The following is a 110,569-nucleotide window of genomic DNA, read 5'->3' as shown; positions in this document are numbered from 1 at the left end:
GACGAAGTAGGCTCGACGGGTGCGTCTCGTCATCGCCCGCTGCTCGGTCGACTACACCGGTCGGCTCAACGCCCATCTCCCGCTTGCCACGCGTCTGCTCGTGCACAAGGGAGACGGGAGTCTGCTCGTGCACTCCGACGGCGGCAGCTACAAGCCGCTGAACTGGATGAGCCCGCCGTGCTCGCTCTCGAGCGAGACCCCCGGCGAGGAAGAAGCCAGCGCCGGCGTCGTCGAGGTCTGGCGCGTCACCCACAAGAAGACCGGCGATGCGCTGCGCGTGCAGATCTACGAGATCATCCACGACACCTCCCACGAGCTGGGCATCGACCCCGGGCTGCAGAAGGACGGCGTCGAGGCCGACCTGCAACGGCTGCTCGCCGAACAGGTGGACCGCATCTCCGAGGGCGCGACGCTCGTACGCCGCGAGTACCCGACGGCCATCGGGCCCGTCGACCTGCTGGTGCGCGATGCCGACGGCGCCGCGATCGCGGTCGAGATCAAACGCCGCGGCGACATCGACGGCGTGGAGCAGCTGACCCGCTATCTCGAACTGCTGGGCCGCGACCCGCACCTCTCCCCCGTGCAGGGCGTCTTCGCCGCGCAGGAGATCAAGCCTCAGGCACGCGTGCTCGCCGAGGATCGCGGTATCCGCTGCCTGGTGCTCGACTACGACGACATGAAGGGCATCGAGTCGGGCATCCCCCGACTGTTCTGAGGCGTCACCTCTCAGCGCGCGGCGATGAGCCGGGGTGCCGGCCCCTCCAGGCGCGCGATCGCGATCTTCACCTCGAAGATCTGCTGCTCGACGCGATCGAAACGCGCATCGGACTTCGTCTCCATCGTGTCGAACCGGGTATCGAACCTCGCATCCTGGGCATCGCACCGGACATCGATTTTCGCGTCCAGGGCATCGCACCGGACATCCATTTTCGCGTCCAGGGCATCGCACCGGGCATCGAACTTCGTCTCCATCGCATCGCACCGGGCATCGAACTTCGTCTCCATCGCATCGCACCGCGCATCGAACTTCGTCTCCATCGCATCGCACCGCGCATCGAACCTTGCATCCTGCGCCGCGAATCGCGCGTCCATCCGGTTGATCATCCAGCCGAAACCGCTGATGATCGCCACCAGGAGCGTCACTGCTGTCGCCAGCATCGTGATGACTTCCACCGACACGTACATGCCCCCATTCTCGCCCGCGTATCCGCCGATGTCACGACCTTATATGGGGACAGACGGTGCCCACATGAGGTGTGCACAAGCTTTTGCGTTGCACACCTGTGCAGGAAGAGCGGACCCCCTCCGTTCGGCCCATAGGCTGGAGAGATGCCTCACTCCCCCTACTCCTGCGTGCTGTGGGACGTCGACGGCACTATCGTCGACGCGTCCGTCGGCATCCTCCGCCGGCTCAATGTCGCGCTGACCCACTTCGGCCGACCGGCGCCGACTCGCGAAGAGCTGGTGCACTGGATCGGTCCCCCCATGTTCCAGTCCTTCCAGGATCAGGCCGGCATGACGCCGGAGCAGTCCGCCGAGGCGGTCGCCTTCTACCGCACCCTCGGCAAGGCCGACGGCTACACCACAGACGTCGCGACCTACCCGGGAGTGGTCGACCTCATCCACGAGCTGCACGCCGCCGGAGTGCCCCAGGCGACGGCCAGCTCGAAGCCCGAGAACCAGGTCGACGCACTGGTCGACCACTTCGGTCTGCGCCCTGCATTCCTGACGACCGTCGGGGCGACCCCGGACGAGTCGACCCTCGCCTCGAAGACCGACATCGTGGCAGAGGCTCTTCGTCGGCTGCGCGAGCTCGGCGCCGACACCTCGCGTCCCGTCCTGGTCGGAGACCGGCACCACGACGTCGAGGGTGGCAACGCCAACGGCGTTCCCGTGATCTTCGTCGAGTGGGGGTTCAGTGATTCGCACGAGGGCGACGAGGCCGCGTTCCGCGTGTCCTCGGTCGAAGAGCTGCGTGCGCTGCTGATCGCCTGAACGCCTGAACGCCCTCATCATCGCTCAGAAAGCACAGAACTCCCCTCCGGATGACGCATCGGGGACGCGATCCGGTGGGGAGTTCGGTGTCTCGCCCGTCTCAGACGGGGCGAATGTTCTCTGCCTGCAGGCCCTTCGGGCCCTGCGCCACATCGAACTCGACTCGCTGGTTCTCTTCGAGAGACCGGTAGCCGGATGACTGGATGGCGGAGTAGTGCGCGAAGACGTCAGCGCCTCCGTCGTCGGGGGAGATGAAGCCGAAGCCCTTCTCCGAGTTGAACCACTTGACCGTGCCCTGGGTGCTCATGTACTGCCTGTTCTGCTGGTGAAGAAGCCGACGCAGGGATGCCCCGACATCGCTAACGCTAGTGGAGGAGGCCCTGAGCGGAATAGCCGCCGCAAGAAGGTAATCCAAATGTTGCACGAGCGGCATCCGGCCGTCATCCGCGCGAGCGCGGGAGCGGGGCGCACGAGAACGCCCAGAAAATGGTGTGGCCCTCACCGCGGGGGGAGCGATGAGGGCCGAAGACGACCGGAGGGTGCGTCAGAGACAGCTTAGCCCCTTTTCGATGCTCTTGTCCCCCTTTTGGGGGACAAATCTGAACTTCTCTGCGAGACGAACGACAGCGGCCCCCTCGAGTAGCCCATTGGGGACTGAACTACTCGAGAGGGCCCAATCGCATGCACGGATCGTCTGCCCCTGGGGTGGGCCACCGTCTCCTGGGGAGAGACGTAGACGATCGATCCCCATGTGCACGCACCTTCACCATAGGGGAGGATCCACGTTCTCGCCACGGACCTTCATCGGCGCGCGAGTAGCCTGATCCGGTGACTCTGCTCAACAAAGACATGACGCTCTGCATCTCGCTGTCCGCGCGCCCGAGCAACAACGGAACACGCTTCCACAATCATCTCTACGAGGCGCTCGGCCTGAACTGGATCTACAAGGCGTTCGCGCCGACCGACCTCGCGCAGGCCATCGCAGGTGTCCGGGGTCTCGGCATCCGTGGGTGCGCGATCTCCATGCCGTACAAGGAAGAGGTCATCGCGCTCGTCGACCGGATGGATCCCTCGGCGAGCGCCATCGACTCCGTCAACACGATCGTCAACGACGACGGCGTGCTCACGGCCTACAACACCGACTACTCCGCGATCGCGCAGCTCATCGAACGCGGAGGTCTCGATCGCACGGCCTCGGTGCTGCTGCGCGGATCGGGAGGCATGGCGAAGGCCACGGCCGCCGCGTTCCGCGACGCCGGCTTCACGCGGGTGACGATCATCGCCAGGAATGAGGCGAACGGGCGCCCCCTTGCCGACTTGTACGACTTCGCCTGGACCGCTGGGCTCGACGATGCCAGGGCGGACATCCTGGTCAATGTCACGCCGATCGGCATGGCCGGGGGCGCGGAAGAGCACACGCTGTCGTTTTCGGAAGAGGCGATCGGGGCGGCATCCGTCGTCTTCGACGTGGTGGCCCTCCCCGCGGAGACACCTCTCATCGATGCGGCGCGCAGGGCTGGCAAGACGGTGATCACGGGGGCGGAGGTCGCGACCCTGCAGGCACTGGAGCAGTTCGTGCTCTACACGGGCATCCGTCCGTCGGCGGAGCAGGTGCGCGCGGCGGAGGAGTTCATGCGAGCCGGAAACGCCTGACGACTCCCTCACGCACGCAGCCGGAGCGACGAGCTGTCGGGCACACGCTCCATCTTCGTTCCGGCGCCGATCAGCGATGTGTGGGAGCTTGTCACATCGGCAGGCCGCATTCCCGAGTGGGGGCCGAGCCGTGGGCACGATCGATGCCACGCTCGAACGCTCGGCAGATCGCGTTCGGCCGGTGGGCGGGCATCTCGCGCAGCGCGGATGTGCCCGCCCATGGGTCGAACCGGCTCAGCCCTTCGCGCCCTTGCGGGGCTTGATGAACTCGGCCGGTGCGTTCTTCTCCCGCTTGGCAGCTCGCTTCTCCTTGAGCGAGAGCTGCGGCGCCTTCTTGCTGTCGCGACCCTGGATGGACTTTCCGGACATGGTTACTCGCTTCCCCTTCGGTGGCTGGCGTAACCTCCGACCATAGCCCGGAACCAGGGGAAGTCAAATTTCCCGCTGAACGGGAAAAATCTTCGTCGCCAGGCTCATGCCGTTTTCGGAATATTCAGTGAAACATCTCATGCGCGACACATTGCGACGGTGCCCGCGACAAGCCCTGGCGACCCCCGGGAATCCGCCGAGGAGGAACCCGAGCAGGCGGCGAGGCGAACGGGTTTGCTACTCTGGGAGCGGAACAACGACGGAGGACGACCTCCGACGGAGAGACAGACCGGGGACGACCCCGACAGGAGTCTCCCGTGAATCACTCGTCCACCTGGCCCCTCTGGGTCGTATCCCGCGAACCTCGGGCCGCACGCGCCACGCTCGTGCTGTGCTTCGTCTCGTTCTCCATGGTCAGCGCGGCAGCACTGTCCGTCGGCGTGCGCGGGATCTGGCTGGAACTCCTCCTCTCGGCGGGATTCCTCGTCTGGGCCACTGCGCAGTGGGTCTGCGTCGAGCGTCGTCGACATCGAGAATCGGCGTTCCGCCGCGACGTCGAGCGGTACATCCACGCGCTCTCCCGCTCCTCCGCTCCGGAGTGACGCCACCGCCGTCGATCGCCGGCCATCCGCCGCGAACGCCGCGTACCATCAGATGCAGTGCGCTGAGACAGCGCTGCGACCGGGACGACCCGGTCGTGGTCACCACTCGGGGACGGCCCCAGCTCGAAGGAGTCCGGCGATGTCACGCACGGAACGTAAGCAGTTGATCAGCGTCACGGACATCGTCCGCGTCATCCTGGGATGGGGGGCCTTCGCAGCTCTCCTCCTCCTCCACCCGGTGCTGGAACCCCCCGTGCCCACCCCGGTACTCATCATCGCGCTCGGGGCGATCATCGCAGTGATCCTCGTCTGCGCGTTCGGTGTCGTGAAGCAGGCCGAGGCCCTCGCGCACCGGCTCGGCGATCCCTACGGCTCGCTCGTCCTGACCCTGTCGATCGTGCTGATCGAGGTCATCCTGATCTCCGCGGTCATGCTCGGTCCGGGAGAGCACGCGACCATCGCCCGCGACTCGGTCATGGCCGTCTCGATGATCATCCTCAACCTCGTCATCGGCCTCGCTCTCCTCCTCGGCGGCCTCCGCCATCGCGGCATGGCCCACAACCGCACCGGCACCTCGGCGTACCTGTCGATGCTGGTCGTGCTCGTCGCACTCGCATTCGGCCTCCCCGCCCTCATCGGCACGGACGGCTCGTACACGACGGCGCAGGAGATCCCGATCATCGTGCTCACCCTCGTGCTCTACGCCTTCTTCCTCTACCGGCAGATGGGTGCGCAGGCGAGCGACTTCACCGAGGTCGACCCGCGCCTGCTCCAGACCGCGCAGCATCAGGAAAAGACGGAAGCCACAGGGGGGATCCGCCAGGTGCTGGCCGAGCACCGCACCGAGATCCTCGTCCGCCTCGCGCTGCTCGTGATCACCGTCATCCCCATCGTTCTCCTGTCGCACGACATGGCTGCGCTGCTCGACGACGGGTTGGGCCGCCTCGGAGCGCCGATCGCCCTCGCCGGCGTGCTCATCGCGGGGATCGTGTTCCTGCCGGAGTCGATCACCGCAGTGCGTGCTGCTCTCGGCGGCGAGGCCCAGCGCGTGAACAACCTCGGCCTCGGCGCGCTGGTGTCCACCGTCGGTCTGACCATTCCTGCGGTGCTGATCATCGGCATGTTCACCGGTCAGACCATCGTTCTGGCGGAGTCGCCGGCGAACCTGCTGATGCTGGGCGTGACACTGCTGCTGTCGGTGACGACGTTCGCCGCGAAGCGCGTGACCGCCATGCACGGCGCCGCGCACCTGGTGACGTTCGCGGTCTACCTGGTGGTGCTCTTCAGCTGATCCTGGGCCGGCGGGGCGATGAACCTCCACTGACCCCACCCCTCTTCTCGCGTGATATTTTTGGCATAGGCCAAAAGTCAATCACCGCCGGAATCCGGCACAGGAGGGAGCATCATGTCCACGAAGATCGCCATCAACGGCTTCGGGCGCATCGGGCGCAACTACTTCCGAGCCCTGCTCGCGAAGCACTCGGATCTCGAGGTGGTCGCGGTCAACGACCTCACCGACACGCGCACGCTCGCCCATCTGCTCAAGTACGACGCGGCGAACGGCACCCTGCCGGGGCCCGTGAAGCACGACGACGCGCACCTGTTCGTCAACGGTCAGGCGATCCGCGTGTTCTCCGAGCGCGATCCACTCCGCCTTCCCTGGACAGACCTCGGCGTCGACATCGTGATCGAGTCGACCGGGCTGTTCACCAAGGCGGAGCTCGCCGCGAAGCACGTCGAGGCCGGGGCGCGGAAGGTGATCATCTCGGCGCCCGCGACCGGAGACGACGGAACGTTCGTGCTCGGCGTGAACGAGCACACCTACGACCCCGAGCGGCACCACATCATCTCGAACGCCTCCTGCACGACGAACTGCCTCGCCCCGGTGGCCAAGGTGTTCCACGAAGCCTTCGGTATCGAGGCCGGCCTGATGACCACCGTGCACGCGTACACGGCCGACCAGAACCTGCAGGATGGCCCGCATTCGGACCTCCGGCGCGCTCGGGCGGCGGGGGTCAACATCGTCCCGACCAGCACGGGCGCGGCGAAGGCGATCGGGCGCGTCATCCCCGAACTCGACGGGAAGCTCGACGGGTTCGCGCTGCGCGTGCCGGTGCTCACCGGATCCATCACCGACCTCACCGTCACCGCATCGCGCCCCGTGACCGTGGAAGAGGTGAAGGCCGCCTACCGTGCCGCGGCGGAAGGGCCGCTCAAGGGGATCCTCCGCTACACCGAGGACGAGATCGTCTCCGCCGACATCGTCGCCGATCCGCACTCCTCGATCCTCGACGCGGGATTGATCCGTGTGATCGGCGACCAGGTGAAGGTCTCGGCCTGGTACGACAACGAGTGGGGCTACTCGAACCGCCTGGCAGACCTCACCGAGTACGTCGCCGCGCGGCTGCCCGAGCGTGAGGAGGAAGCCCGTGCCTGAGCCGCTGCTCGGGGCCGACGCCTTCGCGCTCGACGTCTCGGAGTGGGTGAACAGTGCCCCGATCAGCCCGGAATCGCTCCGCGGACGCGTCGTGGTCGTCGAAGCGTTCCAGATGCTGTGCCCCGGATGCGTGAGCCACGGCCTCCCGCTTGCCCAGCGTCTCCACGGCATGTTCGATTCCCGCGAGCTCGTCGTGCTCGGGTTGCACACGGTGTTCGAGCATCACGCCGTGATGGGCCGCGAGGCGCTCGAGGCCTTCCTGTCGGAATACCGGATCGAGTTCCCGGTGGCGATCGATCGGCCGCTCGACGGTCAGGCGATTCCGGCGACCATGCACAGATACGGACTCCGGGGAACGCCGTCGACGATCATCGTCGACCGGGAGGGGCGCGTACGTCAGATCGCATTCGGCGCAGTCGATGAACTGGCCCTCGGCACCTACCTCGGGCGTCTTCTCGCCGAACCGACCACACCATCGATGACGTCGGTCTCCGCCTCGATGTCGGAGGCCGGCGAGGCGTGCAGCATCGACGGCGTGTGCACCTGAGTCTCGACGGACGACCGGCACGCAAGACTCTGTGAAGGCCCGGCCCCTGGAAGCCGGGCCTTTCGTCAGGTCTCGACGCGAACGGACCTCTTTTCGACATTTTGAATACCCCTACCCCCTATAGGTATATGGTGATCTTTGACCGGACCCACCGGCACGCACCCTCAGGAGGAACCCATGTCCCGCCCGCCCATCTCCCGAGCCCAGCGCTGGCTCGGGCTCGTCCTCATCGCCACGGCGCAGTTCGTCGTCATCATGGACACCTCGATCATCGGAGTGGCTCTGCCCGATATCCAGCGCGACCTGGGCTTCACTCCGGAATCACTGTCGTGGGTGTTCAACGCCTACGTCGTGGCGTTCGGCGGTCTGCTGCTGCTCGGCGGACGCCTGGCCGACGCGTTCGGCGCGAGGAAGATCTTCGTGAGCGGGTGGATCGTCCTCATCATCGGCTCGCTCCTCGCCGGCGCCGCCACCGACGTCGGGCTTGAGATCGCCGGTCGTGCCATTCAGGGTGCCGGGTCCGCTCTGATCGCTCCCGCCGCGCTCACCCTGCTCATGATGCTGTTCGGCGGCACCTCCGACCTTCCCAAGGCGTTCGCGGTGTACGGCGCCGCCGCCCCCATCGGCGGCACGGCTGGTGTCTTCCTCGGCGGAGTGCTGACCGAGTATGCGAGCTGGCCGTGGGTGTTCTACGTGACGGTGCCGATCGCGCTGTTCGTGCTCGCCTTCACGGCATCCACCCTCCCTCGCACCGTCCGCACGGCCGCCGGATCGATCGACGTGGCCGGTGCTCTCACCGTCACGCTCGGTCTCGCTGCCGTCGTCTACGGCGTCGTCAATGCCCCCGAGGTCGGATGGCTCACCTGGTCGACCCTGACCTTCGTGGGCGCCGGAATCGTCCTGCTCGCGATCTTCTTCGTGATCCAAGCACGCAGCCGGAACCCCCTGCTGCGCCTCGGGCTGCTGCGTGCACCGCTGTTGGCCGCGGCCAACAGCGCCCAGCTGCTCCTCGGAGCGGCTTGGGTGTCGATGTGGTTCTTCCTGAACCTCTACCTGCAGCAGGTCCTCGGGGCGAGCGCATTCGCCGCGGGTGCCGCACTGCTGCCGATGACGGGCCTGGTCGTCCTGGTGATGGTCGCCCTCGCCCCTCGCCTCCTTGCGCGGTTCGGAGCCAGGTCGATGATCGTCAGCGGCCTGCTGATCCTCGCCGGCGGCCTGCTCTGGCTGTCGTTCGTCCGCCCTGACGGCGACTACGCCGCGGACGTGCTGCCGGCGTCGCTCCTCGCCGCGCTCGGGATGTCGCTCGCCTTCGTCCCGTCGCTGGGCACCGCGATCAACGCCGCACCTCCGATGGAGACGGGCGTCGCCTCCGGACTCGTGAGCACGAGCTACCAGATCGGATCGGCCCTCGGGCTCGCCGTCCTCACCGCGATCGTCTACGGCATCTCGGGCACCGCTCCGACGGCGGCCGACCTGACGCGCGGGTACTCCGCCGCCTTCCTGGGCGCGGCGATCCTCGCCCTTGTCGGCGCGATCGTCACCGCGATCTGGATGACGAAGCCGCGGGCACGGAGCGAGGCGTCCGAGGAGTCCGTCTCCGTGTGAGATCGGCCCCGACACCGACAGCGCCCCGCGGGCGCAGGGGGAGGATGATCCGCCCCCTGCCTCCGCGGGGCGGCGTGCATCCACTCAGGTGGTTCGGAACGCCGACCGATACTGGCTCGGAGTCGCACCGAATGCACGACCGAAGTGCTGGCGGAAGAGCGCCGCCCCGCCGAACCCGGTCGTCGATGCGACCGTGTCGACCGGGAGCGACGTGGCCTCGAGCAGCTCCCGAGCCGCCGCCAGCCGCTGCGCGAGCACCCACTTCGCCACCGTCGACCCCGTCTGCGCCCGAAATGCCCGGGTGAACGAACTCCGGCTGAGATGGGCTCGAGCGGCGAGGACGTCGATGGACAGATCGGCATCGAGGTTCGCGGCACTCCATCGCATCACCTCGGCGATCGGGTCTCCTCCCGCGTCCGGAACCGGCCGCTCGATGAACTGCGCCTGTCCACCGGAGCGATGGGGCGGTGCGACGATCCTCCGGGCGACCCGGTTCGCGACGAGCTGGCCCTCTCGGCGGGCGAGGAGGTGCAAGCAGGCGTCGATCCCGGCCGTGGCGCCTGCTCCCGTGACGATCTGCCCCTCGTCGATGTACAGCTCGTCCGGTTCGAGCGCGACGCGGGGGAACCTGTGCCGGAACACGTCGGCCCACTTCCAGTGCGTGGTCGCGGTGCGACCCTCCAACACGCCGCTGTCGGCGAGGGGAAAAGCGCCGAGGCAGAGTCCGACCAGTTCGGCTCCCTCGTCGTGCGCGTCCCGCAGCGCGTTCGACAGCTCATCCGGCGCCGCCCGGTCGGGCTCGCCCCACCACGGCACCACGACGACGTCGGCACCGCGAACCGCTTCGAGCCCGTGTCGCACGTCGATGTCGAAGTCGGCGGAGGTGCGTAGCGTGCCCGCGCGCAGCGCCGCGACGCGGATGGGCCATGGATCGATCTCGCCGACGGGCGTCTCGCCTCCCCACACGAGTGACGGGACGGACAGGTGGAAGGGGCTGATGCCGTCCATGGCGATCACGGTCACACGCGGTGCGCTCATTGCGCGTCCCTCCATCCCTGGGGCGAGCCGATCACGGCGACGGCTGACCCGAATCCGGCTGTTCAGAGTCGTTCGGGTCAACAAGACTACAGACGACCCGAGAGAGGACACCTCATGACCACGTCATCCACACTCCGCGCCCTGAGCGGCATCGTCGACGCCCCTGCCGCCCTCGCGGCCTCGACCGTCATCCTCGTCGACTTCCAGAACACCTACACCCGCGGAGAGATGGAGCTCGACGGGTGGGACGCCGCCCTCGACGCCGCGGCCGACCTCCTCATGCGGGCCCGCAGCGCCGGTGCGACGGTGATCCACGTGCAGCACGACGGCGGGGTCGGCTCGGCATACGACATCCGCGAGGACATCGGCGCGATCCACGAACGTGTCGCCCCGGCCGACGGGGAGGCGGTCGTCGTGAAGACCGCTCCGAACTCCTTCGTCGGCACCGAGCTCGGAGACCTCATCGACGCCGCAGGCCACGACGATGTCGTGATCGCCGGGTTCATGACGCACATGTGCGTCACCTACACGACCGAGGGCGCCTTCCTCCGCGGAAACCGTCCGACGGTGGTCGCTGCCGCCACCGCGACGCGAAGCCTCCCCTCGGTCGTCGGCGACGTGTCGGCCGCGCAGCTGCACCGCGCAGCCCTCGCCGGCATCGCCGATCTGTACGCCGCGGTCGTCGCGACGGCGGCCGACCTCTCTTGACGGATAGCCCTGCTCCAACAGTTGCCTCACGCAACTGAGCTGATATGATGAACCTGTGGCGATCGAAGGCAAGATCGAAGACATCCGTGAGGCGCTGGTCGGCGTCGTCGCTGAGTGGACGCAGAGCGAGCTGCAGCTAGAGGTCGCCGAGAGCGTCGACAGATCCCTCGATGCCGCAGAGGTGCGCAGCCTGTACCTGGTCGGCATGAGCGGCGGCTCCCTGGGGTTCAGTCAGTTGGCCGATCGAGCCGCGTTGTCGCGCCCGACGACGTCGAAGCTGGTCTCGCGAATGTCGGCGCGGGGCTTCTTCGACCGGGTCCGCTCCGGCCGCACGGTCGATGTGCGCCTGACGGACGCGGGCGGCGAAGCCTACGGACGACTCGTCGCCGCCGGGCAGCAGATGGTCGGCGGCGCCCTCGCCGGCTGGTCGACACAGGAGATCGCCCAGTTCCAGGCTCACCTCAGCCGTTTCGTCGCCGCCCTGCCAGGGGCGACGCAGGCGACCGTATCGCGGTCGCCGTCCGATGCCGTCTCATCACCCCAGGAGGAATCATGACCCGCACCTATGTCGTCACCGGCGCCGCATCCGGCATCGGCGCCGCGACCGCCGAGCTGCTTCGCACACACGGACACACCGTGATCGGTGTCGACCTCGCCGGCGTGGAGGTCACAGGCGACCTCTCGACTCCCGAAGGCCGCGCTGCCGCCGCGGACGCCGTGCTCGCCACCGCCGACGGAGGCATCGACGCGATCATCGCGTGCGCGGGGATCGCGGCGCCGATCGCCAAGACCATGGCGATCAACTACTTCGGTGTGACCGAGTTCCTCACCGCGCTGCTGCCGAACCTGAGCCTGGCGGACCAGCCGCGCGCCGCCGTGGTGTCGTCGATGGCATCGCTGCAGCCCGTCTCGGCCGAGCTCGTCGACGCGGCACTGAGCGGCGACGAGCCCCTCGCCCTCGAGATCGGCGACCAGCTCGCCGCCACGGCTGAGGGAGGGTTCCTCAACTACTCCTCGAGCAAGCGCGCCCTCTCGCGCTGGGTGCGACGCGCGTCGGTCTCCGACGCCTGGGCCGGAGCGGGGATCCCCCTCAACGCCGTCGCGCCCGGCACGGTCACCACGGCCATGACCGCCGGATTGCTGTCGAGCCCTGAGGGCCTGGCGCAGGTCGACGCCGCCGTGCCGATGCCCCTCAACTACCACCAGCCCGCATCGTCGATCGCCGAGCTGCTGGTGTGGCTGACCAGCCCGGCCAACACCCATATGGCAGGTCAGACCATCTACTGCGACGGCGGCGCCGACGCCGTGCTGCGCGGCGACGACATCTGGTCCTGGAACGACGCTCCGCGCGCCTGACACCCACCCCGCGAGAAGGTCCGGTCCCCCGTGGATCGGGCCTTCTCGGCGCTTCCGCCCCATTCGGACCACTTCCTTATTTTGAATGACTAAAAATAAGTGTTACTGTCGTAGGGAACCAGACGGCCAGACCGTCCTTCCCTCCGTCGGCATCCGACAGCTCTGCGGGAAGGCTCCTGGCCGCAGGACAGCGCGCCGTCCGTCGGGGGTCTCTGGCCCCAGGGGGTGTTCGGCGCGCCCACGCGCAAGAACGGATGCACCCGCGTTCGACGGCGCCAGGAGACACAGGAGAGGAATCACTGATGGAGGAGAACCGAACCGGTTGGAAACCGAACCCGGTGTTCAGTTCGATGCCGCATTCGATGGGCCGCGGCTCCCGCGAGGACATCGTCTGGGAGGCGCTCGACCGCGTGAACGGCAAGCCGGCACCCACGATGGGGACGATGCAGGCCGCCATGGGCAACGAGGCGCAGATCCGCATCGTCCACGACACCATCCGCGCCTACCTCGACGCGCACGGTCTCCGCGACACCAGCGAGCTGGGCGTCCGAGCCGGTGACCTCGCATGAGACGGCGAGCCGCGCAGGCCGCGCAGACCATGCACATCCGCTCGACCGAGCTCTGCCGTACACCGCCCGCCTCCCTCGACGACGATCAGTTCGTCGCCCAGCTCGGATCCGTCGGCCTCGGTAGCACGTCATACGTGGTCGGACGGCGCGATCCGCACGCTCCCGAATGGATCGTGCTCGACTACGCCACCGGTGGACACGAGCGAGTGTGGCGGCGGACACGACCGCAGACGGACGGCCTGCTCGCGTACGTCCTCGTCGAGGACGACTCCTCGAACGGATACGTGTCGGCCGCCTGACGGGAGCGTCGGTCGCCCGGCGGGAGCGGGGCGACCGACATGCGCAGAACGAGGGTCAATCCCCGAACACGACCACCGATCGCGTCCGCGAGCGCGCGGCCTGGATGGCCACGGCTCCCATCGCTCCGGTGGCGAGGATTCGTGTCAGCGTCAGCACGTGGGAGACGAGGATCATCGCATTCTGATCGGTCACGCTGCCGGACATCACGGCGACCTCGATCAACGACCCCAGGATCACCGTGGCGAGCGCGCCCGCGGGGACCACGTTCCAGGGCTTCGCGAGTGGACTGCGGAGGACACCTGCCACGATCGTTCCGCTGAGCCCCAACTCCACGAGGGCGTTCACGTAGATCGGTGCAGCCGACGTGATGTCGAACGACGCCGCCAGCGACGGGGGACCGACCGGCAGCCAGACCGCCAGGAGAAAGAGGGAGATGACCGCGGACCTCGGCAGCCGCAGGGTGCCGTCACGACGTGCAGCTCCGACCCCGGCCGCGGCGAGCGCGAGGCTGAAGGCCACGGTCGCCGCCGTCGAGATGCCGACGAGAGCATTCCCCACGAGCGACCCGGGGAGACTGCGGAACGCGGCCAGCAGCGCCGAGACGATGAAGAGCACTCCGGAGGCCAGCCACCATGGCGACCACCGCGTCGATGCGCCCTCGACCGCGACCATCGGGGATTCAGGTCCACTCATCGCTCACCGCTCGTCATCGTTCAGGGCAGGTCCTGCCTCCACCCTCTCAGAGGCTCCGCGACAGCGCGAAAAGGGATGAACGCCTCCCTGGCATGGCACCCTGGTCATGCACCCGCCCGTCGTCGAACCCCCGAAAGCGTCGTGACCGCGATGAGCATCCGCGTCGAACCCGTCGATCCGCAGAACGTCACCCTCTTGCTGCGGTGGAACGGCATCCTCCGCGACGGGTGCGCCTTCGGCCGTCAGAAGGCGTGGTCCCGCAGCGACGAGGCCACGCGCCTGCAGTTCCAGAACCCCCATCCCACCCGCAGCTCGGTGCTGCTGCTCGCGGAGATCGACGGAGTGCCGGTCGGCGCGGCCGAGGCGCACGTGCACCCTGGCGAACCGGCAGACGTCGAGATCGCCGTTCTCGATGCGTTCCGTCGACGCGGAGTCGCCCGTGCGCTGCTCCACGCCGTGCGGAACACCCTGCGCGGCACCGCCACGGTGATGCGCACCGAGACGTACTCCGATGCCGGCGTCTCGTTCGCACGTTCCGAGGGCATGCGGATCGGCGTCCGCGAGAGCCGGCAGGTGGTCGATCTCCCGCTGCCGCAGGGCATCCTCGACAGCTTCCCCGGCCCGCCGTCGAACGTCGAGGTCATCTCGTGGGTGGACGCCTGTCCGGAGGAGCTTCTCGACGACTGGGCTCGGCTGCGCGCGCACATGTCGGACGACGTACCGATGGGCGACCTGACACGCACTGCCGCGCCCGTCGATGTCGCGGCCGTCCGCCGGAACGAGGAGCGCATGTCCGAACAGGGGTATGCCCTGGTGCGGAGCGTCGCTCGCATCGACGGGCACTCCGTCGGCTACACCGAGATCCTGCTCTCTCGGCCCGATCCGACGATCGCCCTTCAGGACGACACCTTCGTCGAGGAGCGGGTTCGAGCTCGCGGCATCGGGCGTGCGCTGAAGGTCGCCAACCTCCGCCGACTCCTGAGCGTTCCGGAGAGTGCCGGCTCGCGTTTCCTGCAGACGTACACGGCGCTGACGAACGAGCCGATGCTCGCCCTCAACAGGTCGGTCGGGTTCGAGGAGGTGGACGTGCTCACCGTTCTCGAGGGGCCGCTGGGCTGACGGCCGTCCCGATCGCCGGCCGCGCTCTCCTCACGATCCGGCAGCGGTCGGCTCACACTCTTCATCACCGGATGGACGTCCGCCGGCCGCCGTGGGGAACGGCGGCCAACGAACGAGGCGCAGCACCCCTCGATGGTGATCTTGGGGACGATCACCGTGACGGCGGGGAAGCCAGGGATGCTGGGCGGTCGCCATCAGAAGGCGACTACTGAACGGTATCCACTCTCCGACCGGCCCAGTGAAATATCGGTGCGCGGTCAGTTCAGGATGAGGTCATCGAGCACGTAGACGTAGAGGTCGCCGACGATCTCCGCCCCTTCGTGCGCGGCCCCGTCGTCGACCGCTTCGAGAAGATCCGCGACCGCGCCCGTCACCATCGCGGCGTTGCGCTCGCGCCCGAGGTGCGTGAACCCGAGCACGAGGGCGGGACGCTTGGCGGCGTGCATCGCTTCGAGGTACTGATTTCGCGAGTAGGACGCCAGCATCTGGAAGAGGTTCCAGGTCAAGCCGGACGCGACCCGGTGATCGACGGATTGCGCCCGCCATGCCGTGATCGCCTGCTCGGCGGCCACCCGGAACGCCCGGCGCTCGCTCGGGGTCGCGCGCGCGATGCCCAGAGTCGCGGCCAGAGTCGACAGCCCGGAGCATTCCGTGACGACGGCCGCGAGCCACGCGCGTGTGGGGGTCGCCACCACCGACGACTTGTGCGCACGAGCCTCGACCAGATGCTGCACCGTCAGGATCGATATCGCCTCGCGCACGGTGTTCGTGGCGACGTCGAGCTCCTTCGCGAGCGTCGAGACCGTCAACGCGGCTCCCGGGGGCAGCTCGCCGGTCTCCATCTTGCGGGTCAGTGCCTCGACGACCGACTCCAGCCGTGTGGCCACAGGTCTCGGCGCGTCCAGATCCTTCCGATCGACGAGGTCGAGGATCTCGACCGACAGGAACGAGGGAGCACCCGCGCGCCTTTCCGACTCCGGGCTACTCACCGGGATGCCGCCATTCGCCGGTCAGCGCCGCCCGCAGTGGCTCGACCGTGGTGACGCGGAAGAGCTCGAAGACGGCATCCCGTGCGGCCGCGCCGTCTCGCGCTCGAAACGCCACCCGCAGCGGCTCCACGAGTACGCGCTGCTGCTGTCCGAGCCATTCGGGGAGAGGGCGATCCTGTACCGAGCGGCTCAGGTGCAGCACGAGGTTGCGATCGAGGATCTCGGTCACGATCGCGTTGTCGGCGAGTTCGATCACCTCGACCCACAGGGCGAACCAGAGCCGCAGCCCGTCCGGCATCCCTCCGCGAGTGAGGTCGGAGTCCAGGATCGCCTGCACGCGGGCATCGAGGGAGTCGAGCTGGGCGTCGGTGAGGGCGGGCACCACCTTCGCGGCTGCGTAGGCGATCAGCGCGCCAGCGGCCTCGGCGCGATCCGCCTGTGCCCGCAGATCGATGGGGGCCACCCGCGTGAAGCGGTTCGAGCTCATCTCGACCAGGCCCACGTCGGCGAGCCGGATGAGGGCCTCCCTGATCGGTGTGCGGGAGACGCCGTATTCGGCCTGCAGGTCCTGATCGCGGATCTCCTCGAGCGGAGCCAGGCGTCCGGTCACGATCTCCTGAGCCAACCGCGCGTACACCTGATCGCGGATCAGAGTACGAGGACGGGCCTTCGTCGAGGGCTTCGGCTCGTCCGTCATACCGGCCAGACTAACCAGCAGCCTTCGATTTGTCTCCGCCGTGGTGGGCTGGCACATCTTCCCCCGTGGCGGGGTCGAGGGCGGTGGAGGGGGACGCGGGGGAGGCAGCCGAAGCGCACGCGGCGAGCGCGAGCGCCGAGGTGCTGAGCCCGACGGCGGCCAAAGCGAGAGCGAAACGGGGGTCGGGGGTGCGTGAGGTCACAGAACGTCTTCTCTGAGGAGGGTGGACTTCCATCGTCGCCGGGACGGCACGGGGAAGCATCGGCCGAAGGTAGCGGCGGCGTCGTACTACGGACGGATGTTTCCCGAGTGTTCGATAACGAGGACCCCCGCCCGGGGCGGGCGAGGGGCCCTCTGTGACGAGGACTAGCGCGACAGCTCGGCGGTCACGGGCTTGGGGATGAACATCGAGAAGACGAGGGCGCCGACGAGCACCACCGCCCCGGTGATCAGTGCCGCGACGTATCCCGCCGTCGCATCGCCTGCTCCGGAGGCGAACGAGGTCTGCGCCGCGTAGATGACGACGAAGCTCAGTCCCGCCCCGAGGTTGATGGCGCCCGTGTTCAGGCCGGGAAGCGATCCCGGGCGGTCCTTCGGTGACAGCACGACGCCCAGGCCGTTGAGCATGATGTTGCCGATCCCCGCATAGGTGACGCCGACCGCGATGGAGAGGAGGAGCAGGACGAGCCGGGATGAGGTCTCGACATTGGCGACCATGAGCGCGAGCACCGCGACGGTGCCGCCCAGCCCGATCCGCAGCATCGTGCGGTACCCGACGGTGGCGGCGAGCCTGCCGCTGAGCGGTCCCATCAGGAGGCCGGCGAGCGCGTAGGGCATCAGGATCCACAATGAGACCTCCTCGGCACTCATCGCGAGGTTCATCGCCGTGTCCTGCGCGAGGGCGGGGACCACTCCGTTCATGATCGCGAAGATCCCCGACAGGGTGAGCAGCGAGGTGGCGCTGAGCGCCCAGGTGGCTCGTTGCCTGAGCTGGGCCGTCGAGACGAGCGGATCGTCGATCCTGCCCTCGAGCTTCCAGAAAGAGGTGAACGCCACGACGGCGACGACCGCGAGAACGATCACGAGCACCAGGTTCGCCTCGGCGAGCGCGCCCAGTTCGTTGAGAGCGACGAGCATCGACCCCACCGAGATGACCAGCAGCAGTGATCCCCACCAGTCCATACGCGGACGGTCGTCGGCCATCGTCTCCGGGGCGAGGAATCGCACGGTGAGCGCAGCGATGATCGCCACACCCGCCATCGTCCAGAAGATGGAGGCGAAGCCGTGGTTCGTCGCCAGATATCCGCCGAGCAGAGCATCTCCACCGGCGATCCCTCCGTTGACCGCCGTGACGACACCGAGGAGGGTCCCGTACGCCTTCGGATCCTTGACGGCCGCCCGCAGCATGATGAGGCAGAGCGGCACGACCGGCCCCGAGACGCCTTGGATGAGGCGACCGATGAAGAGCATCGGGACGTTGGTGGCCAGTGCCGCGACGACGCAGCCGATCGCCATCACCACGAGCATTCCGACCAGGACGCGTCGGCGCCCGATCAGGTCACCCAGGCGGGGGAGGAACAGGGTGAACAGCGCGGCGGCCGTGAAGAAGACGGTCTGCGTCGCGGCGATCTCGGTCGACGTCGCATCGAGCTCGCGCTCCATCGTCACCAGCGCGGGGCTCAGCATGCTGGCGTTGAGCTGGAAGGCCAGGCACGCGGCGAGGAGGGCGATCATCAGCGACACCACGCTGGTCCGGGTGCGAACCGCATCTACTTGATTGGTCATTGCTCACTTCTTCGTGTCGAATCGTTGGCTGTTCGCGTGCGTAATCCTTTACGCACGCCCTATCTTGGACTGATGGTGTCGACGGCGGCACCGGTCAGGGTGGGAAGTCGTGGTGAAGAAGGCGTCCGTCACGCTGCACGAGGTGGCAGCCGCCGCCGGTGTGTCCATCGCGACCGTCTCGCGAGCCCTCAACGGCAAGGACCGGGTGTCCGGTCGCACCGCGGAGCATGTGGCCGAGGTGGCCGAGCGACTCGGCTATCGGGTCAACCTCATCGGCCGCGGCCTGCGCGCCGGCACCGGCGCCACCATCGGGGTCGTGGTCCCGGTCATCAGCAACCCCTTCTACGGTGAACTCATCCACCGCCTCGAGGACCATCTGCAGCGCCGCGGCTTCGACCTCGTGATCGCGGACTCCCATGGCGAGGTCAACCGCGAACGCGACCGCCTCCGCATGTTGGTCGAGCGTCGCGTCGAGGGCATCTTCGTGGTCCCCTCCGACGCCGAGCTCTCGTTCGACGCCGTCGCTGACACCGCGCGAAGGGTTCCGCTCGTGCAGCTCGACCGTCGCGTGCTCGATCTTCCTGCCGACTTCGTGGGTGTCGACAACGACGCCGGCATCGATCTCGCCGTCGAGCACGTCACCTCCCGGGGTGCACACCGTGTGGTGCTCGTCTCGGGCAACGACGTCACCTCCGTGGGCCGTGAACGACGAGCGGCGTTCGAGGCCACGGTGCGCAGCCGATCGATGCCCCGCGAACAGAACATCTTCGGCGAGTACCTGCTCGCCTTCGGCGAGAGGGCTGCAGAGGAGCTGCTGGCGCGCGGCCCGCTTCCCGATGCGATCATCGCCGGGGACGACCTCGTCGCAGCCGGGGCCATCGCGGCGCTGAAGCGCGCCGGAAAGAGCGTGCCCTCCGATGTGCAGGTCACCGGCTTCGACGGCACGATGCTCGCCGACGTATGCGAACCGCGGTTGACGACCGTGGTGCAGCCGTTCGACGAGCTCGCCCGGGAGGCGACCGAGGCGCTGGTGCGTCGAATGGACGATCCCGAGGCCCCGTACGTGCTCAGCCGCCTCGCGCCGAGTCTGCGTGTGGCCGAGTCGACGACGCTCGTCGCGCCGCGCTGAACGTCAGGCCAGTGCCGCGACAGCATCCGTCACCAGGTTCCAGAACTTCGGCACGTCGAGGGTGATCGCGACGTCGGTGTTCGGCTCCTTGCCCAGCATGTCGTGCAGATCGACGCAGGTCGCGCCCGCCGTGAACTCACCCGTGGTCTCGATGTCGACGTGGCAGCGCTGGATCGATGCGACGGCGCGGTCGATCGCGATCGCCACGGTGATGGGATCGTGCAGAGGGCCTTCGGGCATTCCCTCCGCCTTCTCGTAGGTGCTGCAGAAGAAGCGCAGCAGCTCCACGCCGAAGGCCGCTGTCTCGTTGCCGACCGCACCGATCCGCCGGATCACCTCTTCGGTGATCAGCGCCTGATGGGAGATGTTGAGCCCGACCATCGTCAGCGGCAGCCCGGAGGCGAACACGACCGCTGCGGCTTCCGGGTCGGCCCAGGCGTTGAACTCCGGGTACGCGCCGACGTTGCCGCGGCCGGTCGAGCCGCCCATCCAGATGATCTCCTTGATCTGGGGCGCGACCTCCGGGTGCTGCTGCAGCAGGAGCGCGATGTTGGTGAGGGGGCCGGTGGGGATCAGTGTGATCGGCTCCGGCGAGGCGGCGAGGGTGTCGGCGAGGAACTCGACCGCGTGACGGGGGTCCAGCGGCACCGTGGGCTCGGGCAGGACGGGCCCACCCAGGGCGTTCTCCCCATGGATCCACGCTCCCGGGGTGAGCTCACGGGTGAGCGGCTTGTCGGCACCCGCGGCGACCGGCACGTTCTCGACCCCGGCCACGGTGAGGGCGATCCGCGCGTTCCGGGTCGTGTGCTCGAGGTAGCCGTTGCCGCCGACAGTGGTCACCCCGCGTAGGTCGATGGCGTCGTTTCCGGCTGCGAGCCAGATCGCGAAGACGTCATCGTGGCCCGGATCGCAGTCGAGAAGGACGGGAGTGGTCATGGTGCTCCTTTGCAGATGTGCGTGCGTAAACGTTTACACTTTCTCACGGGAACGTCAAGTCGACCACGATGCCGACGTTCCCCGATACCGCCTCCTCGATCCGAAAGCTGCCGCCATGGTCACTCCCGCTCTTCCGTCTCTCGTCGTCGTCGGCAGTGCGAACGTCGACGTCACCGCGTTCGTCGATCGCCTCCCCACCGCAGGTGAGACCGTGGCGGGAGGACGACTCTCCCGCGATCTGGGCGGGAAGGGCGCGAATCAGGCCGTCGCCGCCGCGAAGCTCGGGGGACGGGTGCGCATGGTCGGCGCCGTCGGCGATGACGCCGACGGGACCTGGACGCGAGAGGAGATGATCCGGGCCGGAGTGGACGTCGCCGATCTGCGGACCGTGGACGGACCTACCGGAACGGCCCTGATCGTGGTGGATTCCGACGCCGAGAACCAGATCGCGGTCTGCCCGGGAGCGAACGACCACGTGGCCCTCGACGGGGTGACCTTCCGAGAAGACGAGGCGGTGCTCATGCAGTTGGAGATCGCACTCGCCGTCGTCGAAGCGGTGGCCGCCATCGCCACCGGTTTCGTCGCGGTCAACGCCGCCCCCGCCCAGCCGTTGCCCGAGGCCCTGCTGCGTCGCGTTGACCTGTTCATCGTGAACGAGACCGAACGCGAGCTCATGCCCGAGCTCGCCGATGCCGAGCTCGTCGCCGTGACCTATGGGGCGGCCGGCGCGGCACTGTATCGCCGGGGCGAGGAGATCGCACGGGCCGACGGCGTCCGTGCGGAGGCCGTGAACACCGTCGGCGCGGGCGATGCGTTCTGTGCGGCTCTCGTGCTCGCGCTTCGCGCCGGACATTCGCCGGCCGACGCGCTCGCAGCCGCCTGTGCGGTCGGATCCGCGGCCGTGTCGCACCTCTCGTCGCAGCCGCCGCTCGCGCACCTGAACCGGTATCTGCCCGTGCGGTGAGGGGGCTGACCGCACCTCCGGCGCCGGCCCCGTGGGCGCGGCGTCCACGGACCTGATCCAAAAGAGAAGGCCCGGCTTCCTCAACGGAACCGGGCCATTCTCGCACTCGGATCGGATCAACTTCCGATACGCACATACTGTGGGGGGGTTCATGAAATCTCCGATCCCAGTCGGGAGTAGGGCTCGCAGAAGGGGGTTTCCAGCGCTTTCCACGCTAACTTCCCCGATTTTCCACGAGTCCCCGGAAACCCTTGAGTTTCCGCGGATCTGAACTTGCCTGCACGCGCCCTCGAAGAGCACGCTTCCGCCTGCGAGGAAGACCCTCGGATCGGTGGCTTCCTGCTTCATCCGAGACGGCTCCAGCAAGCCGGAGTCTCACGTCTCGTCCACAGGCATAGACCGCGGGCCCCGCGGCAAGAATGTTGGTTGCCGCATTGTAATCGCGGTCCAGGGTGACGCCACAGACGCATGTCCAGCTGCGGACGTTTAGCGGCTTCTTGCCGCCGTTCTCACCGCATGCCGAGCAGATCTGAGTCGAGGCGAAGAACCTTGGTGCCCTGAGGAGGCCGACGCCCTTGCGGGTGCACGCCTCCTCGAGGAACCTGAGGAGCTGCCCCCAGCCGGCATCGTTGATGCTCTTGGCCATGTTCGTGCGTGCCATCCCCGCGATGTTCAGTGTCTCGATGACGACCGTTTGGTTCTCACGGCTGAGCTTCGAGGCGAGCTGACGGGCATGGTTTTCACGAAGGTTCGCTACGCGTCGATGAGCTCGGGCTCGGGCCCGCTTCGCCTTCGCGTAGTTGTTGCTCCCGGGGGTTTTCCGGGAGAGGTTCTTGTCCGTCCGCCTCAGGCGATCCTCGGCCTGACGGTAGTGACGGGGGTTGGCAATCTTCTCGCGCTTGCCGTCGGAGTAGGCGATGGCGGCGTAGTCATTGAGGCCGACGTCGATTCCGGCGGCGCGTGACGCACGAGTGGGCTGCTTCGAGCTTGCGACCGGCACGCGAACGACGAACGATACCCGGAACGCGCCGTCCGGGTCCTCACGCACAGTCACGGCGCTGGGATATCCGGGCAAGGGCCGGTGCCAGTTGACCTGAATGTCCTGGTTGATATTCGCAAGGTGCAGGCGACCGCCACCCTGCCCGGTGTTCTGCCATCCACCACGGATGGTGAAGGAGTCCTCAGCGAACCGAGCGGACTTGCGGGCAGTACGGAGTGTCTTGAACTTCGGGTGTCCGACTCTGCGGCCTTTGATCCTGCCTGCGGCGGAGTCGAAGTAGCGCTGGTAGGCGTCCGCGGCATCGTGAACAGCGGCTGCCAGCGCCGTGTAGGACACCTCGGCGAGCCACGCGTTGTCCGGATTACGTCGAGCCTCGGTAACGAGCGTCTTCGCCGCGTCGTAGCTGGACGGGTGTTTCGCACCAGTGGCGTACCGCTCACGGGCGAGAGCAATATACGAGTTGTACACGAAGCGGCACGATCCGAAGACGCGGCGGAGGTCGCTCACAGTGTTGGGCTCCGGATAGATCCGGTAGCTGAAGCGCTTGATCTGAACCGCGCCCTCAGATTCTGCCCGCCGCTCCGCCTTGACCTCGGCCCGACGGATCGCTCCGGCCTCGCGGCAGGGTGCGCACCGGCAGCTCCATTTGTTGTATCCGCGCGTGGTTCCGTGCTCCTCCGGCGGCATCTGCTCCAGGTCGCGTTTGACGCGTTGTCCTCGGGCTCGGGTCTTCGACGACGTCCTCGCCACCTTGTTGCACTGCCTGCAGCGACAGTTCCAGAACGTGTATCCACTCGGCGTCCCGTGTGCGGACTCGGGCATGCCCGCAGCTAGCCGTTTCGCTCGGCGCGCAGCGGCCGCCGCGGTGTTCGCGGCTCTGCATTCGGCGCACGCAGGGCGGCAGTGAGCGTAGGCACGCGTGGTGCCATGCTCATAACCAGCGGGCAGTTCGGGGTGGGTCACAACCCCTACATGCGCGGTCTCCTCGAACATGTCGACCATGTACCCGGCCGAAGTTGCGTCCTCGCGTCCGGTACAACCCGGTCGCCTAGCCTCGAGCAGGTCTAGAGTACGGGCGGTAACGCCTCGACGTGGTCAATCTCGTCGACGTATTCGAGGAAGTCGCGGCCTTTCGGGCTCGTGAACGCGTCGAGGTAGCTTTCATCAGAGAACGGATGGTCCGGATCAAAGTCCTCGGCCATCAGACCCGCCTGCTCCATATCGTCGATTGCTTGCCTGACAGGCGCTCCCCAGAGCGTCTGATCTTCGCCGAAGATGTCGCGGAAGGGCGACAGAGGCGACCCCGAACCGAACTCCTCGCTCGCCCATTTCTCCCCGTGGCCGTGGGCTTCGAGCCAGTCCCGAGGGTTCATGAAGTACTGCAGAAGAAACACGTGGAGCTCGTCGAGGTTGACCGCGAGCCGCGCAAACTGTTGCCGCTGACTGACCGAGAAACGCGACCAGTCGCCTGATTGAGCGGCCGCTGCGGCAAGCCGGCGCTGGCGGGAGGCGGCGGCCGATTCGAGGGCCTCTCGCTGCATCTTTCGGAACCCAGCAAGGAACTCCTGCGACTCGAGCAGGTCCTGCATGGTCACCTGTCGAGGGGCGTGGCCAGCCGCATTCAGCGCATCCAGACGCCGCGCGACGGTCATGTTGTACTCATGCTGAGCGGCGAACGCCCGCTTTGCCTCCGCGTGCCTCCAGCCATCCGCGATAGCTGGTCCCAGGACAGGTACCATCGCAGCCAGCCCTATCTGAAACACGCTGGTGGCATCAGCCGCGTCCGAATCATGCGAAGGAACCTGCTCAACGAAGGTGGTCACACCTCATGATCCCATCCGGCTGATGCTGCACCGGAGCAACCTCTGCGAGAACGGCCGCGCGTCTTGCTCGGTTTCAGTCGACCTCGGGCGGCGCAGCCGCGGGAGCGCCCTTCTCAATGAACAGCCCCCGGGCGAGGAAACCGATCAAGACAAACGACTGAACCGCAAGCGCGGCGATGAACGCAACGAGAACCGGGGTAGCGAGGGTCAACTGCTTGATTCCGACGAGCGTGACGATGACGGTAACGATGAGCAGTGACGCGCCAACGATGCAGAGAACGAAGTTGAAGAGGTTGACGCGGTGATCATTCGCGATCTTCAGCTTCCGCGCCAACTCCGCGGTCAACGTCACCGCGTCCGCATCCGCGCTTTTCTCTTCGGTGAGCTTCGTCGCAGGGGTCGTAGGGTCAGGCATGCGCGAGTTCGTCCGGGTGAACCTCGAGCCGCGCGATGCGCTTGTCGATGGCGTCGACGGACACTCCGAATGTACGCGCGAGCTGACCGGTCGTGTACCCCAGGTTGCGCAGTCGGCGCAGCTCATCGGCGGGGATGAGGAGCGAACCGGCGAACTCGTCGGCGAAGAACTCGTGGAGGTCGTACTTGGCGCCGCGCGCGTCAGTGAAAGAGTATTCCGGGTCGTCAGCGAGCTGCTTGCGTTCGACAACGTGCCCGAGCTCGTGTGCCCAGGTGAATCGACGACGGGCGGAACTGTGGCGAGAGTTCAGCGCGATACGGGGCCCGGAGCCCGGAGTCTTCGACACCATCCCGGAGAGCGTCCCGCCGAGGTCGGCCTCATACTTCGACGCGTTCAACGACTCCGAGATCTCAGAGAGGCGAATGGGCAGATGACCGTCCCAGTGACGACGCAGAAGGTCTGCGGCTGCACGGCGTGCTGCTTCGTACACCATCTCGGGCATGTGCCTCCCCCTTTCCGCCAGGTGTTGCGACGCATCCCCTATGCGTCATCTTCAGCGTAACCCTATCCATGTACACGGCGGCTGAATGACCGCGAACCTCCGAGTCTGCGTAGCTGCCTGGAGCGGTCTTGAAGGACCTCCTGCGTGACGGTCGGTTCAGCCCCGTGGCGACGACCGCAGTTACCCCTCATCCGACCGCGGTTCCCGCGTACCCGATACCCTGGCCGCGTGCGCAACCTCCTCGATATGTTCAGACGCCGGCAGACGAGACAGCGCGAGCTGCGCGAGGAGCTGTCCGCGACTGGTCCAGAGGATCCCGTGGACGTGGCGCCCGACCCCAACCCGGATCACGCATGGAAGGCGCTGGCGCTCGTGAACGAGTGGATACGTCACGCCGACACGAAGGCTGCTGTGACCCTCGCCTTCACGGGTGTGCTCGCCACGATGACGTTCAATCTCGTGAAGGATTTCCAGTCCCGTTCGTTGCTCTTCGACGTGTTGGTTGTGCTTGCCTGCGCGCTTGTCGTGGCCACCGGAGCTCTGTGCGGCCTCACACTCGTCCCTCGTTTCACGGACAAGGACAAGGATGAGGACTCGAACGTCGAGGAAGTCGTCGTGAATCGACTGTTCTATGCCAGCATCAGCAGTGGCTTCAAGGGACAACGACGCCAGTACAGCGACGTTATGCACACGCTCACTGCGGATCCGGTGGAACTGACTCGGGACCTCTCCGACCAGATACACACGAACGCACAGATCGCCACCGTCAAGAACCGGTGGGTGAGATGGGCAATCCGATCCGCCCTCTCCACCGGTGCGGCAGTATCGGTCATCGCCATCATTATCGGTATCAGCAACGTATAGGAGGCATCGTGGACGGCAATTTCAAGCCCTTCGACTACGTGGCAAGTTCGAACCGGATCGCATCGATCCTCAACCAGCCGTCCGGTTCGTTCGAGGAGGTCGATACGCTTCCAGACCGCGACAAGCTCACCTTCACCAATGGTTTCTACGGCACGAGCTCAGCGATCTTCATCGACATCCGCGGCTCGTCGGCCTTGACCACCAAGTACAAGCGGCCCACGCTCGCGAAGATCTACCGAGCGTTTATCTCAGAGATGGTCGCGGTGCTGAACGCCGTACCGTTCGTCCGCGAGGTCAACATCGTAGGCGACTGCGTCTGGGGCGTGTACAACACCCGAACCAAGACGGACGTCGCCGACGTTTTCGCCCTCGCGTGCACCGCGCGAACGTTGTTGCACCTCCTCAACCACCACTACGCGAAGAAGGGGATCGATCCTCTGGAAGTCGGGATCGGTGTCGATGATGGACGCGCCCTGATGATCAAAGCGGGGTTTAGCGGCAGCGGGATCAACGACGTCGTCTACATGGGAGACGTCGTCAACAGTGCCGCTCACCTCGCTCACGAGGCCGGGCGTGGCTTTAACTTCCCGATCTACGTCGGGGGCGACATCTACCAGAATCTTCCGGATAGCGACGCATCATTGTTGAGATCGATGTGGCTCAACGGTCATGGCACCGTGTACGCGGGCGACGTCATCATCACCGAGATGAACGAGTGGGTGGAGTCACTCGGCTAGTTGGGCGGCTACGACGATCACCGTCGGAGTCCGATGCGGTGGGCGTCCCGCAGCTTCTTCCTCTTCTCACGCACTCGCTTGAGGCCACCAGCAAGCTGGGCCGCCTGTCGGGACTTCTCGGCAACCGCCTTCGCATCCTCGCGTGATGTCTCCCCAGCGAGGATGGCGTTGCAGAAGTCCGCGCCGCACTTTTCGCACCAGACGGACCGGAGGAGTCGGCCGTCGCGGGCGTCATCGGGAACGTTCTCGATGCTGACGTTGTGCCAGAGCTCAGCGACCGCCCCGGGCTCGCCACCGCTGTGCCCGCATGAGGCGGTCAGGAAGTCGTTGTCTTCGATCTCATCCCACACGTCACCCGTGACGATCAGTTCACCGGCGTTGGCGGTCTGCGCGGCCTTCACGGCGTAGTTGACGGGCTTCCCCGACCAGATCGGCTCCTGCTCCGCGGGGTTCCGTGGCGTTCCGATGCGCTTGGCCAAGACGCGCCCACTCGCAACACCTACCTTGTAGCCGGTGGCCGGCGCACCTTTCCACTTGTCCGCGATCTTGTTCGTCAGGTACTCGCTGAAGGTCTGCACGGTGATGGCTGCGCAGATCGCCCTCTCGTATCGGTTTTCACCCCAGAACAGCCCGAACGCCCCGTCGCCTTGAATCTGGATGAAGTCGGCCTCGAAGTCGTGCAGTACACGGACAGCGTTGTCCGTTGACGCCTCGTAGATGCTGGCCGTCGACGCCGCATGCTTGCCGGTGCTCATCTTGGAGGAGCCTTTGAGGTCGACGGCGACGGCGACGACGTCGTCCAGGCGGTGCCATTCACGCTTGTTGATCGGGAGCTTGTCGACGTCGAAAGCGTCCGGGCTCTTCACAACCACGTCGGGAGTCGAGCTCAGCTCCTCGTCGATATCGTCGTGGATCTTCTCGAGTAGCGCGTGCAGGTCAACAGACAATGTTCCTCCCCAGGAAACTCGTGTGGCTGGTCGAGCAGTCAGGACCCTCAGACTATGGGGAGGCACCGACATCGGCGTTTGCTCGACCGTCACGCAGCTTGAGGGGCGTGACGGCAATGGCAGTCGTGGCCGCGAAGCCATCCACCCCTTGAGTCGACGCGTTCCGAGTCCGCGGGAAAAAGAAGTGGGGCGTCTCGATGATCGAGACGCCCCAAAATCTGGTAATTACCCTAGCGCGCCGACCGAGAGGATCTCTCTGCCTCGTCTAGAGCGTACGCATACATAATAGGCTCTTCTACCGTGCCTGTGTCAAGTTCTCCCGCTGGTGGGATGGTCCATGTCGATCCTGCTTCTCTGTCCGGTCTTCCGTCCATGATTGGCCAGGATCGGTTTCAGAAGTACCTCGACAAGTGCCACGGAGATCGGGGGCGAGCCCTTCGACTGTACAGCTGGAACGTCGAAGCGAGCGCGGCGTTCCTCGGAGCCTTCGCAGCGCTCGAGGTCGGGTTGAGGAACGCCCTCCATCGCGAGCTCTCAGCCCAGGCATCCAGCCCTTCGTGGTGGCGCCATCTTCAGTTCACTGGAGGGGACGACGACCTCATTGAAAAGGCTCTGGCTGAAATAGAGAAGCGAAAGCGGAACGTCTGGACTCCAGGGCACGTCGTCGCAGAACTGCGCTTCGCGTTCTGGGTGGGACTACTCGCGAACAGGAACCATGCGCGTTTCTGGGAGGCGGGTCTCGACAATGCGTTCCCGCACTACCCCACAACTAGGCGACGAGATTATCTGCACGAGTCTTTCGAACGATTGAGGCTGCTGCGCAACCGAGCCGCACACCACGAGCCCATCCACGCCAGAGATCTCATGGTCGACCATGAGCTGATGTGCGAACTCGCCGGATACATCGATCCGGACCTTCAGATGTGGATCAAGACTCACACGAGGCTGCCGACCGTGGTCGCGGGCCGCAACCTGACTCTGACAGCTGCGCGCATCACGCGATTCTGACAGCTGCGCGGAAGATCGAGCGACAGACCTCGATCCAAACGGTGCGACGGATGCCTCGCGAATCGATAGCCTCACCTCATGACCACCCTCGTCCCATCAGCGGGCTTAGATTTCACAGCCGTAGATTTTGAGACGGCCAATCGCTCACGCGCGTCGGTGTGCGCTGTCGGTGCGGTTCGAGTTCGTGACGGCGTCATCGTCGATGAGTTTCATACGTTGGTGTCACCTCCGGATGGGTACGACGAGTTCGAAGAGGGCAACGTCGGCGTTCACGGGATCACCGCCGAGGATGTGGCTGGTGCTCCCGGGTGGGACATCGTCTATCCGCAACTGATGCGCTTCATCGACGGCGACCTCCTCGTAGGTCACAACGCCCGCTTTGATGTGTCTGTGTTGTTGAACGCGACGGGCGTCTGCGACCTGCCCTGGCCAGAGCTGAACACCCTGTGCACTTTGCAGCTCGCGCGGGCCGCCCTCCGCATCCCGTCCTATTCGCTTCCGTGGGTGGCGAACCATCTCAGGCTCGGGGACTTCGATCACCATGACCCGCTCGCCGATGCACGGATGACGGCCCGCGTGCTCCACGCGCTCGCTCAGCTTCACCGCAGCAGCACCGTATCTGCGCTCGTGGACGTGCTCAGCGTGCCACTTGCTCCCACCTTCGTCGACGAGCTCGATGCCGTCGCATCGGAACTGGACTCTTCGCCCGACCCGCTCATCGCGACCGGTTTCTCCGACCAAGCGGTGTGTTTCACGGGGGCCCTGCGCATCATGATCCGAGACGAAGCTCGACGCCTCGTCGTGGAACATGGGGGTCTGGCGCAGTCTGGCGTGAACAAGAAGACGACGGTACTCGTCACCGGCGACTTCGACGCCCGCACGTTCCGTCCCGGCGCGAACTTCTCCGCGAAGCTGCAGAAGGCGTTCGACCTGGTCGATGACGGTCAAGCATTGGAGATCATCACCGAGGAAGATTTCATCGCGCGACTCTCACTCAGCGAGGAAGCCCTCCGCAACCGGATCTCCCGTGCCGGCATGTCCCGACGGAAGCTCCCCGATTGGGTCACCGCACAATCAGGAAGCGGACCGGGCGAGGACTACTGGGAGTGGTTCAACGCCGCTCTCGCGCACCCGAGCGGTCGAGCGGTCGGCGGTGAAGCATGCATCTGGTGCGAGGCACCAGTCGGTCGGAGCATCCATTGGGTGCACCGGGACCGTCACGTATGCGGAGTCCACTGCAACGAGAGACTCAAACGCGCAGCTGCCCGCATGTGGGACCGCGAGGGCTTCCGTCGCCCGCCGATGGACGCGGCATGGTTGCAGTGACCGTCGACTCCGAGGCACCCGAAAGCTCCGGGGTGAGGGTCATCGCGTGCGACGAGTCGGCATCCGAAGGCGAGAACCTCATGATGAGCACCCACCCGGTTTTCGTCCACGGGAGTGTCAACCTGTCCCTCGAGGAGGCAACGGAGCTTCGCGACGAGATGCGTGTCGCAATGCGAGCGCAGGCTCCGGAAATGAAGTCCAAGACCGCGCTCGCGCCGCGGAACCGGGGCGCATTGTTGGACGCGATGAGAGCAATTGAGAACAAGGCGAACATCTACTTCGTGGAGAAGTCGTACTTCATCGTCGGGAAGCTCATCGACCTGCTCATCGCGGAAATGGATACCGATGACGACATCGATGTGGCAGGCTCCGGACTCGGACGACGCCTCGCCGAGCACCTGCACGACGCTGGTCCCGCGGCCGTGGGCGTGGAGCAGTGGGACGCACTACTCAGCACTTACAACGCGGTGATCCGCTCCTACATTCGGGAAGATGACGATCCACCCACGATCCAGCCGTTCCTCGCTGCGCTCAGGGCTGCCCGCGTCGCCTGCACCGATCCGACTGTTCGGAACATCCTCGACGGCCTGTGGGCCGCCCGGTACCTGGCGCTGGAGTATGAAGGTGCGAGTCCGGTGGATCTCCGCGTGCTGGATCCGATGGCGCCCTCCCTCGCCTCAGTGTCGATGACCTGGCACCTTCGGCTGAGGGGAGAACCGTTCACCTTCCTCGTCGACAACTACAGCCTCCTGACGGAGGATGTTCGCGACGCCGTCGTTCGGGCATCCCGCGTTCCGTTGACGGTCGGCTCGGTCGAGCTACCCCGCGCCGACCTACGAGGAATTCAGATGATCGACTCTCGACTGGATACGCGCGTTCAGATCGCTGACGTCGTCGCGGGCGTCGGACGGGAGGTTGCCCGCCTCGCGATGAGCGGAGTGTTCGACGACGAGCTTCAGGAGGCGACGCACGAGATGTTGGACTTCAACGTGATGTGCTCGTCAGGGTCGCCGTTGAACGAGCTCACCAACCGCAAGCCGCTCCGCTACTTTGACTCGTGGATGGCAGACCACCGCCCGTAGCCTGCCCGGAAGGAGCCTTGTCCCCATCGGGCGAGACTTGCGACCAGGGATGGACTTGCTCCTCGTTATCGCCGCTACGAGGGGGCTGCGCCTAAGGAGTTGCCAGGCGAGCGTCACCGGTTACACCTGGTGGCGAACGCGCCGATAGTAGAGAAGGCTCGCCGTGGTGTGAGACAGCATGGCAGCTGCTGTGAGCAGCAACAGCATTCCGGCGCCCGCAAGCAGCGCCCCCCTGCAGCAGGTGCGACCCGCGTGTGGGCTCGGCCGGGATCATCTGGAAATACAGGGAGTACTCGAGCCACGAGAAGATCCATGTTGTCGTTGCGGCGGCCACGAACAGAAGCCCCCACACGAGGAACCCCGAATGGTATCGCGTCATCGTTTCTTGAACCATGTGCGCTCTATGCGAGAGGTGTTGTAGGCGCCGAAGAGACGGCGCCGGCGCGCACCCGTTCAGTCCGTCACTCCCTCGAACGTCCCGATCACGGAGCGCACCGTCCACACTGCCGTCGCTACTGCGACCGCCCCGATACTGCGCGTGGTCGAACGCGAGTCACAAGCTGTGCGGACCGCCCCCGCCGCACAGCAGCCCAAGCGGCTCGGGGCTCGGCTCACAGTGAACATCATCACCCTGCTGCTCTCGACTGCGGCCGTTGTTGTTGCGGGAGCGTCTCTGGCATTGGCGATTGACACGAGTGCGAGGGATTATCTGGCGGCAACCTTCACAGCTCCGATGGGCCCATCCGTGCGCATTGATGACGGCATTCGCAGCATCACTCCGTCCACCGTCGTAGACACGGTCATAACGAACACCGGACGTCTCCCCCTCACCATCGTCAACGTCTGGAACGGGAACAGCGAGGGCGACCATTTCGCGTGGACCCGCGTCGAGGACAACACACAGACGGATATCGACACCGGTGTCGAGCTCGACGTGGGCCAGGCCATAGCCGTGCGTGTGTATTCACCGGGGACGGTGACACGGTGGCCACCTATGGTGTTGACGAGCGACGGAGCTACGCGCCAACTTCACGATGAGGACACACCAGCTGAGGCTACGGCCGCAGTCGAAGCTGCGTATGCAGCCCTTCCCGACTGCTCCGAGTTCTTGTGAACCGGTGGGCCCGACCCGCCCCTGGCACTGGGGGCGTCGCCCGAAACGCCTCGATCCTCGCGCCGACGCCGATGCGCACCTCGTCACTGACACGACGAGTAGCCCAGGAGTCACTCGGCTGGATACGCCTCGTCGAGAGGAAGCTACGCGGACGCAACTGGTGACGACGTGGGGAAGACCACCTGAACGTATGGCATCGCATCCGTCGAAGGGCCCCGCTCCTCACGCTCCCAACAACTAGTTTGAGTCGTATCCAGGTTCATCGACGATGAGGAAACACATGCAACTGCCCAACCATGATGACATCATCCACGCAATCGAACATCGCCGCGAAGTCCGCGTTCGGTTCCATTCCAAAGAAGACGGCGGCGTAGCACTCACCCGAGACTGCGCACCGATGGACTACGCAGCGAGCCGTAGGGCTCACGACCAGACGCCGAGATACCACTTCTGGGATTTCGACAGTGACAGCGGCAAGCCTCACGTTCTGTCGCTGCCCGCGACACAGATCCACAGCGTCGAGGTGCTCGACTCCGTGTTCGACCCGGAGGCTTTCGTCACCTGGCCGACATCGTGGGCTGTTCCGCGCACGACGTGGGGCACTGTCAACTAGACGACACGTGCAGCACGCAGTCTGCGACAACTGCCCCGAGGGTCAGGCATAGTGCGTGGACATCATGGCACTCCCATCCCAGGGGACAGCGACCTCGAACGAGGTCGGCAGCACGCAGAGGTCGACACCGGTGCTCGTCACTTTGCGGCGGAACGGGCCCCCAACGAACGCGTCCGGGATGGGCAAGTTCATCTGGTGTGCCCATCCAACCGTCGCGGTGACGCGCGAAGCGATTGCTCGAATCAGCGCGGTCTTCGGCGTGATGGCGACAACTTGGTAGAAGCGGATGTTCGTCTGCTCCCATCCTCCGGACGAGACCAGGATGTCCCCAATGGCGAAATTCTCGGCGGCGAGCGGCTGGACGGTAGGGGCTTCTGCGGTCACGATGGTCCTGACTGTGAGGGGATGGCGTTGGCCCCTCTATGCGCGACGTCGTCGAGGACGACACCGACACGCACCCGCATGTGCGGGCTCAGGTGGTGGGCGTCGCTGATCCCGGCTCAAGGATGAAGCCATGTGTGTGCGGCTGACCTCCAGCACGAAGGTGACGCGCGATCTCGGCTGCTGTTGCCTCAGACCGTGTTTTCATCGCGTCGAAGGCTTCTTGCCATCCGCGGTTCGTCGGGTCCATGAGGTATAGAACTGTCGCTTGACCGTTGATGTCGACCCGCCAGTCCGGTTCCACCGGATCGAACGCGTCGACCACGACCGTGTCAGGGAGGCCGGCTCGTGCGAACTGTCCGAAGGAGGGATCCAGCAGGAACCCCGGATCGGAGCCGGCGTGCACGGCGATGAGGTGACCCGCACGCTGGAATTCGCTGCCATCCGGTGCCGCAGCGACGACCTCCACCCCGCTACTGGCGCCGCCGTGCGATGCCACGAAGTCTTGTGCCATGCGTCCGGTGACCACCGTGCGCTCGGGCCTTCGCAGCTCCTGCCCGACCAAAGACACGGCACGAGGTTCGAGCTCGAACCCGAATTGCTCGGCGAGAGCGACCAACAGTGCCACTGCCTCAACGCAGCGAGGCTGATTTCCAACGGCGGCCGCCACGGCTTGAACCAGGCGGCCGAGAGCCTGATGAGTGTCGCGTGCGGTCGTCAAGGTCTCCCCCCCTCGTCTCGTAGGCGTTCGCCTACCTTGCGTAGCCCCTCAAGGGGCTATTGGTCGTGGACCGAAACTGCGGCGAGCGCGGATCGGACGTCCAATGTGAGGCTCGTGAGCAAAAAGAAGCGGCGGCCGCCTCGATTTTCATCGAAGCTGACCGCCGCACTCGCATTTCATGAACTGATTCACGGAATTTCGTGAACCAGCCCTGTGCGCGAGGGGGGACTTGAACCCCCACGTCCTTACGGACACTGGCACCTGAAGCCAGCGCGTCTACCATTCCGCCACTCGCGCGTGTGTCTCGTTCCGAAGAACTCAACTTCCCAAAGATATCATGCGTTTTCGGCCTCGTTGCACATGTCTGGAGGGTCATCGGCGGCGTTCCCCCAGGACACCTGGCTACGATGTGTCTACCAGTCGGCATGCCAGAGGAGCCCAGTGGGACTACTTGACAGCTTTGAGAAGGGTCTCGAACGCGCAGTCAACAGCGCGTTCGCCAAGACCTTCCGCAGCGGCATCCAGCCAGTGGAGATCGCTTCGGCGCTGCGGCGTGAAGCCGATACGAAGGCTGCGGTCGTGAGCCGCGACCGCATCATCGCGCCCAACAGCTTCGTCGTGCGCCTCAGCGCCGACGACGCCGAACGGATGCGCGGGCTCGGTGGTGCCCTCACGGACGAGCTGCACGCTCTTCTCACCACACACGCCAAGTCCCAGGGATACAGCTTCTCCGGACCGCTCGCCATCACTCTCGAGGCCGATGAGAAGGTCGCCACCGGCACGGTGCGTGTGAGCTCGGGAACGGTCGAAGGTCGTGTGACCTGGCAGGCCGTGGTCGACGTCGACGGCCGTCGTCATTCGATCTCCCGTGCCCGCACCGTGATCGGCCGCGGCTCGGATGCCGACATCACGATCGCCGACGCCGGTTCGAGTCGGAAGCACGCCGAGATCCTGTGGGATGGCGAGCGCGCCATGATGCGCGACCTCGGCTCCACCAACGGCACGAAGGTCAACGGCCAGAAGCTGCGCGAAGCCGCGCTCCCGAGCGACACCACCATCACGATCGGACGCACCGATCTGGTGTTCCGCGTCGTCCCGGTCGCGTCACCCTCGCGTCCTGCACCCCGGGGCGACGACGCCACCCGAGCGTTCGGAGCCCTCGGGTGAGTGAACTGATCCTCCTTCTGCTCCGCATCGGGTTCCTCATCCTGATGTGGTTCTTCGTGTTCGGGGTCGTGTATTCGTTGCGTGCCGACCTGTTCGGCGTGCGAGTGCGCAAGCTCCCCGCAGAGGCGGCGGCAGGGTCGGCCGCCGCGCCGGTCGCAGCCCCCGCAGCACCGGTGGCGAAACCGGCATCCGCTCGCCCTTCCACCGGTCCGGCCACGGTCGCGACCGCCAAGCGGCTCGTGATCACCTCCGGCCCCAAAGCGGGCCTCGAGCTGCCGCTCAGCACCGACTCTCTCACGATCGGCCGCTCCAGCGAGTCCGCTCTCGTGATCCGCGACGACTACACGTCCAGTCACCACGCGCGCCTGATGCTGCGCGGCGACAGCTGGGCGATCCAGGACCTGGACTCCACCAACGGCACCTTCGTCGCGGGCCAGCGCGTCTCCGGCTCGCCCGTCGCCCTCTCGCTCGGCACCCCGATCAAGGTGGGCGCCACGACCTTCGAGCTGCGAGCCTGACGCCGGCATGGTCTTCGAGGGCTCGAGCGTCGCGATCTCCCACACCGGGAAGGTCCGCTCCAACAACCAGGATTCCGGATACTCTGGTGCGAATCTCTTCGTCGTCGCCGACGGGATGGGCGGGCACGCCGGCGGAGACGTCGCCTCCAGCATCGCGATCCAGCGTCTGGAGCCCCTCGACCAGCCCTATGCGTCGACCGAAGACGCGCAGGCCTCGCTGCAGGCCGCCGCGACCACCGCAGCGGGCGACCTGATCCGCGCCGCGAAGGACCGCCCGGAACTCGCCGGCCTCGGCACCACGGTCAGCGCGATCATCATGGTCGATGAATACGCGGTCATCGGCCACATCGGCGACTCGCGCATCTACCTGTACCGCGACGACGCACTGACGCAGATCACCGCCGACCACACCTTCGTGCAGCGTCTGGTCGATTCGGGCCGCATCACGCCGGAGGAGGCGCGCTACCACCCCCGCCGTTCCGTGCTCATGCGCGTGCTCAGCGACATGGACTCCGATCCCGAGCTCGACATGTTCGTGATGCACACGCAACCAGGCGACCGGTGGCTGCTCTGCTCCGACGGCCTCTCGGGCGTGGTCGACGAACCGCACATCCTCAAGGCCATGCAGCTCGGCCTCGCGCCCGGCCGCACCGCCGACAACCTCCTCAAGCAGGCTCTCGACGGCGGCGCGCCCGACAACGTCACGATCGTCCTCGTCGACGTGGGCGGGCAGCATCCGATCCACTCGGGCACGCCCACGATCGTCGGCTCGGCATCGAACCCCGACGGCGTCTACGTGCCTCCGGTCCGACCTCCGCGCGGCAACTGGCTGCACCCGGTGCGCCAGGCCGCGAACGAGCCGAGCCACTTCGAGCCGGCTCCCGAGTACCTCGAGGAGCTGATCGAGGAGGATCGCCGTCGCGCCAAGCGCCGTCGTCTCGGCTGGATCGCCGGTGCCCTCGTGGTGATCGTGATGCTCGGCGTCGCCGCCTTCGCCGCCTACAGCTGGACCCAGACGCGCTACTTCATCGGCGCCGACGAGGACAGCGTCGTGATCTTCCAAGGCGTGCAGCAGAACATCGGTCCGATCACGTTGTCGACTCCGGTCGAAGACACCGACATCCTCCTCGCGAATCTGCCTCCGTATCAGCGCGCCTCGGTCGAGCGCACGATCACCGCACGATCTCTGTCCGATGCGATGGCGATCGTCGACCGGCTCCGCGCCGGGGCCGACGCGAACACGATCGAGACCCCGCTGCCCACCCCCATGCCGACTCCTGTCGACACGCCGGCCGGGGGTGAGGGATGAGCACCGACGTCGCCGCCGACACCAGCGTCATCAAGGCGCTCAAGCGCATCCGGATGCCGCAGAACCAGCGCAATCGCGAATTCTGGCTGCTGCTGTTCGCCTGCGCGATCAGCGGAGCCGCCCTCACGCTCGTGCAGCTGGGCGCACTCGGCGTGATCGACCCGATGATCCTGGCTATCGGCGGCGGTCTCGCCGCCCTCGCATTCGCCCTGCATATCGTGCTCCGCTTCGTCGCGTCCGACGCCGACCCGTTCGTCGTGCCCATCGCGACCCTCCTCACCGGCCTCGGCATCGCGATGATCTATCGGATCGACATCGCCTTCGAGAACACCGGCTGGAACGCCTACTCGACCAAGCAGCTCGCGTGGACCGCGATCTCGCTCGCGGGTGCGATCGCGGTCGTCATCCTGTTGCGCAACTACCGCGTGCTGTTCCGGTACACCTACATCTTCGGCCTCGCCGGAATCCTGCTCCTGCTGCTGCCGTTCGTCCCCGGGCTGCGCATCCCCGATGCGAATGCGGCGGTCTGGGTGTCGCTCGGCGGTGCCTTCGCCTTCCAGCCGGGCGAGCTCGCCAAGATCTGCCTGGCGATCTTCTTCGCCGGCTATCTGGTGCGCACCCGCGAGAGTCTGACGTCGGTCGGCAAGCGGGTGCTGGGCATCACCTGGCCCCGTATGCGCGAGCTCGGACCTGTGCTCGTCGTCTGGCTCATCTCGCTGGGGATCATCGTGTTCCAGCGGGACCTCGGAACCGGAACCCTGATCTTCGGGATGTTCGTCGCGATGCTCTACGTCGCGACGGGGAAGACCAGCTGGGTGCTCATCGGCCTGGCCCTCGTGGTCGCCGGCGTGGCACTCGCGACGCAGATCCTCAGCTACGTGCAGGGACGCTTCATCAACTGGCTCTTCCTCTTCGACGCCGACCAGGTCGATCCCGACGGCGCCGGCTACCAGCCCATGCAGGGACTCTTCGGCCTCGCACGCGGCGGACTCATGGGCACCGGGTGGGGTCAGGGCCGTCCCGAGGTCACCCCGCTGGCCCACAGCGACTACATCATCACCAGCCTCGGCGAAGAGCTCGGCCTGATCGGGCTGTTCGCGATCCTCTGCCTCTACATGGTGTTCGTCAGCCGCGGCATGCGCATCGGCCTCGCGGGTCAGGACGATTTCGGAAAGCTGCTCGCCACCGGACTCTCGTTCACGATCGCTCTGCAGGTGTTCATCATGGTCGGCGGCGTGACCCGCCTCATCCCGCTGACGGGTCTGACCACTCCTTTCCTCGCCGCGGGGGGCTCCTCCCTCGTGGCCAACTGGCTCATCGTGGCGCTGTTGCTGCGCATCTCCGACGGTGTGCGCCGTCAGCCCCGGGTGGTGATCGGCTGACATGACCAAGGAACTCCGTCGCCTCAGCATCATCATGCTGTTCATGTTCATCGCACTGTTCGCCGCGACCAGCTGGATCCAGGTCGTCGAGGCGGATGCGCTGGCCCAGAACAGCAACAACAAGCGCACGCGCCTCGACAGCTACGAGATCCAACGCGGATCGATCATCGTCGACGGGGTCGCGATCGCCAACTCGGTGCCGAGCGACGACCGGTACCAGTTCCAGCGCGTCTACACGGATGCGGCGCTGTGGGAACCGGTCACCGGTTACTTCAACCCCGCCTTGGGCTCGAGCACCGGCATCGAGAAGGCCATGAACGCCGAGCTCTCCGGCACGGGGTCGAACGCGTTCCTCGGCGAGGTCGAGCGCATCCTCTCCGGCCAGCCGCAGCGCGGATACAGCGTCGAGCTCTCTCTGAACACTGCGGCGCAGCGGGCTGCCTACGAAGCCCTCGGCGACCTCAAGGGCGCGGTCGTGGCCATGGACCCGAAAACCGGACGCATCCTCGCGATGGTCTCGACTCCCGGCTTCGACACCAACCTGATGGCGACGCATGATGCGAACGCTGCGAACGCGACCTACGATCAGCTGGTCGCCGACGCGAACAAGCCGTTGTCCAACCGGGCGATCGCCGGTGACCTGAACCCTCCCGGCTCGACGTTCAAGGTCGTGGTCGCGGCTGCCGCCTATGCGACCGGCAAATGGACTCCGGATTCCACGCTGCCCAACCCGATCGCGTATACCCTTCCCGGTTCGAGCAACCGCGTCTCCAACGCCTGGGGGGGCACGTGCGGTCCGGGTGAGACGGTCACGATCGCCGAGGCGATCCGTCTGAGCTGCAACATCCCGATGGCCGAGCTGGCCGTCGAGCTCGGTGACGACACCATCCGCGAGATGGCGGACAAGCTGGGCTTCAACCAGTCGTTCGACACGCCGCTCACGTCGACGCCGTCGAGCTACCCGCGCGGTCTCGACGACGCCCAGACCGCGCTGACCGGATTCGGTCAGGGAAAGGTCACGGCGACCCCGCTGCAGATGGCCATGGTCTCGTCCGGATTGGCGAACGACGGCATCGTGATGAACCCGCGGATGGTCGACGCCGTCATCGGCAACGACCTCTCGGTCATCAAGGCTTTCCAGGACAGTGAGTTCGGACGTGCGATGGAGGCCGATGTGGCGAACAACGTGACCGCGGCGATGGTCGCGAGCGTCGCAACGGGCGCGGCCCAGGGTGCAAGAATAGACGGGATCGACGTGGCCGGTAAGACGGGCACCGCAGAGAACGGAAACAGGCCGCACACGTTGTGGTTCACCGGCTTCGCGCCGGCGAACGACCCCGCGGTCGCAGTAGCGGTCGTCGTCGAAGACGGCGGCGGACAGGGACAATCAGGGAGCGGCGACACCATCGCGGCTCCGATTGCGAAGAAGGTCATAGAGGCGGTGCTGGGCAGATGAGGCCGACGCAGGGTGTGTCGTTCGGTGGTCGTTACGAGCTGCAGTCGCGTATCGCGATCGGTGGCATGGGCGAGGTATGGGAGGCGACGGATCACGTCATCGGACGTACCGTCGCCATCAAGATCCTCAAGGACGAGTACATGGGGGACCCCGGGTTCCTCGAGCGTTTCCGTGCCGAGGCGCGGCACGCTGCTCTCGTCAACCATGAGGGCATCGCCAGCGTGTTCGACTACGGCGAGGAGAACGGCAGCGCCTACCTCGTCATGGAACTGGTGCCGGGCGAGGCGCTCTCGACCGTGCTCGAGCGCGATGGTGCGCTGAGCGCCGACAAGACTCTCGACATCGTCGCCCAGACGGCTTCCGCGCTGCAGGCAGCCCACGCGGCCGGTCTCGTGCACCGCGACATCAAGCCGGGAAACCTGCTGATCACGCCCGACGGCCGCGTCAAGATCACCGACTTCGGCATCGCCCGCATCGCCGACCAGGTGCCTCTCACCGCGACCGGCCAGGTCATGGGCACGGTGCAGTACCTCTCGCCCGAGCAGGCGTCAGGTCACCCGGCATCGCCAGCGACCGACACCTACTCGCTCGGCATCGTCGCGTACGAGTGCCTGGCGGGCAAGCGTCCTTTCACGGGCGAGTCGCAGGTGGCCATCGCGATGGCGCAGATCAACGAGCAGCCGCCGCCCCTGCCTCCGACCGTCCCGATCCCGGTGCAGAACCTGGTCATGGCGATGATCGCCAAGAAGCCCAGCGATCGTCCCTCGTCGTCCGCGACGGTGGCACGAGCGGCCCAGGCCCTTCGCCGGGGCGATCTGAACTCCGCGGCCATCGCTGTGCCGGCGATCGCGACCGGTGGTATCGCCGGCGGCGACGACGCGACCCGACTCCTGAATGCCTCCGGCGACGACGGCACCACGCGCATCCTTCCCACCACCGCTCAGCTTCCCACGGAGGAAGCCGTGGAAGAGGAGAAGAAGAAGAAGCGCAGCCCCTGGACCTGGCCGCTGATCGCTCTGATCGCGCTGCTGGTGATCGTGCTCGGCGGCACGGTGTGGGCGATGCTCGCGAACCAGGGCGGCGACGCCGACCCCACGGGGTCGCCGAGCAGCAAGCCGACCCAGACGCAGACGACTCCACCGCCGAACACCCCGACGCCGGAGGTGACGCGAGTGGATGTGACCGCCCTGAACCTGAACGGCATGGACTGCGGCGCGGCCACCTCCACGCTCAAGGGCGCCGGCTTCAACAGCGAGATCACCTGTGTCGACGGAGACCCGGCACCCAGCGATGAAGAGGTCGGAAAGGTCTACCGCGTGGCTCCCACCGGCAACGTGGAGACCACCCAGGCGATGACCCTCACGGTCTACGCCGCTCGTGCCGGTCTGCCGACCCCGACCGACGCCCCGACCATCACGGGCAACCCTGTCGCCGGCTCGACGGTGACCATCTCCTGGGGCACCGGATTCACCTGCCCCAGCGGAACCACTCTCTCCGGCTACGTCGTGTCGGTCCAGAACGGCACCTTCGTCTCGGGCGGCCCGAACTTCCAGCCGACGCAGCGCAACACGCAGGTGAAGATCGCCGACGCCGCGGGACAGCAGCTCATCGTCAGCTACCAGGGCATGTGCTCCGGCGGCGACCAGCGCACCTCCGCCGCGTCTCCGCCGCTCTCGGTGACGATCACGGCGGCCACCGACCCCGGCGATGGGAACAGCGGCACCGACGGGTAATCTGTAGTTCCAGTTCAGCAAGCGTAGTTTCCAGGGGGGTCTTCCGTGTCCACAGAGCCACAAGTCATCGCGGGTCGGTACCGCGTCGACGAGCTCATCGGGCATGGCGGAATGGCGAAGGTGTACCGCGGGTACGACCTGACGCTCGGGCGCGAGGTCGCGATCAAGATCCTCGATGCCGACCTTGCGCGCGACACCACCTTCCGTAACCGGTTCCGCCTCGAGGCCCAGGCGGCGTCGCGCATGTCGCATCCGTCGATCGTCCGCGTGTTCGACGCCGGCGACCCTTCGACGAGCGAGATCGGCTCCACGGAACCGCCGTACATCGTGATGGAGCTCGTCAAGGGCACCCTCCTCAAGGACATCATCGCCGCCGGCCCGGTGCCGGCCACCGATGCGGTCCGCTACGTCGACGGAATCCTCGAGGCGCTCGACTACTCGCACCGCGCCGGTGTCGTGCATCGCGACATCAAGCCCGGCAACGTGATGGTCACCGACAAGGGTCAGGTCAAGGTGATGGACTTCGGCATCGCCCGAGCCGTCTCCGACTCGTCGTCGACCGTCGCCGAGACCACCCAGATCATCGGGACCGCCGCCTACTTCTCACCGGAGCAGGCGAAGGGCGAACCCGTCGATGCTCGTGCCGACCTCTACTCCACCGGTGTCGTGCTGTACGAGCTGCTCACGGGGCGGCAGCCGTTCCGTGGCGAGTCGCCGGTAGCGGTCGCCTATCAGCACGTCAGCGAGACTCCCGTTCCTCCCACCGAGGTCAACGAGGACGCCCCACGGAATCTCGACCCGATCGTGCTCCGCGCGCTCGCCAAGGACCCGTACCAGCGCTATCCGGATGCCGCGCACTTCCGCGCGGCGCTCGATTCCGCGATGACGGGAAACGCTCCGACCCGCAAGGAGCTCGGTGCGCTGACCAGCGAGCTGTACGGGGCGAGCCCGCGGCAGGCGCAGGAGACCGCGCGATCGCTTCGCCAGTTGAGCACGGACACGACCATGACCAGAACCCAGTCCGGTCCTCCGGTCGCCTGGATCTGGGCGGGCGTGGCGCTGCTCGCCGTGTTGTTGGCCTCCGTGCTGTTCTGGGTCGTCACGATTAGCATGCGGCCCACTGAGGTGTCGAGCACGTCGCGCACCATCCCCAACCTCGTCAACGTGTCTTCGGAACGGGCGCAGGACGACCTCGCCGCACTCGACCTCTCATCGAAGATCGTGATCGAGACGAGCTCCGAGGTGACGGAGGGGAACGTGATCCGCACCGACCCCGAAGCGGGAGTGTCGGTGGAAGAGGGTTCCACGATCACCCTGTACGTCTCCAAGGGCGAGGAGACCGTGGTGATGCCGAAGATCGAGGGGATGGCCCTCGACGATGCCACGAAGGCCCTCACGGCGGCCGGCCTCGAACTCGGGACCGTCATCCAGCGCAACGACAAGGCCCTGGCGACGAACACGGTCATCTCCGCCAGCGAGAAGGCCGATGCGGAGTTGGATCCGGGAACCGTCGTCAATCTCGTCGTGGCCAGCGGCAAGGTCACGCTGACCGACCTCGTCGGCTGGACCGTCGATGCCGCCACGACAAACCTCGCGGACCTCGGTCTGGTCGCTGTGCCGACGGAGACCGCGGAGTGCCCCGCGACGGAGCCGACCACGGTCCACTCGATGTCGGTGGCGCCGGGTGACGTTCCGGTGGGCTCCTCGGTCCAGATCTTCTTCTGCACCGGATAGCACCGTCGGGCGTATGCCCCCGCCCGACGCTGTTCAGCGAGCCAGCGGGTGAAGTTCCTCAGCGCGCCCGACGGCGTTCTCGTCGCCGCACAGCTCCAGCCAGTTCGCCAGGAGCCGGTAGCCTCCCTCGGTGAGCACGCTCTCCGGATGGAACTGCACGCCCCAGAGGGGCTGATCGCGGTGAGCCAGAGCCATCACGGTTCCGTTCTCGGTCCAGGCGGTCACGACGACTTCGGAGGGCAGATCGGAGGCCGCCAGCGCGAGGGAGTGGTAGCGACCGGCGTCGAACGGCGAAGGGATCCCGGCGAACAACGCGGAGCCGTCGTGCGTCACCGCCGAGACCATGCCGTGCATGAGCTCGGGCGCTGCGGCGACCGGAGCCCCGAACGCCTCGCCGATCGTCTGATGCCCGAGGCACACCCCGAGCGTCGGCACCCGCAGGCGAGCGGCGATGCGCACCGCGTCGAGCGACGCCCCCGCGTCGACGGGTGCACCGGGGCCCGGAGAGAGCATCAACGCGTCGTACTCGGGAAGGATCCGCTCCAGCTGAGCCGCATCCGTGGCATCGGATTCGATCATCACCGTGTGCGCGCCGAGCTCGCTCAGGTATCCGACCAGTGTGTGCACGAAGCTGTCGTGGTTGTCGACCACGAGAACTCGCGTCATTCGACGTCGACCTCACCGGGGGCGATGATCGGGCTCACCCAGGGGAACACGTACCAGAACAGGCCATAGAGCACGGCGGCGATGACGACCACGAGGATGAGCACACGCAGCCACCACGGTCCGGGCAGCAGGCGCCAGAGTGCGGCGTACATCAGTCTTCTCCCTTATGACGGTCCACGATCACACGGATGGTGCGGCCGGCGGGGGCGGCGGGTCGGTCAGCGCGGTCGGCGGTCCCTCGGCCCGCGGCTGGAAGCTCTCGAACACCCCGTAGGCGACGATGCGCTCCGCCAGCGAGTACAGAGGCGAGCAGGCGGTGAGGGTGATGTACTGCTCGCCGGTCTGCTGCTCCGGCATCTGCGGCACATCGGCGAGCACATCGGTCTGCGAGGGCTTCACATACTCGAGCGTACGGAAGCGGTAGGTGTACCAGCCGTCGGGCGTCTCGACGACGATCGCGTCGTTCAGCTGCAGCTTGTCGAGTTGGTTGAACGGCTTGCCCCACGTCGTGCGGTGCCCGGCCAGGGAGAAGTTTCCGACCTCGCCGGGCATCTTGGAGTTCGTGTAGATTCCGATGCCCTGTTGATCGAGCGTGCGCGCACGGCTCGTGCCCCCGAAGATCCCGAAGTTGTACTCGGCTCCGAAACGGGGGATGTGCATCTGGCCGAACCACTGCGCGTCGGCCGGGGCTGCGGGCACGGGTGGGATGTAGGTGGAGGTGCCGTCTTCGCCCTCGACGACCGGGGGGAGCGCGGGTGCCTCCGCCTGCGCGAGGGCTTGGGAGACGGCGGCACCCTCGTCGTTCTTCTGTGCACTGATGATGATGTCGCCGATCCACATCTGCCAGGCCACGAAGAGGAGAACGACCACGCCTGCCGTCAGAAGGAGCTCGCCGAGTACGCTCGCGAACGTCGCACGGGAGCGTGGTCGCTGCCGGCGCGGACGTCGCCCCCCAGGCGCGACGGATGCAGTCATGCGGTGATCATATCCGGGAACGCTGGGCGGATGCCGTGGCGTCACCGTCTCGCCCTCTGTCCCAGGGCCTGCTCGACCTCGTCCGAGACAGGTCTCATGGGTACAATGACGGAATGGCACGTGACCGCAAGACTGAAGAACCCGCCGTCGAGCGCGCTGAAGGCGACGCCGCTCCCAACGCCGTGTGGTTCAAGCCGGTGATGATCGGGTTCATGCTCCTGGGTCTCGCCTGGATCCTGGTGTTCTACATCTCCGGCATGCAGTACCCGATCCCGGGTCTCTCCAATTGGAACCTGGCGATCGGACTCGGTATCGCGCTGATCGGATTCCTGATGACCACCCGCTGGCGCTGACGCCTCACTCCTTCTTCCAGAAAGGCCCTCTCGCGATGCGAGAGGGCCTTTCTCATGTCAGCAGCGAAGTACGACTCACGTAAGGGAACGGCCCCGTTCCCGCCCCACAAGCCACCCAGAGCGAAAGTTATCCACAGCCCTCTCCACAGCCTGGGGAGAATTACACCGTTGTTATTCACAGGGGTTAACAACCCTGTTAACAACTCTGGATCAGGACAAAAGGATGAGCGGCGGCACGAACGCCACCACAACGATCAACAGGACGACCAGAGCGGAGAGCAGCACGATCTGCAGGGTGCGCTGGTCTCGTCGCTTCGTCTTGACGTAGATGAACGCCACCAGGGCTCCGATGAGCAGGCCGCCGAGATGCGCCTGCCAGGAGATCCGTCCGCCGCCGAATACCAGGCCGTAGACGAAGTTGATGCCGAGGATCACGAGAAGACCCGTGACGTTGGCACCGAGGTGTCGACCGACGATGAGTAGAGCGGCCATCATGCCGAAGATCGCGCCGGAGGCACCGACGGTCGAGGTCAGCGGCGCGAGCACCGCCACCATGACCGAGCCGCCGAGACCACTGATGAGGTAGAGAGCGAGGAAGCGAACGCGACCGAGCATGGGCTCGAGGCTTTGTCCGAGCATCCACAGGGCCAGCATGTTGAGCGCGAGGTGGATGAAGCCGCCATGGGCGAAGATCGCGGTCAGCAATCGCCAGGGCTCGAAGGGCAGCGGCGACAGGTTCGGATACAGATACGGCGCCGCGAAGAGCAGTTGGCCGGTGATCTGCTCGCCGATACCAGGGATCAGCTGCAGCAGTCCGATGAACGACGTGACCGCGAGCAGCGCGTAGGTCACCACCGGCTTGCCGCTGCGAGCCATCGCCATGCTCGCTCCACCGCTGCCGCCCCAACGACGGGCCGCCTTCTTCTGGGCCGGGGTGCGGTTCTTGCGGTCGGCGTTCATGCACTCCGGGCAGATGACGCCGACGGGCGCCTGCGTCTGGCACTCGGGGCAGATGGTGCGCATGCACCGTTGGCAGAGCACGAAGCTCTGCCGATCCGGATGCCGGTAGCAGAAGTTGTCGCGATTGCTCGTGAACTCAGGCGTGGTCATCCGGATCGGCCGCAGCTGTCGTCAGGCCGCGACGATGTCGATCGACTGCAGCACGACCGGCTCGACGGGACGGTCGCCCGCACCGGTCTGCACGGCGCCGATCGCGTCGACGACGGCCTTGGAAGCGTCATCGGCGACCTCGCCGAAGATCGTGTGCTTGCCCTGCAGCCACGGCGTCGGGTCGGTGGTGATGAAGAACTGCGAACCGTTGGTGCCCTCGGGCTTGCCGGTGATGGCGTTGCGGCGGAGACCGGCGTTGGCCATGGCGAGGATGTAGGGCTCGTTGAAGTTGAGCTCCATGTTGATCTCGTCGTCGAAGTTGTAGCCGGGGCCGCCGACGCCCTGTCCGAGCGGGTCGCCGCCCTGGATCATGAAGTTCGGGATGATGCGGTGGAAGATGACGTCCTTGTAGAGGGGTCCCTCGCCGGGCTTGCCGGTGGCGGGATCGGTCCACTCCTGGGTGCCGTCGGCGAGGCCGACGAAGTTCTTGACCGTCTTCGGGGCGTGGTCACCGAAGAGGTTGATGACGATGTCACCGTGGTTGGTGTGCAGGGTTGCGACATGAGAAGCGTGAGCCATGTCCTCATTCTCGCAGAGCTTCCGGTGAGTTGGCCGTGGTATCTACCCCTGATGAGGCGAAGAAGCAAGGGCCGGGCGATTCCCGCCCGGCTTCCAGCCTCTCGTGGCAAGATGGGGAACCCGTACTCCAATGGACAGGAGAGCATCGTGAGCCTCAGCCGCAAGCGGAAGAAGGAACTGCGTCGTCTTCAGAACGACGCGAACCAGCTCTGGGAGAACCAGCAGGTGCTCGTCGGTCACGCCGCCGATGTCGCCCGTGAGGCCGGCCGTCAGCTCGGCAACCTCAATCGTGAGCAGGTCGTGCCGGTCATCCAGGACACGTACAACCGCCGTGTCGCCCCGGTCGTCGACCGTGGCGTGAAGATCGGCAAGCACGTCGTCGACGACAAGTTCGTCCCGATCGTGGGCGGAGTTGTCGGTTCGGCACTCAGCGCGTGGGACGTCGCCAACGCCAAGCGCCACGGCGTCGCCGTGCAGGTGCGCAAGGCGACCAAGCCGCAGAAGTCGGGACCGGGCCTCGGCTCCGTCATCGCGATCATCCTCGGCGCTGCTGCGGCCGTCGGTGTGCTCTACGCCGCGTGGCAGACTCTGCGCGCCGACGATGAGCTCTGGGTCGCGGACGACCCGCTCGCCGCACCCGACGCGTGACCCCGTCTGATCCCGCCTCCGTCGCCTCCGGTGACGGAGGCGATCAGCATGCACGGGTGCGGGACGCGGCGGCCGCTCGAGGGCTCGACATCGAGATCCGTGAACGTCCCGCCGCCGGCAGCCTGTTCGAGGCGGCCGAGCTCCTCGGCATCCCTCCGTCGGGCATCGTGAAGACCCTCGTGGTGAAGCGGTCCGATGACACCTTCCTGTTCGCCCTGGTACCCGGCGGCCGCTCGATCTCCTGGCCGAAGCTGCGCGCGCTGGTCGGGGTGAACAAGTTGCGATTGCCGGAGCCCGAATTGGCGCTCGCGGCAACCGGTTACGAACGCGGAACCATCGTGCCGATCGGCAGCACCACGGACTGGCCGATCTACGCCGACGAGTCGATCGTCGGTCAGCGCATCGCCATGGGTGCGGGGGCTCACGGATACAGCCTGTTCGTCGACGCCGACGACCTGCTCGCGGCCTACGGCGCCACCGTCGCCGACATCTCCGTCCCCGAAGAGCGCTGATCCCGGGCGGCGGCGCAGCTCCTGTCAGAGGATGCCGGCCATCCGCAAGGCGATGTCAACCAGCTTGACGCGCTGCAGCTCGGCAACCGCCTTCAGGGGGAACCACTCCGCCATGTCGGTCGAGCCGCCGGTCTCGAAGCGCAGTTTGCCGCCCGTGACCTCGGCCCGATACAGGATCCGCAGGGTATGCAGCGGATCTGCAGCCTTCTGCACGCGTCGACCGGCGGGGATCACCCGCGAGTGGATGCCGAGGAGTTCACCGACCTTGACCGTGTAACCGGTCTCCTCGCGCAGCTCACGACGCACGGCATCCTCCGGAGACTCTCCCGCTTCGAGTCCGCCGCCCGGCATCGTCCATGCCACCCGGCGACCCTCGGTCCAGCGCGCCAGCAGCAACCGCCCGTCGTCATCGGTGACGACCGCGTACGCCGCCACACGCAGGTCCATGGATCACACACTATCCGTCGGCGACGACAGTCGATGACCGTGCGTCCTGCCGAGATCGATCACGAATCGAGAAGCGCATCGCCACCCGGCGTCCGTAGTGTGATCTGCACACCGGACGCACGTCGAGAGGACCGATCATGGCCGAGAAAGAGAAGAACTTCAGCGCTGAGGAACGCGAGGCCATGCAGGCCGCCGCGAAGGAGGCCCGCACCCGGCGCTCCCGCGCGAAGAAGTCCCCGGAAGAGCTTCGAGCGGCGGGAGAGGCCGACATCAAGGAGGCGATCGAGAAGCTCACTCCCGAAGACCAGGCGCTGTCGAAGAAGCTGCACGCCTTGGTCTCGGAGGTCGCCCCGGAGCTCGTACCGCGCACCTACTACGGAATGCCGGCATGGGGCCGCGACGGCAAGGTGCTCTGCTTCTTCCAGCCGGCCAGCAAATTCAAGGTGCGCTACGGCACGTTCGGGTTCGAGCCCATCTCGAACCTCGACGACGGCACCGTCTGGCCTACTGCCTACGCGGTGACCGACCTCACGAAGGCCGATCTGGAGTTCCTCGCCGAGCGCATCCGCGTCGCCATCAGCTGACCACCGCGGAGGGGGAGCGGCTGAACGACCGCGCCCCCTCCGTTCAGCCGTCGATGATCTGCGGCATTGCGACCGGGGCGAGTCGCTCAGCCCCGACCGTGCGCGCGGAGCGGATCGAACCGCGAATCGGATGCCCTGCGAGCACCCGCGCAGTAGCGTGGAGCCCGTGAGCACATTGCCCTTCCCCGCTTCCGTGTACGCCGCCCGCCTCAGCCGTGCCGCATCCCTCGCCGCCGAGGCCGGGCTCGACGCCATCATCGTGGGCCCGGGTCCCGATCTGCAGTATCTGGTGGGCGTCGAAGGCGACACCATCGAACGACTCACTGCGCTGGTCATCGGCCCCGACGTCGCGCCGACGATCGTGGTCCCGCGGATGGAGCTCGCGAAGGTGCGCACCACGGCGGTCGGAGAGCTCGCACTCGCCGTCGCCGACTGGGTCGACGGCGAAGACCCGTACGCACTGATCACCGCATCCGTCGGCACCGTGTCGCGCGTCGGCGTCTCCGATGCCCTCCCCGCCCTGCACGTGATCCCGATCGGTGAGCGACTGGGTGTGCGTCTCGAACTCGCGACGCCCGTGCTCCGCGAGGGCCGCATGGTCAAGGACGCCGAGGAGATCACCGAGCTTCGCCGCGCCGGAGAGGCGATCGATGCGGTGCACCGCCGCGTGCACGAGTGGCTTCGGGCCGGACGCACCGAGCGCGCGGTCGCCGCCGACATCGCCGATGCCATCGTCGCCGAAGGACACCGCACGGTGGAGTTCGTCATCGTAGGATCCGGCCCGAACGGCGCCGATCCGCACCACGAGGTCTCGGACCGCGTGATCGAGGACGGCGACATCGTGGTGGTCGACATCGGAGGGGCAGTGCCGAGCGGTTACAACTCCGACAGCACCAGGACCTACGTCGTCGGCACTCCCGACCCCGCTGCCGCCGAGCGCATCGCGGTGCTCGTGCGCGCTCAGCAGGCAGCAGTGGACGCCGTGCGTCCTGGCGCCACCGCGGCGGAGGTGGATGCTGCGGCGCGAAACGTTCTCGCCGACGCCGGGCTGGGTGAGGCGTTCCTGCACCGCACCGGCCATGGCATCGGCGTCTCGGTGCACGAGGAGCCGTACATCGCTCCGGGCAACGACCTGGTGCTTCGCGAGGGCATGGCGTTCAGCATCGAGCCAGGTATCTATTTCGCCGGCTCCTGGGGTGCCCGCATCGAGGACATCGTGGTCGTGACCGCGGTCGGCGGCGAGCGGTTGAATCTCGCGCCACATGAGCTGACCTCGGTGGGCCAGGGCTGAGGCGCGTCGAGCGCTCACCGCGATAGCATCGGCCCATGCGCCGCCGCCGCAAGGTCTCTTCCGCCACCGCGTCGCCGGCGACCCGTGCCCGCTATGCCAAGCGCCGACAGAACCGGCTCGCCCGCGTCGACAACGACCTCACCGACGAGCAGTGGTACGACTTGATGGATGCCTGGGGCGGGTGCGCGTACTGCGGTGGGGACGGTGCCGCCCTGCAACGCGACTGCATCCAACCCGTGTCGCGCGGCGGCCGCTACACGCTCGAGAACGTCGTCCCGGCGTGCGCCTCGTGCAACGCGAGCAAGCACAACGACGAGGTCACCGGCTGGCTGCGGCGCAAGAAGCTCGACGAACGCACGTTCCTGGTTCGTCACGCCACGATCCTGCGGAGCCTTCGACCCGTCGAGTGAACCTCCGCACCACTTCGTTACTCTCGAGTCATGACGACGATCGCACCGATCACGACCGAGGACCGTGCCGAGTGGGACGACCTGTGGAGCGGCTATCTGTCCTTCTATGAGGAAGCCCTCGACCCCGCGACCACGGATGCCACCTTCGAACGCCTCATCGACGCCGATTCCGGCGTCCATGGCGCGCTCGCCCGCGACGAGAGCGGCACCGCAGTGGGGATCGTCCACTGGTTGACGCACCCCTCGACGTGGGCGACGACGGACTACTGCTACCTCGAAGACCTGTTCGTCGCACCCGGCGTGCGCGGTGGCGGGGTCGGCCGGGCTCTGATCGCGCACGTCCGCGCATGGGCTGAGCAGCAGGGCGCGGCGAAGGTCTACTGGCTCACGGCCGAGACGAACACCACCGCGCGCGGACTCTACGACCGCCTCGCCACCCGCTCGGGGATGATCCACTACGAGATCGACCTCGAGACGGGCACCGAGGCCTGACGAGCTTCAGCCTTCGCGCACACTCAGCTTCTGCGTGATCATGGCACGGGCGTACTGGGACGCCGCGATGTAGTGACCGACGATCCCGATCAGGAACAGCAGGAACGACATCCCGACGATCCAGCTCAGCGATTCCAGACCCGACTCACTCAGCGCACTGCCGAGGAGGACGCCGAGGAGTCCGACGAAGATCAGAGCCGTCCGGACCTTCCCGACCATCGTGACCGGGACTGCCGGGTTTCCTCGGAAGAAGAGCAGGGCGGCCGATCCGAGCAGGACGTCGGGGATGAGCAGCAGCACGAGCGTCTCCCACGGGATGAGATGCCCGAGCGTGAAGGCGACGGCCGTGACGACCACCGTGATCCGGTCGGCGACCGGATCGAGCCAGGTGCCGAGGGCGGAGACGCTGTTCGTCCGCCGCGCGAGCCAACCGTCGAGCCAATCCGTCAGGAAGACCAGGCCGATGACGACCAGCGCGGCCCACAGCATCCTGGCGGTGATCAGCCAGAGGAACACCGGCAGCAGGAGCAGGCGGATCCCGGTGATGAGGTTGGGCCACGTGCGCCATTCGTCTTCACGGAAGAGACGGTCGACGACGGTGGGCTGGATGGGCGCAGCATCATCGGTCGCATCGACGGCGCGTGCGAGCGACCGGGTGCGGATGAATCGCACCGCGAAGAAGACGACGACGCCGGCGACCACGACGAGGAGCAGCACGTTGCTGATCGGTCCCAGCGCCTTGGTGACGGCGTCGAGGGATGCCCTCAACAGGAACCCGACGCTGACGTAGATCGCAGCCCAGGTCGCTGCTCCGGCGAGCGAGGCGAGCAGGAACGACGGGTACCTCACCTTCGCAACGCCCGCAGCAGCCGGGGTCAACGTGCGAACGACAGGGACGAGTCGTGTGAGGAAGACGGCGATCGCACCGCGCCGGTGGAGGATCTCGACGGCCCGATCCCATCGATCGATCCCGAGTCGCTTGACCAGTTTGAGGTCACGCATGCCGACGCCGAAGTGTCGCCCGAGGAGATAGCCGACGTGGTCTCCCGCGCTTCCCGCGACGACGACCACGAGGAACATCACCACCACCGCCCAGACGTCGGAGAGCGAAGCGGAGAGGAAGACGACGATCGTCTCACCGGGCAGGAAGAAGCCGAGGCCCAAGCCGTTCTCGAGGAAGGCGAACAATCCGCCGAGGGCCCAGACCAGAGGGTCGGGAAGGGCTGATGCGGTCGTCCTCACCCATTCGAGGATGTCCATGTGTCTCCTGAGTCTTGCGAGCTGGAGCCGGCCCTGCCATGTGCGGGGGCGACATTGATCTGAAGCAGCTCAGCACGAGGCAAGCTCTACATGGGTAACACGCTACGTGAAGTATTCACTCCCTCGCGTCGTCCACCGGGACGATTCGCGTCCCCCCGTGGGCGGAGATGCACAACCAGGCAGACGCGATGGGTCGACACCCGCCTCAACAGAAGAAGCCCCCGGCCGGGGGGCCGGGGGCTTCTCGATCCTGTGGAGCCTAGGAGATTCGAACTCCTGACATCCTGCTTGCAAAGCAGGCGCTCTACCAACTGAGCTAAGGCCCCGTGAGGGATTTTCTTGAGTTAAGGAGTGGGGCTACCAGGACTTGAACCTGGGACCTCTTCATTATCAGTGAAGCGCTCTAACCGCCTGAGCTATAGCCCCGTCAACCTCCAAGACTTTACCGGAGAAATACGGAAAATCCGAATCGAGGGGGAGCACCCGGGAGTGTCCTCCCCCTCGAGCGTGTTCAGCGGCCCGGTCGGATGGTCGCGGTGCCGGCCGACAGCGAGACCTCGATCGTCCTCCGCGCGCTCGAAGCCTCGTCGACCTCGGCATTCAGCGTGCCCGCGCTGATCTCCTGAGAGATCGCGTACTCCACGTCGGGAACGGTCAGATCGAGGGTGCCGGCGCTCACGTCGATCGCCGTCCGGGTCGGGGGAGTACCCGTGAGCTCGACCGTGAGATCGCCGGCGGAGACGCCGAGGTCCGCCTGGGAGACGCCGTCGAGGAGGATGTCGGCGCGGCCGGCGCTCATCTGCACATCGAGTTCCTTCGCGGCCCCTTCGACGTCGAGCGCTCCGGCGTTGACGCTGACGTCGAGCACACCGAAGTCGCCGTTCACGTCGAGGCTGCCCGCATCGAGGTTCAGGTCGGCGTCGAGTCCTGCGTCGCGAAGACTTTCCGGGAGCGTGAGCACGGCGATCTCCTCATCACCGAACCAGCCGCCGAGCCACCACCCGAAGACTCCTTGTGGACTCCGGACGACCAGCTCGTCGCCATCGCGCTCGAACGTCCACGGTGTACCGCGCCCGTTCGTGATGGCGAGTGTGGCCTCGTCGACGTCGCCGAACTCGACCCGCATGCTGCTGGCATCGGCGGCGAGGTCGATGCTGTCCAGCCCCTCGACGTCCACGCTCTGCACGGAGTCCGGACGACTCGACGACACGATGGTCCCGGCCGCCGCGGCAGCAGCCGTGCCGCCGGCCCCGAGAAGCGCGATCCCCCCGACCACCGCCGTCACCACCATGACCGCGGTCGCCCCTGGGGTGCGCCCGTTGGTCGGCGCGAAAGGAGTGGACGCGCCTGTAGAAGGCGCGGCAGGAGAGGACGGACCCGCCTGCGGGGCCGTTCCTTGGGGCGGGGAGGGCGGCGGCGGGGTGAGTGGGGCGTGCTCGCCCGGGGTGCCGTTGTTGTCGGTGGTCATCGTGCCACTCCTGTCTGGCCTGTCGGCGGCGTCGGGCCGCCGGTGTTCTCGATGTGTGCGAGGGCGGCGAGCACGCGACGGTTTCCCGCCTCGTCCTGCTCGAAGCCCAACTTCTGGAAGATGGAGGTGATGTGCTTCTCGACACTCGCCTCTGAGAGGAACAGCAGCCCCGCGATCGCCTGGTTCGACTTGCCCTCGGCGATCAGTGCGAGCACGGTGCGCTCGCGTTCCGTGAGCCGCAGCATTCGATCGTCGCGGTTGCGGCGGGTCAGCAGCTGGGCGACGACCTCGGGGTCGAGCACGGTGGCGCCCTCGGAGATCCGCTGCACCGAGGCGAGGAACTCGGAGACGTCGGCGACCCGATCCTTGAGCAGGTAGCCGAGGGGCCCACCCTGCGCCGCGATCAGATCCGACGCATACCGCTCTTCGACGTACTGCGAGAGCACCAGGATCGCGAGAGACGGATGCGTCGAGCGCAGACCGAGAGCGGCCCGGATGCCTTCATCGGTGAACGTCGGGGGGAGACGCACGTCCAGGATGCACAGGTCGGGGGTCGTGGTGGCGACGGCCTGGTCGAGACCCTCGATGTCGGGGAGGGCGGCGACCACCTCATGGCCGGCGTCTTCGAGCAGACGGACCAGGCCCTCGCGCAGGAGGACCGAGTCCTCGCAGATCAGGATGCGCACGGTACGTTCACCTCCAGGCTCGTCGGCCCGCCCTGGGGACTGTCGAGGCGGAAGGTTCCCCCTGCGGCCAGGATGCGATTCGCGATGCCGTCGAGCCCGCCGCCGGGCTGCACCTGAGCGCCGCCGATGCCGTTGTCCTCGACGCGTGCCCAGAGCGTGTTGCCCTCTCGAAGCCGCACGATCACGCGGGCTTCGCTGGCTCTCGAGTGCTTCGCCGCGTTGGTCAGCGACTCGGCGATCGAGAAGTACACGGCAGCCTCGGCCTCGCGACTGCACCGCCCGTCCATGCGCACATCCAGGTGCACGGGGATGTGCGAGCGTCCAGCGAGTGCCGACAGTGCAGCGTCGAGGCCTCTGTCATCTAGCATCGAGGCGTGGATGCCCCGAGCCAGCTGACGCAGCTCGGTGATGGCCGCCTTGGTCGAGGTGTGCGCCTCGTTGATGAGCTCCTTCGCGGCCTCGGGATCGTTGTCGATCTTCTGCTGCGCGAGGCCGAGCGTCATGCCGACCGACACGAGTCGGGGCTGGACACCGTCGTGCAGGTCGCGCTCGATGCGGGTGCGCTCCACGTCGGCTGCGCGCACGGCGCCCTCCCGCTGCGCGGTCGAGGTGCGCACGCGCTCGGTGAGCTCGGTCTCCTTGCTGCGGATCACGATCGCGAGCGAGAGCGTGCGGTGCAGCAGCGCCAAGCCGATGGTCCCGACGACGCAGGCCGCGATTCCCAAGATGCCGATCAGCGGCGCCCATGCGACAGGGATGCCTCCCCCACCGAACGGTCCCATGACCGAATCCGCCGCGGTGAGGGGAGCGAACGAGATGATGATGGACCACACCAGACCCCAGAACAGGCGGAGCACCAGCCAGCCGAGAAGCGCAGAGATGGCGAAGTTCGCGACCGCGCGCCACATGCGCCCGTCGATGGCCTGGCGCCCGAGAGCTCGCAACCAACCGACGAAGCCGGGACGGTCGCGCGGCTGCAGACGCAGCGGTGGGATCGGCGTGCGGTACAGCGCACCGACACGAGCGACCTCGAACCAGCCCACACCGTAGAGCGCGTAGACCAGTCCCACCAGCATGATGAGCCCGATACCGGCGGCGAAGAGAAGTCCGAGGCCCGTGCCGAAGAGCCCGCCGAGCATGCCGAAGATGGCACCACCGAGGATGCCGACACCTGCCAGATGCAGGATCGTGAGGAAGATGCGCAACGGCGGCTTCACCGCCGTTGCGGGAGTCGGAGTCGCAGTCTGAGTGGTCATGGTTCCAAGGTACGGCGGGCCGGATGGGCTCGATACCGAGTCAACCAGACACTCGACTTCGGGTTTTCCGTAATGCCCGTCGCGGACTTCCTCCTTCTCCGGCCACCGTCTGCTTCACTGGGGGCATGACAGCGCATGAAGGTGAACCGCACGGTGCCGGTCTCGGTCAGCGACTGAACTGGCTGCGTGCGGGAGTTCTCGGAGCGAACGACGGCATCGTCTCGGTCGCCTCCCTCGTGGTCGGGGTCGCCGGTGCCACGACCGACAACGCGGCGCTCCTCACGGCGGGTATCGCCGGCCTGGTCGGCGGAGCGATCTCCATGGCCCTCGGGGAGTACGTCTCGGTGAGCAGTCAGCGAGACAGCGAACGTGCCCTCATCGCGAAAGAGCGCGAGGAGCTGCGCACGATGCCCGCTGTGGAGCTCGATGAACTCACGCAGCTCTATCGCGAGAGGGGGCTCTCGGACGAGACGGCGCGACAGGTGGCCGAAGAGCTCACCGCGCACGATGCCCTCGCCGCGCACCTGGAGGTCGAACTCGGCATCGACCAGGACGACCTCGTCAATCCCTGGCATGCGGCGATGTCGTCGGCGATCGCTTTCACCCTCGGCGCGCTATTGCCCTTGCTCGCCATCCTCCTTCCGCCGCCGGAGTGGCGGGTTCCGGTGACCTTCGTCGCCGTCCTCCTCGCCCTGGCCGTCACGGGAACACTGTCCGCGAAGATCGGAGGTTCGGCGCCCGTGCGAGCATCGGTCCGACTGGTGATCGGTGGTGGGCTCGCCCTGGCGGCGACCTGGCTCATCGGCACGCTTCTCGGCACGACGGGCGTCGTCTAGAGAAAGCGCGAAGAGAAACAGCGAAGGGCGGATGCCGAAGCACCCGCCCTTCGTGAAACGTTCCGAGGATCAGTTCGACATGAAGCCGACGAGCAGTCCGCCCGTGACCTTCACTGCGAGGTTGTAGATTCCCGCGACGACGGCGCCGAGCACCGTGAAGACGATGAGGTTCAGGATCGCGACAACCGCCGCGAACGCCATCACCTGCGGAAGTCCGACGACCTCGGAGAGCACGAACGTGTTGTCGGTGATGCCGAGCAGGAAGCTCTCCGCCGTGGTCATGATCCCCGTCGCCTGGAACACCAGGAAGATGAGGAAGAACGAGACCATCGTGACGACCGCGAGGGCCACCGCTCCGAGGAACGAGAGCTTCACGGCCGACCAGAAGTCCACGTAGACCAGTCGGAGGCGTACCTGCTTGCCGCTGGTCTTGCGGGTCGACTTCTTCGCCAGCTTGTCGGCCACTGTGCTCATGCGTCTGTATCCTCGGGGGTCGGTGTCGTCTCGGGGGCCTGGGTCTCGGCATCCTCCGCATCCGCCTCGTCTTCGGCGAGGCCACGCTCACCGTTACGGGCGATGGCGAGGATGCGATCGGCCTCCGTCGTCCGGGCGAACACCACTCCCATGGTGTCTCGACCCTTGGCGGGGACCTCGGCCACGGCAGAGCGTACCACCTTGCCGCTGGAGAGAACCACCAAGACCTCGTCGTCCTCGGAGACGATCAGACCACCCGCGAGAGTGCCCCGATCGTCGTTGAGCTTGGCGACCTTGATGCCTGTTCCGCCGCGTCCCTGCACCCGATACTCCTCCACCGCGGTGCGCTTCGCGTAGCCTCCGTCGGTCACGACGAAGACGAACTTGCCCGGCGCTGCGACGGATGCCGAGAGCAGGCAGTCCTCGTCGATCTTGAACTTCATGCCGCGGACACCGGCCGTCGCCCGACCCATCGGCCGCAGGGCCTCATCGGTCGCCTCGAAGCGCACCGACATGCCGCGGCGGCTGATGAGGAGGATGTCGTCCTCGGCGTTCACGAGCAATGCGCTGACGAGCTCGTCCTCGTCGTTCAGACGGATCGCGATGACGCCGCCCTGGCGGTTGGTGTCGTACGCCTCGAGTCGCGTCTTCTTGACGAGGCCCTCACGGGTCGCCAGCACCAGGTAGTCGGCCACCTGGTAGTCGCGGATGTCGAGCACCTGGGCGATGTTCTCGTCCGGCTGCAGGGCGAGCAGGTTCGCGACGTGCATGCCCTTCGCGTCGCGTCCGGCCTCGGGCACCTCGTAGGTCTTCGCGCGGTAGACGCGCCCCTTGTCGGTGAAGAACAGCAGCCAGTGGTGCGTGGTCGTCACGAAGAAGTGCTCGACGATGTCGTTCGCGCGCAGCTGCGCACCCTTGACGCCCTTGCCGCCACGGTGCTGAGAACGGTAGTTGTCGCTGCGCGTGCGCTTGATGTACCCCTCGCGCGTGACGGTGACGACCATCTCCTCTTCGGCGATGAGGTCTTCCATCGAGACATCGCCGTCGAAGCCGTGCAGGATGTGCGTGCGACGCTCGTCGCCGAAGCGGTCGACGATGCCCGTCAGTTCTTCGCGGATGATGGTGCGCTGACGACCCTCGTCGGCCAGGATCGCCTTGTAATCGGTGATCTGCGCTTCGAGCTCGTTCGCCTGATCGATGATCTTCTGACGCTCGAGAGCCGCAAGACGGCGCAGCTGCATCTGCAGGATCGCGTCGGCCTGGATCTCGTCGATGTCGAGGAGCTTCTGGAGTCCCTCGTTCGCATCCGCCGTGGTCTGCGAGCGGCGGATGAGCGCGATGACCTCGTCGAGGGCGTCGAGCGCCTTCAGATATCCGCGCAGGATGTGCATGCGCTTCTCGGCCTCGCGCAGACGGAACTCGGTGCGGCGGACGATCACGTCGATCTGGTGGGAGATCCAGTGCGTGATGAAACCGTCGATCGCGAGGGTGCGCGGCACGCCGTCGACGATCGCGAGCATGTTCGCGCCGAAGTTCTCCTGCAGCTGCGTGTGCTTGTAGAGGTTGTTCAGCACGACCTTCGCGACCGCGTCGCGCTTGAGCACGACGACCAGACGCTGACCCGTGCGGTCCGACGACTCATCGCGGATGTCGGCGATACCGGTGATCTTGCCGTCACGGGCGAGGTCGCCGATCTTCACCGCCACGTTGTCGGGGTTCACCTGGTACGGCAGCTCGGTGATGACGAGGCAGGTGCGGCCCTGGATCTCCTCGACGTTGACGACCGCGCGCATCGTGATCGAGCCGCGACCCGTGCGGTACGCCTCGTGGATGCCCTTGGTGCCGAGGATCTGCGCACCGGTCGGGAAGTCGGGACCGGGGACGCGCTGGATGAGACCTTCGAGCAGCTCCTCACGGGAGATGCCGGGGTTGTCGAGTGCCCAGAGCGCCGCATCGGACACCTCGCGCAGGTTGTGCGGGGGGATGTTCGTGGCCATGCCGACCGCGATACCGACCGAGCCGTTGACGAGCAGGTTCGGGAAGCGGGCCGGGAGGACCGTCGGCTCCTGCGTCTGGCCGTCGTAGTTGTCGGTGAAGTCGACGGTGTCTTCTTCGATGTCGCGCACCATCTCGAGCGCGAGCGGGGCCATCTTGGTCTCGGTGTATCGCGGGGCTGCCGCGCCCATGTTGCCCGGGGACCCGAAGTTGCCCTGGCCGAGAGCCAGCGGATACCGCAGCGACCACGGCTGCACCAGTCGCACGAGGGCGTCGTAGATCGCCGAGTCGCCGTGCGGGTGGTACTGGCCCATGACCTCGCCCACCACACGGGCGCATTTCGAGAACGACTTGTCGGGGCGGAAGCCGCCGTCATACATGCCGTAGATCACACGGCGGTGCACGGGCTTGAGCCCGTCGCGCACGTCGGGGAGCGCGCGCCCCACGATGACGGCCATCGCGTAGTCGAGGTAGCTGCGCTGCATCTCCGACTGCAGGTCGACCTGATCGATCTTGCCGTGATCGTGTTCCGGCTCGGTGCGTTCTTCGTCAGTCATGAATCAATCTCTCTGTCACACATCTGGTCTGAGCCCGCGGGCATCAGATGTCGAGGAAGCGGACGTCCTTGGCGTTGCGCTGGATGAAGCTGCGTCGGGACTCGACGTCCTCGCCCATCAGCACGCTGAAGATCTCGTCGGCCGCGGCGGCATCCTCGATGGTGATCTGCTGCAGGGTGCGCGTGGTGTGATCCATCGTCGTCTCCCATAGCTCCTTCGGGTTCATCTCACCGAGACCCTTGTACCGCTGGATGCCGGCGTCCTTCGGGATCCGCTTGCCGTTGTCGATGCCGTGCTTGAGCAAGGCATCGCGCTCGGCGTCGCTGAACACGTACTCGTGCGCGGAGTTGGACCACTTCAGGCGGTACAGCGGCGGCATGGCGAGGTACACGAAGCCGGCCTCGATCAGACCGCGCATGTAGCGGAAGAGCAACGTCAGCAGCAGCGTCGTGATGTGCTGGCCATCGACGTCGGCATCGGCCATCAGCACGATCTTGTGATAGCGCGCCTTCTCGATGTCGAACTCTTCGCCGATGCCCGTGCCGAAGGCCTGGATCATCGCCTGGACTTCCTTGTTGCCCAGGGCCTTGTCGAGACGCGCGCGCTCGACGTTGAGGATCTTCCCTCGCAGCGCCAGGATCGCCTGCGTGTGCGGGTCGCGACCCTGCACCGCGGAGCCACCGGCCGAGTCACCCTCCACCAGGAAGATCTCGCTGATGGACGGGTCCTTGCTCGTGCAGTCCTTGAGCTTGTCCGGCATGGCGGCCGACTCGAAGACGCTCTTGCGGCGGGCGGTCTCGCGCGCCTTGCGGGCGGCGAGGCGAGCGGTCGCGGCGTCGATCGCCTTGCGGATGACGTTCTTCGCCTGGTTCGGGTTGCGCTCGAACCAGTCCCCGAGCTGATCGCCGACGACCTTCTGCACGAACGCCTTGGCCTCGGTGTTGCCGAGCTTGGTCTTCGTCTGGCCCTCGAACTGCGGTTCGCCGAGCTTGATCGAGATGACCGCCGTCAGGCCCTCGCGCACGTCGTCGCCGGAGAGGTTGTCGTCCTTCTCCTTGAGCAGGTTGTTCGCGCGGGCGTACTTGTTGACCAGGGTGGTCAGCGCCGCGCGGAAGCCCTCCTCATGCGTTCCACCCTCGTGGGTGTTGATCGTGTTCGCATAGGTGAAGACGTTCTCGGTGTACGACGTGGTCCACTGCATCGCGACCTCGAGCGAGATCTTGCGCTCGGTGTCCTCCGATTCGAACGCGATGATCTCGTCGTTGACGACTTCGGCGTGACGCACCTTGTTGAGGTACTCGACGTAGTCGACGAGACCCCGTTCGTAGAAGAACACGTCGCCGGGCTGCTTGGTGACGGTGGCCCCGTCTTCCTCCACCTCGTAGGCGGAGGACTCCCGCTCGTCGCGCAGCTCGATGCGAAGGCCCTTGTTGAGGAATGCCATCTGCTGGAACCGCGTGCGCAGGGTGTCGTACTCGAACTCGATCGTCTCGGTGAAGATCGAGGCGTCCGGCCAGAACGTGATGCTCGTTCCGGTCTCTTCGGTCGCTTCGCCCTTCTCGAGCTTCTGCTGGGGGATACCGCCGTCGGCGAAGCTGTGCCGCCAGACGAAGCCCTTCTGCTTGACCTCGACGTCGAAGCGCGTCGACAGCGCGTTCACGACGGAGGAGCCGACACCGTGCAGACCACCGGAGACGGCGTAGGCACCACCGCCGAACTTTCCACCGGCGTGCAGGATGGTGAGCACGACCTCGACCGTCGACTTGTTGGGGTCCGACGAGTGCGGGTCGACCGGGATGCCGCGACCGTTGTCGACGACGCGCACACCGCCATCCGCGAGCATCGTCACGAAGATCGTGTCGGCGTAACCGGCCAGTGCCTCATCGACGGAGTTGTCGACGATCTCGTAGACCAGGTGGTGGAGTCCTCGAGGCCCGGTGGACCCGATGTACATGCCGGGGCGCTTGCGCACGGCTTCGAGGCCTTCGAGGATCTGGATCGAATCCGCACCGTACTCACCCGGCTGCTTCGCCTTGGGTGCGATGGTGCCCTCGGTTGCGGGGGTTCCCCCGGTGTTCGATTCCGTCTCGTCAGCAGGGGATTCAGGCGTCATCAGAGGGCATTCTCCACATCGATATCACGAACTCCCATTCTAGCGGAGTTTCATCGGGAAACGCCGCTCAACGGCCGTGTGTGGGCCTCTGAGCCTTTCGACCCCCTCGCGTGGTGCCCTACCCGTAGGTATCGCGCGGGCCCCGTCCTGGAACGGCTCTGGGACCCCATTTCCACGAGGGAACGTCCGGTCCGATGAAGCGGAGGTTCTCGACGCCCGCATCGGGATACCGTCGGCAGATCTCGGTGAGAATCGTCGCCCGCATGAACTGCAGGTTCTTCGCCCATGCGGTCGAGTCGCACTTCACGGTGAGCAGGCCGCGCTCCAGGGAGACGGGTTCGGAGTGCTTCGCGGTGTCTGCGCCGGCGAGATCAGCCCATTGGCGCACGAGATCTTCTCGCGCGAGGGTGATCTGCCAGCCCGAGTCACGACTCAGCTTGTCGAGCACCGCACCGAGCGCGCCGGGGTCTCGCCCGGGCGTGAAGGGTGCGTTGTCGTCGTCGGTCGCGATGCGTCGCTTGCGTTTCCAGCTCTTGGAACTCGGCTGCAGCCCGCGCAGCCGCAGATAGGTGCCGATCGTCTCGGGAACATCGGCCACCGGAGGGGGAGTGTCCGGAGTCGGTGCCGAGGGGCTCGAAGCGGACGGATGGCGTGCCGCGTCAGTCATCCGTCGCCTCCCGCTCGTCGCTGATGGTTCCGGCGCTGATCCGTACCACGTGGGCATGCAGCACCTCGGGGATATCCTCCTCCACCGCTGCCGTGACCACCACTTGCTCATAACCGGCGGTCAAGGCCGCCAACCGCTGACGCCGATCGGCGTCGAGTTCTGCGAAGACGTCGTCGAGGATGAGCACCGGATCGCCGGCGGGAGATTCGCTGCGGAGCAGCTCGGCCGACGCGAGCCGCAGGGCGAGAGCCACCGACCACGATTCCCCGTGGGAGGCGTATCCCTTGACCGGGAGGTCGCGGACCCGCAGCACCAGGTCGTCTCGGTGCGGCCCGGTGAGGGTCAGTCCGCGATCGAGTTCTTTCGATCGCTTCGCCGCGAGGGATGCGCGGAACACCTCGGCGATACGAATCGGATCGGTGAGTCTGTCTGCGGACGGCCCCGTCTCGGCACCTTCCGCTCCCTCTTCCCCCTCTTCGGGGTCTCCGCCGCCCACCGAGAGCGCCCATTCCAGCTGGGGACGATGATCTGCACCGGCGATCGCCTCGTAGGCATCGGCCACGGGCTGCTGCAGATCCGCCGCCAGGCGCTGACGGGCGGTGATGATCTCCGATCCGAGGGAGACCAGCTTGTCGTCCCAGACGTCCAGAGTGCTCAGACCTTCGCCGCGAACGCCGCGAGCACGCGCCGACTTCAGCAGCGCATTGCGCTGCTTCAGGACGCGGTCGTAGTCGGCGAGCACAGCGGCGAGCCTCGGCGTGCGCTGGATGAGGAGCTGATCGGTGAAGCGGCGCCGAGCGGAGGGGTCCCCCCTCACGATCTGCAGGTCTTCCGGAGCGAACAGCACGACGTGCGCGTAGCGGGGGAGTTCGTTCGGCTTCGACGGCGATCCGTTGATGCGAGCCTTGTTCGATCCCTGCCTGTTCACCTGGATCTCGGCGAGCACGCGACGCTCTCCGTGCGACAGTCGGGCACGGATCACCGCGAACTCCTGGCCATCGCGGACCATCGGCGCATCAGATGACACCCGGTGCGACCCGAGCGTGGCGAGGAACACCACGGCTTCTGCCAGATTCGTCTTTCCCTGACCGTTGCGCCCGACGAGCACGTTGGGTCCGCGGTGGAGGGTGAGTTCAGCGGTCGCGTAATTGCGGAAATCGACCAGACTCAGGTGCTCCACAATCACGGAGTCAGCCTACCTTCGGGGTCTGACAGTCCGTGCTTCCCGGGGAACGTTCCGGGTATGGAGGAAGCGGAGAAGATCAGCGCAGGAGGAGGTTCGGCTGGAGCAGGTACTTGAACGAGTCGAGACCCGCCTGGTCGACCGAGGTCTGGCTCGTGATGAGCACGGGGCTCAACTTGTTGGCGTTGTCGCTCGACGTGAACGTGACGCGCACGAACTCGCTCTTGACGGCGCCGAGAGCCTCGATCAGGTACTGCGGGTTCAGGCCCAGCGTGACCTCATCGCCACCGGAGAGGATCGCGTCGACCGACTCGGATGCCCGTGCGTGATCTCCGCCGGAGGCGTCCATCGTCACACTGTCGTTCGAGAACGTGAAACGCAGGGGAGCAGCACGATCGAGCACGAGTGAGACTCGGCGAACGGCCTCGACGAGGTCTGCGGTGTTCACGACCGCGTAATGGTCGGTCTGCTCGGGGAACAGTCGGCGTACAGGCGGGAAGTTGCCCTTGATCAGGAGAGAAGTGACGGTCTTGTTGCCCGCGGTGAAGGCGATGATCTCTCGGTCGCCCGCTCCGGAGAACGCCACCTGGATCGTGCCGGCGTGTCCGAAGGTCTTGCCGACCTCGAGCAGAGTGCGGGCAGGGACCAGGGCGGTGGCTTCGACGGCCTCGCCGTCCCACGGCACATCCCGCAGCGAGACGCGGTAGCGGTCTGTCGCGACGAGGCTCAGGGTGTGTCCCGAGACCTCGAGCTGCACACCCGTGAGCACAGGAGTCACGTCGTCACGCGACGCGGCGAATCCGACCTGGGCGATCGCCGTGCCGAAGTCGTCGGCCGGGACCACACCGGACGAACCGGTCACCTCGGGGATCGAGGGGTATTCCTCGACGGGCATGGCTGCGAGGGTGAATCGTGCGGAGCCGCAGGTGACCGCGATGCCCCCGTCTTCCTCGACGGCGATCTCGATCGGAGCGTTCGGAAGTCGGCTGGCGATGTCCGAGAGAAGCCGGCCGTGCACCAGGATCGTTCCCGGGGTCTCGACCGTCGCCTCGATGGTGGTGCGGGCGGAAGCCTCGTAGTCGAATGCCGAGAGCGTCAGACCGGAACCATCGGCTTCGATCAGGACGCCGGCGAGGATCGGCTGAGGATTGCGCTGCGGCAGAAGCTTGACGACGAACGAGACAGCCTCGCTGAAGACATCGCGGTTGACCTGAAACCTCACGGGTGCTCCCTTGTCGTCGAACTGTGACGCGTTGTCGTCGGCCCTGCCGGTGCAGGGCTTCCCATGCTAGCCCCACAGTCCGGCGTATCCCTACGCTGAGGTTCCTGTCATTCGGTCGACCAGTTGTCCCCACCGTCTGGTGATCGGATCGCGCCTTGAATGACTTAACTCCTTAACGGTGTTAACAGCTGTGGATACTGTGGATAACTCGGTGGATAGCAGTGGCGAGTAGGGAACTACACAGTTGTCAGTTGTGGAAACCCTGAGGAATCCGCGGGTTCCGGGCTTTCCGGTCGGTGATGGCCCTCCCCGAGTTATCCACAGGTTTGGGTGATCAGCCCACATTCGTCCCGATGGAATCCACGGTCATCCACAAGTTATCCACATGTGCATAGAGGCATCTATCCGACGATCAGAATCCCTGTCGGGCTCACAAAAAAAGGGAGGACGGCACCGGTTGAGGTGCTGTCCTCCCCTTTTTCTCGGAGACGCGGCGTGTCAGCGTCGTCCGAGCTGCGTGGTGATCTCGGTGACCTGGTTGTAGATGGAGCGGCGCTCCTTCATGAGCTCGCTGATCTTCTTGTACGCGTACATGACCGTGGTGTGGTCGCGGTTGCCGAACAGCTGTCCGATCTTCGGCAGGGAGAGACTGGTCCGCTCGCGACACAGGTACATCGCGATCTGGCGGGCGGTCGCGATCTGCTGCGACCGGCTGGAGCCGTAGAGATCGTCGACCGTGAGCTTGAAGTACTGTGCAGTCGCCGTGATGATGTCGGTCGGCGAGATGATGTTGTCCTCAGCCGTGTCGATGATGTCGCGGAGCACGGTCTGCGCCAGGGAGATGTCGAGAGCGGAGCGGTTCAGGCTCGCGAAGGCCGACACCCGGATGAGTGCGCCCTCCAGTTCGCGGATGTTCGATGACACCACGGTCGCGATGTACTCGAGTACCTCGTCGGGAATATGGAGGGCCTCGCTCTGCGCCTTCTTCCGGAGGATCGCGATACGCGTCTCGAGGTCGGGCGCCTGCACGTCGGTGATCAGACCCCACTCGAAGCGGCTGCGCATCCGGTCTTCGAACCCGGTCAGGTGCTTCGGGGCCACGTCACTGGTGATCACGACCTGCTTGTTGTGATCGTGCAGTGTGTTGAAGGTGTGGAAGAAGGCTTCCTGCGTCTCGGCGCGTCCCTGCAGGAACTGGATGTCGTCGATCAGGAGGATGTCGACGTCGCGGTAGCGCGCCTGGAACGCGGCGCCGCGGTTGTTCGCGATCGAGTTGATGAAGTCGTTCGTGAACTCCTCGCTCGAGACGTAGCGGACTTTGACCCCTGCGTAGAGGGATTGCGCGTAGTCGCCGATGGCGTGAAGGAGGTGGGTCTTCCCGAGACCGGAGTCTCCGTAGATGAAGAGGGGGTTGTAGGCCTTGGCCGGCGCTTCGGCGACCGCGACGGCCGCGGCGTGCGCGAAGCGGTTGGACTGTCCGATCACGAAGTTGTCGAAGGTGTACTTCGGATTCAGCCGCGATTCGTGGCGCAGCTGGGTCGGCTGTTCCATGGGGGATTCGACACGCACCTGCTCGTGGCGCCCGAAGTCGCCGACCGCGATCGGCGCCGTCTGCTGCTCTGCCAGCTCGTGGTTGACGACGACGCGGTAGGACGTGACCTCTTCGCCGATGTGCGAGAGGGCCTCCATGATCGGCAGGCGCAGGCGCTTGTTGATCTGCGCCGCGGTGAGATCGTTCGGCACTTCCAGATACAGCGTCGCCGACATCACTCCTGCCGGGACGGCGAGACTGAGGAAGCCCTGCAGCTGAGGTGTGACCCGATCGTCGTCGACCAGAAGCTCCTGCACCGTGGTCCAGATGGGGACGTCGGGCTGGGCAGGTGATGACATGACGCTCCGGACGAGTGATCGAGGCGGGGTCGACGTGCCGTGTCCCCTGTGGATAACTTAGGATGCCACGGTAGTCATCCCGGCTGTGAACGGCAACCTGCCCTTGAAAACACGCGTGCGTGTTGCAGCTGCCGGCCGACCCGGGGTTGTGGATAATGGCTGTGCGGTTCGTACCGGAAGACCACCAGAGGAGCGCGCAGATTTGCTCTGCGCGCCGGTAAGACGTACCCTTACTTGGTTGACTTATGCCATTTTTGGCAGTACCCCATGTCTCCGGTCGAAGTGAACCCGGTGGCAGCATTCCCGGAGTGATTCCATGAGCAAGCGCACCTTCCAGCCCAACAACCGTCGTCGCGCCAAGAAGCACGGCTTCCGTGCCCGCATGCGTACGCGTGCAGGCCGCGGCATCCTCGCTGCACGCCGCGCGAAGGGCCGCACCGAGCTCTCTGCGTAGTCCGCTGTGCTCGCCCGCCCGTATCGGCTGACCCGCGGGAGCGACTATCGTCTGGTCGTTCGTCGCGGTTCCCGTTGTGGCGGGGCGCGCGTCATCACCTCGATGCTGACGACGGGCGAGAGCAGAGCCGCAAGGTTCGGATTCATCATCAGCAAGCAGGTAGGCACCGCTGTGGTGCGCAACACCGTGCGTCGTCGGCTCAAAGCCGTGTGCGCGGAGGCGCTCCCGGGTGTTCCCGAGGGCACGGATGTCGTCATCCGTGCCCTTCCTGCGTCTGCCACGGCCTCCTTCGCGGAGCTTCGAGCCGATGTCGAACGCTGCTTGGGCAGACTGACGCCGGCTCCTGCCGCGGTGTCGGCATGACCGCGCTTCCAGCCTCGTCTGTCGGGACCGCGCAGTTGCACGCGCAGGACCTGATCCGCAGCATCCCGGTGATCCCGCGCAATCTCGTGCTGGGATTCCTCACCGCGTATCGCAAGGTCATCTCCCCGATGTACGGAGATGTCTGTGCGTACTATCCCAGCTGTTCCGCCTACGCTGTAGGTGCGGTGCAGCAGCACGGTGCAGTGAAGGGAGCAGCGCTCTCGGCATGGCGCATCCTCCGCTGCAACCCCTGGACTACCGGCGGCGTCGATGATGTCCGTCCGCACGACCACTTCCGTTACGACCTGACTGCACACGGTTTCGTCGTCCCTTCCCGAAAGGACTGATCGGTGGGTCTTGACCTTCTGCTCGCCAGTGCAACTCCCAGCCCCGAACCCGCGGCAGGTGGGTTCGATCTGATCGGCACCATCCTGTGGCCGCTCAAGTGGGTCGTCGAGCTCATCCTCGTCGCCTGGCACTGGCTGTTCACCGCCGTCGGGCTTCCTGCGGCATCCGGCATCACCTGGGTGCTGTCGATCGTCGGACTCGTCGTCGTGGTCCGTGCCGCTCTGATCCCGCTTTTCGTGAAGCAGATCAAGAGTCAGCGAAAGATGATGGAAATTGCTCCTGAACTGCGAAAAGTTCAGGAGAAGTACCGCGGTAAGAAGGATCAGCTCTCTCGCGAGGCCATGAGCCGCGAGACCATGGCGCTGTACAAGAAGCACGGCACGACACCGATGTCGAGCTGTCTGCCTCTGCTGGTGCAGATGCCGATCTTCTTCTCGCTGTACAGCGTGCTGAGCGATGTGAGCAAGCATGCGAAGGCAGGTGGTGGTGGCGTCGGGCTCCTGAGCCCGGAGCTGACGAAGGAGTTCTACGACGCCAAGCTGTTCGGTGTCGCCTCGCTGCACGAGAACCTCGGCAATGCGATCGATGCGAAGAACACCACGGCGATCGTCATCCTGGTCACGCTCGTCGTCCTCATGATCGCTTCGCAGTTCTTCACACAGCTGCAGATCATCTCGAAGAACCTGTCGCCCGAGGCCAAGACCGGCCAGGCGTACCAGATGCAGAAGATCATGCTCTACGTGCTGCCGCTGGGCTTCATCTTCTCCGGTGTCTTCTTCCCGCTGGGCGTCGTCGTGTACTGGTTCATCTCGAACCTCTGGACCATGGGCCAGCAGTTCCTCGTCATCCGCGAGATGCCGACACCCGGTTCAGAAGCCGCCAAGGCTCGCGAGGAGCGTCTCGCCCGCAAGGGCAAGGCCATCGATTCCTCGGGCAAGGTCGTCCCGATGGCCGCTTATGAGGCGGAGCAGCAGCGTTTGCTCGAAGAGGCCGAGAAGGCCAAGGCGGAAGCACCGAAGCGTCAGCAGCCGGTCGGCAAGAAGCGCGCGAAGAAGAAGGGGAGCGGTTCATGAGCGAGACCATGACCGACAGCACCGAGCCCACCGTGGCTCAGCTCGAGAACGAAGGCGACGTCGCCGCGGACTATCTCGAGGAACTTCTCGACATCGCGGACATCGATGGCGACTTGAACCTCGACGTTCGTCAGGGCCGCGCTTATGTCTCGGTCGAGGCCGAGGGAGATGCATTGGCGTTGCTCTCCGCCCCGGATACGGTGCAGGCGCTGCAGGAACTGACGCGTCTCGCGGTGCAGAGCAAGACCGGGTCGTTCTCTCGACTGATCCTCGACATCGCCGGCTCCCGCGACACCCGTCGCCGTCAGTTGGAGACGTTGGTCGATGCCGCCGCCGCGAAGCTCGACGAGGGCTCGTCCCAGGCGTCCCTGCCTTCGATGTCGAGTTACGAGCGCAAGCTGGTGCACGACATTGCTGCCGAACGGGGTCTGGTCTCCGAGTCCTACGGTGAGGGCGCCGACCGCCACACGGTTCTTCGCCGTCGTTGATGTTTCACGTGAAACATCGTTTCGGGGGCAGGCATGAGTGAGCTGGAGCAGGAACCCTCGGTCGCTTCCGAACTCTTCGGAGACCGCATCGATGTGGCACGTTCGTTCACCTCAGCTCTCGCTCGCGAGGGGGAAGAGCGGGGCCTCATCGGTCCACTCGAGCTCCCACGGCTATGGACGCGTCACATCCTCAACAGCGTGATCGCTGCTCCTCTCTTCCACGGTTCCGTCGCTGATATCGGCTCGGGTGCCGGACTTCCTGGCCTGGTGCTCGCGATCGCCCGCCCGGACGTGCAGTGGACTCTTGTTGAACCGATGGAGCGACGCGTCACCTGGCTCAACGAGCAGGTCGATGGACTGGAGCTCTCGAACGTGACCGTTCTTCGATCGCGTGCGGAGGATGTACGTCCTGCGGAAGGCTTTGATGTCGTGACTGCTCGCGCCGTCAGCGCACTGCGCACCCTGGTTCCGTTGACTGCTCCGCTGGTTCGAGATGGCGGCGAACTCGCTCTCCTCAAGGGAATGAACGCACCGAATGAGATCGAGGCGGCCCAGAAGCAGATCAAGAAGTTCCGTCTGACGGATGTGAGGGTCGAGGTCTTGGGGGAGGGTATCCTCCCCGAGACCACCCGGGTGGTTCGCGCGCGCGTTCGCTAGGACCGTCCAGTTCCACAGGAAGGCGGGGTGTTTCACGTGAAACACCCCGCTTTTCTGTGTCGTGCTGTCGGGGCCAGTTTGCCTCGCGCCGGAGTGATGTCGGCTTTGGACGTGATGAATTGTCGGGCGCCTGTTTTCCGTAGAGGCCAGACGACCCGGGGATGCGGTTGGGCTCCCAACGGAGGATCCTGGTGGGAGCGGGCCAAGCATACCGGTGCTCCGTCCTTGCTATGTCTATCTGGGGGAAATCGGGGCTTGGGCGCCGCTCGACGCGGAGATCGCTGAAGTGCCACCCATTGCGCGGCGCACTTCTTCGTCGAGCAGACTAGAGGAGATGTTTCACGTGAAACACGGTGGATAGACGCACCTCGTGGCGCAGCCTCTCGTAGTGGTCCTGTGTCTCTGGGTGCTCGACTGGGCGCAATGACGACGTTGTGGGGAATAGCCATCTCGGATTGTCGTCGGTGGAGTTGTCGCGGGCTGCCAGCGTGATGGGTGTGGGTGTGGGTGTGGGTGCGGCAGATGCGCACCAAGAAATGTTGTGCGCAGGCTTGCTGCCGGCGGGGACCCGGTGATGCCGATCACGCTTACTGCCTGGTTTCACGTGAAACGCTGACGTTGCGTACAGGCGCGAGATCGACGGCTCAAGCTCCACCGAGTCCCCCTTGATGGAGCGAGCACTATGTCGACCCCACCTTCGTGGATGCCCATCTGCCACGTTCACGGTTCTCGATGGCTTTGGAAGGGTGTTTCACGTGAAACGTTCCCGCCTGTTCGTCGGTTATCGCGCGTGAAAACGGTTCTGCCGTGGAGAACCGCACGAGCGACATTGATCTGGAGAGGCGCGGATAGTGGGGTGGGGAGGGCGGTGGCCACTGTCCTTTGCTTGCGAGACGTATCCCTCCAAGGGTCGATCTCTTCCATGTGCGCCTCATTTATGTGCGTTTCACCTATGTGCGCCTGACCTTTTGGCCACCGATCGCCGATGTTGCGGATTGCGGCCTCTCTTGTGAAGGGGGACTCCCTGTAGATCTGCGACTCGCCGCAAGACTGGGACTTCCTGTGGAGAGTGGTCTTCGCGGCGGAGCGCGATCTGGTCGCCGCTTCCCGCTCCGAGGTGCGGGGATTCGCGTGGTCGTCCTCCCAGCGCATGGTCAGGTGTGGATGCACTTCCTCCAGGAATCACTGCGCTGGTATTGGTGTCCGCTCTCGTCCGTGCAGCCCTCCTTCACTCATGTTTCACGTGAAACGGCTCGAGGTACCGTGGTCGCGCCGTGGGCGGTCATCTCGAGGTACGTCCTTACGAGGCTGATCGGCAGCATCGGGGCTCGCGCGGTGCGCCGAGTCCCACCCTCCGGCGCAAGCGGCCTTGTCCGTGAGCGCAGTACGGACGAGTTGATGTGAGGAAGAACGCCGCTCTGCGCCAGGCCATGTAAACCTTCGGTTCAGGCGCGTAGCTCGGTCAGCGCGGCTAGGAGAGTGCGGCTCAGGTATTGCGGCCAGGGGGTGCGGTCAAGGGAATGTAGTTCAGGGAGTGCGCTTCGGTTGGGTGCACGGGCTCGGGAACACATTTCAGAAGACGCGGCTCGGCACGAAAGTCCATGGCGCCCGAAAACTGACATACCCAGGCTGTGCCTCGCTGGCGTTCTTCGGAGGAGGAAGCGGCTCCCAGGGTGCACGCGCCTCGCGAACGACCCCCGTTTCACGTGAAACAACGGCCTCGACCGCCAAAAGGGGTCCTCAGACCTCCTGAGATCTCGGATCCCTTTCCGCCCGCTACGTACCCTCGAAGGGCCCACGGCGTACGCTCCGTCATCGAAGGTCAGTCCCAGCGATTAGAGTGGAACGCGGCCCCGAAAGGAGTGGATGTTTCACGTGAAACAGTCCGAGAAGACGTCATCGAACGGATCGTTCGGGATGGATACGCCGCTCGCGCGGGAACTCGCTGACCTCTCCGCGCGCCGGCGCGCACTCGAGGCCACCACCGTGGAGTTCACCGGGGAAACCCGTGTGCTGACGGTGTCGAATCAGAAGGGCGGTGTGGGTAAGACCACTACCGCCGTGAACATCGCCTCCGCCCTGGCGGGAATGGGGGCGAAGGTTCTGGTCATCGACCTCGACCCCCAAGGCAATGCGTCCACGGCCTTGGGTGTGCCGCACAGCGCTGAGATTCCCAGCGTCTACGACGTACTGATCGATGAGCTCCCACTGGCGGACATCGTGCAGGAGAGCCCCGAGGATTCGAACCTCTTCTGTGCGCCGAGCACCATCCATCTCGCGGGTGCAGAGATCGAACTCGTTGCACAGGTCGCCCGAGAGCATCGCCTGCGTCGCGCGCTCGAGGCGTACCTGGCCGACCACCCTATGGATTTCGTCATCATCGACTGCCCCCCTTCGTTGGGGCTGCTCACGATCAACGCCTTCACGGCCGCGACCGAGGTCTTCATCCCGATCCAGTGCGAGTACTACGCCCTCGAGGGATTGAGTCAACTGCTCGGGAGCATTCAGATGATCCAGAAGCACCTGAATCCGGTCCTTCACCTCTCCACGATCCTGCTCACGATGTTCGATGGTCGTACGCGCCTGGCGCAGCAGGTCGCCGAAGAGGTGCGTACGCACTTCCCGGAGCAGGTACTCGAGACGGTCATCCCGCGTTCCGTCCGGGTATCGGAGGCCCCCAGCTTCGGTCAGACCGTGATCGCATACGACGGTCAGTCCGCCGGCGCGATCGCGTACCGTGAGGCCGCTGTTGAAATCGCGTCGCGCACAGCGACGCAGAGCAAGGAGAAATGATGGCGAAGCGCACTGGGCTGGGTCGGGGTATCGGCGCCCTCATCCCCACAGCTGATCAGTCGGAACGTCCCGTCGACGTGTTCTTCCCTGGTGCGAGCCTGCGACAGGCGAACGCGGAGACCGCGCCGGAGGTGGAGGCCGACGCACCCGATCTCGAGATCGTCCCCGGCATCCACCTGATCCAGGTCGACCCGAACACGATCGTCGCCAACCCCCGCCAGCCTCGAACACACTTCAACCCCGAAGATCTGGCAGAACTGGTGCACAGCGTGCGTGAGTTCGGTGTGCTGCAGCCCGTCGTGGTTCGCAAGAACACCGAGGGACAGTACGAGCTCATCATGGGCGAGCGGCGCACTCGTGCCGCTCGCGAGGCAGGTCTCGACGTCATCCCCGCGATCGTCCGCGACACCGCCGACGAAGACCTCCTGCGGGACGCGCTACTCGAGAACCTTCACCGCTCCGAGCTGAACCCGCTGGAAGAGGCCTCGGCCTATCAGCAGCTGCTCGAAGACTTCGGGATCACCCAGGAAGAGCTGGCCACTCGTATCGGACGCTCTCGTCCGCAGATCAGCAACACGATCCGTCTGCTGAAACTGCCGGTGCCGGTGCAGCAGCGGGTGGCGGCGGGAGTCCTGACCGCGGGCCACGCACGCGCGATCCTCAGCCTCGACAATCCCGAGTCCATGCAGCGCCTCGCGGACAAGGTCGTGAACGAAGACCTGTCGGTGCGCGCCACGGAGGAAGCGGCCAAGTCGCAGCCCAGCGCCGGCAAGTCCGTGAAGCCGACTCCCGGTGCACGACGTGCGTACCTCGATGAGGTCGCCGGCAAGCTCGGTGACCGGTTGAACACCCGGGTGAAGATCGCTCTAGGTGCACGAAAAGGCCAGGTCACGATCGACTTCGCTTCGATCCAGGATCTCAACCGCATTCTCGAAGAACTGGGAGAGGGCGGCTACGGCTCGTCGAAGTGATCTCCCGACAGGAGCAGCGCTAGCCTAGACTCGCGTCATCGTGACGACGAGGGGGATGTCATGTCGAGAACAGCCGGTCCAGCAGCCATCAAGCGCCGCGTGATCGCCGTCAGTATCGCGGCCGCGTTGGGTGGTTTCCTCTTCGGATTCGACACCGCCGTGATCAACGGTGCCGTCGACGCGCTGGCGGGCGACGTCTCGGGGTTCGATCTCGGGACTGCCCTGAAGGGCTTCGCCGTGTCTTCGGCCCTCATCGGCTGCGCCGTCGGTGCCTGGTTCGCGGGTCCGGTCTCCAACAAATACGGCCGCATCCCGGTCATGGTCGTCGCCGCCGCGATGTTCTTCATCTCCGCCATCGGTTCCGGTCTCGCCTTCAGCGTCGTCGATCTCATCATCTGGCGAGTCATCGGGGGCCTCGGCGTCGGTGCTGCCTCGGTGATCGCACCGGCCTACATCGCCGAGGTATCGCCGGCCGCCATCCGCGGGCGCCTCGGCTCCCTGCAGCAGCTCGCCATCGTCACCGGTATCTTCGCGGCACTGCTCTCCGACGCACTGCTCGCCGGTATCGCCGGTGCCGCGGACCAGCCGCTGTGGGGTCTCACCGCGTGGCGCTGGATGTTCATGGTGGCCGCGATCCCTGCCCTGGTCTACGGGCTCATGTCGCTTCGGCTGCCGGAATCTCCGCGATATCTGGTGCGCAAGGGTGAGCTGAAGAGAGCTGCCGACGTTCTCGAGACCGTCACCGGGACCGTCGATGTGCAGGGGAAGATCGACGAGATCACCGGAACCATCGACACGGAGCGCTCGGAGTCGCTGCGTGACCTGCGCGGCAACCGTCTCGGCCTGAAGCCGATCGTCTGGATCGGCATCCTGCTGTCGGTGTTCCAGCAGTTCGTCGGCATCAACGTGATCTTCTACTACTCGACGACCCTCTGGCAGTCGGTGGGCTTCGACGAATCCAGCGCTCTGCTCACCTCCGTCATCACCTCGGTCACGAACATCGTCGTCACGATCGTGGCGATTCTGCTGGTGGACAAGATCGGTCGCCGGATCATGCTGCTGGTGGGGTCCGTCGGGATGACCGTGACGCTGGGCCTCATGGCGGTGGCATTCTCGTTCGGCACGCTGGACGCGCAGGGGACGGCGACGCTTCCCGACCCGTGGGCCACCATCGCCCTGATCTGCGCGAACGGTTTCGTCGTGTTCTTCGGCGCGAGCTGGGGTCCGTTGGTGTGGGTGCTGCTGGGCGAGATCTTCCCGAACTCGATCAGAGCCGGTGCTCTCGCCGTCGCGGCTGCAGCGCAGTGGGTCGCGAACTTCTTCATCTCCACGACGTTCCCGGCGTTCGCTGAGATCGGCCTCACGTTCGCCTACGGGTTCTACGCGTTCTTCGCGCTCCTGTCGTTCTTCTTCGTGTTCTTCAAGGTGCCGGAGACCAAGGGCAGGGAGCTCGAAGACATGACCGAGAACATGAAGGTGGAGCGCCGGAGGGGCCCGCAGCCGACGTAGGCTTGAAGTATGACCGAGTCCGTACAGTGTCGCGCCAGCCTGGAAGTGCTGCGTGCCGAAGCGGCGGACGAACTCGCGGTCCTCATCCAGGAGCGCCTTCTCGGGGGAGAGGACCCCTGGGAGTTCATGGAGGAGCTCCCCAGCGTCGATGAGCTCGTCGTCTACCTGTTGCGCGCGGACAACATCAATGCGAACGACGGTGTGCGTCCCAATGCGGCCCGACACTATCGCGTGCTCCGGCAGATCGCCCTGGAGTACCCGGAGCTGACATCGGCTGTCTGGGGCCTGCTGGACGAGAAGCAGCGGCACCGCCGCTGGGATCCGACCGTCGCCGACGCCTCCTGAGGTGGGCGTGGTTCTCGTTCCTCACGATCCGAGCTGGGCAGCGGTCTTCGAGAACGTCGCGGTGCACGACAAGCACTGAGACGAACGGCGTCGCGGCCGCGATGCGACGCGGAGACGAAGAAGGGGCCGTACCTCCCCGGGAGGTACGGCCCCTTCTTGTCAGAGGATCAGCCGATGAATGCGGCGAGGTCCTTCTCGAGCGCGAACTTGGGCTTGGCGCCGATGATGGTCGTCTTGACCTCACCACCGTGGAAGACCTTCATCGCCGGGATCGACGTGATCTGATACTTCATCGCCAGCTCGGGGTTCTCGTCGACGTTGAGCTTGAGGATGGTGATCTTGTCGGGGTTGTCGGCCTGGATCTCGTCCAGAACCGGCGCGACCATACGACACGGACCGCACCACTCAGCCCAGAAGTCCACCAGCACCGGACCGTCGGCCTGCAGAACGTCCTGCTCCCAGGTCGCCTGGCTCGTAGCCTTTGCACTCATCAGAGTTCTCCTTGATTCGAGGTTCGTCTGCTACAACAGCCGACGAGGGGAAAGTGTTCCCGGGCTATGCCGAGGCGGTGAGGATCTCAGCGGCCTCGGCTGCCGGGACCTCGACGGAGGCGTCTTCGAAGTCTGCGAGGAAGTGCTCCGCGTCGAGAGCGGCGACCGTCCCCGTGCCGGCAGCCGTGATGGCCTGACGATAGGTGGGGTCGATGACGTCGCCGGCAGCGAAGACTCCGGGAACCGAGGTCTTCGACGAACGGCCGTCGACCCAGATGGTGCCCTCCGACGTCAGCTCGAGCTTGTCGTGCACGAGGTGCGTGCGCGGGTCGTTGCCGATGGCGATGAAGAGTCCGTCGAGCGGGAGGTCGCTGAGGGTGCCGTCAACGGTCGAGCGCAGCTGCACGCCGGTCACGGAGTCACCACCGAGCACCTCGGCGACCTCACTGTTCCAGACGAACTCGATCTTCTCGTTCGCGAAGGCGCGCTCCTGCATGATCTTCGACGCTCGCAGGGTGTCCTTGCGGTGGATGACGTAGACCTTGTCGGCGAAACGGGTGAGGAACGTGGCCTCTTCCATCGCGGAATCGCCGCCTCCGACGACCGCGATCGTCTTCTCGCGGAAGAAGAACCCGTCGCACGTGGCACACCAGGAGACGCCGTAGCCCGAGAGGCGCTCTTCACCTTCGATGCCGAGCTTGCGGTAAGCGGAACCGGTCGCGTAGATCAGGGACTGCGTCTCGTGCTCCGCACCGCTGCCGAGGATAACCTTCTTGACGGGACCGTCGAGCTGCAGCTCGGTGACGTCGTCGTAGACGACCTCGGTGCCGAACTTCTCCGCCTGCTCCTGGAACTTGGCCATGAGCTCCGGTCCCTGGATGCCTTCGGGGAAGCCCGGGTAGTTCTCGACCTCGGTGGTGTTCATCAGCTCGCCGCCGACCTCGACGGAGCTCGCGATGAGCAGCGGCTTGAGGTTCGCCCTGGCCGCGTAGATGGCAGCCGTGAATCCGGCGGGGCCGGAGCCGATGATGATGACCTGACGCATGTGCTCTCCGTCTTAGAAACTGCAGTCGAATGACCTTCGAATGCTTCAACCCATGGTAGCCGCGAGGCATTCCCCGCACAGTCTGTGCCGCTGCGCTGGGAGAAGCCTCCGGGGTGGGATCAGCGACCGGGCAGGAAGCGACGGATGAGGGCGCTGCCGGCCTTGAGCTCAGGGGCACGCAGGAGAGCGAGAATCGCGATGTAGACGATCACCACGACGAGCCCGATGATCGCAGTGCCGAGGGCGCCCTGGATCTTGTCATCCATCGTCCAGCCTGCGGTTCCTCCCAGCAGGGCGAACGCTCCCCAGCCAGCGAGACCCGCGGGGACGCCGGCGATCGCGAAGCGAACGATGGCGGACATCCAGGAACGGATCTGCAGGCCGCCGATCTTGCGATGCAGCAGCCACGTGGCGACGATCGTCTGCAGGATGCTCGCGATGGACTGACCGAGCGCGACCGCCGCGGCGAGGGACGTGAGGGGGATGATTCCCGCTTCGCGCATGCCCAACGCGATGAGCGCCGTCACCACGATGAGCACGCACTGGAAGATCGTGAACCAGAACGGGGTGCGCGTGTCGTCGTACGCGTAGAACGTGCGCTGCACGATGAACAGGACCGTGAGCGGGATGAGCCCGACGAGATAGGCGAGCAGCACCAGGGCGGCTGCCTGGGCGTCGTCGGCGGAGGCGGTGAACACCCGAGAAGCAGGGATGGCTGCGGCCGCGACGGCTGCCGTTGCCGCGACGATGAAGAAGAGCAGTGTGCGGATGCTCTGCGCGATGTCGGCACGGACTTCATCGTCGCGGCCGGCGGCGGCGTGACCGCTGATCTGCGTGAAGTAGGGAGTGCCGATCGAGAGCACGATCACCGAGTACGGGAGCATGAAGATGAGCCAGGCATTCGCCGTCACGGTGGCGGAAGCACCGAAACCGGCGACCTCGCTGACGATGTAGCCCTGGAGGACTCCGGCGGAGAGACTCGCGAACGCCATGAGGAAGGTCCAGCCCGCCAGCCGTCCGACATTCCCGAGTCCGACTCCCCGCCAGCGGAAGTCGGGTTTCAATGCGAGCCCCGTGCGGCGCCAGAAGAGAAGCAGGACGACGGCCTGGAGTGCGATGCCGAGAGTGGCCGTGCCACCCAGCAGCGTGATCATCTGCGGCGTCCAGTCGGCGGCCTTCGTGGACACCGGCCCGAACAGGGCACCGAGCGCGAGGAAACCGGCGATCGACACGATGTTGTTGACGACGGGCGCCCAGGTGAACGGACCGAAGATCTTCCGCGCGTTGAGAGCCTCGCCGAGCATCGCGTAGAGGCCGTAGAGGAGGATCTGGGGGAGACACCAGTATGCGAGTGCCGTCGCGAGCGCGAGAGTGGCCTCGTTCGCCTTGCCGGCGACCAGGTGGACGAGCCAGGGCGCCGCGGCGGTCGCGATCCCCGTCACCACCACGAGCACCACGGTGCCGAGGGTGAAGAGCTTCGAGATGAACGCGTTGCCGCCGTCGGCATCCGCTGTCGCCTTCACGATCTGCGGGACGATGACGGCGGTGAGGATTCCGACCGAGATGAGGGAGAAGACGCTGTTCGGCAACTGGTTCGCATAGGTGAACGCGTCTGCTGCTTGGGATGCGACCGAGCCGAGGACGCCGACGAGCACGATGCTGCGGAGCAGGCCGGTCAGTCGAGAGACGAGGGTGCCGGCGCCGATGATGGCGCTCGCGCGGCCGAGACTACTCAATCTGTCTCCCGTCGCCGGTCTTGTCTCCGGTCGTCGGTGCAGGAGCATCGGATTCGGCTTCCACGACCACCTCGTGTTCCGTGGACACCTCCGCCTCCGCGGCCACCTCGTCGAGTTTCTCGAGCTCGGCCTCCGCCTCGGCCTCTTCAGCAGCCTCGTGGCGCTTGCGGCGGACCGTCCGGATCACACCGAGGGTGATCAGGAGGACGGCGAGACCTCCGAAGATGACCAGACCGATGGTCTCCCACTCGGCGCGAACGGCGACTCGGATCTCCTGCTGACCCTGGATCTGCACGCCGGTGGGGCTGTAGAGGCTGAGCCGCAGGTCGACCTCACCGCTGCCGACGCGTGCCGACACCGGGACCTTGACGCGCTTCGTCGAGTTCGCCTCGACGACGGTCTCGGTCATCGGGGTGACTTCGAGGCGCGGGTCGGTCGGTGAGACGAACAGCTGCACCGTCACCGGCCACGGAAGGTCGTTGCGCACGGCGATCGGCAGGTCGGCGTTGGCCGTGAGCAGCTGGATGGTGCTGGACGGCGGGATGCTCACGGCCGCGAGCGTCTCCGTGGTGCGCTTCCGGTGCTTCTCGACACCGTCGGCGAAGGACTTCGCCGACGATCCGACGGCCAGCGTGCGGAGGATCCTGATGCGCTCGGGGCTCAGCAGCACCTGGGGGTCGGTGAGGATCGAGGAGAAGGCGGTGAGAGTGCCCTCATCGGCGAGGAGCTCGTTGACCGCGATGGCGCGAGCGGGATCGGCCTGGGAGGTGAGGGCGGCCGGGACCGGCGGTGTCGCGCGGAGCGCGGACAGCTCGAATCCGATCGAATCGGCGGCCGAGATCGCGTCGCGCAACGCGTCGGCGTCGCGATTCTCGTCGCGGTCGAGTCCGACGAGCAGGGGGGCACCGGCGACGCGATCCTCGGCGAGCAGGAGCAGAGCAGCGGCCTCGGCGAGGAGGCGCTGGCGATCGAGCGGGTCCGCTTCGGCCGCGACCTCGGACAAGGACTCGGACAGGCCCGTGTCTGTGACCAGGAGGTCGTTTCCGCCGAGCGTGGCGTGCGCCGCACTCTGTCCGCCGAGCGCTGCCGAGGAGACGACCGTGGTCGTGCCCTCGCCGAGGTAGCGCGTGAACGAGGAGAGGTCGTCGGGTCCGAGGTCGTCGTCCGGCCACAGGATTCGAGGAAGGGCACCCTCGACGGCCGTGAGCTCCTGGTCGTCAGGAAGCTGCGGCGTGTTGGTCGGGCTGGGGGACGGGCCCGGCGTCGCGCTCGGTCCGTCCGTCGGGGAGACGCTGGCAGGTGCCTGCGGGAAGTTCGCGGGATCGAGGAACGGAGCCAGCGTCGTCGGCTGCAGGAGTGCGGGTAGCCCCGCCTGTGCCTGAGCGGTGGCATCCGCATCACCGAACTGCAGTGCGAACCGTGCGTTGGGCAGAGCTTCGAGACGGGTGAGCCAGTCCTGGGCCGACCGCGGCGCTGAGGAGCCGAGCACGCGGATGGCCGTGAGGATCGACGGGTCGATCGCGAGCACCGCGGTGGTTCCTGCGACACCGTCGAGCTGAGCGGTGAGAGCACCGTCCGGCGCGGTGAGCGCGGCGAGTTCGTCGGAACTGAGCAGCGCCCCACCCTCCGGCGTCGCGGTGACCGGGACCAGGACACCGACCTGCGTCGTCTGGGAGTCCGCCACGACCAGCACGCTCGTGGCGGTGGCCGCGACGGCTGTCGCGCGATCGTCGGTGGCGCTCGCCGTCTTCGCGCCGGTGAGCTCTGCGCGCAGCGGGTACACACCAGGGGTGAGATCGGAGAGGGTGTCGGCGGGCACGAAGACCGTCGCCGTGGCCGACGTGTCGGCCTCGAGTGGCGCCGTCGTCTCGGAACCGATCGTCGCGAAGTCGCCAGGAGCCTCACCCTCGTCGAGCCAGCTCGTGACTGAAGCCTCATCCGTCAGGGGAGTCTTGCTGAGCTCCACCTGCACCTGACCGCCGGAGAGCTTCGAATCCGTGTCGTTCTGCAGCGTAAGCATCGCCGTGGTCGCGGAACCGGGGGCGACGAGCCCCCGCAGACCCGCGGAGACGTGGAACCCGATGCTCTGCTCGTCGTCTGAGGAGGATCCGCCGGCGGCGATGGCGGTGCTCGGGAGGGTGACCGTGTAGGCGCCCAAAGCGATCGCGAGTACAGCGGTCCCGCCTGCGAGCCTTCGCAGGCGCGCACGGAGGCCGTGCTCGGGGGTGATCGCGGTCATGAAGGTCTTCCTCGAACGCCCGGAAAAGGGCTGATCGTGAGTACTGACCCCCTGATTCTAGGAGGCCTGGGGAAGGAGAACCCTGAAGACGCGTAGAGTGACGGCCGTGTCCGACACCCCCGCACCCCACACCGACCCGCTTCTCGTCGCCGCACTCGCTTCTGATCTCGACGCCGCCGACCTGCGTTCCGCGCCCCTTCGCCGACTGTGGGGCGAGGAGGCCGACGATGCCCTCGCCCGGGGGATGAGAGAGCCTATCCTGCGCGCGATCGCCGCTGACGGGGGCGTGCTGGCGACCCTGGGACGCCTCCTGGTGCTCGGCTTGCCGCAGCCGCGGGTGGCGGTCGCCGCCGCATTGCCGCAGCTCGGCGTGGACGGGCTCGTGGCGCTCGCACTCGCGACAGCCGATGCCGATACCGTGACCCCGACCGTCCTGCTGCGTCCACAGTCGTTCGTAGACGCCGACGGCGTCGGGGAGTGGTGGATCGCCAGCGACCTCGATGAGGTCGCGCTCGACGGCCCTCTTCCTCTCGACCACGTGCTCGGGGTCGGCGGGGCGTCGCGCACTCTCGCCGAGACGATCGTTCCCATCCAGGTCGATCGCGCGCTCGATCTGGGGACCGGGTGCGGGATCCAGGCGCTCCTCGTCGCCCGTCGGGCCGGCACCGTGATCGCGACCGACATCTCGGAGCGCGCCCTGGCCTTCGCGGAACTCAACGCCCGCCTCAACGGCGTGGCCAACATCGAGTTCCGACACGGCAGCATGTTCGAGCCCGTCGCGGGCGAGGCCTTCGACCTGATCGTCTCCAACCCGCCGTTCGTCATCACCCCCCGGATGGACGGCGTCCCGGCGTACGAATACCGCGACGGCGGACTGGTGGGAGACGCGCTCGTCGAGCAGTTCGTGCGGAGCGCACCCGCGTATCTGACGCAGCACGGCATCGCCCAGCTGCTCGGCAATTGGGAGTCGCGGGCCGGGATCACGGGTCTCGCACGTCTCGACGCGTGGGTGCCGAGCGACATCGACCTCTGGGTGATCGAACGCGAGGAGCTGTCGCCGCTCGGCTACGCGGAGTTGTGGATCCGTGACGGCGGCACCACACCCCGCGACCCTGCGTTCACCCCGCTGCTGACCGCCTGGCTCGACGACTTCGCCGCGCGAGGCGTGACGTCGGTCGGATTCGGGTACGTACTGATGCGGCGAGGCTCGACGCCTCCGCTTCGCCGTACGGAGCGCATCGCCCAGCCGGTCTCCAACGTCGGCGCCGCTCTCGGTACCGGGCTGGCCGCGCACGACGCCCTCGCCGACGGGCTTCCTGCAACGCTGGTGACGGCACCCGATGTCACCGAGGCCCGGCACCTGCTTCCGGGCAACGACGACCCGAGCGTCATCGAGCTGCGACAGGGCGGCGGCTTCGCCCGGACGGTGAACGTGGATCCCGCGCTCGCCGGGTTCGTGGGCGCGTGCGACGGCGAGCTCACCGTGGTGCAGATCGTCTCGGCGCTGGCCGACCTCTTCGAGGTTCCGCTCCCGGATCTGTGGGCCGAGATCGAGCCCCGCATCCGGTCACTCGTGCTCGACGGCATCCTGGTACCGGGGGAATAGACGGCGTTTCCATGCGTTGGAATAGATCATGAAGGCTTTCGGATTCCTCTCCTTCGGGCACTATGCGGATGTGCCCGGCTCAGCGACCCGCACCGCGGGGGACATGCTGAAGCAGACCATCGCGATCGCCGAGGGCGCAGACGAGATCGGTGTGAACGGCGCATACGTTCGTGTGCACCATTGGGCGCGTCAGGCGGCTTCGCCGATGCCCCTGTTGACGGCCATGGCCGCGCGCACGAAGCGCATCGAGGTCGGCACCGGGGTGATCGACATGCGCTACGAGAACCCGTTCCAGTTCGCAGAAGAAGCGGCTGCGCTGGATCTGATCTCCGACGGACGCATCGCGCTCGGGGTGAGCCGCGGTTCACCCGAGACGGCTCTGCGCGGCTATGAGACCTTCGGCTACGTCGATGAGGAGGACACCGAGCGCGGGAGCGTCATCGCCCGGGAGAAGTTCGACCTGTTCCTGCGCGCGATCGACGGCGAGGGAATCGCCCCCGGTGATCCCCGCATGGTGGGCGCCGGACGCTACCTCGCGATCGAGCCGCAGTCGCCGACGCTTCGCGATCACGTCTGGTGGGGATCGGGTTCGCGTCCCACCGCGATCGAGACGGGTCGCAAGGGCCTGAACATGATGAGCTCGACGCTCGTCACCGAGGCCACAGGGCAGCCGTTCCACGAGTTGCAGCGTGAGCAGATCGACCTCTTCCGCTCGGCGTACAAGGAGGCCGGTCACACCGGCACCCCGCGCGTCTCGGTCAGTCGCAGCGTGTTCCCGCTGGTGTCCGATATGGACCGGGCCTACTTCGGCCTTCGGAGCGAGGAGAACGCCGACCAGATCGGCATCATCGACGGCTTCCGTTCCACGTTCGGCAAGACCTATGCGGCGGAGCCCGACGTGCTGATCGAACAGCTGAAGCAGGACGAGGCGGTGATGGCCGCTGACACCCTGATGCTGACGATCCCGAACCAGCTCGGGCCGGAGTACAACCTGCACGTGTTGGAGTCGTTCGCGAAGCATGTGGCACCTGCACTCGGATGGAAGCCGAACACGGAAGGGCCCGTTCAGGGCGACGCCGTCTGAACACTACCCTCGTCCTTGACAAGGCGTCGCTGAACGCTGACGCTGGGTGACGGCGCGTCGATGGACGCGTCGTCACCCCGTGCAGTTCCGGAGGCAGTCATGACCCGTGTTCGCGTCGATCTCAACATCTCGCTCGACGGCTTCGCCACGACGACGGATCAGACTCCCGAGAACCCCTTCGGCGAGGACTGGGGGCGGTTGACGGCGGCATATACGGCAACCCGCACTTTCCACGAACGCGTCTTCCATGACACCAGCGGGGCGGGCACCACCGGCGTGGACGAGAAGTACGCCTCGCACTACTTCGAGAACATCGGCGCCGAGATCATGGGGGCCGGGATGTTCGGGCTCCACGCGAACCCGGACGACCCCGACTGGCGCGGATGGTGGGGAGAGGAGCCGCCGTTCCAGGCTCCGGTGTTCGTGCTCACGCACACCCCGCGTCCGTCGATCGAGTTCGCCAACGGCACGAGCTTCCACTTCCTGTCTGCCGAGCCCGAGGAGGCGCTCCGGAAGGCGGTCGCCGCTGCGGATGGACGCGACGTGCGCGTCGGAGGCGGGGCGACGACCGTGCGCGAGTACCTTCGCGCCGGACTCGTCGACGACCTGCATGTGGGGATCACGCCGATCCTGATCGGCAGCGGGATCCGCCTGTGGGACGACCTGCGCGGGTTCGAGTCGGGCTACCGCGTGACCTCGGAGGTCGCCGAGTCCGGTGTCACGCACATCACGTTCTCCCGCGAGGGCTGACCCGGGCAGGCGGGGTCGATCTGGAAAGCTGGACCGGTGCGCATCCGACCGTTCCAGCCCGAAGACACCGATGCCGTCGTGGCCCTGTGGGAGACCGCAGGTCTCACGAGACCGTGGAACGACCCGCTTCAGGACATCGCCCGCAAGGCGACAGTGCAGCCGCATCTCTTCGTGGTGGCGGAGGACGAGACAGGGCGGATCCTCGGTTCGGTCATGGCCGGCTACGACGGACATCGCGGGTGGATGAACTATCTCGCCACGAATCTCGATGCACGAGGGCTCGGGGTGGGCAGGGCACTCGTCGCCCACGTCGAGGCCGGTCTGCGCGATCTGGGCTGCCCCAAGGTGAACCTGCAGGTGCGGTCGGGGAACGCCCAGGTCGTCGAGTTCTACCGACGCCTCGGCTACGAGATCGACGACACGGTCGACCTGGGCAAGAGGCTCATCGCCGACGTGTAGTCGGGAGGAATCCACTTCTCAGCGATCCGGTATATCAGTACGCTGACGCCATGCGTTTTCGCCGCAACGGGATCATCGCCGGATCGATCGTCCTCATCGCCGTGCTCGTCGGCGCCCTTCCTGCCGCGGCGGCGGTGACGTCGTGGGCTACGTGGGGCCCGCTCGCCGGCACGAGCGGTGCCTACACGACGACGGTGCAGGTGGCGCCCGATCCTGCGCTCACCGCCACCATGACCAGCGACTCTCGCGCCGGGCAGGTCGGGGTCATCTCCGGGACGTCGATCTGGCTGTCCGAGGGCACACCCATCGGGGCGAAGTACGGATCGAGCAGGGACCAGCCGTACCTGAATCTGCGGCCCAAAGCCGACAACGCGATGAGTCCCTCGACGACGACCTACTCATTCGCCGCACCCACTCCGACCTCGGGATGGGCCTTCGCGCTCGGCGACATCGACTCCGACAGCGTGCGCATCCACGCCGTCGCGCCCGACGGGCACGTGCTGAGTGCCGCCGAGCTCGGCCTCCGAGACCGCTTCAACTACTGCGCCCCGGGTGTCGCCGGAAAGCCGGCGTGCAACGGTGCGGCGGACGACGTCCCGGCGTGGGATGCCACGACCCTCACCCTGACCGGAAACCCCGCGGCCGCCGACACCAACGGCTCCGCGGCCTGGTTCGAGCCCTCGACCCCCATCCGCTCCCTCAGCTTCATCTTCACCCGCCGGGCCGGTCTTCCCGTCTACCAGACCTGGTTCGTCTCGGCAGCGAACGACATCCGAGGCACCGTCACAGACGCGGTCACCGGTCCTCTGGGCGGTGTCGCCCTGACGCTGACAGACGGCAACGGCTCGATCGTCGACAGGACGACCACTGCATCGGACGGCACCTATTCGTTCCCCGGTTTCATCGCCACCGACGGATACCGCGTGAGCGTGACGGCACCCGAGGACAAGATCGCGGTCGGACAGACCACGACCCCGGTCAACCTCAGCGGCGGCAACGCCGAGGGGGTCGACTTCACGGTGCGAGACATCATCCCCTCGCCCGTCACCGGTCTGGTTGTCGACGTGGACGGCAACCCGATGGCGGGTATCGCGGTCACGATCGGCGGACAGACCATGATGACCGACGCTGATGGACGGTATCTGTTCGACATGGTCCTGGACGGGCCGCAGGAAGCGAGCATCGCCCGTCCGACCGGATACACCGTCGTCAGCGCCCCGCCGGGGTTCGTGGTTCCCGCAGACAACGAGGATCTGATCACCCTCGCCGACTTCGTCATCAAGGCGGATCCGAGTCTGAGCGGCGCCGTACGGTGGAATGGAAGCGGGGTGCCCGGCGTCACGGTCACCGCTGTGCTGCAGGGTGGGGACACGCTCACGGCCGTGACCGGAGCGGACGGCGGATATGCGTTCCCGCGCCTACCCGCCGGCAGCTACACGGCGACGATGACGACGCCCGAGGGGTATATCGCCACATCTCCTGTCAGCCGCACCGCACCAGTCGCGGGAACGGACGTCACGGGTGTGGACTTCGACCTGGCGCGGTTGGGGGCCATCGACGGCACGGTGCGCACCGACGGCGGCACTCCCATCGGGGGTGTGGTGATCGACGTGAATGGACCCGGGGGTCCCCAGCAGTACACGACTGGCGCCGACGGCACCTACGGTCTCGGCAGCCTCGCTCCTGGAACCTACGAGCTGAGCGTGCGCACGCCGAACGGCAGCAGTGTGGTCGGCGCGGCGACCCGCACCGTCGTGATCTCCGCTGCCGGCGAGTCCATCGAGGGGCAGGACTTCACTCTCGCGGCGGTCGTCGGCCCACCATCGCCGTCGCCCGGTCCTTCGACCGGAAACGGGAACAGCAGCGGCAGCGGACGACTGCCTGCAACCGGACTCGGACCCGAGACGTTCGCCTGGGCGGCGGGCGGTGCGGTCGTGATCATCCTCGGCGCGACTCTCCTGATCGTCTCCCGCCGGCGCTCAGGGCGGCAGTAGCCCGGTGGCCGCGAGTCGCGGTCAACTGCCGCTCGGCGGACCGAACAGCTCCTCGCCGTGCTCGTGCAGCAGCTTGTACGCGTCGGCGAAGGTCTCCGGCTCCTGCTCACCGGGCTTCCCGTAGCGCGCGAGGAGCAGGCCGAGCAGACCGCGTGCGGGCGGCGTGAGAGGCTTCAGCTGATCCTTCTCTCCGGGCTGTGGTGCCGTGTCCTCCGGGTTGGGCGGCGTGTAGGCCGGGGTGGTCACCGGCCAGTCGGACGGATGCCGCGGCTTGTCGAGGTTGACGACGTTCAGCAGCGTGTTCGCCGACTCATCCCGGTCGTTGAGGGGCGTCAGGCCGTGCAGGCGCGAGAGGGTCGCGGTCACGGATCCGTGATGCATCTCGTCATGGATGATGCTGCCGCGCTTGGTATAGGCCGAGACGGCGATGGCCGGCACCCGGCACCCGAGCCGATCGAAGGTGAAGTCCATCTCACCCGGGCCGGTCTCGGGCGTCGGCTTCGTCACGGCGGGCGGCGGCACGTGGTCGTAGCACCCGCCGTGCTCGTCGAAGGTGATGAGCAGCAGGGTGTTGACGGCGTTGGAGCCCTTCGGGGAAGCGCTCGTGCGCACCGCCTCGTAGATGTCGTGGATGAGGCGGTCTCCGGCACGCACGTCAGAGATCGCACTGTCGAACACGGCCTCACCGTCGACCTCGCTCTCGCGGGGGGAACCGAAAGGAGGGTGGAAGTCGTTGTGGTCGTAAACCATCCGCGGCTCGATGAAGGCGTATGCGGGGAGCGTGCCGTCCTTCGCCTCGGCGTAGAAGTCCTCCATCGTTCCGAAATGATCGGTGCGCCAGTACTTCTCCAGCACCGCCGCATGCAGCATGCCGGTGAACGAGACGAGCTGGAGCTTGTCGATGTAGATCTTCCAGCTCACCTTCTTGTCTTCGAGCCGGTTGAACACCGTGGGCGCTGCCGGCGCATCCAACCACTTCCGGTAGCCGCCTCCGGCCTGGTTGGTCACGAAACCGTGAGACGTGGAGGCGTGGAAGAACGAACGGTTGCAGAAGGTCTGCGAGGGCACTCCGGCGTACCAGTGGTCGAACACCGCGAATTCCGAGGCGAGCGTCGACAGCACCGGCAGCATCTCGGGAGAGAACGAGCCCATGATGTGCGCGGCTTCGTCGGGCCGGGGATCCACACCCTTGCGCAGGCGTCGGAAGTTGATGATGTAGTCCTCGAGGAAACCCGACATCGTGGCCTTCTCGCCGCGCGTCGGGGCGTTGAAGGGCGCGGTCATCTCGTCGACGAAGAGGTCGGCGTTCGTCGGAGGATCGACCGTGCCGAAGATCTGCGTGTTGACGTGCGGGTACTCCTCGCCCGGGTCCGGGTCGGGAAGACTCATGATCCGGTCGGTGTCGCCCTCGTACACGTGCGCGTCGACGACCGTGCCGTCGGAGGCGGTGTTGCTGTAGGAGCCGAATTCCAGACCCTCGAACGTCTCGCCCGCCGGGAGGTCCTCCTTCGAGTACAGGTACCCGAGCAGGTTGTCGAAGGAGCGGTTCTCGCCCATCACGACGACGAGGTGATCGAAACCGGGTTCGCTGCGCGGCGTGAGGGCAGCGAACGGATCAGGATCCGCCGCGAAACCGTCGCGACCGTTACCGGCGATGGAGGCTCCGATGGCCGCGCCGCCGACACCGCCGACCACCGCGCCGGCGAGGGCGGCGCCGCCCACCTTGAAGAAGCCTCGGCGGGAGGCATCGCGGGGGGCGTCGGGGGAGGGGGAGTCTTCGTCGGCCATGCCGCGATCCTACGACGGTGCCGCTCCTCGTCGGAGGGCGTCCTCGGACGAGGAGCGGATCTGTTCGTCAGGCCGCGGCGATCCAGAGCACGGCACCCTCTCGCCAGCCGAGACCGGCCGCACCCTCGGGGATCGGCGCCTCGTGCCGCGGACGCACGACGCGCATCCGCTTTCCCGCGAGCTCGACGATGTAGACGACGTCGGCGCCTCGGTAGACATGGGTGACGACCTCGACACGTACCGGAGCGTCGCCTCCGATCGTCGGGGAGAGCCGCAGATCCTCCTGGCGGAGCACCACCTCGCCGGCGCCATCGGGGCCCGCGCCGGTCATCGGCACCTGGATCGCGGTGCCATCCAATGTCGCCACGGCGCCGGAACGGGTCGCAGGCAGCAGGTTCGCGGCACCGATGAAGTCGGCGGCGAAGGGAGTGCGCGGTGCTCCGTAGAGCTCGGCCGGTGCGCCCTCCTGCTCGATCACACCTGCGTTCATGAGGACGATGCGGTCCGAGAGGCTCATCGCCTCCTCCTGGTCGTGGGTGACGAACACGGTGGTCAGGCCGAGCGTGCGGTGCAGTTCCTTCAGCTCGACCTGCATGTCCTCCCGTAGGCGGGCGTCGAGGTTCGACAGCGGCTCGTCGAGCAGCAGTACGCGCGGCTCGAACGCGATGGCACGGGCCAGGGCGACGCGCTGCTGCTGTCCGCCCGACAGCTGTGCCGGCATCCGATCGGCCAGGTGGCCCATCTGCACGCGCTCGAGCGCACGGATGGCGAGTTCCTTCTGCTCGGCCTTGGTCTTCTCGCCCGACATGCGCAGACCGAAGCGCACGTTCTCGACGACGCTCATGTGCGGGAACAGCGCATAGCTCTGGAACATCATGCCGAGGTGGCGCTTCTCGGGCGGGAGCCCGGTCACATCCTGGCCGGCGATCTCGATCGTGCCGCCGCTGGGCGACTCGAGGCCCGCGATGCAGCGCAGGAGCGTGGTCTTGCCGCACCCCGAGGGCCCGAGCAAGGAGACGAACTCCCCCGAACGCATCGAGATGTCGATGCCCTTGAGCACCTTCGTCCCTTTGAAGTCCTTGGTGAGAGCAGTGATGGTGAGTGTTGTCATCAGACGAACAACCTTCCCAGGCCGATGATGCGTTCGAGCACGATCATGAGGACGACGGTGAGCAGGACCATGAGAGTCGAGACGGCGGCCACGGTGGGCGACGTGCTGAACTCCAGCTGGCCGTAGATGGCGATGGGCAGGGTCTCGAGCTGCGGAGTACGCAGGAAGAGGGCGATGACCGCATCGTCGAACGAGATGTTGAAGGCGAAGAACGCGCCGGCGGCGATGCCGGGGCGGGCGATGGGGAGCACCACCAGGCGGTAGCGGTTCCAGGTGCTGGCGCCCAGGGTGCGTGCCGCCTCTTCCGTGAAGTGGTCGGCCCTGGTCATGACACCTGTGACGGTGCGCATGACATAGGGGATCGCGATCACGACGTGGATCGCGATCAGGACACCCACATTCGGCGACCCGATCGTGAGTGAGGAGATGGACAGTGCGCCGATGGCGAGGATGATCGTGGGGATCGTCAGCGGCGACATCAGCAGCCCCTGGATGGCGGCACCGCCGGGGACCTTGAAGCGGGTGAGGGCGAGAGCGGCTGCGGTGCCGATGGCTGCGGCGACGATCGCGACCGTGATGCCGACCAGCAGACTCAGCCGAAACGGCTCCAGATACGTGTCGGAGGTGAGCGCCTCGACGTACCACTCGAACGTGAAGCCCTGACCGGGAAAGGTCAGGAAGCGGTTCTCGCCGATCGAGGCTCCGGCGACGACCATGAGCGGCACGAGCATGTAGAGCGTCACCACGACGCCGAGGACGATGGCGAGGACCCTGCCGAGGATCGGAACGGAACGGACCATGGTCACACCTTCTGCTTCCCGAGTCGGGACGTCGCTGCGAGCACGAGCATGACCCCGGCGAACAGCAGCACGGCCTGCGCGGCCGCGAACGACCAGTCGAGGTTGGTGGTCGCATCGATGTAGATCGTCTGCGCGAACACCGGGATCTGCGCGCCACCGATGAAGCGCGGGGTGATGAACGAGCTCACCGACAGGACGAAGACGAGCGAGGCTCCGGCGACGATGCCGGGGATCGCGAGGGGGAGGACGACGTGCCACAGTGTGCGCCAGAATCCGGCGCCGAGGGTGCGTGCGGCCTCCTCCAGTTGCGGCCGGATGCCCGAGATCACGCCGAGGATGCTCAGCACCGCGAACGGGAGGAGAACCTGCACCATCGCGATCACGACACCGGTCTCGGTTCCGAGGAAGCCTTGGGTGCCGCTCACGAGGAACTCGGCACCGGGGATCTTCATGAGGAGCCCTGACGGTCCCATCAGGACCACCCACCCGAACGTGCGGACGACGACGCTCGTCATGAGCGGGAGGATCACGACGATCAGCAGGAACGAGCGCACCTTGGATCCGGCGCGCGCCATCACGTAGGACAGCGGGATGGCGATGAGCAGGGTGATCACCGTCTGGATCACCCCCAGGCGGAGCGAGCGCAGCGCCGCCTGGAGGTGATACTCACTCGTGAACAACCGGGTGAAGTTGTCGAGGGTGAACCCGCCTGCCGACGATTGCACGCTCATGAGGAGCATGCCAGCCACCGGGGTGATGAAGGCGAGCGCGAGCAGCACGATCGCCGGCAGGAGCAGGAGCCAGGGCTCCCTACGGGTTCGCACACTCATTTGGTGATCAGCGCATTCCACTCATCGGTCCAGGCCGGTCGCGAAGCCGCGACATCGCCCGGAGCGTAGACGACGACCGTCTCGAGCTCGTCACCCGTCAGCACCGCGTCCGCAGCCTCGTCGGAGAGCTCGGTCTTGGTGTTGACCGGCGAGTACCGCATGTTCTCCGCGAAGACGGCCTGTGCTTCGGGGCGCAGTTCGAAATCGATGAAGAGCTTCGCGAGGTCGGGGTTGTCCCGGCCCTCGACCACGTTCGCCGTGATGAGGGAGGCGGTGACGCCTTCTTCCGGGACGATGAACTCTACCGGAAGGCCGGCGTCCTGCAGCGTGCCGGCGTAGTCCATCGCGTACGGTGCGAGCCACGTGTCGCGCTGGGCGAAGGCGGTCTGCAGATCGGGCGAGGTCGGGACGACGATCGCGTCGCCCGAGGAAGCCAGGGCCCCGAGATCGCTGATCGCCTGCGATGGGTCGTCGATGCCACCACCGAGCGCGTCGGCGACCCGGAGCATCGAGAGCACGCCGTACGTGTTCGAGAAGTCCGTGAGGGCGACGTGCCCTGCGTAGGCCTCGTCGAACAGATCCAACCACGAGGTGGGTGCTGGCGCATCCGCCTCGGTGTTGTACACGAGCCCGATCGGCGCGAGCTGGATGACCGGGCCTTCGCCCCGTTCGAGTCCGGCCGTGGCCAGGTCGATCAGGTCGCCGGTCTCGGAGATTTCGTCGGCGGCGATCGGCGCGATGAGACCGTCTGCGGCCGCGGTGAACTCCTGCCCTCCGGAGAAATGCACGACGTCGATCTGCGGGCTCGCCTTCTGGGCGGTGACCTGCGCGAGGGCGTCGGCGCTGTACAGCGTGATCAGCTCGACCTTCGCCCCGGTCTCCTCCTCGAAGGGATCGACGACGGCCTCGATGAAGGCCTTCTCCCAGTCGCCGCCGAACGACGTGACGACGATGGTCTCGCCGGCGAACTCCTTGTCGCCGGACGATGCGCTGTCGTCACCGGCAGCACAGCCGGCGAGGACGAGGGCTCCGGTGGCGACGAGCGCTCCGGTGGTGAGGATTCTTCGGGTATTCATGCACTGCTCCTTCGGGATGGGTCCAGCACTGAGTAGACGCCTTAGACCAGGCGTCCGATGGTGAGCTGCTTGGCTCCGTCGATGCGGATCGCCGCGCTCTCCTTGGCGAACTCCGCGAGTCCTTCGGTGATGCCGCCCCAGATGTTGACGGGTGTCCATCCGAGCGGGCCGAGAGTACGGGCACCACGATCGTAGAAGACGCCGATCTCGTACCACTCGAACGGCAGCCCACCCATCTGCATGGGTCGCTGCCAGTACCACTGCAGATCACCCGGTGCGGGCACGACCTGCTGGTTCTCGAACGGCACCTTCTCGGGGTCGAAGTTCTGAGCCTCTTCGGGGAGCCCGACCATGACCTCCGGTCCGGCATACATCGCGTGCATCGCCTGCATGGTGACCGGCTTCTCCAGCGCACCCCACATGGCCTCGCAGGTGCGAGGGGCGAGGTCCTCGAACAGGGTGGCGACGGCGCGGACGCCGTTCTCGTACTCGAGGAAGACCTGCTTGGTCATCGTGTTCCTTTCTCCGCAGCGGGGTGTTCCGCTGCTCGTTCGCGGGCGGCCGAGACGAACGCCGTGAACAGCGGCATCTCCTCTGCGGCCTCATCGGGGTCGATCATCTTCTCGGGGTGCCACTGCACTGCCCAGAAGGGCCAGTCGTCGTCGGACTCGACGGCTTCGACGATCCCGTCCGGCGCCCAGGCGACGGAGTGGACGCCGGGGGCGGGAACGTCGATCGACTGGTGATGGATGGTGTTCACGATCCGCTCCCGCGTGCCGTAGAGGGCGGCGAGCCGGCTCCCGTCCGCGAGGACGATCGGATGCCGGGCGGCGAGCTGCTGGTCGGCGGCGCGCACCGGCTGGTGGTGTTCCGTGGTCGGGATATCGATCACGAGGGACCCGCCGAAGGCGATGTTGCTCACCTGCAGTCCGCGACAGATCGCGAGTACGGGGATACCGCGCCGGCGTGCCCCGAGGGCGAGTTCGATCTCGAAGCCGTCGCGCGAGGGGTCGTAGTTCTTCCCCTCCTGCGGTTCGGCGCCGTAGCGCGAGGGGTGCACGTCTTCGCCGCCGGAGAGCACCAGCCCGTCGAGGCGGTCGAGCACCTCGTCCACGCTCGCCGTCGGAGGGAGGAGAACGACGGCACCGCCGGCCGCTTCGATGGGGGCGGCGTACTCCGTGCCCAGGGTGTGCGCCGCGCGGCCGGCCCCGAGATCGGTGTCGATGAACCGGCGCCAGGTGGTGATGCCGATGAACGGGCGCGTCATGAGAGCTCGATCCAGGTCGTCTTCAGATCGGTGAACTTCTCCAGGGCGTGCAGGCTCTTGTCCCGACCGAAGCCGGAACCCTTCACCCCGCCGAAGGGGATCGTCATGTCGCCCTCCTCGAAGCAGTTGACCCAGACGATGCCCGCGCGCAGGCGCCGAGACAGGGTGTGCACGGCGTTGAGGTCGGTGCTCCAGAGCGCGGCGGCGAGTCCGAACTCGGTGCCGTTCGCGATCTCGAGGGCGTCTTCGACGTCGTCGTAGGCGATGACCGAGAGCACGGGGCCGAACACCTCGCGCTGCGCGACCTCGTGCTGGGAAGTGACGCCGAGCACGACCGGGGCGAAGTAGCTGCCACCATCGACGGCGTGGAACCGCTCGGGGCTGCCGGCCGCGAGTTCGCCGCCTTCCGCCTGGGCGCGCTCGACGAAGCCGGCGATGCCCGCGAGCTGCCTCTCGCTGACGATCGCGCCCATCGAGGTCGTGACCTCGAAGGGGTCGGCGGGAAGGGTCGTGCGTGCGACGTCGGCGGCGATCTCGAGGGCACGCTCCCGCTGGGCGCGGGGAACCAGCAGACGCGACGAGGCCGTGCACATCTGGCCCTGGTTGTAGAAGCAGCCGTCGGCGGTGGCCCGCACCGCGCGCTCGAGGTCGGCATCCGGCAGCACCAGGCTCGCGGTCTTGCCACCGAGCTCCGGCCAGACGCGCTTGCCGTTCGACGCCGCCGAATAGCCGAGGAACTTGCGGCCGACCTCGGGCGAGCCCGTGAAGGTGACGACGTCGACGTCATGGTGCTCGCCGAGAGCACGGCCGGCGACCTGGCCGGTGCCGGGTGTGACGTTCAGGACGCCGGAGGGGATCCCGGCCTCGTGTGCGAGCTCGGCCAGACGGAGCGCCGAGAAGGTGGTGTGCTCGGCGGGCTTGAGCACCACGCTGTTGCCGACCGCGAGAGCGGGGGCGAGCTTCCAGGCGGTCATGGTCAGGGGGAAGTTCCAGGGCACGACGGCCGCGACCACTCCCGCCGGTTCGCGGGTGACGAGCGCGAGGCTGCCCGGGGCGGTGACCGGCATCTCGTCGAGGACCTTGTCCGCAGCCTCGCCGTACCAGCGGAAGCAGTTCACGACGGCGCGGAGCTCGGTCTGCAGCGCCTCGCGCAGGGGCTTGCCCATCTCGAGCGAGATGGTGAGGGCGAGCTCTTCGGCGTTGTCGTGGATCCTCTGGGCGAACGCGATCAGCAGCTGTCCACGCTCGCGGGGAGCGATCCGCGACCAGATCCCGGAGTCGAATGCCGCGCGCGCCGAGCGCACAGCACGGTCCACATCGCCCACCGAGGCTGCGCTGATCGGCGGGAGCGTCCGTCCGTCGCGCGGGCTCACCGGCGTCAGTGGCTCGGCCGAGCCCTCCTCCCACGCACCGTCGATGAACAAGCGCGTGCGCAGGGGCAGCGTCGCCGCGCGATCCGCCCAGTCGTCTCCCGTTGCCGTGAACACGGTCGTCCTCTCCAGGGGTGATGGCCCTGGAGAGGATACTTGCCCTATTTCGCCACTAGGTCAAGCGTTGAAGAACGATCTCGCCATTTCGTTACATGCCAGTAACAGAATCGGACTACAAACGAATTGCGCCGGTGGGCATGTCCTTCGCCAAGGCCTCAGGGGCCTCGTCGACGATCAACGATCCGCGCAACACCGGAGTGATGACCACCAGGGACTCCACCACCTCGAGACCTTCGTGTCCTGCCACCGCCGGTCCGGTGAGGAACTCGTAGAACTCGTCGGCGTCTTTCACGAGCACGTTGGCGAGCAGTTGCGAGGTGCCGGTGGTCGCGGCGATGAACTTCACCTCGGGCGCTGCCGCCAGGGCGGTTCCCACTCTCTCGAGGCGCGCCATCGGCACCCGGAGCCAGACGAGCGCCTCCAGTCCCAACCCGAACAGACTCGGCACGACCTCGGTCCGCGGATGCATCAGACCGCGACGGCTCAGGGACTCCATCCGGCGCCGGGTGGTCGTGACGTTCAGTCCCAGCGATCGGGCAAGCTGAGCGACCGGCATCCGTCCGTCCTTCAGCAGCAGCCGGATGAGCGCCTCTTCGTCCGTGCTCAGAGAATCGGCGGGGTCGACCTCGGATCCGGACGACTCGTCGAGCATGCGCGCCTGCTCGTCGGTGAGCACTCCCGCGCGCCAGTCGTGCCCCGAGCGGAAGAACTTCAGCACCGTCGTGACATTGATCGAGTCAATGCCGTCGAGCTCGGGGAAGTCGGTGAAGAGCAGCTCGCGGATGGAGGCGTCATCGTGGGGGAGCAGCATTCCGGCGATGTCGCTACTGCCCTCGAGCACCGAGACCGAGGACGCGTCCGCCCGCCGCGCGAGCGTGCGTGCCACGTGCCACAGGGCATGGGGCTCGGTCGTGATGCGGAACAGCACCGCGCGGGCGTGTAGGACGCGGGCCGGGTCGACGTAGGTGGAGACGCGGACCAGTCCTCGATCCAGCAGCCGTTGGCCTCGACGGGCGACCGTGCGCTCGGGCAGATCGACCACGCGAGCGATCTCGCCCCACGACGCGCGGCCGTTCACCTGCAGGGCCGCGGCGACGATCCGATCGGTCTCGTCGGCGATCACATCATTCGCGGACACTTGCTCTCCTTCACCGGGGACGGACTCGGGTGAAGGCTATCTCAGTCGGCGGTTCCGTCAGGCGATGGGGAGTCTTGTCGACAGCGTCCGGATTCGCGTCAGATGTCGCTGAAGTCGTTGCCTCCGCTGCTGAGGCGGGTCACGACATCGCCGGTGATCTTGAGGTCGATGTACTCCACGCCGACTTCTCCGGGATTCACGAGGGATGACGTGCCGGGAACCTCTCGCACGCCGATGCTCAGGTAGTCGGCGACGCCGTCGCCGTCTTCATCCCAGCCGTCCACCGCTCCTGCGGCCATCGCCTCGGCGCGCGTGGAACCGATGCCGATGCCCTCCGGGGTGCGGAATATCACACCGGGGGCATCCGCCGACACGACCAGGTCGATACGGGTCTCGCGGACCGTCGCCTTCGTGCCCTGCCAGTCGTATCCGGAGTACACGGCGCCGTAGGGGCCCTCGACGGTTCCTTCCGTCGGAGCCGATCCGAAGGCGTCGGTGAGGGCGGCGACAGCGCCGTCAGGGTCGTCGTACGCGATCACGGCGCCGTCGTCGACCGAGAGGCCGTCGACCGAGATCTCGACGACCCGGTCCGCAGGCGTGGGGGACGGAGAGGCGACCGGCGACGATGACGATGACGGCGTCACCGAACCGTCTGTGCTCGCCGGGGCGCAGGCGGTGAGCGAGAGGCCCAGGAGTGCGGCTGTGGCCGAAGCGAGGATGAGGCGAGAGTGAGGGCGCATGTCCAGAGCGTAGGGGTGTGTGGAGGAGGGGATGGCTCCCCGTGAGCAGCGGAATCCGCATCGTTATCGATGGGATATCTGTGCAGGGAAAGAGGGTGCCGGCCTGTCCGAAGACGGCACGGCACCCTCTCGTGCGGACTACTCCGCCTCGGTCGTCTCCACCGCGGCGTGACGGCGACGACGGCGCATCGCGAACAGGCCGAGGCCGGCGGCGAGGAGCACGACGGCTGCGACGATGTACGGCGCGCTGTCGGCACCCGTGGTGGCGAGGTCGCCGCCTGTCGAGCCGCCGTTGCCCGGTGCCACCGCTCCGCCACCGGCTGCCGCTGCTACGGTGAGGGCCGCGGTGACTTCGGTGCCGTCGGGCAGGATCACCGCGAGCGTGTGCGCGCCAGCCGGGGTGTTCGCCGGGATCGTGACCGTGCGCTGGAAGGATCCGTCCGCACCGGCGGTGGCCGTGCCCAGCTGCACCGGGTCGGAGCGCAGCTCGAGTCGCAGCTGCGCGCCCTCCGCGAAGCCGCTGCCCGATACCGTGACCGTGCCGCCGGCCTTCACGGATGCCGCGCCGAGCTCGACCTTGGCCGGAACCTCGGGTTCCGGCGTGACCGGAGGCGTGACGCCGGCCTCGGTGACCCACTTCTCCCCGGCATCCGACTTCGTCACGGTGAACGTGTCGTAGACGGCGCCGACGGGGAGTTCGGTCGTGGCGCCCGGCTGCTTCTCGGCGAGGTAGGACCGGTAGACCAGCTGGTTCTTCGAGACGTCGATGACCTGGTAGGTCGTCACGCCCTGCCCGCGCAGCACCTGGGTGGCGCCGTTGTTGGTCCAGACGTTCTTCTCGGGGGTCTCGAGGTCGTAGTGCTTCGCGCCCGAGTTCGACACGACGTAGACCGGGCCGGTGGTGAGGCCGGTGGTCTCGGTGGCATCGGTGTTCACGTAGCCGCGAGCGTAGGTGTGGTCGTGGCCCATGAGCACCAGGTCGATGTCGTTGCGCTGGAAGACCGGGAGCCACTCGGCGCGCAACACCGGCTCGTCGCGACCCTCGGATGCCGAGAACACCGGCTGGTGGAACGTGACGACGTTCCACTTCGACGGGCTGTTCTGCAGCAGCAGGTCGAGCCAGGCGCCCTGGAAGCGGGTCCACAGCGTGCCGATCTGGGACGACGGGCACTCCGTGCCCGTGCAGGACGGGAGTCCGGCCGGGGTGAGGAAGGTCGTGTCGCGGGTGGCGTTCAGCGTGATGAAACGCACGCCCTGGTAGTCGGTGTAGTACGCGGTCTCGGCGGCGAACGAGCTCCAGTGGTCGAAGAACGCGCGGTACTGCTGCGCCACGGCGGAGTCGCCCTTGGCGAGGTCGGCCAGCTCGCCGATCGAGCTCGTCGACGGGTTGTTGCGCGGGTATTCGAACGCGGCCTTCCACGCCGTGAGCAGCTTGTCGCCCGAGTATTCGTGGTTGCCGGGGGCGGCCATCACGTTGGTGCGGACGGCCGAGTCCTTCATGCCCTTGAACCAGTTGACCCACTCGTTCTCGTTGCTCGACGTGTTGATGAGGTCGCCAGCGTGCACCGAGCCGATCGACCGGGGCGCGGCGGCTTACGCCTGCTTCACGACGCTCGGCCACGTGGTGTCGAGGCCGATCTGCGCGTCGCCGTAGTAGATGAACTGGAAGTCGGTCGCGGACGGATCCGCGGTGCGGAAGGTGAACCAGTCGCTCCAGCTGCCCGGGAGGCCGACGCGATAGCGGTACTCGGTGGCGGCGGTGAGGCCGGTCACGGTGGCCGAGAAGTGCTTGTTCGGGTTGCCGTTCACGACACCCGCGTCATACGCGTCGACGGTGCGGGTCTCGCCGCCCGCCGAGGGCGCGATCTCGACCTGTCCGACCGTGTGCGAGGCGTCGCCGGCGAGCCAGGAGAACGACTGCGAGACGGCAGGCTGCTCGGTCGGGGTGAGGATGACGCGGGTCGGCGGGGCGACGACCGGGGTGCCGGGGGCGGATGCCTTGACCAGGGTCAGTGACGACATGTCGAAGAAGATGTCGGAGCTGGTCTCCCGGTCCTGGAACAGCGAGACGGCGATCGTGTTGGTGCCGTCGTGCAGCAGGTCGCCTTCGGCGCTGAAGGTGCTGGTGAGCGGGTCGCCGTTGCCGTCTCCCGCGTACTCGACGTTGGTGGTGTCGGTGATGCGGCCGTCGACGTAGCGGGCGACCTCTTCGCCGTTGATCCAGACGATGATCGCGTCGTCGTACGTGATAGTGCTCTGGAGGGCCGCGACCTGCTCGGCGACGCCCGCTTCGAGCTCGAAGGTCGTGCGGAAGAAGTAGGTCGGGACGGTCGGGGCCGCCGTGCCGTCGAGGTAGTGGTTCAGAAGGGTCTTCGGCGTCTGCGGACCGACCGGTGCGAGCTTCCCGCCCTTCGCGCCGAACGAGCCGGCAGCGGTCTTCCATGCACTGTCGTCATAGGTGGGCAGCGTCCAGTCGCGGAGCGCCGCCGGTGCGGGAGACGGGTCGGAGCCGTCGTCGAGGTAGTGCCAGGAGGTGTCGCCGGTGATCAGCGATCCCGTCGGCACCTCGGGGTCGGGTGCGGCGAGAGCCGCGGGGGCGACGACGGCGCCGCCGAGCAGGGCGAGGAGCGCGACGGACGTCAGTCCGCGACGCCGCCACCGCACCGCAGGGGTGGGGGAGGTCATGTCAGTCCTTCGAGGTGGGGTTTCCGTGCTCAGCCGCACGAGGCCCCTCCACTCCATCGAAGACGGATGACCGGCGTCTGACCCCGAAGGGAAGGGCGGGTGAACTCCGCGACCGACGCTCCTTCGGCCGAAACGGAGACCGACGTCGCGGGGACCGGCGTGTCGAGGGGTGGCGCGCCGGCGCGCGGGCGGACGGTCTGGGTTTTCGCAGAAGGGCTCGGAGAAGAGGCAGGGGCAGCAGACGGCCCCGGCACGAACGGCTCACCCCGGTACGCTGGAACCCATGCTCAATATGGCTGACGGCCTCGCCCGTCTCGGTGCGCTCGCCGAGAATCCGGTCGTCCGCACCCTCGCGACGGCGTTCGAGGAGGCCGGCTTCGATCTGGCCGTCGTCGGCGGTCCGGTGCGCGATGCGCTGCTCGGACGCGCGACCCATGACCTCGACTTCACGACCAATGCCTCGCCCGACGAGATCCTGACCATCGTCACGCCGATCTCGACCGCCCAGTGGGACATCGGCCGGGCGTTCGGCACGATCGGCGCGCGCGTGCAGCGCGAACAGGTCGAGATCACGACGTATCGCGCCGACAGCTACGACGGTGTGACCCGCAAGCCCACCGTGGAGTTCGGCGACACGATCGACGGCGACCTCGTGCGCCGCGACTTCACCGTCAACTCCATGGCCCTGCAGGTGCCGTCGGTCAAGCTCATCGACCCGACCGGTGGCGTGGAAGATCTGATCGCGGGTGTTCTGCGCACCCCGGCGGACCCCCGGATCTCATTCGGCGACGACCCCCTGCGCATGCTGCGCGCCGCCCGCTTCAGCGCCCAGCTCGGCTTCCGCGTCGAAGAGGCCACGGCCGAGGCGATCGCCGAGCTCCGCGAGACGCTGAAGATCGTGAGTCCGGAGCGCATCCAGTCCGAGCTCGTGCGCCTCATGCAGACCGACGACCCGGTGCGCGGGATCCGCGTGCTGGTCGACACCGGGCTGATCGACGAGTTCCTGCCCGAGGTCACCGAACTGCGCCTCGAGGTCGACGAGCACCACCACCACAAGGACGTCTACGAGCACTCGCTCACCGTGCTCGCCCAGGCGATCGAGCTCGAGCACTTCCGGCACCCCGGCGCCGCGCCCGACGTGCCCCTGCGCATCGCCGCACTGCTGCACGACATCGGCAAGCCCCGCACGCGCAAGCTCGAGGCCGGGGGAGTCGTCACGTTCCACCACCACGACGTCGTGGGCTCGCGGATGGCGCGCAAACGGCTGCAGGCGCTGCGCTTCGACACCGAGACCACGAACGCCGTCGCCACGCTCATCGAGCTGCACCTGCGCTTCTTCGGCTATGCCGAGGGGGCCTGGACGGATGCGGCCGTGCGTCGCTACGTGCGCGATGCCGGCGATCTGCTGGAGCGCCTGCACATCCTCACCCGCGCCGACGTGACCACGCGGAACAAGCGCAAGGCCGGTCGTCTCGCGAGCGCCTACGACGACATCGAGTCGCGCATCGCCGCACTCCGCGAGCAGGAGGAGCTCGACGCGATCCGTCCGGAGCTCGACGGCAACCGCATCCAGCAGGTGCTCGGCATCAGCCCCGGACGCGAGGTCGGCGAGGCGTACCGGTTCCTCCTCGACCTGCGCCTGGACGAGGGCGTGCTCGGGCCCGATGTCGCCGAGCACCGGCTTCGGGAGTGGTGGGCCGCGCGCGGCTGACCTGTCTCATCGCAGTTCGGGGACGATGATCTCGACGTCGCCGGACACGAGCTCGAAGTCCTTCGGGTTGAAGGTGAGGAGGGCGGCGCCGAGTGCGTAGGCGTGCCCGGCCAGCATGAGGTCCTTGCTCCGGGCATGTGCGGGACGGGTCAGGATCACCTCCGACGCAAGGCGGGCGTATCCCTCCGCGGCTGCCCGATCGAACGGCAGCCAGTCGGCTTCGAGGAGTGAGGAGAGGCGCATCAGTTCGTTGCGGCGGCTGCGGCGAAGAACCGGATCCGTCGCACGCTCGACTCCGAGCTGAAGTTCGGCGTAGACGATGGCGCTCAGAGCCACGTCGTCCGGGGGCAACTGCACGCTGTCGAGCTGGATCAGCACGTTCGTGTCAAGAAGAATCACGACTCTCCCACGGGTCCCGGAGCGGTTCGAGGAAGAAGGGATTCTGCCTGTCCGCCTCCAGCTCCTCCGCCCATGCCCGACGCATCCTGTCATGTTCCGGGGTCGACGGGTTCGCATCCACCCTCGCCATGATCTCGCTTGATGGGACCGACCATCGGCGCGGACGGGCCATCCGCTGCGCCAGGTCGGCTTCGAGCCCGCTCGCGCTGTTCTTCGCCAATCGCGTGAGCACGTCGCGCACCTCGGCCTCCATCGAGCGGGAGTTCTGTCGGGCACGCTCCTTCAGCGCGTCGACGACATCGTCGCTGAGATTCCGGATGGTCACGGTCGCCATATTCCGCCTCCTGACAGCAGAATGCTAGCAGGAAGATATCTCTCGCATCACCCCTCGCGCCGACGCTCCAGTTCGGTGAACACCACGCCGCTTTCGTAGGCAACGGTCTGCACAGCATCGAACCTCTCGGGGCGATACGGGCGCTCACCGAACAGGGGGATGCCCGAGCCGAACAGCAAGGGCTGTCGTTTGAGGACGAGTCGGTCGATCTCGTCGGCGAGTGTCGCCGCCAGGGCGCCCCCGCCGCAGAGCCAGATGGCGGCGCCGTCCTCCTGTTTCAGTCGCCGCACCACCGAGACGGGGTCTTCGGACGTGACCTGCAGGTTCTCGGCCTCTGCGCTCCTCGTGCGACTGAACACGATCTGCCGAAGGTGCGCATAGGGGCTGGAGACCCCGCCGACGGCGTAGGTGTTCCATCCCATCAGCACCGTGTCGAAGACGTCGCGGTTCTGTGCGATCCCGAGCGCTGCGGCCGCGGCGGTCGGGAGGGTGTCGGCGAAGCGCCGATTGATGCCGTCCATGTGGTCGCCTTCGACGAGGAACGCGTCGAACTCGCCGTTCGGGCCGGCGATGTAGCCGTCGAGGGTGACGGCGGCGTAGTACACGAGTTCTCGCATGATGCTCCAATCACTACATTTGTCGCAGTTACACTACAACAGGCGTAGTGATTGCGCTAGTCTTCTTCCTATGGTCAAGAACGACTCCCGGCGGCGGGCGATCGCGGATGCGGGGCTCACGGTGCTCGCACGGGAAGGGTCGAGAGGTCTCACGCACCGCGCGGTCGACGTCGCCGCGCGGGTTCCGACCGGCACCACATCGAACTACTTCCGCAGTCGGGACGCCTTGATCGAGGGACTCGTCGAGCGAATCGGAGAGCGACTCGCTCCTACGCCCGAGGATCTCGAGCGCCGCGCGAACGTGCCACCCGGCCCCGCGCTGTTCGCCGACTACATCCGCGACATCGTGCGAAGGCTGACCGAGGATCGAGACGTGACGCTCGCCCTGTTCGAGCTGCGACTCGAAGGCGGCCGACGCCCCGAGGTCGCCGCCGTGCTGGGCGCCTGGCAACGTGCCGGCTTCGACGGCGACATCGCCTTCAACACCGCGGCAGGGCTCCCGGGCGGACGGCGCGAGATCGCGCTTTTCCACTACGCGATCGACGGACTGCTGCTCGACCGGCTCACCACGCCGATCGATCCGGACACCTCGACGGACGAGGTGATCGACGACCTCGTCGCCGGCCTCCTCCGTTGACGCGGTGAGGTGTTCCCTCGGGGCCGCGCTGCTCGTACACTGAGGCAACGCACGCTCTCGACGATCGGAGACCGCTGTGTCTGCGCCGTGGCAGGTATCCCGCGAGTCCCTCCCCCCGACATCGCGACTGCTCATCGAGCGTGCGCACGAAGAGCTGCTCGCCGGCAATCTCGACGACCGGCGCCTGCAAGAGGTGCGCCCCCTCGTCCGCGAGTCGTGGGAGAGGTCGTGGCGCGGTCGGGTCGGACCCGAAGGCGCTCCTCCGCTCGAACTGGTCAGCGACGAGCTCGAGGCCTACCGCCTCGCCCACCCTCTCGCCTCGGTGATGGACATGATCCGTGCGCTGCTGCTGCCCGGCGAGGCGGAGGACACCGGAGTGATCATCGCCGTCGGCGACCAGGCCGGACGCCTGCTCTGGATCGAGGGGGATGATCAGCTGCGCTCGCTCACCGACGGCATGGGCTTCGTTGCCGGTGCGAACTGGTCGGAGGATGCCGTCGGCACGAGCGCCCCCGGAACCGCGCTCGCCCTCGGCCAGTCGGTGCAGATCCGCGGCGCGGAGCACTACAACCGCCTCGTGCATCCGTGGTCATGCACGGCTGCGCCCGTCCGCGACCCCGAGACGCAGCGTGTGCTCGGAGTCATCGACATCACCGGAGGCCCCGAGGTGGTCTCGCTGCAGGCGCGACTGCTGGTCGATGCGACGGCCCGCGCGGTCGAGGCGGAGTTGATGGTGGCTCGTCTGCGCCGACGGAGCGAGGAGTCCCGGCCGCGAACCAGCGTGACGAAGGGACGCATGCCGGCGACCGCGCGCGCGACGCTGCATGTGCTCGGCCGGGATCGGGCCCGCCTGGAGACCGAGTCCGCACACGACGAGTCCATGATCGAGCTCAGCGCACGCCACGCGGCGATCCTGCTGATGCTGGCCGTGCACCGCCAGGGTCTCTCGGCCGAGCGCCTCTGCGAGCTCGTCTACGGCCCGGGCGTCTCGCCCGACACGCTCCGCCCGGAGATGGTTCGCCTGCGCAAGGTGCTCGAGCGCACGGCCCCCGATCTGGTGCCCGAGTCGCGCCCGTACCGCCTTCCCGTCGCCGTCGATACCGACGCACATGACGTGCTGTCACTGCTCGATCGCGGCGCGCACCGGGTGGCGCTCACCGCCTATCGGGGTCCGGTGCTCCCCGAGTCGACCTCGCCCGGCGTCGAGGAGTTCCGGGAGTCGGTGAGGGGAGCGCTCCGCGAAGCGATGTTGTCCGAGGCGAGTCTCGACGTGCTGCTCTCCTACGCAGAGATCCCCGAGGGGCAGGGAGATGCCGAGGCACTCCGTCTCGCGCTGGAGATGCTCCCCGCCCGGTCGCCGAAGCGCGCAGGGCTCGTCGCGAGGATCGAGCGCCTCGAGGCCTGACCGCGGCCTGCAACCGGGCGCAACGTTGCGCATCGGGGCGCAACCCCGGGCGACCTACCTTCGGAGAAGAGCCGCTGCACCGACGCGCGGCCCCGTCGAAGGAGACCCCATGAGCATCGTCGAAGAAGACGTGTCCCTCGCCTACGCGGCCCCGGGCCAGCCGGGCGCGCTCGCGAACTACCGGCCGCGCTACGGCCACTACATCGGCGGCGAGTTCGTCGAGCCCGTGAAGGGCCAGTATTTCGAGAACGTCAGCCCCGTGAACGGCAAGGTCTTCACCGAGGTCGGTCGCGGCACGAGCGAAGACATCGACCGGGCCGTCGAGGTCGCGTGGCAGGCGTTCGCGACCTGGGGCAAGACCAGTCCTGCCGAGCGATCCGTGATCCTCAACAAGATCGCCGACCGGATCGAACAGCACCTCGAGGAGATCGCGGTCGCCGAGACCTGGGAGAACGGCAAGCCGGTGCGCGAGACCCTCGCCGCCGACATCCCGCTCGCCGTCGACCACTTCCGCTACTTCGCCGGCGTCCTGCGGGCGCAGGAAGGCGGCATCAGCCAGCTCGACGAGAACACCGTCGCGTACCACTTCCATGAACCGCTGGGTGTGGTCGGTCAGATCATCCCCTGGAATTTCCCGATCCTGATGGCGGTCTGGAAGCTGGCGCCCGCGCTCGCCGCGGGCAACTGCGTCGTGATCAAGCCCGCCGAGCAGACACCGGCATCCCTGCTGTTCCTGTTCGAGATCATCGGCGACCTGCTGCCGGCCGGCGTCGTGAACATCGTGAACGGGTTCGGTATCGAGGCGGGCGCTCCGCTCGCGCAGCACAAGCGCATCCGCAAGGTCGCCTTCACGGGCGAGACCACGACCGGTCGCCTCATCATGCAGTACGCCTCGCAGAACCTGATCCCGGTCACGCTGGAACTCGGAGGCAAGAGCCCCAACGTGTTCTTCGAAGACGTCGCGCGTTCGACCAGCGATCCGTTCTACGACAAGGCGCTCGAGGGCTTCACGATGTTCGCGCTGAATCAGGGCGAGGTCTGCACCTGCCCCTCGCGCGCACTCATCCAGCGGTCGATCTACGACGGCTTCCTCGCCGACGGGCTGGAACGGGTCGCGAAGGTCGTGCAGGGCAATCCGCTGGATCCGGCGACGATGATCGGCGCGCAGTCGTCGAACGATCAGCTCGAGAAGATCCTCAGCTACATCGACATCGGCAAGCAGGGCGGTGCGCGACTGCTCACCGGTGGCGAGCGGGTCGATCTCGGCGGCGATCTGAGCGAGGGCTTCTACGTCGCACCGACCGTGTTCGAGGGCACCAATGACATGCGCATCTTCCAGGAGGAGATCTTCGGTCCGGTGCTGTCGGTCACCTCGTTCGACGGCTTCGACGACGCGATCTCGATCGCGAACGACACCCTCTACGGACTGGGTGCCGGCGTGTGGAGCCGCAGCGGGGACACGGCTTATCGTGCAGGACGAGCGATCGAGGCCGGACGCGTCTGGACGAACACGTATCACCAGTACCCGGCGCATGCGGCGTTCGGCGGGTACAAGCAGTCGGGCGTCGGGCGCGAGAACCACAAGATGATGCTCGACCACTACCAGCAGACGAAGAACCTCCTCGTCTCGTACGCGGAAGGGCCGATGGGCTTCTTCTGAGCTCGTTCCCCGGGCGGGCGCTGCTCCCTCAGCGTCCGCCCGGCTCCCTCCCCGGAAGGCGGCAGTCATGGTCAGCATCGGCACCTATCAGCGCGTGGACGTGACGGAGGCGGCGGCCGCACTCGTGCGTGAGCTGACCGCACAGCACGGGCCGCTCATGTTCCACCAGTCCGGCGGCTGCTGCGACGGCTCTTCACCCATGTGCTATCCGATCGGGATGTTCATCACGGGGCCGGGCGACGTGCTGCTCGGTGCCCTCGACGTCGGACTGCCGCAGACGGTGGAGGTGTTCATGTCGGAGTCGCAGTTCGAGTACTGGAAGTACACGCACCTGACCATCGACGTGGTGCCGGGTCGCGGTGCGGGATTCTCGGTCGAAGGCCCGACCGGGATGCGATTCCTGATCCGGTCCCGGATGCTGAACGACGCGGAGCTGGAGTACTTCGGCTTGTCGACGCGAGCGGTGTGAACGGCGCGATGGAGGCTTCTGGTTACGATGAGCCGATGTGGTGGACGGACGAGCAGTGGTCGGAGCTCATCGATCCCGCGCGGTGTGGCATGTGCGCCGACGCTCACCTGGAGGAGAACGAACACAGCATCCTGGTGGGTTCCACCGAGGCCACATACTTTCGTCTCGTGCGAAATCAAGCTCACGCCGGTTATTCCGTGGTGATTCTTCGTGAACACGTCACCGACCTCGATCGGCTCGATGCGCTTCAGCTCGATGCTTTCTGGCACGACGTGCAGCGCGCGGGTAAGGCGGTCGGCGCGGCGTTCACGCCCCGAAAGATCGACTACCTCGTGATGGGGCATCGCGCACCGCACCTGCACTGCCATGTGTTCCCGCAGCATCGAGACGATGACCCGCTTCGGAATGTGGATATCGCGGAGGGGCCTGTGTACCTGTCGGCGTCCGAATTGGGTGGTTCCGTCGCCGCTCTTCGCGAGACGTGGCGGGACTTCGCCTGACCCCGCCCGGTGCTCAGCGCGGCAGCCGCGGCACGGCATCGACCAACGCCCGCGTGTACGGGTCCTGCGGTTCGTGCAGCACGGCCGGGGTGGCCCCCTGCTCGACCACGCGGCCGTTCTGCAGCACGAGCGTGCGATCACAGGCCGAGGCGATCGCGGTCAGGTCGTGCGACACCATCACGAGCGACAGGCCGTTCTCGCGGCGCAGCCGGTCGAGCAGCTCGAGCACCTGCACGCGCGTCGTCACGTCGAGGGCGCTGACGGGTTCGTCGGCGAGCAGCACCCGGGGGCGTGAGACCACGGCGCGCGCGATCGCGATGCGCTGGCGCTGCCCACCGGAGAACTCGTGCGGATAGCGGCGCGCGGTGTCGGCGGGAAGCCCGACGGAGTCGAGCGCCTCGGCGATGCGGCGTTGTGCATCGGCGCCGGATGCCAGACCCAGCGAACGGAGCGGTTCGCCGATGATCCGGTCGATGCGTTGGCGCGGGTCGAGAGACGAGTACGGATCCTGGAACACCGGCTGCACGCTCGCGCGGAAGCGACGCATCTGCGCCCGGTCGCGCAGTGCGAGCGGGGCATCCTCGAACAGCACCTGTCCATCGCGCGGGGCGGCGAGTCCGAGCAGCAGTCGCAGGATCGTCGACTTGCCCGCGCCCGATTCGCCGACCAGGCCGAGGGAGTCGCCTTCGTCGATGCGCAGCGACACGTCGTCGAGCACGCGGCGGGACCCGTAGGCGAAGCCGGCACCGCGCAGTTCGAGCAGGCTCATGCGCCGACCTCCCCGGCGTCGAGGAAGGCGTCGAGTGCACGGGCGCTGTCGACCAGCATCCTCGTGTACGGCTCGGCGGGCTCCTGCAGCACCTGCGCGACCGTGCCTGCTTCGACCACGAGTCCGTCGCGCAGCACGACGATGCGATCGACCATGCGCGAGACGACGGCCAGATCGTGGCTGATGAACAGCAGCGCCATGCCTCGTTCGTCGACCAGGCGTTCCATCAGCGCGAGCACCCCGTCCTGCACGGTCACGTCCAGTGCAGTCGTCGGTTCGTCGGCGATGAGCAGTTGCGGGCGAGCCGCGAGGGCGACGGCGATCGCCACCCGCTGACGCTGGCCACCCGAGAGCTCATGCGGGTAGGCGCGTGCGATGCGGGCGTCGGACAACGCGACCTCGTCGAGGGCAGCCGCTACCGCAGAACGCAGCTCTGCCCCGCGCAGCCCGAGATGGCGGCGCAGCGGTTCGGCGATCTGGCGGCCGACCTTCATCAGCGGGTCGAGCGCGGTGAGGGGCTCCTGGAACACGATCTGCGCGACGGGTCCGCGCAGCGGGCGGAGGTCGGCGTCGCGGGCGTCGATCACCTGGTGGCCGTCGAGCAGCACCGAGCCCGACGCGCTGAGGGCATCCGGCAGCAGCCCGGTCACGGCCAGGGAGGTCAGCGATTTGCCCGAGCCGGACTCACCGATCAGGCCCAGGCGCTCACCGGGCGCGAGGGAGAAGGAGACATCGCGCACGAGGGTGCCCGCGCCGGAGCGGACTGTGAGGCCGGAGACGTCGAGGATGCTCATCGGCTCCTCCTGCGGGTCGGGTCGGCCAGGTCACGCAGACCGTCGGCGAGGAAGTTCACGCCGAGCACGAGCGCGATGATCGCGACACCCGGAGCGATCGCGCCGACGGGGGCGGTGAGCACGGTGCCCTGCGCCTCCTGCAGCATCCGCCCCCACGATGCGTTGGGCGGCGGTGCTCCCAACCCGAGGTACGACAGGCTCGCCTCGGCCAGCACGGCTGCGCCGAACTGCAGCGCCAGGCTCACGGCGAGGGTAGGGGCGATGTTCGGAAGCACGTGCTGGGACACGATGCCCAGCACGCTCGTGCCGCTGGTGCGCGCGGCGGTGATGTACTGCTCCTGCAGCACGCGACGCGCGAGGATGCGCGTGAGGCGGGCGACGACCGCCGACATCGCGAGTCCGATCGCGAGCACCGCCGACCACAGCGACGCTCCCTGTACGGCGACGACCAGCATCGCGAGCAGGAGGACGGGGAACGCGATCACGACATCCAGTCCGGCCGAGAGCGTGTCGTCGACCCAGGGGCGCGCGAATGCGGCGAGAAGCCCGACGACGGTGCCGAGGATTGCCGCGATCGCGACGGCGCAGGTGCCGACGATGAGGGCGATACGTGCGCCCCACATCAGCTGAGAGAACAGGTCGCGTCCGAGTCGATCCGTGCCGAGCAGGTGCAGGGAACTCGGGCCTTCGAGCCGTCCGCCGCTGGTGTCGGCGAGCGGATAGGGGAGCCAGAACAGCGAGACCAGGGCCATGAGCACGATGAGGCCCGTGAGGACGAGCCCGATGATCAGGGTCGCCTTCGGCCGCCGGCGCACGGGCACGGACGCGGTGATCAGCTGTCCGGCGACGCGGCTCATCGGTTCCCCGAGACGCTCGTGCGCAGGCGCGGGTCGATCAGGCGCTGCACGATGTCGGCGGCGAACCCGACCAGCATCACGAACAGGGTG

General features: G+C 66.7%; 115 protein-coding genes, 3 tRNA genes and 1 pseudogene (1 of these 119 running past the window's edge). 59 read left to right on the top strand and 60 right to left on the bottom strand.

All coding sequences use genetic code 11. The annotated features are described in order from the left end of the window. Positions 1-19: 19 nt before the first annotated feature. Positions 20-715, top strand: coding sequence for an endonuclease NucS (nucS, locus tag MicroSTF_RS12610; RefSeq protein WP_021200066.1), 696 nt, complete (start codon positions 20-22; stop codon positions 713-715). A gap of 11 nt (positions 716-726) precedes the next feature. Here the strand turns inward: nucS and MicroSTF_RS12605 are convergent, their stop codons facing one another. After that, positions 727-1,185 (bottom strand): response regulator, encoded by a 459-nt coding sequence (locus MicroSTF_RS12605; RefSeq protein WP_322956038.1) that lies wholly within the window; start codon positions 1,183-1,185, stop codon positions 727-729. 144 nt (positions 1,186-1,329) lie between these two features. Between MicroSTF_RS12605 and MicroSTF_RS12600 the strand changes: the two genes are divergently transcribed. Then, positions 1,330-1,995, top strand: coding sequence for an HAD hydrolase-like protein (locus MicroSTF_RS12600; protein ID WP_322956036.1), 666 nt, complete (start codon positions 1,330-1,332; stop codon positions 1,993-1,995). A gap of 100 nt (positions 1,996-2,095) precedes the next feature. On the opposite strand, the gene MicroSTF_RS12595 is transcribed toward MicroSTF_RS12600, so the two are convergent. After that, positions 2,096-2,302, bottom strand: a complete 207-nt coding sequence (locus MicroSTF_RS12595) for a cold-shock protein (RefSeq protein ID WP_017203899.1) — start codon at positions 2,300-2,302, stop codon at positions 2,096-2,098. Positions 2,303-2,823: 521 nt separating this feature from the next. Between MicroSTF_RS12595 and MicroSTF_RS12590 the strand changes: the two genes are divergently transcribed. Further along, positions 2,824-3,648 (top strand): shikimate 5-dehydrogenase, encoded by an 825-nt coding sequence (locus MicroSTF_RS12590; protein ID WP_322956024.1) that lies wholly within the window; start codon positions 2,824-2,826, stop codon positions 3,646-3,648. Between the two features lie 234 nt (positions 3,649-3,882). Here MicroSTF_RS12590 and MicroSTF_RS12585 read toward each other — a convergent pair whose 3' ends face one another. Then, entirely contained in the window at positions 3,883-4,017 is a 135-nt protein-coding gene (locus MicroSTF_RS12585; protein WP_017829963.1) for a hypothetical protein, read from the bottom strand. A 317-nt stretch (positions 4,018-4,334) separates the two neighbouring features. Here MicroSTF_RS12585 and MicroSTF_RS12580 point away from each other — a divergent pair, with 317 nt between their 5' ends. The 5 genes from MicroSTF_RS12580 to MicroSTF_RS12560 all read left to right on the top strand — a co-directional run bounded on the left by MicroSTF_RS12580 (position 4,335) and on the right by MicroSTF_RS12560 (position 9,208). Further along, a complete protein-coding gene (locus MicroSTF_RS12580; RefSeq protein WP_029259499.1) occupies positions 4,335-4,619 on the top strand; it encodes a hypothetical protein in 285 nt (94 codons plus the stop codon). Positions 4,620-4,758: 139 nt separating this feature from the next. Continuing rightward, entirely contained in the window at positions 4,759-5,910 is a 1,152-nt protein-coding gene (locus MicroSTF_RS12575; protein ID WP_322956021.1) for a calcium:proton antiporter, read from the top strand. A gap of 114 nt (positions 5,911-6,024) precedes the next feature. Further along, positions 6,025-7,056: a type I glyceraldehyde-3-phosphate dehydrogenase gene (gap, locus tag MicroSTF_RS12570; protein ID WP_021201330.1), complete on the top strand. Its 1,032-nt coding sequence runs from the start codon at positions 6,025-6,027 to the stop codon at positions 7,054-7,056. Continuing rightward, positions 7,049-7,603: a peroxiredoxin family protein gene (locus tag MicroSTF_RS12565; RefSeq protein ID WP_197020549.1), complete on the top strand. Its 555-nt coding sequence runs from the start codon at positions 7,049-7,051 to the stop codon at positions 7,601-7,603. Before gap ends, MicroSTF_RS12565 begins: the two co-directional genes overlap by 8 nt. A 177-nt stretch (positions 7,604-7,780) precedes the next feature. Beyond that, the gene (locus tag MicroSTF_RS12560) at positions 7,781-9,208 is read left to right on the top strand and encodes an MFS transporter (protein ID WP_322956018.1); all 1,428 of its coding nucleotides are present in this window, start codon (positions 7,781-7,783) and stop codon (positions 9,206-9,208) included. Positions 9,209-9,292: 84 nt separating this feature from the next. On the opposite strand, the gene MicroSTF_RS12555 is transcribed toward MicroSTF_RS12560, so the two are convergent. After that, entirely contained in the window at positions 9,293-10,246 is a 954-nt protein-coding gene (locus tag MicroSTF_RS12555) for a GlxA family transcriptional regulator (protein WP_322956016.1), read from the bottom strand. Positions 10,247-10,360: 114 nt separating this feature from the next. Between MicroSTF_RS12555 and MicroSTF_RS12550 the strand changes: the two genes are divergently transcribed. The 5 genes from MicroSTF_RS12550 (at position 10,361) to MicroSTF_RS12530 (ending at position 13,178) form a co-directional block, all read left to right on the top strand. Further along, on the top strand, positions 10,361-10,954 hold the full coding sequence (locus MicroSTF_RS12550; RefSeq protein ID WP_322956014.1) for an isochorismatase family protein: 594 nt from the start codon (positions 10,361-10,363) through the stop codon (positions 10,952-10,954). A gap of 55 nt (positions 10,955-11,009) precedes the next feature. Then, positions 11,010-11,510 (top strand): MarR family winged helix-turn-helix transcriptional regulator, encoded by a 501-nt coding sequence (locus MicroSTF_RS12545; RefSeq protein ID WP_322956012.1) that lies wholly within the window; start codon positions 11,010-11,012, stop codon positions 11,508-11,510. Beyond that, on the top strand, positions 11,507-12,310 hold the full coding sequence (locus MicroSTF_RS12540; RefSeq protein ID WP_292762531.1) for an SDR family oxidoreductase: 804 nt from the start codon (positions 11,507-11,509) through the stop codon (positions 12,308-12,310). Before MicroSTF_RS12545 ends, MicroSTF_RS12540 begins: the two co-directional genes overlap by 4 nt. Before the next feature lie 302 nt (positions 12,311-12,612). Continuing rightward, positions 12,613-12,879, top strand: coding sequence for a hypothetical protein (locus MicroSTF_RS12535; protein WP_021201337.1), 267 nt, complete (start codon positions 12,613-12,615; stop codon positions 12,877-12,879). Beyond that, a complete protein-coding gene (locus MicroSTF_RS12530; RefSeq protein WP_021201338.1) occupies positions 12,876-13,178 on the top strand; it encodes a hypothetical protein in 303 nt (100 codons plus the stop codon). Before MicroSTF_RS12535 ends, MicroSTF_RS12530 begins: the two co-directional genes overlap by 4 nt. A gap of 55 nt (positions 13,179-13,233) precedes the next feature. On the opposite strand, the gene MicroSTF_RS12525 is transcribed toward MicroSTF_RS12530, so the two are convergent. Further along, entirely contained in the window at positions 13,234-13,872 is a 639-nt protein-coding gene (locus MicroSTF_RS12525) for a hypothetical protein (RefSeq protein ID WP_322956007.1), read from the bottom strand. Positions 13,873-14,022: 150 nt separating this feature from the next. On the opposite strand from MicroSTF_RS12525, the gene MicroSTF_RS12520 reads away from it, so the two are divergent. Continuing rightward, complete coding sequence (locus MicroSTF_RS12520; RefSeq protein ID WP_322956005.1) at positions 14,023-14,991, top strand: GNAT family N-acetyltransferase; 969 nt, start codon at positions 14,023-14,025, stop codon at positions 14,989-14,991. Positions 14,992-15,248: 257 nt separating this feature from the next. Here the strand turns inward: MicroSTF_RS12520 and MicroSTF_RS12515 are convergent, their stop codons facing one another. From MicroSTF_RS12515 to MicroSTF_RS12500, 4 genes are all read right to left on the bottom strand, one after another. Further along, on the bottom strand, positions 15,249-15,980 hold the full coding sequence (locus tag MicroSTF_RS12515) for a GntR family transcriptional regulator (RefSeq protein ID WP_322956003.1): 732 nt from the start codon (positions 15,978-15,980) through the stop codon (positions 15,249-15,251). Beyond that, positions 15,973-16,677: a GntR family transcriptional regulator gene (locus MicroSTF_RS12510; protein WP_021201342.1), complete on the bottom strand. Its 705-nt coding sequence runs from the start codon at positions 16,675-16,677 to the stop codon at positions 15,973-15,975. The genes MicroSTF_RS12515 and MicroSTF_RS12510 overlap by 8 nt, the downstream gene beginning before the upstream one ends. 10 nt (positions 16,678-16,687) lie before the next feature. Further along, entirely contained in the window at positions 16,688-16,879 is a 192-nt protein-coding gene (locus MicroSTF_RS12505; protein ID WP_136024349.1) for a hypothetical protein, read from the bottom strand. Positions 16,880-17,043: 164 nt separating this feature from the next. After that, on the bottom strand, positions 17,044-18,462 hold the full coding sequence (locus tag MicroSTF_RS12500) for an MFS transporter (RefSeq protein ID WP_322956000.1): 1,419 nt from the start codon (positions 18,460-18,462) through the stop codon (positions 17,044-17,046). A gap of 112 nt (positions 18,463-18,574) precedes the next feature. Here MicroSTF_RS12500 and MicroSTF_RS12495 point away from each other — a divergent pair, with 112 nt between their 5' ends. Continuing rightward, positions 18,575-19,591: a LacI family DNA-binding transcriptional regulator gene (locus MicroSTF_RS12495; protein WP_322955998.1), complete on the top strand. Its 1,017-nt coding sequence runs from the start codon at positions 18,575-18,577 to the stop codon at positions 19,589-19,591. A gap of 3 nt (positions 19,592-19,594) precedes the next feature. Here the strand turns inward: MicroSTF_RS12495 and MicroSTF_RS12490 are convergent, their stop codons facing one another. Beyond that, positions 19,595-20,527: a nucleoside hydrolase gene (locus MicroSTF_RS12490; protein WP_322955996.1), complete on the bottom strand. Its 933-nt coding sequence runs from the start codon at positions 20,525-20,527 to the stop codon at positions 19,595-19,597. A gap of 115 nt (positions 20,528-20,642) precedes the next feature. Here MicroSTF_RS12490 and MicroSTF_RS12485 point away from each other — a divergent pair, with 115 nt between their 5' ends. After that, positions 20,643-21,491, top strand: a complete 849-nt coding sequence (locus MicroSTF_RS12485; RefSeq protein ID WP_322955994.1) for a ribokinase — start codon at positions 20,643-20,645, stop codon at positions 21,489-21,491. A gap of 214 nt (positions 21,492-21,705) precedes the next feature. Here the strand turns inward: MicroSTF_RS12485 and MicroSTF_RS12480 are convergent, their stop codons facing one another. From MicroSTF_RS12480 to MicroSTF_RS12465, 4 genes are all read right to left on the bottom strand, one after another. Continuing rightward, a complete protein-coding gene (locus MicroSTF_RS12480) occupies positions 21,706-23,313 on the bottom strand; it encodes a transposase (protein ID WP_322955992.1) in 1,608 nt (535 codons plus the stop codon). Positions 23,314-23,555: 242 nt separating this feature from the next. Then, positions 23,556-24,314, bottom strand: a complete 759-nt coding sequence (locus tag MicroSTF_RS12475; protein ID WP_322955991.1) for a hypothetical protein — start codon at positions 24,312-24,314, stop codon at positions 23,556-23,558. A gap of 73 nt (positions 24,315-24,387) precedes the next feature. Beyond that, complete coding sequence (locus MicroSTF_RS12470; RefSeq protein WP_322955989.1) at positions 24,388-24,729, bottom strand: hypothetical protein; 342 nt, start codon at positions 24,727-24,729, stop codon at positions 24,388-24,390. Continuing rightward, a complete protein-coding gene (locus MicroSTF_RS12465) occupies positions 24,722-25,231 on the bottom strand; it encodes an ImmA/IrrE family metallo-endopeptidase (protein WP_322955987.1) in 510 nt (169 codons plus the stop codon). The genes MicroSTF_RS12470 and MicroSTF_RS12465 overlap by 8 nt, the downstream gene beginning before the upstream one ends. A 228-nt stretch (positions 25,232-25,459) precedes the next feature. Between MicroSTF_RS12465 and MicroSTF_RS12460 the strand changes: the two genes are divergently transcribed. Both MicroSTF_RS12460 and MicroSTF_RS12455 read left to right on the top strand, forming a co-directional pair. Further along, the gene (locus tag MicroSTF_RS12460) at positions 25,460-26,095 is read left to right on the top strand and encodes a Pycsar system effector family protein (protein WP_322955985.1); all 636 of its coding nucleotides are present in this window, start codon (positions 25,460-25,462) and stop codon (positions 26,093-26,095) included. Positions 26,096-26,103: 8 nt separating this feature from the next. After that, positions 26,104-26,832: an adenylate/guanylate cyclase domain-containing protein gene (locus MicroSTF_RS12455; protein WP_322955983.1), complete on the top strand. Its 729-nt coding sequence runs from the start codon at positions 26,104-26,106 to the stop codon at positions 26,830-26,832. 17 nt (positions 26,833-26,849) lie between these two features. Here the strand turns inward: MicroSTF_RS12455 and MicroSTF_RS12450 are convergent, their stop codons facing one another. Continuing rightward, positions 26,850-27,779, bottom strand: coding sequence for a hypothetical protein (locus MicroSTF_RS12450; RefSeq protein ID WP_322955981.1), 930 nt, complete (start codon positions 27,777-27,779; stop codon positions 26,850-26,852). 330 nt (positions 27,780-28,109) lie between these two features. Between MicroSTF_RS12450 and MicroSTF_RS12445 the strand changes: the two genes are divergently transcribed. From MicroSTF_RS12445 to MicroSTF_RS12425, 5 genes are all read left to right on the top strand, one after another. Further along, positions 28,110-28,787 carry a hypothetical protein gene (locus MicroSTF_RS12445; protein ID WP_322955979.1) on the top strand — a complete coding sequence of 226 codons (678 nt, stop codon included), beginning with the start codon at positions 28,110-28,112 and terminating at the stop codon, positions 28,785-28,787. A 78-nt stretch (positions 28,788-28,865) separates the two neighbouring features. After that, a complete protein-coding gene (locus MicroSTF_RS12440; RefSeq protein ID WP_322955977.1) occupies positions 28,866-30,113 on the top strand; it encodes an exonuclease domain-containing protein in 1,248 nt (415 codons plus the stop codon). A gap of 191 nt (positions 30,114-30,304) precedes the next feature. Next, entirely contained in the window at positions 30,305-31,195 is an 891-nt protein-coding gene (locus MicroSTF_RS12435; protein ID WP_322955975.1) for a hypothetical protein, read from the top strand. Positions 31,196-31,733: 538 nt separating this feature from the next. Continuing rightward, a complete protein-coding gene (locus tag MicroSTF_RS12430; protein WP_322955973.1) occupies positions 31,734-32,309 on the top strand; it encodes a hypothetical protein in 576 nt (191 codons plus the stop codon). A 280-nt stretch (positions 32,310-32,589) separates the two neighbouring features. Beyond that, the gene (locus MicroSTF_RS12425; protein WP_322955971.1) at positions 32,590-32,922 is read left to right on the top strand and encodes a hypothetical protein; all 333 of its coding nucleotides are present in this window, start codon (positions 32,590-32,592) and stop codon (positions 32,920-32,922) included. A gap of 42 nt (positions 32,923-32,964) precedes the next feature. On the opposite strand, the gene MicroSTF_RS12420 is transcribed toward MicroSTF_RS12425, so the two are convergent. The 3 genes from MicroSTF_RS12420 to MicroSTF_RS12410 all read right to left on the bottom strand — a co-directional run bounded on the left by MicroSTF_RS12420 (position 32,965) and on the right by MicroSTF_RS12410 (position 34,321). Beyond that, a complete protein-coding gene (locus MicroSTF_RS12420; protein ID WP_322955969.1) occupies positions 32,965-33,306 on the bottom strand; it encodes a hypothetical protein in 342 nt (113 codons plus the stop codon). Between the two features lie 88 nt (positions 33,307-33,394). Next, positions 33,395-34,024: a hypothetical protein gene (locus MicroSTF_RS12415; RefSeq protein ID WP_322955967.1), complete on the bottom strand. Its 630-nt coding sequence runs from the start codon at positions 34,022-34,024 to the stop codon at positions 33,395-33,397. 214 nt (positions 34,025-34,238) lie between these two features. Then, positions 34,239-34,321, bottom strand: a tRNA-Leu gene (locus tag MicroSTF_RS12410). 144 nt (positions 34,322-34,465) lie between these two features. On the opposite strand from MicroSTF_RS12410, the gene MicroSTF_RS12405 reads away from it, so the two are divergent. The 7 genes from MicroSTF_RS12405 to pknB are packed head-to-tail and all read left to right on the top strand — an operon-like array spanning position 34,466 to position 43,323. Further along, the gene (locus tag MicroSTF_RS12405) at positions 34,466-35,191 is read left to right on the top strand and encodes an FhaA domain-containing protein (protein ID WP_031208169.1); all 726 of its coding nucleotides are present in this window, start codon (positions 34,466-34,468) and stop codon (positions 35,189-35,191) included. Further along, positions 35,188-35,709 (top strand): FHA domain-containing protein, encoded by a 522-nt coding sequence (locus MicroSTF_RS12400; protein ID WP_322955964.1) that lies wholly within the window; start codon positions 35,188-35,190, stop codon positions 35,707-35,709. Before MicroSTF_RS12405 ends, MicroSTF_RS12400 begins: the two co-directional genes overlap by 4 nt. A gap of 7 nt (positions 35,710-35,716) precedes the next feature. Further along, positions 35,717-37,018 (top strand): PP2C family protein-serine/threonine phosphatase, encoded by a 1,302-nt coding sequence (locus tag MicroSTF_RS12395; protein WP_021201357.1) that lies wholly within the window; start codon positions 35,717-35,719, stop codon positions 37,016-37,018. Further along, positions 37,015-38,400 (top strand): FtsW/RodA/SpoVE family cell cycle protein, encoded by a 1,386-nt coding sequence (locus MicroSTF_RS12390; RefSeq protein ID WP_021201358.1) that lies wholly within the window; start codon positions 37,015-37,017, stop codon positions 38,398-38,400. The genes MicroSTF_RS12395 and MicroSTF_RS12390 overlap by 4 nt, the downstream gene beginning before the upstream one ends. A gap of 1 nt (position 38,401) precedes the next feature. Continuing rightward, positions 38,402-39,856 carry a peptidoglycan D,D-transpeptidase FtsI family protein gene (locus tag MicroSTF_RS12385; RefSeq protein WP_029268158.1) on the top strand — a complete coding sequence of 485 codons (1,455 nt, stop codon included), beginning with the start codon at positions 38,402-38,404 and terminating at the stop codon, positions 39,854-39,856. Further along, positions 39,853-41,589 carry a protein kinase domain-containing protein gene (locus tag MicroSTF_RS12380; protein WP_031208170.1) on the top strand — a complete coding sequence of 579 codons (1,737 nt, stop codon included), beginning with the start codon at positions 39,853-39,855 and terminating at the stop codon, positions 41,587-41,589. Before MicroSTF_RS12385 ends, MicroSTF_RS12380 begins: the two co-directional genes overlap by 4 nt. 45 nt (positions 41,590-41,634) lie before the next feature. Then, on the top strand, positions 41,635-43,323 hold the full coding sequence (gene pknB, locus MicroSTF_RS12375; RefSeq protein ID WP_031208171.1) for a Stk1 family PASTA domain-containing Ser/Thr kinase: 1,689 nt from the start codon (positions 41,635-41,637) through the stop codon (positions 43,321-43,323). A 33-nt stretch (positions 43,324-43,356) separates the two neighbouring features. Here pknB and MicroSTF_RS12370 read toward each other — a convergent pair whose 3' ends face one another. Genes MicroSTF_RS12370 through MicroSTF_RS12360 form a run of 3 tightly spaced genes read right to left on the bottom strand, consistent with a single transcriptional unit; the run spans position 43,357 to position 44,964 of the window. After that, positions 43,357-43,989 carry an anthranilate synthase component II gene (locus MicroSTF_RS12370; RefSeq protein ID WP_167254957.1) on the bottom strand — a complete coding sequence of 211 codons (633 nt, stop codon included), beginning with the start codon at positions 43,987-43,989 and terminating at the stop codon, positions 43,357-43,359. Further along, positions 43,986-44,141, bottom strand: a complete 156-nt coding sequence (locus tag MicroSTF_RS12365; RefSeq protein ID WP_021201363.1) for a hypothetical protein — start codon at positions 44,139-44,141, stop codon at positions 43,986-43,988. The genes MicroSTF_RS12370 and MicroSTF_RS12365 overlap by 4 nt, the downstream gene beginning before the upstream one ends. Positions 44,142-44,169: 28 nt before the next feature. Beyond that, complete coding sequence (locus MicroSTF_RS12360) at positions 44,170-44,964, bottom strand: class E sortase (RefSeq protein WP_029259477.1); 795 nt, start codon at positions 44,962-44,964, stop codon at positions 44,170-44,172. Between the two features lie 113 nt (positions 44,965-45,077). Between MicroSTF_RS12360 and MicroSTF_RS12355 the strand changes: the two genes are divergently transcribed. After that, the gene (locus MicroSTF_RS12355; RefSeq protein ID WP_021201365.1) at positions 45,078-45,317 is read left to right on the top strand and encodes a cell division protein CrgA; all 240 of its coding nucleotides are present in this window, start codon (positions 45,078-45,080) and stop codon (positions 45,315-45,317) included. 210 nt (positions 45,318-45,527) lie between these two features. On the opposite strand, the gene MicroSTF_RS12350 is transcribed toward MicroSTF_RS12355, so the two are convergent. Together MicroSTF_RS12350 and MicroSTF_RS12345 are read right to left on the bottom strand one after the other, a co-directional pair. After that, complete coding sequence (locus MicroSTF_RS12350) at positions 45,528-46,427, bottom strand: rhomboid family intramembrane serine protease (protein ID WP_021201366.1); 900 nt, start codon at positions 46,425-46,427, stop codon at positions 45,528-45,530. Positions 46,428-46,448: 21 nt separating this feature from the next. Further along, positions 46,449-47,006, bottom strand: coding sequence for a peptidylprolyl isomerase (locus tag MicroSTF_RS12345; RefSeq protein WP_021201367.1), 558 nt, complete (start codon positions 47,004-47,006; stop codon positions 46,449-46,451). Positions 47,007-47,153: 147 nt separating this feature from the next. Between MicroSTF_RS12345 and MicroSTF_RS12340 the strand changes: the two genes are divergently transcribed. Then, the gene (locus MicroSTF_RS12340; RefSeq protein ID WP_029259475.1) at positions 47,154-47,654 is read left to right on the top strand and encodes a hypothetical protein; all 501 of its coding nucleotides are present in this window, start codon (positions 47,154-47,156) and stop codon (positions 47,652-47,654) included. A 56-nt stretch (positions 47,655-47,710) separates the two neighbouring features. Beyond that, on the top strand, positions 47,711-48,166 hold the full coding sequence (locus MicroSTF_RS12335; RefSeq protein ID WP_029259474.1) for an aminoacyl-tRNA deacylase: 456 nt from the start codon (positions 47,711-47,713) through the stop codon (positions 48,164-48,166). A 24-nt stretch (positions 48,167-48,190) separates the two neighbouring features. On the opposite strand, the gene MicroSTF_RS12330 is transcribed toward MicroSTF_RS12335, so the two are convergent. Further along, on the bottom strand, positions 48,191-48,613 hold the full coding sequence (locus MicroSTF_RS12330) for an NUDIX hydrolase (protein WP_021201370.1): 423 nt from the start codon (positions 48,611-48,613) through the stop codon (positions 48,191-48,193). Positions 48,614-48,750: 137 nt separating this feature from the next. Here MicroSTF_RS12330 and MicroSTF_RS12325 point away from each other — a divergent pair, with 137 nt between their 5' ends. The 4 genes from MicroSTF_RS12325 to MicroSTF_RS12310 all read left to right on the top strand — a co-directional run bounded on the left by MicroSTF_RS12325 (position 48,751) and on the right by MicroSTF_RS12310 (position 51,390). Then, on the top strand, positions 48,751-49,197 hold the full coding sequence (locus tag MicroSTF_RS12325; protein WP_021201371.1) for a hypothetical protein: 447 nt from the start codon (positions 48,751-48,753) through the stop codon (positions 49,195-49,197). Between the two features lie 166 nt (positions 49,198-49,363). Further along, complete coding sequence (locus tag MicroSTF_RS12320) at positions 49,364-50,488, top strand: M24 family metallopeptidase (RefSeq protein WP_029268150.1); 1,125 nt, start codon at positions 49,364-49,366, stop codon at positions 50,486-50,488. Positions 50,489-50,523: 35 nt separating this feature from the next. Next, positions 50,524-50,898 (top strand): HNH endonuclease, encoded by a 375-nt coding sequence (locus MicroSTF_RS12315; RefSeq protein ID WP_021201373.1) that lies wholly within the window; start codon positions 50,524-50,526, stop codon positions 50,896-50,898. Positions 50,899-50,928: 30 nt separating this feature from the next. Continuing rightward, positions 50,929-51,390, top strand: a complete 462-nt coding sequence (locus MicroSTF_RS12310; RefSeq protein WP_029268147.1) for a GNAT family N-acetyltransferase — start codon at positions 50,929-50,931, stop codon at positions 51,388-51,390. Positions 51,391-51,396: 6 nt separating this feature from the next. On the opposite strand, the gene MicroSTF_RS12305 is transcribed toward MicroSTF_RS12310, so the two are convergent. The 6 genes from MicroSTF_RS12305 to MicroSTF_RS12280 all read right to left on the bottom strand — a co-directional run bounded on the left by MicroSTF_RS12305 (position 51,397) and on the right by MicroSTF_RS12280 (position 56,060). Continuing rightward, on the bottom strand, positions 51,397-52,650 hold the full coding sequence (locus tag MicroSTF_RS12305) for a CDP-alcohol phosphatidyltransferase family protein (protein WP_167254963.1): 1,254 nt from the start codon (positions 52,648-52,650) through the stop codon (positions 51,397-51,399). 253 nt (positions 52,651-52,903) lie between these two features. After that, positions 52,904-52,976: transfer RNA gene (locus MicroSTF_RS12300), tRNA-Ala, on the bottom strand. A 26-nt stretch (positions 52,977-53,002) separates the two neighbouring features. Continuing rightward, positions 53,003-53,076 (bottom strand) — tRNA-Ile (locus MicroSTF_RS12295). A gap of 85 nt (positions 53,077-53,161) precedes the next feature. Then, the gene (locus MicroSTF_RS12290; protein WP_322955956.1) at positions 53,162-54,118 is read right to left on the bottom strand and encodes a hypothetical protein; all 957 of its coding nucleotides are present in this window, start codon (positions 54,116-54,118) and stop codon (positions 53,162-53,164) included. Continuing rightward, positions 54,115-54,804 carry a LuxR C-terminal-related transcriptional regulator gene (locus MicroSTF_RS12285; protein ID WP_029259469.1) on the bottom strand — a complete coding sequence of 230 codons (690 nt, stop codon included), beginning with the start codon at positions 54,802-54,804 and terminating at the stop codon, positions 54,115-54,117. The genes MicroSTF_RS12290 and MicroSTF_RS12285 overlap by 4 nt, the downstream gene beginning before the upstream one ends. After that, positions 54,792-56,060, bottom strand: a complete 1,269-nt coding sequence (locus tag MicroSTF_RS12280; protein WP_322955954.1) for a sensor histidine kinase — start codon at positions 56,058-56,060, stop codon at positions 54,792-54,794. The genes MicroSTF_RS12285 and MicroSTF_RS12280 overlap by 13 nt, the downstream gene beginning before the upstream one ends. Before the next feature lie 125 nt (positions 56,061-56,185). On the opposite strand from MicroSTF_RS12280, the gene MicroSTF_RS12275 reads away from it, so the two are divergent. Beyond that, positions 56,186-56,896: a VIT1/CCC1 transporter family protein gene (locus MicroSTF_RS12275; RefSeq protein WP_021201379.1), complete on the top strand. Its 711-nt coding sequence runs from the start codon at positions 56,186-56,188 to the stop codon at positions 56,894-56,896. 69 nt (positions 56,897-56,965) lie between these two features. On the opposite strand, the gene MicroSTF_RS12270 is transcribed toward MicroSTF_RS12275, so the two are convergent. From MicroSTF_RS12270 to dnaA, 7 genes are all read right to left on the bottom strand, one after another. Continuing rightward, complete coding sequence (locus MicroSTF_RS12270; RefSeq protein ID WP_017829919.1) at positions 56,966-57,370, bottom strand: DUF3566 domain-containing protein; 405 nt, start codon at positions 57,368-57,370, stop codon at positions 56,966-56,968. Further along, complete coding sequence (gene gyrA / locus MicroSTF_RS12265; protein WP_021201380.1) at positions 57,367-59,922, bottom strand: DNA gyrase subunit A; 2,556 nt, start codon at positions 59,920-59,922, stop codon at positions 57,367-57,369. The genes MicroSTF_RS12270 and gyrA overlap by 4 nt, the downstream gene beginning before the upstream one ends. Positions 59,923-59,965: 43 nt before the next feature. Beyond that, on the bottom strand, positions 59,966-62,035 hold the full coding sequence (gene gyrB / locus MicroSTF_RS12260) for a DNA topoisomerase (ATP-hydrolyzing) subunit B (protein ID WP_021201381.1): 2,070 nt from the start codon (positions 62,033-62,035) through the stop codon (positions 59,966-59,968). Between the two features lie 118 nt (positions 62,036-62,153). Then, a complete protein-coding gene (locus tag MicroSTF_RS12255; RefSeq protein ID WP_322955949.1) occupies positions 62,154-62,702 on the bottom strand; it encodes a DUF721 domain-containing protein in 549 nt (182 codons plus the stop codon). Then, positions 62,695-63,888: a DNA replication/repair protein RecF gene (gene recF / locus MicroSTF_RS12250; RefSeq protein ID WP_031208177.1), complete on the bottom strand. Its 1,194-nt coding sequence runs from the start codon at positions 63,886-63,888 to the stop codon at positions 62,695-62,697. Before recF ends, MicroSTF_RS12255 begins: the two co-directional genes overlap by 8 nt. A gap of 76 nt (positions 63,889-63,964) precedes the next feature. Then, positions 63,965-65,107 (bottom strand): DNA polymerase III subunit beta, encoded by a 1,143-nt coding sequence (gene dnaN, locus MicroSTF_RS12245; RefSeq protein ID WP_021201384.1) that lies wholly within the window; start codon positions 65,105-65,107, stop codon positions 63,965-63,967. Between the two features lie 498 nt (positions 65,108-65,605). Then, entirely contained in the window at positions 65,606-66,874 is a 1,269-nt protein-coding gene (gene dnaA / locus MicroSTF_RS12240; protein ID WP_372446043.1) for a chromosomal replication initiator protein DnaA, read from the bottom strand. A 439-nt stretch (positions 66,875-67,313) separates the two neighbouring features. On the opposite strand from dnaA, the gene rpmH reads away from it, so the two are divergent. The 10 genes and pseudogenes from rpmH to MicroSTF_RS12190 all read left to right on the top strand — a co-directional run bounded on the left by rpmH (position 67,314) and on the right by MicroSTF_RS12190 (position 75,998). Further along, on the top strand, positions 67,314-67,451 hold the full coding sequence (gene rpmH / locus MicroSTF_RS12235) for a 50S ribosomal protein L34 (RefSeq protein WP_013584598.1): 138 nt from the start codon (positions 67,314-67,316) through the stop codon (positions 67,449-67,451). A 6-nt stretch (positions 67,452-67,457) separates the two neighbouring features. After that, entirely contained in the window at positions 67,458-67,814 is a 357-nt protein-coding gene (gene rnpA / locus MicroSTF_RS12230; RefSeq protein ID WP_021201385.1) for a ribonuclease P protein component, read from the top strand. Continuing rightward, a complete protein-coding gene (gene yidD / locus MicroSTF_RS12225) occupies positions 67,811-68,161 on the top strand; it encodes a membrane protein insertion efficiency factor YidD (RefSeq protein ID WP_029259463.1) in 351 nt (116 codons plus the stop codon). The genes rnpA and yidD overlap by 4 nt, the downstream gene beginning before the upstream one ends. 3 nt (positions 68,162-68,164) lie before the next feature. Beyond that, a complete protein-coding gene (yidC, locus tag MicroSTF_RS12220; RefSeq protein ID WP_021201387.1) occupies positions 68,165-69,235 on the top strand; it encodes a membrane protein insertase YidC in 1,071 nt (356 codons plus the stop codon). Further along, positions 69,232-69,723, top strand: coding sequence for a protein jag (locus tag MicroSTF_RS12215; RefSeq protein ID WP_021201388.1), 492 nt, complete (start codon positions 69,232-69,234; stop codon positions 69,721-69,723). The genes yidC and MicroSTF_RS12215 overlap by 4 nt, the downstream gene beginning before the upstream one ends. Continuing rightward, positions 69,683-70,380, top strand: a pseudogene (gene rsmG / locus MicroSTF_RS12210) (16S rRNA (guanine(527)-N(7))-methyltransferase RsmG). Before MicroSTF_RS12215 ends, rsmG begins: the two are co-directional and overlap by 41 nt. Positions 70,381-72,246: 1,866 nt before the next feature. Further along, positions 72,247-73,173: a ParA family protein gene (locus MicroSTF_RS12205; protein ID WP_021201390.1), complete on the top strand. Its 927-nt coding sequence runs from the start codon at positions 72,247-72,249 to the stop codon at positions 73,171-73,173. After that, on the top strand, positions 73,173-74,144 hold the full coding sequence (locus tag MicroSTF_RS12200; RefSeq protein ID WP_021201391.1) for a ParB/RepB/Spo0J family partition protein: 972 nt from the start codon (positions 73,173-73,175) through the stop codon (positions 74,142-74,144). Before MicroSTF_RS12205 ends, MicroSTF_RS12200 begins: the two co-directional genes overlap by 1 nt. 60 nt (positions 74,145-74,204) lie before the next feature. Next, positions 74,205-75,653, top strand: coding sequence for a sugar porter family MFS transporter (locus MicroSTF_RS12195; RefSeq protein WP_231479931.1), 1,449 nt, complete (start codon positions 74,205-74,207; stop codon positions 75,651-75,653). Positions 75,654-75,662: 9 nt separating this feature from the next. Then, positions 75,663-75,998 (top strand): tryptophan synthase subunit alpha, encoded by a 336-nt coding sequence (locus tag MicroSTF_RS12190; protein ID WP_322955923.1) that lies wholly within the window; start codon positions 75,663-75,665, stop codon positions 75,996-75,998. 167 nt (positions 75,999-76,165) lie between these two features. On the opposite strand, the gene trxA is transcribed toward MicroSTF_RS12190, so the two are convergent. From trxA to MicroSTF_RS12170, 4 genes are all read right to left on the bottom strand, one after another. Further along, a complete protein-coding gene (gene trxA, locus MicroSTF_RS12185; protein WP_021201395.1) occupies positions 76,166-76,489 on the bottom strand; it encodes a thioredoxin in 324 nt (107 codons plus the stop codon). A 64-nt stretch (positions 76,490-76,553) separates the two neighbouring features. Next, a complete protein-coding gene (trxB, locus tag MicroSTF_RS12180; RefSeq protein ID WP_021201396.1) occupies positions 76,554-77,534 on the bottom strand; it encodes a thioredoxin-disulfide reductase in 981 nt (326 codons plus the stop codon). A gap of 119 nt (positions 77,535-77,653) precedes the next feature. After that, the gene (gene murJ / locus MicroSTF_RS12175) at positions 77,654-79,270 is read right to left on the bottom strand and encodes a murein biosynthesis integral membrane protein MurJ (protein WP_029259459.1); all 1,617 of its coding nucleotides are present in this window, start codon (positions 79,268-79,270) and stop codon (positions 77,654-77,656) included. Then, positions 79,263-81,509, bottom strand: coding sequence for a DUF6049 family protein (locus MicroSTF_RS12170; protein ID WP_322955919.1), 2,247 nt, complete (start codon positions 81,507-81,509; stop codon positions 79,263-79,265). Before MicroSTF_RS12170 ends, murJ begins: the two co-directional genes overlap by 8 nt. Positions 81,510-81,606: 97 nt before the next feature. Between MicroSTF_RS12170 and MicroSTF_RS12165 the strand changes: the two genes are divergently transcribed. The 5 genes from MicroSTF_RS12165 (at position 81,607) to MicroSTF_RS12145 (ending at position 87,402) form a co-directional block, all read left to right on the top strand. Continuing rightward, entirely contained in the window at positions 81,607-83,115 is a 1,509-nt protein-coding gene (locus MicroSTF_RS12165; protein ID WP_416338479.1) for a class I SAM-dependent methyltransferase, read from the top strand. 28 nt (positions 83,116-83,143) lie between these two features. After that, entirely contained in the window at positions 83,144-84,199 is a 1,056-nt protein-coding gene (locus MicroSTF_RS12160; protein WP_021201400.1) for an LLM class flavin-dependent oxidoreductase, read from the top strand. A 99-nt stretch (positions 84,200-84,298) separates the two neighbouring features. Continuing rightward, positions 84,299-84,949 carry a dihydrofolate reductase family protein gene (locus MicroSTF_RS12155; RefSeq protein ID WP_021201401.1) on the top strand — a complete coding sequence of 217 codons (651 nt, stop codon included), beginning with the start codon at positions 84,299-84,301 and terminating at the stop codon, positions 84,947-84,949. Between the two features lie 36 nt (positions 84,950-84,985). Continuing rightward, positions 84,986-85,408 (top strand): GNAT family acetyltransferase, encoded by a 423-nt coding sequence (locus tag MicroSTF_RS12150; RefSeq protein ID WP_297557228.1) that lies wholly within the window; start codon positions 84,986-84,988, stop codon positions 85,406-85,408. A gap of 50 nt (positions 85,409-85,458) precedes the next feature. Next, entirely contained in the window at positions 85,459-87,402 is a 1,944-nt protein-coding gene (locus MicroSTF_RS12145) for an MSCRAMM family protein (protein ID WP_322955912.1), read from the top strand. A gap of 21 nt (positions 87,403-87,423) precedes the next feature. On the opposite strand, the gene MicroSTF_RS12140 is transcribed toward MicroSTF_RS12145, so the two are convergent. The 12 genes from MicroSTF_RS12140 to MicroSTF_RS12085 form a co-directional block, all read right to left on the bottom strand. Continuing rightward, positions 87,424-89,190, bottom strand: a complete 1,767-nt coding sequence (locus MicroSTF_RS12140) for an alkaline phosphatase family protein (protein ID WP_322955910.1) — start codon at positions 89,188-89,190, stop codon at positions 87,424-87,426. Positions 89,191-89,257: 67 nt separating this feature from the next. Next, positions 89,258-90,301 (bottom strand): ABC transporter ATP-binding protein, encoded by a 1,044-nt coding sequence (locus MicroSTF_RS12135; RefSeq protein WP_322955908.1) that lies wholly within the window; start codon positions 90,299-90,301, stop codon positions 89,258-89,260. Continuing rightward, positions 90,301-91,101, bottom strand: a complete 801-nt coding sequence (locus MicroSTF_RS12130) for an ABC transporter permease (protein ID WP_029268117.1) — start codon at positions 91,099-91,101, stop codon at positions 90,301-90,303. Before MicroSTF_RS12130 ends, MicroSTF_RS12135 begins: the two co-directional genes overlap by 1 nt. 2 nt (positions 91,102-91,103) lie before the next feature. After that, complete coding sequence (locus MicroSTF_RS12125; protein ID WP_021201407.1) at positions 91,104-91,931, bottom strand: ABC transporter permease; 828 nt, start codon at positions 91,929-91,931, stop codon at positions 91,104-91,106. Continuing rightward, entirely contained in the window at positions 91,928-93,007 is a 1,080-nt protein-coding gene (locus tag MicroSTF_RS12120; RefSeq protein ID WP_322955904.1) for an ABC transporter substrate-binding protein, read from the bottom strand. The genes MicroSTF_RS12125 and MicroSTF_RS12120 overlap by 4 nt, the downstream gene beginning before the upstream one ends. Positions 93,008-93,048: 41 nt before the next feature. Then, the gene (locus MicroSTF_RS12115; RefSeq protein WP_017829890.1) at positions 93,049-93,519 is read right to left on the bottom strand and encodes a DUF3830 family protein; all 471 of its coding nucleotides are present in this window, start codon (positions 93,517-93,519) and stop codon (positions 93,049-93,051) included. Further along, positions 93,516-94,274, bottom strand: a complete 759-nt coding sequence (locus MicroSTF_RS12110) for a gamma-glutamyl-gamma-aminobutyrate hydrolase family protein (RefSeq protein ID WP_051668235.1) — start codon at positions 94,272-94,274, stop codon at positions 93,516-93,518. Before MicroSTF_RS12110 ends, MicroSTF_RS12115 begins: the two co-directional genes overlap by 4 nt. Next, positions 94,271-95,761, bottom strand: a complete 1,491-nt coding sequence (locus tag MicroSTF_RS12105) for an aldehyde dehydrogenase family protein (RefSeq protein WP_029260807.1) — start codon at positions 95,759-95,761, stop codon at positions 94,271-94,273. Before MicroSTF_RS12105 ends, MicroSTF_RS12110 begins: the two co-directional genes overlap by 4 nt. 115 nt (positions 95,762-95,876) lie before the next feature. Next, a complete protein-coding gene (locus MicroSTF_RS12100) occupies positions 95,877-96,902 on the bottom strand; it encodes an Lrp/AsnC family transcriptional regulator (protein WP_322955894.1) in 1,026 nt (341 codons plus the stop codon). Between the two features lie 98 nt (positions 96,903-97,000). Further along, positions 97,001-97,642 (bottom strand): hypothetical protein, encoded by a 642-nt coding sequence (locus tag MicroSTF_RS12095; RefSeq protein ID WP_029268114.1) that lies wholly within the window; start codon positions 97,640-97,642, stop codon positions 97,001-97,003. Between the two features lie 138 nt (positions 97,643-97,780). Then, a complete protein-coding gene (locus MicroSTF_RS12090) occupies positions 97,781-99,208 on the bottom strand; it encodes a metallophosphoesterase family protein (RefSeq protein ID WP_322955892.1) in 1,428 nt (475 codons plus the stop codon). A gap of 27 nt (positions 99,209-99,235) precedes the next feature. Further along, positions 99,236-100,327 carry a fibronectin type III domain-containing protein gene (locus tag MicroSTF_RS12085; protein ID WP_322955890.1) on the bottom strand — a complete coding sequence of 364 codons (1,092 nt, stop codon included), beginning with the start codon at positions 100,325-100,327 and terminating at the stop codon, positions 99,236-99,238. A 283-nt stretch (positions 100,328-100,610) separates the two neighbouring features. Here MicroSTF_RS12085 and MicroSTF_RS12080 point away from each other — a divergent pair, with 283 nt between their 5' ends. Next, positions 100,611-102,038 (top strand): CCA tRNA nucleotidyltransferase, encoded by a 1,428-nt coding sequence (locus MicroSTF_RS12080; protein WP_322955888.1) that lies wholly within the window; start codon positions 100,611-100,613, stop codon positions 102,036-102,038. A 6-nt stretch (positions 102,039-102,044) separates the two neighbouring features. Here the strand turns inward: MicroSTF_RS12080 and MicroSTF_RS12075 are convergent, their stop codons facing one another. The 3 genes from MicroSTF_RS12075 to MicroSTF_RS12065 are packed head-to-tail and all read right to left on the bottom strand — an operon-like array spanning position 102,045 to position 103,388. Then, entirely contained in the window at positions 102,045-102,437 is a 393-nt protein-coding gene (locus tag MicroSTF_RS12075) for a PIN domain-containing protein (protein WP_046399039.1), read from the bottom strand. Further along, entirely contained in the window at positions 102,424-102,762 is a 339-nt protein-coding gene (locus MicroSTF_RS12070) for a FitA-like ribbon-helix-helix domain-containing protein (RefSeq protein ID WP_322955886.1), read from the bottom strand. The genes MicroSTF_RS12075 and MicroSTF_RS12070 overlap by 14 nt, the downstream gene beginning before the upstream one ends. Positions 102,763-102,818: 56 nt before the next feature. Then, positions 102,819-103,388 carry a dihydrofolate reductase family protein gene (locus tag MicroSTF_RS12065; RefSeq protein ID WP_322955884.1) on the bottom strand — a complete coding sequence of 190 codons (570 nt, stop codon included), beginning with the start codon at positions 103,386-103,388 and terminating at the stop codon, positions 102,819-102,821. A gap of 70 nt (positions 103,389-103,458) precedes the next feature. Between MicroSTF_RS12065 and MicroSTF_RS12060 the strand changes: the two genes are divergently transcribed. The 5 genes from MicroSTF_RS12060 (at position 103,459) to MicroSTF_RS12040 (ending at position 108,059) form a co-directional block, all read left to right on the top strand. Further along, positions 103,459-104,025 carry a TetR/AcrR family transcriptional regulator gene (locus tag MicroSTF_RS12060; protein WP_029260801.1) on the top strand — a complete coding sequence of 189 codons (567 nt, stop codon included), beginning with the start codon at positions 103,459-103,461 and terminating at the stop codon, positions 104,023-104,025. A gap of 76 nt (positions 104,026-104,101) precedes the next feature. Continuing rightward, on the top strand, positions 104,102-105,430 hold the full coding sequence (locus MicroSTF_RS12055; protein WP_136024371.1) for a GAF domain-containing protein: 1,329 nt from the start codon (positions 104,102-104,104) through the stop codon (positions 105,428-105,430). Between the two features lie 109 nt (positions 105,431-105,539). Beyond that, positions 105,540-107,090 carry an aldehyde dehydrogenase family protein gene (locus MicroSTF_RS12050; RefSeq protein ID WP_021201420.1) on the top strand — a complete coding sequence of 517 codons (1,551 nt, stop codon included), beginning with the start codon at positions 105,540-105,542 and terminating at the stop codon, positions 107,088-107,090. 67 nt (positions 107,091-107,157) lie between these two features. Further along, positions 107,158-107,559 (top strand): DUF779 domain-containing protein, encoded by a 402-nt coding sequence (locus MicroSTF_RS12045; RefSeq protein WP_021201421.1) that lies wholly within the window; start codon positions 107,158-107,160, stop codon positions 107,557-107,559. Continuing rightward, positions 107,556-108,059: an HIT family protein gene (locus MicroSTF_RS12040; protein WP_136025393.1), complete on the top strand. Its 504-nt coding sequence runs from the start codon at positions 107,556-107,558 to the stop codon at positions 108,057-108,059. Before MicroSTF_RS12045 ends, MicroSTF_RS12040 begins: the two co-directional genes overlap by 4 nt. Positions 108,060-108,072: 13 nt before the next feature. Here the strand turns inward: MicroSTF_RS12040 and MicroSTF_RS12035 are convergent, their stop codons facing one another. The 4 genes in view from MicroSTF_RS12035 to MicroSTF_RS12020 are tightly spaced (each overlapping or abutting the next) and all read right to left on the bottom strand, a layout consistent with a single transcriptional unit that may run on beyond the window. Then, positions 108,073-108,828, bottom strand: coding sequence for an ABC transporter ATP-binding protein (locus MicroSTF_RS12035; protein ID WP_029268099.1), 756 nt, complete (start codon positions 108,826-108,828; stop codon positions 108,073-108,075). Next, positions 108,825-109,622, bottom strand: coding sequence for an ABC transporter ATP-binding protein (locus MicroSTF_RS12030; RefSeq protein WP_322955876.1), 798 nt, complete (start codon positions 109,620-109,622; stop codon positions 108,825-108,827). The genes MicroSTF_RS12035 and MicroSTF_RS12030 overlap by 4 nt, the downstream gene beginning before the upstream one ends. After that, the gene (locus MicroSTF_RS12025; protein ID WP_322955874.1) at positions 109,619-110,479 is read right to left on the bottom strand and encodes an ABC transporter permease; all 861 of its coding nucleotides are present in this window, start codon (positions 110,477-110,479) and stop codon (positions 109,619-109,621) included. The genes MicroSTF_RS12030 and MicroSTF_RS12025 overlap by 4 nt, the downstream gene beginning before the upstream one ends. Then, on the bottom strand, positions 110,476-110,569 hold the end of the coding sequence (locus MicroSTF_RS12020) for an ABC transporter permease (protein WP_322955872.1). 869 nt of this gene lie beyond the right edge of the window; the window shows 94 of its 963 coding nt (coding positions 870-963); its start codon lies beyond the right edge, outside the window; its stop codon occupies positions 110,476-110,478. The genes MicroSTF_RS12025 and MicroSTF_RS12020 overlap by 4 nt, the downstream gene beginning before the upstream one ends.

The organism is Microbacterium sp. STF-2 (assembly GCF_034650155.1).
Classification (GTDB): Bacteria; Actinomycetota; Actinomycetes; order Actinomycetales; family Microbacteriaceae; genus Microbacterium; species Microbacterium maritypicum_A.
The sequence above is the reverse complement of the archived record's forward strand: the minus strand, read 5'-3'. Positions and strand labels throughout refer to the sequence as shown.

Bases quoted from the DNA above. Each gene is read 5' to 3' on its own strand.
- MicroSTF_RS12605 (WP_322956038.1), bottom strand. From the start codon at position 1,185: ATGTACGTGTCGGTGGAAGTCATCACGATGCTGGCGACAGCAGTGACG.
- MicroSTF_RS12600 (WP_322956036.1), top strand. From the start codon at position 1,330: ATGCCTCACTCCCCCTACTCCTGCGTGCTGTGGGACGTCGACGGCACT.
- MicroSTF_RS12595 (WP_017203899.1), bottom strand. From the start codon at position 2,302: ATGAGCACCCAGGGCACGGTCAAGTGGTTCAACTCGGAGAAGGGCTTC.
- MicroSTF_RS12585 (WP_017829963.1), bottom strand. From the start codon at position 4,017: ATGTCCGGAAAGTCCATCCAGGGTCGCGACAGCAAGAAGGCGCCGCAG.
- MicroSTF_RS12575 (WP_322956021.1), top strand. From the start codon at position 4,759: ATGTCACGCACGGAACGTAAGCAGTTGATCAGCGTCACGGACATCGTC.
- gap (WP_021201330.1), top strand. From the start codon at position 6,025: ATGTCCACGAAGATCGCCATCAACGGCTTCGGGCGCATCGGGCGCAAC.
- MicroSTF_RS12560 (WP_322956018.1), top strand. From the start codon at position 7,781: ATGTCCCGCCCGCCCATCTCCCGAGCCCAGCGCTGGCTCGGGCTCGTC.
- MicroSTF_RS12555 (WP_322956016.1), bottom strand. From the start codon at position 10,246: ATGAGCGCACCGCGTGTGACCGTGATCGCCATGGACGGCATCAGCCCC.
- MicroSTF_RS12550 (WP_322956014.1), top strand. From the start codon at position 10,361: ATGACCACGTCATCCACACTCCGCGCCCTGAGCGGCATCGTCGACGCC.
- MicroSTF_RS12540 (WP_292762531.1), top strand. From the start codon at position 11,507: ATGACCCGCACCTATGTCGTCACCGGCGCCGCATCCGGCATCGGCGCC.
- MicroSTF_RS12535 (WP_021201337.1), top strand. From the start codon at position 12,613: ATGGAGGAGAACCGAACCGGTTGGAAACCGAACCCGGTGTTCAGTTCG.
- MicroSTF_RS12530 (WP_021201338.1), top strand. From the start codon at position 12,876: ATGAGACGGCGAGCCGCGCAGGCCGCGCAGACCATGCACATCCGCTCG.
- MicroSTF_RS12525 (WP_322956007.1), bottom strand. From the start codon at position 13,872: ATGAGTGGACCTGAATCCCCGATGGTCGCGGTCGAGGGCGCATCGACG.
- MicroSTF_RS12520 (WP_322956005.1), top strand. From the start codon at position 14,023: ATGAGCATCCGCGTCGAACCCGTCGATCCGCAGAACGTCACCCTCTTG.
- MicroSTF_RS12510 (WP_021201342.1), bottom strand. From the start codon at position 16,677: ATGACGGACGAGCCGAAGCCCTCGACGAAGGCCCGTCCTCGTACTCTG.
- MicroSTF_RS12500 (WP_322956000.1), bottom strand. From the start codon at position 18,462: ATGACCAATCAAGTAGATGCGGTTCGCACCCGGACCAGCGTGGTGTCG.
- MicroSTF_RS12490 (WP_322955996.1), bottom strand. From the start codon at position 20,527: ATGACCACTCCCGTCCTTCTCGACTGCGATCCGGGCCACGATGACGTC.
- MicroSTF_RS12485 (WP_322955994.1), top strand. From the start codon at position 20,643: ATGGTCACTCCCGCTCTTCCGTCTCTCGTCGTCGTCGGCAGTGCGAAC.
- MicroSTF_RS12480 (WP_322955992.1), bottom strand. From the start codon at position 23,313: ATGCCCGAGTCCGCACACGGGACGCCGAGTGGATACACGTTCTGGAAC.
- MicroSTF_RS12470 (WP_322955989.1), bottom strand. From the start codon at position 24,729: ATGCCTGACCCTACGACCCCTGCGACGAAGCTCACCGAAGAGAAAAGC.
- MicroSTF_RS12465 (WP_322955987.1), bottom strand. From the start codon at position 25,231: ATGCCCGAGATGGTGTACGAAGCAGCACGCCGTGCAGCCGCAGACCTT.
- MicroSTF_RS12445 (WP_322955979.1), top strand. From the start codon at position 28,110: ATGGTCCATGTCGATCCTGCTTCTCTGTCCGGTCTTCCGTCCATGATT.
- MicroSTF_RS12440 (WP_322955977.1), top strand. From the start codon at position 28,866: ATGACCACCCTCGTCCCATCAGCGGGCTTAGATTTCACAGCCGTAGAT.
- MicroSTF_RS12435 (WP_322955975.1), top strand. From the start codon at position 30,305: ATGAAGTCCAAGACCGCGCTCGCGCCGCGGAACCGGGGCGCATTGTTG.
- MicroSTF_RS12425 (WP_322955971.1), top strand. From the start codon at position 32,590: ATGCAACTGCCCAACCATGATGACATCATCCACGCAATCGAACATCGC.
- MicroSTF_RS12395 (WP_021201357.1), top strand. From the start codon at position 35,717: ATGGTCTTCGAGGGCTCGAGCGTCGCGATCTCCCACACCGGGAAGGTC.
- MicroSTF_RS12390 (WP_021201358.1), top strand. From the start codon at position 37,015: ATGAGCACCGACGTCGCCGCCGACACCAGCGTCATCAAGGCGCTCAAG.
- MicroSTF_RS12385 (WP_029268158.1), top strand. From the start codon at position 38,402: ATGACCAAGGAACTCCGTCGCCTCAGCATCATCATGCTGTTCATGTTC.
- MicroSTF_RS12380 (WP_031208170.1), top strand. From the start codon at position 39,853: ATGAGGCCGACGCAGGGTGTGTCGTTCGGTGGTCGTTACGAGCTGCAG.
- MicroSTF_RS12370 (WP_167254957.1), bottom strand. From the start codon at position 43,989: ATGACGCGAGTTCTCGTGGTCGACAACCACGACAGCTTCGTGCACACA.
- MicroSTF_RS12365 (WP_021201363.1), bottom strand. From the start codon at position 44,141: ATGTACGCCGCACTCTGGCGCCTGCTGCCCGGACCGTGGTGGCTGCGT.
- MicroSTF_RS12360 (WP_029259477.1), bottom strand. From the start codon at position 44,964: ATGACTGCATCCGTCGCGCCTGGGGGGCGACGTCCGCGCCGGCAGCGA.
- MicroSTF_RS12355 (WP_021201365.1), top strand. From the start codon at position 45,078: ATGGCACGTGACCGCAAGACTGAAGAACCCGCCGTCGAGCGCGCTGAA.
- MicroSTF_RS12350 (WP_021201366.1), bottom strand. From the start codon at position 46,427: ATGACCACGCCTGAGTTCACGAGCAATCGCGACAACTTCTGCTACCGG.
- MicroSTF_RS12345 (WP_021201367.1), bottom strand. From the start codon at position 47,006: ATGGCTCACGCTTCTCATGTCGCAACCCTGCACACCAACCACGGTGAC.
- MicroSTF_RS12330 (WP_021201370.1), bottom strand. From the start codon at position 48,613: ATGGACCTGCGTGTGGCGGCGTACGCGGTCGTCACCGATGACGACGGG.
- MicroSTF_RS12325 (WP_021201371.1), top strand. From the start codon at position 48,751: ATGGCCGAGAAAGAGAAGAACTTCAGCGCTGAGGAACGCGAGGCCATG.
- MicroSTF_RS12315 (WP_021201373.1), top strand. From the start codon at position 50,524: ATGCGCCGCCGCCGCAAGGTCTCTTCCGCCACCGCGTCGCCGGCGACC.
- MicroSTF_RS12310 (WP_029268147.1), top strand. From the start codon at position 50,929: ATGACGACGATCGCACCGATCACGACCGAGGACCGTGCCGAGTGGGAC.
- MicroSTF_RS12305 (WP_167254963.1), bottom strand. From the start codon at position 52,650: ATGGACATCCTCGAATGGGTGAGGACGACCGCATCAGCCCTTCCCGAC.
- MicroSTF_RS12290 (WP_322955956.1), bottom strand. From the start codon at position 54,118: ATGACCACCGACAACAACGGCACCCCGGGCGAGCACGCCCCACTCACC.
- MicroSTF_RS12280 (WP_322955954.1), bottom strand. From the start codon at position 56,060: ATGACCACTCAGACTGCGACTCCGACTCCCGCAACGGCGGTGAAGCCG.
- MicroSTF_RS12275 (WP_021201379.1), top strand. From the start codon at position 56,186: ATGACAGCGCATGAAGGTGAACCGCACGGTGCCGGTCTCGGTCAGCGA.
- MicroSTF_RS12270 (WP_017829919.1), bottom strand. From the start codon at position 57,370: ATGAGCACAGTGGCCGACAAGCTGGCGAAGAAGTCGACCCGCAAGACC.
- gyrA (WP_021201380.1), bottom strand. From the start codon at position 59,922: ATGACTGACGAAGAACGCACCGAGCCGGAACACGATCACGGCAAGATC.
- gyrB (WP_021201381.1), bottom strand. From the start codon at position 62,035: ATGACGCCTGAATCCCCTGCTGACGAGACGGAATCGAACACCGGGGGA.
- MicroSTF_RS12255 (WP_322955949.1), bottom strand. From the start codon at position 62,702: ATGACTGACGCGGCACGCCATCCGTCCGCTTCGAGCCCCTCGGCACCG.
- dnaA (WP_372446043.1), bottom strand. From the start codon at position 66,874: ATGTCGGCGACGCTGTATCTGGAAGTGCCGAACGATCTCACCGCGGCG.
- rpmH (WP_013584598.1), top strand. From the start codon at position 67,314: ATGAGCAAGCGCACCTTCCAGCCCAACAACCGTCGTCGCGCCAAGAAG.
- yidD (WP_029259463.1), top strand. From the start codon at position 67,811: ATGACCGCGCTTCCAGCCTCGTCTGTCGGGACCGCGCAGTTGCACGCG.
- MicroSTF_RS12215 (WP_021201388.1), top strand. From the start codon at position 69,232: ATGAGCGAGACCATGACCGACAGCACCGAGCCCACCGTGGCTCAGCTC.
- MicroSTF_RS12205 (WP_021201390.1), top strand. From the start codon at position 72,247: ATGTTTCACGTGAAACAGTCCGAGAAGACGTCATCGAACGGATCGTTC.
- MicroSTF_RS12200 (WP_021201391.1), top strand. From the start codon at position 73,173: ATGGCGAAGCGCACTGGGCTGGGTCGGGGTATCGGCGCCCTCATCCCC.
- MicroSTF_RS12195 (WP_231479931.1), top strand. From the start codon at position 74,205: ATGTCGAGAACAGCCGGTCCAGCAGCCATCAAGCGCCGCGTGATCGCC.
- MicroSTF_RS12190 (WP_322955923.1), top strand. From the start codon at position 75,663: ATGACCGAGTCCGTACAGTGTCGCGCCAGCCTGGAAGTGCTGCGTGCC.
- trxA (WP_021201395.1), bottom strand. From the start codon at position 76,489: ATGAGTGCAAAGGCTACGAGCCAGGCGACCTGGGAGCAGGACGTTCTG.
- trxB (WP_021201396.1), bottom strand. From the start codon at position 77,534: ATGCGTCAGGTCATCATCATCGGCTCCGGCCCCGCCGGATTCACGGCT.
- MicroSTF_RS12170 (WP_322955919.1), bottom strand. From the start codon at position 81,509: ATGACCGCGATCACCCCCGAGCACGGCCTCCGTGCGCGCCTGCGAAGG.
- MicroSTF_RS12160 (WP_021201400.1), top strand. From the start codon at position 83,144: ATGAAGGCTTTCGGATTCCTCTCCTTCGGGCACTATGCGGATGTGCCC.
- MicroSTF_RS12155 (WP_021201401.1), top strand. From the start codon at position 84,299: ATGACCCGTGTTCGCGTCGATCTCAACATCTCGCTCGACGGCTTCGCC.
- MicroSTF_RS12145 (WP_322955912.1), top strand. From the start codon at position 85,459: ATGCGTTTTCGCCGCAACGGGATCATCGCCGGATCGATCGTCCTCATC.
- MicroSTF_RS12140 (WP_322955910.1), bottom strand. From the start codon at position 89,190: ATGGCCGACGAAGACTCCCCCTCCCCCGACGCCCCCCGCGATGCCTCC.
- MicroSTF_RS12135 (WP_322955908.1), bottom strand. From the start codon at position 90,301: ATGACAACACTCACCATCACTGCTCTCACCAAGGACTTCAAAGGGACG.
- MicroSTF_RS12130 (WP_029268117.1), bottom strand. From the start codon at position 91,101: ATGGTCCGTTCCGTTCCGATCCTCGGCAGGGTCCTCGCCATCGTCCTC.
- MicroSTF_RS12125 (WP_021201407.1), bottom strand. From the start codon at position 91,931: ATGAGTGTGCGAACCCGTAGGGAGCCCTGGCTCCTGCTCCTGCCGGCG.
- MicroSTF_RS12120 (WP_322955904.1), bottom strand. From the start codon at position 93,007: ATGAATACCCGAAGAATCCTCACCACCGGAGCGCTCGTCGCCACCGGA.
- MicroSTF_RS12115 (WP_017829890.1), bottom strand. From the start codon at position 93,519: ATGACCAAGCAGGTCTTCCTCGAGTACGAGAACGGCGTCCGCGCCGTC.
- MicroSTF_RS12110 (WP_051668235.1), bottom strand. From the start codon at position 94,274: ATGACGCGCCCGTTCATCGGCATCACCACCTGGCGCCGGTTCATCGAC.
- MicroSTF_RS12095 (WP_029268114.1), bottom strand. From the start codon at position 97,642: ATGCGCCCTCACTCTCGCCTCATCCTCGCTTCGGCCACAGCCGCACTC.
- MicroSTF_RS12085 (WP_322955890.1), bottom strand. From the start codon at position 100,327: ATGACCTCCCCCACCCCTGCGGTGCGGTGGCGGCGTCGCGGACTGACG.
- MicroSTF_RS12080 (WP_322955888.1), top strand. From the start codon at position 100,611: ATGCTCAATATGGCTGACGGCCTCGCCCGTCTCGGTGCGCTCGCCGAG.
- MicroSTF_RS12065 (WP_322955884.1), bottom strand. From the start codon at position 103,388: ATGCGAGAACTCGTGTACTACGCCGCCGTCACCCTCGACGGCTACATC.
- MicroSTF_RS12060 (WP_029260801.1), top strand. From the start codon at position 103,459: ATGGTCAAGAACGACTCCCGGCGGCGGGCGATCGCGGATGCGGGGCTC.
- MicroSTF_RS12050 (WP_021201420.1), top strand. From the start codon at position 105,540: ATGAGCATCGTCGAAGAAGACGTGTCCCTCGCCTACGCGGCCCCGGGC.
- MicroSTF_RS12045 (WP_021201421.1), top strand. From the start codon at position 107,158: ATGGTCAGCATCGGCACCTATCAGCGCGTGGACGTGACGGAGGCGGCG.
- MicroSTF_RS12035 (WP_029268099.1), bottom strand. From the start codon at position 108,828: ATGAGCCTGCTCGAACTGCGCGGTGCCGGCTTCGCCTACGGGTCCCGC.
- MicroSTF_RS12030 (WP_322955876.1), bottom strand. From the start codon at position 109,622: ATGAGCATCCTCGACGTCTCCGGCCTCACAGTCCGCTCCGGCGCGGGC.
- MicroSTF_RS12025 (WP_322955874.1), bottom strand. From the start codon at position 110,479: ATGAGCCGCGTCGCCGGACAGCTGATCACCGCGTCCGTGCCCGTGCGC.